This is a genomic window from Cellulomonas sp. P4_H4 (assembly GCF_056400865.1).
In genome coordinates this window covers 1-109,981 of sequence record NZ_JBFUKL010000001.1, presented here as the reverse complement: position 1 = coordinate 109,981, position 109,981 = coordinate 1, and the positions used below count along the sequence as shown (strand labels likewise).

Sequence of the window (109,981 nt, the reverse complement as noted above, 5' to 3'; positions counted from 1 at the left end):
GGAGCGACGCGGAGGACGCGTTCTCGACCTCGTGTGGTGGGTGAACCAGGAGGTACTGCACCACGGTGCCGAGATCGCCCTGCTTCGTGACCTGCACGCGCGGCGGTAGCCCGCAGATGGAATGGAGGATGGCCACCCCCGACAACGGCTATGTCGCTGCGTTCGAGGACGGGACGATGACCGTCGCCCCCGAGCGCGGTGGCGTCGGCCCGGAGACCTGACGTCCCGGGCACCGGACTTCCGCCGACGGCCGGTTCGTCACACCGGTTCCAGCAGGATCAGGGGGATCTCGCGCGACGTCCGCCCCTGGTACTCCGCGTAGTTCGACAGCGCCGCGGTGACCCGCGGCCAGAGCTCGGCACGCTCGTCGGGCGTCGCCACCCGCGCCACCATCGGTCGCGACGGTCCGCCGGAGACGGCGACCCGGACATGCGGGTCGTCGACGAGGTTGAGGTACCAGGACGGATGGCGGTCGTCCCCGCCGGCGGACGCGACGACGACGAGCGCGGGTCCGACCTCCACCGGCACGGTGAGCATCGACACCCGTGGCTTGCCCGACCGACGCCCGACGGTGGTGAGCTCGATCGACGGCAGGCCGACGAGGTTGCCGCCGAGCCGTCCGCCCGTCACCTTCACGACCGCGCGATGGATCCCGCTGAGCGTCCGCATGACCAGGGTGCTCGACACGAGGTGACCGTACCGCCCGCCTACGGCGATCCGTCGACCACGAACTCCAGCGTCGTCACCGGGTTGTCGAACTCACTCGTCCGGAGCGACACCTGGAGGCGCCAGGTACCCGGGGACGGGATCACGACCTCCGCGGTGTAGTCGCCGGGGCCGACGTTGGTGAGGGTCATCGGTCCGAGGTCGAGCTCGTCCGAGGTGAGCCGCGCCTTGGGCGCCTCGAGCCCCTCGAAGGGTTCGCCGGAGGCGTCGCGCAGCTCGAGGGAGACGGTGTTGGGGCCGGTGGTCAGGGGCGCGAGGCGGGCCTGCACCTCGACGTCCTCGAGCGTCGCCGTCTGGACGCCGTTGCGCGCCCGGTCGACCGCCGACGCCTCGGCCTGGGGGCTCCGGTCGACCAGGAACCCGGTGAGCACCAGGACCACGAGGAGGGCCACCGCCTCGGCCACCAACGAGCGGCGCAGGAGGTCCGAGCGCACCCGCCGGTCGTGCGGACCGGTGCCGGCCCGGAGCGCGGGCAGGAGGCAGTACCGGTTCCACGCTGCGATGCCGACGGCGACGACGACGGTCGCGATCTTGGCCAGCAGGAGCCGTCCGTAGCCGGTGCTGACCAGCGCGTCCCAGGTGCCGACGATCCGCCAGGCGAGGAAGGAGCCCGCCGTCACGAGCGCCACGAGGACCCCGGCCGCGAGCGCGGAGAACCGGGCGACCACCCGGGCCGCGGCGTCACCGCGCTCGGCGAGGTCGCGGAGGGTGAGGGCCAGGCCGGCCAGGCCGCCGAGCCAGACGCTGCCCGCGAGGAGGTGCAGCATGTCGGCGCCGACCACCAAACCCTCGGGGGTCGCGGAACGCGTGTGACCGTTCAGGGCCGGCGCGACGAGCGCGACCGTGGCCGCGACGAGCGCCGCTGTGCGTCGCGGTCCGGTGGGAGCCCGGTGACCGAGGAGCACGACGCTCGCCGCGCTCCCCAGCACGACGGCGCAGGTCACGACGAACTCGCTCGTCGGCACAGCGGCCCATGTGCTGCCCTCGGTCAACGAGCTGGCGCCGCCACCGAGCTGGTACATCGCGACGAGCGGCAGCCCGACGAGCCAGGCCACCACCGCCGTACCGGCACCGGCGCGGGCTGCAACGACCAGCCGGCGCCGGACCCGGCCGGTGAGCTCCGCGGCCGGCACGACGAGCAGCGAGAACAAGACGAGGCCCGTCGACAGGAAGACGCTCACGTACCCGATCCAGCGGTCGACGCTCAGCGCGACCGGCGCTCCGGTAGAACCGGTCGGGCTTCCGGCCGGAACCGCGACCTCCGTGCTGGCAGCACCGATCGAGAAGGTGAGCGTCCCGCTGACGGGATGCCCGTCCTCCGACACCACGCGCCAGACGACCACCAGCGTCCCCGGCCCGGGCTGCTCGGTCAGGGTGACGGCGAGCTCCGCTCCGGAGACCACTGCCGACGAGGCGACCGGAGCACCCGCGGCGTCGAACACGCGGACGCCGTCGGGCACCCCGCCGACCGCCTCGTCGAACGTGAACCGGATCTGCTCCGGTGCCGCCCGGAGCACGGCGCCCTGGGTGGGGTCACTGGTGACCAGCGTCGCGTGAGCGCTCGCCGGGGCAGATGCTCCCAGCAGGAGGAGGGCGGCGCCGACGAGGAGCAGGAGGAGTCGTGCGACGGGCCTCGAGTGGCGCCCGGTCACGTCCGGCGGAGCTGGAGCACGAGAGCAGTACCACCCAGCACCGCGCCGATGAGGCTGGCCACCAGGGCTGCGACGATCCACGGGTCGACGGCACTGGTCTCCGCCGTCGCCCCCGAAGCGCCGGTGCCTGAGACCGTCTCGCTGCTGTCGATCTCAGCAGCAGGGCTGTGGTGGCCCCCGTCGCCCGCGGCGGTGAGGACGAACGCCGGTGCCGGCAGCTCGAGCGTCTCCGGGTCCTGCCCGTCGGCCGGGACCTCGATCCAGGCGGCCTCGCCCTGCTCGCACGTCTGGATGGTCGGGAACACGAGGGTGTCGCCCTCCAGGTCGGGCAGCATCAGCGAGAGCTCGAGCACGTCGCGGTACCCGTCCGGGAGCGGGGTGTCCGTCCGGTAGGTCACCGAGGCGACGCGCTCGGTGACCTGGTTGCCGTGGCTGTCGGTGACCGGCGGGTCGAGCGTCTCGACCTGCTTCTCCACGTCCCACAGCGCGTTGCGGGTCGGCGTCACCGAGCTGACCTGCTCGGGCATCTGGATGATGATCTGCGTCGTCGACGACCCGCCGCACCCGTGGGGGACGCTCACCACGAGCACGGCGTGGGCGCCGGCGGCGGTCGTCGAGGGCGTGATGCTGACGTGTGCGTGGGCCGGCGTCGCCGCGACGAGCATGAGGAACGCGACGGCGACCACGCCACCGAGGCGCGCGAGCAGGCGCCTTCCGGAGGCTCTCCGAGGGCCTCCGGCCGCTGCCCTGCGCCGTGCTCGATCCCGCACCATGTCCCGCCTCGTCTCGTCGTCGGCACCGTTGCGACACCGAGCCTGGCCGGTGGTCGTCGACGGTGACGCCGTCACTGAACCAGCCCGCGGAATCTCTGTCAAGGATGTGAACCTGTTCCACACTGTTGAACCGTCGCAGGCTCGGACCTAGGATGAGTTCATATCAGCGAACCAAGGTCGCAGATGTAGACCGCGCTCCTCCCGATGATCGTCCGAAGGGGAACATCCCATGCCCAACATCACCGTCGAGCTCCTCCGGGGCCGGACGCTCGAGCAGCGCCGCGCCTTTGCCGAGGCCGTGGCCGACAGCGCCGTCGACCTTCTGGGCGCCCGCCGCCAGGACGTCCGCATGGTCTTCCAGGAGATCACGCCCGACATCGTCGCCAACGGCGGGGTCCTGGCGAGCGAGGACGCCAGCCGCGCAGGTGTGGTGGCCGCTCTGAACGACTGACACAGCGACGACGACGCGGGCCCGGAGGATGTTCCTTCGGGCCCGCGTCGTCGTTCGGCCTACTTCGTGACCGTGATCGTGATGTTCTCCACCACCTTCTTGGCCAGGGGACTTTCGCCGTAGGTGAGGGTGACGTCGAGGACGCCGACCGTGGTCGCCTTGGCGAGCTCCAGGGTCACCCTGCCGTTGAGCAGCGTGCCCGTGACGGAGCTGCTGCCGGCGACGTCGACCGTGACGGTGCCGGTCACCGGGACGTCGTTCGGGGCCAGGAGCGTCACCTTCACGGTGGGCCGCTTCCCCTTCTTCACCTCGGTCGGAGCCTCCACGCCCATCAGCGGGGTGACCTTGCGGACGGTCACGTCCACGGTCGTCGTCGAGGCCAGGTGCGTCGGGTCTCCGCCGTACTGCAGCGTGAGCTGGTAGTCCCCCGGCGCCAGCTGCTTCGCCGGCAGCGGGATGATGACCTGGCCCGTCGCCAGCGTGCCGGTGGCGAGCGTCCGGTCACCCAGGAGCACGTTCACCGTGCCCGTGGCCGAGGCCGGGGTGACCGTCGCGACGACGGATCCCGCCTTGCCGTAGGTGAAGTTGGTGATCGAGCCCACCAGCGTGGTCGCCACGGGACCGGGGTCCACGTCGGCTTCCACCGTGATGGTCACCGTGACCGGCGGGGAGCTGAGCGTCCCGTCGTTCGCCGTGTAGGTGAAGGTGTCCGTGCCCGAGAACTCGGCAGCGGGCGTGTAGGTGAACGACCCGTTGGCGGCCAGGGCCACCGTGCCGTGAGCCGGCTCGGTGGCGTGGGTCGCCGTCAGCGGGCTGCCCTGCGCGTCGGTGTCGTTCGCGAGGACGCCCGGCGCCGCGACCGTGAGGGGATCGCCCTCGGAGGCCGTGTAGGCGTCAGCCACCCCGGCGGGGGCCGTGTTGGGCGGCGGCGGGCCTGCGAACAGGTCGTCGATCTGCTCCTCGGTCAGCTCGTAGCCGAACATCTGGAACTCGTCGACCAGGCCGTCGAACCGGCCGTCCGGCCAGCTCGTGCCACCGATCAGGTTGGCGGTCGTGCTGCCGGCCACCCCGACGTCACTCATGTCGAGCGTGAAGTCGGTGCGGGTCGCCTTGAGCTGACCGTCGAAGTAGATCCTCCCGGTCGTGCCGCTGTGCGTGTAGACCACGTGCGTCCACTGGTTCAGCGGCAGGTCGTTGCCCGCCCCCAGCGTCAGCCTCTCCTGGGCAGCCACCCCGGCCTTCTTGAAGGTCGCGGCGAAGCCCGTGGCACCGGCGGCGTTGGTGTTCGACTGCAGCAGGAAGAACGTGTCCGTGCTGCTGCCGATCTGCAGGAGCGGGACCCACGCCGGCAGGACGTCCGGGCGCGCCCAGACCGAGACGCTGAACTCGTCGTCCATGCCCGCCTGGATGTTGTCCGGCAGCTTGGCCTGGTTGGCCGTTGCCGCGGCACCGCCCGGCAGCGACAGCGCAGGGCCGAACTTGCCGTCGGGCGTCCAGCCGGAGGTTCCCTGGAGCGTCGCCGCCCCGATCGACTGGTCCAGACCGCTGTTGGCGGCCGTGGTGCCGGTCCCCTCGTCGAAGGCGTACCGGATCGGGACACCTGATCCCGCCGGCGGACGCTGGACGGTGTGCGTGACGGTCACGGTCGAGTCGCGCCACCCGGCGGCAGCCGCGAACCGGACCTCGACCTGGTGGTCGCCCCGGTTCAGAGCCGCATCCGGGAACGTCGCCGAACCGGCGACCAGGGCGACCGACGCACCGACGGCGACCCCGTCGACCCACAGCTGGACGGCGCCGGCGGCCGGCTGGCCGTCCGCACCCTCGACCGAGGCCGTGAAGCCCACGGGCTCCGCGAACGGCGACGGGGAGGCCGGGTCGGCCGTGACCGTCGTCGTCGTGCGCAGCGCCGTGCCGTCGTCGTACAGGGCCGACACGTCGTCCGCGGAGAGCGTCGACCGGTAGAGGCGGACGTCGTCCATCAGACCGTCGTACGACGGGTCCGGGAACCCGTTGCGGCCCAGCCAGTTGTTCGACGTCGGCCCGATGTCGGCCATGTCGATGGTGAGGTCGTTCCTCGTCGCTACCGCGACGCCGTTCAGGTAGAGCGTGCCGGTCGCACCCTGGCGGGTGAACGCGACGTGGTTCCACTGGTTGGCGACGACGTCCTTGACCGGGTTCGCGTAGACGCGCTCCTGGAGCGCGTTCCCCTTCGCCTTGAAGGTCGCCGCCAGGCCCGTGTTGCCCGCAGCCTGGGTCTGCATCTGGATCTGGAAGAAGCTGCCCGCCCCCTCGAGCCCGTCCCCGATGTGGAACAGGCCGATCCAGTTCGCCTTGGTGTCCGGACGCACCCAGAACGAGGTGGAGAAGTCCGCCTCGCCCTGCAGCAGGTTGTCCGGCAGGTCCACCGCGTTGGCGTTGGAGCCGCCCGACAGGTTCAGCGCCTTGCCCAGCACGCCGTCGGGCGACCAGCCGGTGCTGCCGGTCAGGGCCGCGGCGCCGACCGACGAGTCGGTGCCGGTGCTGGCCGCCGAGACGCCCGAACCCTCCTCGAACTCGTAGTGGATCGGGACGTCGTTGACGCCCGGGTCCGCGCTGATGACGACGAGGTTGTCCACCATCAGGCCGACGCCCGCGCTGGTCCCCGCCAGGGCCAGGGTCTCGGAACGCGCCGAGGCCGTGAACGTCCCGACGTAGGACGCGTACGTGACGGGTCCGTTGCTCTGCGACGTCGTGGCCGTCGTCGCCGTGAGGGTGGCGTCCAGGTCACCCACCGACAGGGCGGCCGACGCGGGAGCCGTCCCGGCCGACCGGCTGTCGCGTGCGTAGCGCAGCGAGACCCGGTAGTCGCGACCGGGCTCGAGCCCCGTGAGCGTGCGCTCGAGGCTGCCCGAGCCCCCGAGTGCAAGGTGGTAACCGGCGAGGCCGAGGCCACCCTGCCCGGTCGCGTTGCCGCGCACGAGCTGGACCTGGCTGCCGACCGTCCACGGCGCCATGCGGCCGTTCCCCGCGGCGACGTCGACGGTCGCGGCCGGGTTGCCACCACGCCAGTCGACGGGGAGGCGCGGATACTCGAACTGGTCGACGACCTGCGGGGTCCGCGCGTCCATCGCCACCTCGGGGTCGATGTCCACGATCTTCGCGACCGACGGGGTTCCGTCGGCGTCGAAGACGAACAGCATGTACGCGCCGGGAGGGGCGTACGTGCCGTCCTGCGGGGCGTTGATGGTGAGCGCGGTGCCGTTCTGGCTGAACTCCAGGTCCTGGAAGTTCTGGTCGTTGTTGAACCCGTGCGTCACCGACCCGTTGCGGACCAGGGTCACGCGAGAGACCCCGGCCGACGCCTGGATGCCGAACGAGCCCGCGTAGCCGATCGCCTCAGGGGCGGTCGTGATCTCCGGCCGGACGGCCGGCTGCTCGCCGTCGAACAGGTACGACGGGGAGTAGTACTCGACGTCCGTGTAGTTCCGCGGCCCGGGCGCGCCGCCGCCGCCGATCATCACGCGACCATCGGGCAGGAGCAGGGCCGTGGAGTGGTAGAGCCGTGCGTGCTCGTAGGGCACCGCGACCTCGGTCCAGTCGCCCGTCTCGGGGTCCCAGATCTCGGCGTTGGTGGCGTAGCCGTTGGCGCCGTTGTTCTCGCGGGCGCCACCCGTGACGAGCACGTCGCCGTCGGGGAGCACGGTCGACGTCGCCCAGTGACGCTGGTACTTCATCGGGTCGGTCGCCGTGATCACCGGGTTTGCGGTGCCGCCCGTGATGTCGACCGTGAAGCCGGCGCGTGCACCGTCCGGGCCGCCGCCGTTGCCCCACCAGCCGCCGCCGACCTGGAGGATCTTGCCCGGCCGGTACATCGTGGCCGTCGAGGTCGCCCCGACCGGGTTGCCGTCGGCGCCCTGGTTGGAGATGCCCGCCGGCAGGGTGCCGCGCAGGGTCAGCTCGCCCGTCCCGGCGTTGCCTGCCGGGTCGAGCTCGTACATCTGCGTGCCCGTGATGTTGAAGAGGGTGCCGCTGCCCGGAGCCACGAACGCCCGGGGGTACCACCAGCGGTTCTCGTCCGCTCCGGCGTGGTCGGCGCCGCCGTCGCCGTACGCCACCGTGCTGGTGGCGCCGTCGAGGGTCTTCCAGCCGGTTCCCGCGTCCGGCGTGTAGATCTCGGGCGTCTTCACGCCCGCTCCGCCGGGCCCGCCGCGCAGGCTTCCGCCCTGGACGACGATGTCGCCGTTGGGCATCGTCGTGCCGGTCGGGTACCAGCGCGGGAAGTTCATGGGCGCCTCGTTCTGCAGCCCGTTGTTCGTCGTGTAGCTGGTGACCCCGATCGCGGCGTCGTTGGGGGCGTTGCCGCCCAGTCCGTCGTCACCGCCGACCGTCATCGTCGAGTGGTTGTGGGGGTTCTGCACCTGCATCGAGCAGAACAGGTCGGTGTAGGTGATGTTCGGCAGGATGCCGTTGCGCAGGTTTGCGAGGGTGCGCGGCTCGGCCGGGTCCCAGACGTCGACCTCCATCTGACCGCCCTGCGTGATCGACGTGTCGCCGCTCCAGTCGTAGGGCGTGGTGTCGGCGCCCCAGCCGCCGACGCTGCCGAAGGACTGGACCGTCCCGTCGGAGGTCAACGCCATGTTGATCGGCATCAGCGGCCACGGCGTGACGCCGCTCCACGCGCCGTTCTCGTCCTTGGACGGGGGCGAGCAGTCGGCCGTGAGCAGGCCGGACGCGTACGCGAGGCCGTTGCGCATCTGCGTGCGGATGACCGGCTCGGCGTACGCGGTGCCCTCGTGGCCCATCGCGGAGTACCAGGACCGACCGTTGTCGATCTCCTGGCACCACGTGGTCGGGTGCAGCGTGCCCTGGTGGCCACCGACGTACGACGACTCGTCGACCGCGAGCAGCGTCCGCACGTTCGGGGCGGGGTTGACGTTCCAGTCGTACCACTCGTCGCTGCGCGTGAAGCTCGCGGGGACGCCCTGCGTCAGCGGGCTGGTCGCGTCCTGGACCACGACGCGAGCGGGCCGGACGGCCGGGTTCTCGGGGTGCCCCTCCGAGACGGCGCCGACGAGACGCGCGTAGAACGGGTTGACGTCGTGCTCGCTCTGGCCGACCGACCAGCCGGCGTAGTGCATGCCCATGTAGCCGCCGCCGCCGCGGATGTAGGCCTCGAGGGCCGCGCGCTGGGCGGTGTCGAAGAGCACGCCACCGGTCTGCGCGAAGACGACCGAGTCGACAGTCGCGAGGTTCGCCGTGGTGAACGCCGAGGGGTCGTCCGTCTCCTGCACCTCGAGCGTCTGGCCGTACTCGGTCGAGAGCTCCGTGGCCAGGTCGCGCACGGCCTGGCGTGCCTGCACGTTGGAGGCGTGGAAGTTGGCCTTGTAGAAGAGCAGGACCCGCAGGGTCGAGTCGTCGGGAGCCGCGGACGACGCCGTCGCCGTCGCCGGGAGGGCGACGGCCACCACGGCGGCCGCTGCGAGGAGCTGCAGGACCGAGCGCCGGAGCCCCCCGGTCCGTCTGCGAACAGATCTGCCTAGCACGTTCATCTGCGACCTCTTTGTCTCAGGTACGGGCCTCGCGGAGCTTGCCGGCGACCCTCGTCATCCACGGATACGTAGTGGCGTCTCACGGAACGTAGCCGCGGTCGGCGAGCAGAAGCAAGAACTTGATCCCGATTTGTGAACGAATCGTGATTTGCGTTCATATACCTGAACTGTCATCCGATCGGTACGCATGCCGAACGCCGCGGCGCTCGTAGTGAGCTCCGCGGGGGTTCGGGCGGGGTCAGCGCCGGACGCGCGCGCTGCCGCCTGAGGCGAGCGCGAGGACCTCCTCACGCGTCGCCATCGAGGTGTCGCCCGGCGTGGTCATCGCGAGTGCTCCGTGCGCGGCGCCGAGCTCCAGGGACCGCCGCAGAGGCTCCCCCTGCAGCAGTCCGTAGACCAGCCCGGAGGCGAAGCCGTCACCACCGCCGACGCGGTCGAAGATGGCCAGGTGGTCACGCGCCACGGACGACAGCACGCCCGTCTCCGGTGACCACGCGATCGCCTGCCAGTCGTTGTCGCTCGCGTTGTGGACGGTGCGCAGCGTCGTCGCGACGACCGACAGCCACGGCATCTTGTCGGCCACCGTCGCGACCATCGCGGCGAAGCTGTCGATGGGCAGCTCGCGCAGGTGCTCGTCCACGTGGTCGACGCCGAAGCCCAGCGCGGCCGTGAAGTCCTCCTCGTTGCCGATCATCACGTCGACGTGGCTCGCCAGCCGCGTGTTGACCTCCCGGGCGCGCTCCGTCCCTCCGATGCCCGCCCACAGGCTGGGCCGGTAGTTGAGGTCGAAGGACACGACGGTGCCGTGCCGGTGGGCCGCGACCATCGCCTCCTCGGCGACCGCGGCGGCCTTCTCCGACAGGGCCGCGTAGATGCCACCGGTGTGCAGCCAGCGCACACCGCGCCGGCCGAACAGGTCGTCCCAGTCCACCGTGCCCGGCGCGAGCTCGCTGATTGCCGTGTGGGCACGGTCGGACACCCCGACCGCACCCCGCACCCCGAAGCCGCGCTCGGTGAAGTTGAGCCCGTTGCGCACCGTGCGGCCGATCCCGTCGTAGGGCTCCCAGTGGATCAGCGAGGTGTCGACGCCACCCTGCATCACCAGGTTCTCGACGAGCCGGCCGATCTCGTTGTCGGCCAGGGCCGTGACGATTCCGGCGCGCAGCCCGAACACCTTCCGCATGCCACGAGCGACGTTGTACTCGCCGCCACCCTCGAAGACCTCGAACCGGCGGGCGGTCCGCACGCGACCCTCGCCCGGGTCCAGCCTCAGCATCACCTCGCCCAGGGCGACGATGTCGAACTCGCACTCGGCGACGGGACGGGTCTCGATCATGCACGGGCTCCTAGCGGTTCAAGGGTCGAGAGGCGGACGGCGGCCGCGGACCGCGCAGCGACCTCGTCCCACTGTCCTGCGGCGAGCAGGTCGGGCGCGACCATCCAGCTCCCGCCCACCGCGACGACCGCGGGGTGCGCGAGGTACGCCGGGGCGCTCGCGGCCGTGATGCCTCCGGTGGGCACGAACCGGACCTGGGGGAACGCCGCGGACAGGGCCTTGACCATGCCCAGCCCCCCGGACGCCTCCGCCGGGAAGAACTTGACGGTGTCGAGCCCGAGCCGTAGCGCGTGCATGATCTCGGTCGCGGAGCTGACGCCCGGGACGACGGGGAGACCGAGCTCCTGGCAGCGGTGCACGACCTCGGAGCTCAGGCCCGGCGACACGACGAACCCGGCACCCGCCTCGTGGGCGAGGTCGACCTGGTCCGTGGTGAGGACCGTGCCGGCCCCCACCACGAGGTCGCCCCGCTGGGCGAGGCGGCGCAGGACCGCCGCCGCGTCCGGAGTGCGGAAGGTGACCTCCGCGACCGGCAGGCCGCCCGCGACCAGCGCGGCTCCCAGGTCGTCCGCGCGCGCCACGTCGTCGAGGACGACGACCGGGACGATGCGGTGCCCTCGCAGCACGTCGGCGGTGTCGTTGCCCGTCATCACCGGAGCTCGGCGATGACCGTCTTGAGCTCGGTGTAGTCGTCCAGACCGAACGACCCGAGCTCGCGGCCCCAGCCGGACTGCTTGAAGCCACCCCGGGGCAGGGTCACGTCGTCGGCGTGCCAGGTGTTGAGCCACACCGTGCCCGCGCGCAGCTTCGAGCCGACGCGGTGGGCGGTGCCGATGTCCTTCGACCACACGCCCGCGGCCAGGCCGTAGACCGTGTTGTTGGCGGCCGCGACGACCTCGTCCTCGGTGTCGAACGGGATCGCGGTCACGACCGGGCCGAAGATCTCGTCCGTCTGGATCGCCATCTGCTCGGTGACCCCGGTGATCAGGGTCGGGCTCACGAAGTAGCCACGGTCGCGCGCGGGGTCGGCGCTGCCCGCGCTCAGGACGGCACCATCGGCGACGGCACCCCGGATGTAGCCCAGCACCTTGTCGAACTGCTCCTGCGACACCAGCGGACCCATGTGCGCGCCGGCCTCGAAGCCGTCACCGACCGTGATCGCCCGGGCCGCCGCGGCGACTCCCGCGACGACCTGGTCGAACACGGCGCGCTGCACGTAGAGGCGCGAGCCGTTGACGCAGCACTGCCCCTCGTTGAAGTAGCCGCCCAGCGTCGCTCCGGCGATCGCGGCGTCGAGGTCGGCGTCGGCGAAGATGATGTTCGGCGCCTTGCCGCCGAGCTCGAGCGACACCTTCTTGAGGTTGACCGACGCCGCGGCGGCGATCTTCTTGCCGACCTCGGTGCTGCCGGTGAACGCGACCTTGTCGACGCCGACGTGGTCGACCAGCGCGGCACCCGCATCCCCGAACCCGGGCAGGATGTTGACCACGCCGGCGGGCAGACCGGCCTCGAGCAGGAGCTCGCCGAGGCGCAGGGCCGTCAGCGGGGTCTGCTCGGCCGGCTTGAGGATGACCGTGTTGCCCGCGGTGATCGCCGGGACGATCTTGAAGCAGGCCATGAGCAGCGGGAAGTTCCACGGCACGATGCCGGCGACGACACCGATCGGCTCGCGGCGCGTGTAGGCGTGGAACTCACGCCCCGGCACCGACATCGGGATCGTGGTGCCCTCCATCTTGGTGGCCCACCCGGCGAAGTAGCGGAAGAGCTCCGCGGCGGTCGCGACGTCCCCGTCCCGGGCGGCCTCCACGCGCTTGCCGTTGTCGAGCGCCTCGAGCTGGGCGAACTCGTCGGCGTGGGCCTCGATCAGGTCGCCGATGCGCCAGAGCAGGTGCGAGCGGTCGCGCGGCGTGAACCGGGACCACGGCGACGGCGCCTCGTAGGCGTTGCGGGCCGCGGTGACCGCACGGTCCACGTCGACCGCGGACGCCTGCGCGACCTGGACGAGGACCTCCTCGGTCGAGGGGTTCACGGTGGCGAAGGTCTTCCCGTCCTTCGCGTCCACCCACTCGCCGTCGATGAGCAGCTGCTTCGGGGCGGAGAGGAACGCGCGGACGGCGGGCAGGAGGGTGGAGCTGTCGAGCGACATGGTTGCCTTCCAGGGGCCGGGAACAGACGAGGTGCGTAGGACGGGTGCTACTTGATGACCGAGATCTTTGATCGGTCCAGGGTGAGCGCGACCGCGGCGATGATGATCGCGCCGTAGAGGATCTGCTCGTAGGCCGACGAGACGCCGACGGTCGAGAGGCCGACGCGGAGCAGCGTGACCACGAGGGCACCGGCGAGCGTCCGCCACAGGCTGCCGTGGCCGCCGGTGATCGCGGTTCCGCCGACGACGATCGCGGCGACCGCGGGCAGGAGGAGCGAGTCGGCGACCGTCGGGCTGCCGCTGTAGTTGCGGGCCACCAGCATCACGGCGGCGAGGCCTGCGCAGGCTCCCGAGGCCAAGAACGCCCCGATCTTGACGAGGTCGACCGGCACGCCGGCCAGCCGGGCGGCCGACTCGGAGAAGCCGGTGGCCTTGATGTAGTTGTCCAGCGGGGTCACCTTGATGACGAGCGCCAGGACGGCCACGACGACGACCGCCACGACGACCGCGACGGGCACCCGCCCCGCGAGGTACATGTTCGCCCAGTGGATCGGTGCGTCGTCGATGACCGGCACCGTGCCGGCGGAGGACACCACGAGGGCGACCGCAGCGAAGACGCTCATCCCGCCCAGTGTCACGATGAACGACGGGATCCGCAGGAACACGTGCAGCGCTCCTTGGAGCGCGCCCAGCGCCGCGGCCACCCCGATGACGGCGACCGTGGTGAGTGCGCCGAGGTTGGGCAGCCAGAGGGCGAGGAAGACGCTCGACAGCGAGGCGAGCGCCGCGATCGACAGGTCGATTCCGCCGCAGAGGACCACGATCGTGGCCCCGGTGGCGAGCACGGCGAGTGGCGCCGCGGTGTTGACCACGGCGGTCAGGCTTCGCTCGGTGAAGAAGCCCGGGTCGGCGAGGGTGAGCGCGACCACCAGGGCGAGCAGGGCGATCACGGGCATGAACGAGGTCACCCGCGCGCCGACGGTGGGGCCGCCCTTGACGGCGTCGTCCGTCGCGGGCTTGGTCATGACGGGGGTGCTCACACCATCTCCTTGACGAGGTCGAGAGGGGTCGGCTTTCCGCCCGACGGGCAGGCGACCTCGGCCGTGATCCGACCGTCGCTCATCACGACGATCCGGTCCGCCATGCCGATCGCCTCCTCGAGGCTGTCGGCCAGGAGCAGGGTGGCCACACCGGTGTTCGCGAGCTCGCGCATGAGCTTGTAGACCTCGGAACGAGCCCCGATGTCGAGGCCGCGGGTCGGGTGGTCGAGCAGGAGCAGCCGGATGTCGCCGCCCACGAGCCAGCGGGCGAGGACCACCTTCTGCTGGTTGCCGCCGGAGAGCCGCTGGATCGCCGTCCCGCGGTTCGGCGTGCGGATCGAGAGGCGCTCGATCCAGGTGTCGACGATCGACGCCTGCTTGACCGGCATCACGAGCGGCCCGGTACAGCGGACTCCCTGCTTGGTGAGGGTCATGTTGTCGGCGACCGACATCGGGCCGACCATGCCCTCGATCTTGCGCTCGGCCGGCACGTAGCCGATCCCGGCGGAGCACGCGGCGCGCGTGCCGGACAGGTCGAGCTTCTTCCCGTCCAGGGTCGCCTCTCCGGCCAGCGTCTCCTCGGCCCCGAACAGCGCGCGGCACACGTCCTCACGCCCGGAGCCGTGGACGCCGACGATCGCCAGGATCTCCCCGGCGGCGATGTCCAGGTCCACGTCGCGGAACGACGGGCCGGTCAGGCCGCGCACGGTGAGCCGGGGCGCCCGCTCGCCGGACGGGTGCTCGATCGCGTTGTCGTGGTAGTGGTCGTCGGACCCGGTCGACCCGATCATCAGGCGGTGCAGGTCGCCCGGGACGGCACCCTCGGTCGCGACGTCACCGACGGACTGGCCGCCGCGGAGCACCGTGACCCTGTCGCACACCTCGAGCACCTCGTCGAGACGGTGCGAGACGAAGATGACGGAGGCGAACTCCCGCAGGCGTCGGATCTGGGTGAACAGGGTCTCCACCTCGCCGGACTCCAGCACGGACGTCGGCTCGTCGAGGATGATCACCGGCGCGAACTTCGTGCGCTGCTCGATGCGCAGCACCTTCGCGATCTCGACCATCTGCCGGTCGGCGAAGCTGAGCGTGTCCGTGCGGGCCAGGGGGTCGATGGTCGACCCGATCTTGTCGAGCTGTTCCTGCGCCAGCCTGCGCATCGTCTCCCAGCGGTACAGGCCGCGGCGCACGCCCGGCCCCTCGCTGCCGAGCACGATGTTCTCGGCGGCAGTGAGGTTGGGGACGAGCGACTGCTCCTGGAACACCATGCCGATGCCGTGGTTGGCCGCGTCCACGACGCTGCGCAGCTTGACCTTCTCGCCGCGCACGTAGATCTCGCCCCGGTCGGGACGGACCAGGCCGACGAGCGCCTTGAGCAGCGTCGACTTCCCGGCACCGTTCTCGCCCGCCAGACCGAGCACCTCGTTCTGGCGGACGAAGAAGTCGACTCCGTCGAGCGCCTTGACGCCCGGGTAGTGCTTGACGAGGCCCCGGACCTCGAGGGCCGGGAGCAACGGGTCGGGCTGCTTCGAGAGCTCGGCGCTCACTTGACCACCTGGTTCCTGTGGCGCAGCGGCACGGCGGCCGCCGCGACGGCGATGACGACGATGAGTCCCTGCACGCCGCCCTGCCAGTACGGGCTGACGCCGATCTGCACGAGCCCGTTGGTCAGGACCACGATGAGCAGCACCCCGACGGTGGAGTGCAGGACCCCGCCGCGGCCGCCGGTCAGCAGCGTGCCGCCGACGACGGCAGCGGTGATGGACGAGAACGTGAAGTCGGCGCCCGCCTGCACGAGGCCGGCACCGAGCTGGCTGGTCACCATGACCGCGCCGAGCCCGTAGAACGCGCCGGCCAGCGTGAAGACGGCGACCTTGTACGGCGCCACCCTGACGCCCGACAGCCCGAGCACCTCCTCGGCACCGCCGATCGCGAACGCGTACCGACCGAGCCGGGTGAAGCGCTGGATGAACCAGCCGAGGAGCACGCACACGCCGGCGATCCACGTCAGGTACGTGAAGCCGAGCAGCCTCTCCTTGGCCCAGCCCTCCAGGGCGACGTCGGAGATGTTGGGCTGGACGCCGGCGAACATCAGCGTCGCGATCCCGATCCCGATGGCGGAGACGCCCAGGGTCGTCATGAACGACGGCACCTTCAGCGTCATCACGAGCACCCCGCTCAGGCAGCCGAGCGCCGCCCCCATCGCGATGGCGATCCCGATGCCGAGGAACCCGAGGTCGTTCCCGTTCCTGTTGTTCTCGACGAGCAGCGCCACGGCGATGGCCGACGCGGCCATCACCCCACCCGCCGACAGGTCGATGGAGCCCATGAGCAGCACGAAGGTGGCGCCACAGGTGATGACGGCCAGGACGGAGGCTGCGTCGAGGATGTTCTGGAAGTTGCCCAGCGTGCGGAACTGCGAGCTGAGCAGTGAGAAGACGATCACGATCACCACGAGAGCGATCGGAGGACCGGCGTCCCGGAGGGACACCCCCCGCCGGGGACGGGGGTGAGCCGCGAGCACGTCCTCGGCGGGGGATGTCATGGTCACGACAGCGGACCTGCCACACGGTTGAAGACGTTGTCGCACTCGAAGTCGGCCGGGTCGGTCTTCGGCGTGATGTAGTCGGCGACGTTGTCCTCGGTGATCAGGAACTGCTCGGCGAAGAACGCGCGGTTCTCGGCGGCGATGTCCGCGACCGTCAGCTCACCGGTCGCCACGCAGTAGCCGATCGCCAGGCCGATGCCACCCTGCCACGGCCCGTCGCTCGAGACGGTGGCGGTCATCGTGCCGCCCTCGATCGCGGTCAGGGCGTCCGGGACGGCGTCGATGCCGACCACGGCCACGTCCGTGCGACCCGCCTGCTCGAGCGCCTGGAGGGCGCCGAGGGCCATGTCGTCGTTGGCGGCCCAGATGCCCTTGACCTTGTCACCGTGCTTGGTCAGCAGGGTCTCGGTGACGGCGAGCGCCTCCTGGCGGGAGAAGTTCGCGGTCTGCTGGTCGAGGAGCTCGACGCCGGGATTGTCGGCGAGCGACGCCTCCAGGCCGATGAACCGGTCCTTGGCGGCACCGGTGTCGAGGATGCCCTGCAGGGCGATGATGCCGCCCTCGCCACCGATGGCGTCGGCCAGCGCGTCACCGATGTACTTGCCGGACTCCTGGCCGTCGTACGTGATGTGGCTGATCCAGGTGTCGTAGTCGGTGGGGCTGAGGTCGGCCGGCTTGTTCCACTGAGTCACGAGGAAGGCACCGGCCGCGTCGGCACCCTCGACGATCGGCTTCGTGTCGGCGTCGCCGTTCGGCAGGACGTTGAGCACGAGGCAGTCCGTGTCGCCCGCGAGGACCTGTCGGATCTGCTCCTGCTGCTTGGTGGACTCGCCGTCGTAGGTGAGCCGCTGCTGCTCGAGGCCGACCGACTCGGCGAAGGCGTCGCCGCCGTCGAGCCATGCGGCCTCGTAGGGGTTGGACTCGTTGCGGACCTGGCCGACCAGCTGGACGTCGGCGGGGTCGCAGGCACCGCTGGCAGATGCCGAGGAGTCACCTTCGGCGCTGGACGCCTCGGTGCAGCCCGTGAGGGCGACGGCCGCCAGCGACAAGCTGAGCAGCGCAACGGCGGAGCGTGGCTTGGAGATCATCGTTGATCCTCTTCTGTAGTGCCAGAACTTCGGCGAGGGTAGGTCCGAGCGGGGGCGATCGGCCGCATCTGCGGCATATGGGAAGTCGGGGGAGCAGCCCGGTCAGCGCGCCATCCAACCTCCGTCCACGACCAGCACGTGCCCGTTGACGTAGTCGGCGGCCGGGGAGCTGAGGAACACGGCGGTGCCGGCGATGTCCTGTGCGGTGCCCCAGCGTCCGGCGGGGATCCGCTCGAGGATCGAGCGCGCGCGGTCGGGGTCCTCGCGCAGGGCGTGCGTGTTGTCGGTGGCCATGTAGCCCGGCGCGATCGCGTTGACCTGCACGCCGTGCGGGCCCCACTCGTTGGCGAGGGCCTTGGTGATCCCGGCGACGCCGTGCTTGCTGGCGGTGTACGAGACCACGCGGATGCCCCCCTGGAAGGAGAGCAGGCTGGCGATGCTGACGATCTTGCCGCGGCCACGCTCGACCATGGAGCGGCCGAGGTGCTGGGTCAGGAAGAACAGTCCTGACAGGTTGACGTCGAGAACCGTGTTCCACGAGTCCTCGGTGACGTCGACAGCGTCGTGGCGGTCGATCATGCCGGCGTTGTTCACCAGGATGTCGACCTCGTGCCGAGCGGAGATCTGCGCGCCGCCGACCGCGACCGCGGCGTGATCACCGAGGTCGAGATCGACGACGTCGACGTCGCGGCCGAGGTCGCGGATCGCCTTCTCCGTCTCGGTGTGGCTGCCGGGTCGGCCGACGAGCACCAGGTCGGCACCCGCCTGCGCAAGACCGAGCGCGACACCCTGGCCGAGCCCGCGTCCGGCGCCGGTCACGACGGCGCGCTTGCCCGACAGGTCGAAGAGCGAGGTCACAGCTCCTCCAGCGGGACGGGCGAAAGGTCGGTGTAGGTCGTGTTCTCGCCGGACATGGCCCAGATGAACGCGTAGGAGCTCGTGCCCGCGCCCGCGTGGATCGACCACGGGGGCGAGATGACGGCCTGCCGGTTGCCCAGCACCAGGTGCCGGGTGGCGCCGGGCCGGCCGAGGAAGTGGAAGACCCTGCTGTCCTCGGCGAGGTCGACGTAGAGGTAGACCTCCGTGCGACGGTCGTGCAGGTGCGGCGGCACGGTGTTCCACACGGAGCCGTCGGCGAGGACGGTGACGCCGAACTGCAGGGTCGCGGTCTGGAGCTCGGCGCCCCAGGCGTAGCGGAAGAGTGCCCGCTCGCTGGCGCCCTGAGCGGTGCCGATGGACACGGACGGCACCTCGTCGTGGACCAGCAGGGTCGTGGGGTAGGTCGCGCCCGCGGGCGCGGACACGAAGTAGAAGGCGGCGTCGGCGCCGGCGAACGCGACCTCGCTGCCGCGACCGACGTACAGGCCGTCGAGGTGGCCGAGCTCGAACTTCTCGCCGTCCACGATGACGTGACCCGTCTCGGCCACGTTGACGATGCCGAGCTCACGGCGCTCCAGGTGCGAGCCGGCTCCGAGGACCTCGGTCCACGCCGGCAGCTCGAGACTCTCGTGGCCGGGGACGGCTCCGCCGATGACCAGCCGGTCGTCGTGCGTGTAGACGGCGTGCACCTCACCGGTCTCGAAGAGGTCGTCGACGAGGAAGTTCTGTCGCAGGTCCGCGGCCTGTGCGGTCTCCACGCTCGACGGCGCCGTCGAATACCGGACCTGGATCACATGTGCTCCTCGATTTATGAACTGTGTTCGTCTATGTGAATCGAGAACGTACACGTGAACATCGAAGGAGGTCAAGGGATGGAAGTGCGTCCATATATGTGGACAGCCTGTACAGTCGTCGGAACGCTCCGCGCGTGCGAGATGTGCGGAAGATCAGGAGGCGTCTGCGATGCAGTCCCCGCTCTCGACCGACACGTCCGGTGCCGCTGGCCCCGTGAAGTCCGCCGCTCGCGCCCTCGACATCCTCGACGAGATCGCGGCGGGTGGCCCGGGCACCCAGCTGCAGCTGTCGACCCGACTCGGGATCCCCAAGAGCAGCCTGCACGCGCTCCTGCGGACGATGACCGACCGGCGCTGGCTCGAGACCGACCAGACCGGCAGCGTCTACCAGCTGGGGATCCACTCCCTCGTGGTCAGCTCGGCGTACCTCGCCGGCGACCCGGTGCTGGCCCGCGCCGCCGCAGTGATGGACGAGATCGCGGGCGCTACCGGGGAGACCGTCAACCTGGGCCGTCTCGCCGGCGACCAGGTCATCTACACCGCCAAGCGCGAGTCGGTTCACCCGTTGCGCATGCACTCCCCGGTCGGCCGGCGCCTCCCTGCGTACTCCACGGCTCTCGGACGGGCGATCCTGGCCGAGCGGCCCTCCGACACCCGGGCTGCGCTCGTGCCCGACCGGATCGACCCGATCACCCCGAAGACCGTGACCGACCGGGACGCCGTGCTCGAGATCCTCGACGACGCGGCGCGGCTCGGCTACGCGTCGGAGAGCGACGAGTCCTGCATCGGGGTGCGGTGCTTCGGCGTCGCGCTCCCCTTCGCCCGCCCCGCGGTCGACGGCGTGAGCGTCGCCGTGCCGATCAGCCGCCTGGCCGGCCGCGAGGACCTGATCATCGAGACGCTGCTGAGCGTCAAGGCGCGCCTGGCGTTCGAGTACGACCACAGCATGGTCCGCTGACCGCCCGTCTCAGTGGATCGGGGACGGTTCGCGGGGCAGCAGAGCGAACACCGTGCTGAAGGAGTCCCACCCTGTCCCGACCTCGACCGGCCCCCGCCACTGCACGGCACCGGTGCGGTGGCCGTCGTGGTGGAACCACCGCAGGGTGCCGTCGGGCATGACCGCGTAGATCACGCCCCCGGTCCGGCTGAAGACGTGCTTGACGTCTGCCCAGCCGGACCCGACGTCGACCGGGCCCACCCAGGCGCCGGGCGACTCGAGGCCCCGTCCGTCGAGGTACCCGTCGTGCCGGTACCAGCGCAGCGTGCCGTCGGGCATCACCGCGTAGATCACGCCGCCACCCGTCGAGAAGAGATGGAGCGCCGAGCCCCAGCCGACCCCGACCTCGCGCGGACCTGACCATGCGCCGGGGGTCTCGAGGCCCTCGCCCGTGGCCACGCCGTGGTGGCGGTACCAGATCAGCTTCCCGTCGGCGTCGACCACGTAGATGACGCCGTCACCGCCGGAGAACACCGTCGAGAAGCCGCCCCAGCCACGACCCACCTGGCGCCGCGCCGCCCAGCTGTCCGGCTTGTCGAGGCCCGCGCCCGTGTTGAAGCCCATGTGCTCGTACCACCAGAGCAGACCCTCGGAGTCGATGAGGTAGAGGACGTCACCGCCGCCCGGGAACACGTGCTGGGCGCCGCCCCACCCGACGCCGACGGTCGCGGGGCCCTTCCAGGTGGGGATGCCGCCCCCGTTCTCCGCCCCGTCGTGGCGGTACCAGAGCAGGTCGCCGTCGGGTGCGATGCCGTAGACGAAGGCGGGCAGGACCGTCGGGTCGTTGGGGAAGTGCATCTGCTCCTTGAGGCACTCCTGGTACAGGGTGCTGACCCGGCCGAGCATGTTGACGTTGGCGACGCCGAGTCCTGAGTTCGCCAGGACCACCAGCTCCATGTCCTCAGGCAGGAAGAGCGCCACCGAGTGCTGCGTCCGTGCGCCGTCCGCCCACCACCCGGTCTTCTGGTGGATCGTGCCGGCGCGCGTCTCGATCGGGGCGTCCACCCCGAACGTGCGAGCCAGCATCACCTCGGCCGCTCCCGTCGACATGATCGTGCCGCCGCGACGCAGGGTGCCCATGATGTCGAGGAGCTCGTCGACCGACAGGTGCCACCCCACCCCGCCGCACCAGGAACGCAGGTCACCGGTGGCGAAGCCGGGGACCATCCGCGGGAACGGGTAGCCCAGGGCGTGACCGAACCGGAAGGTCAGCTCTGGGCCGGCGATCCCCGAGGGAGCGAGGACGTTCTGGTCGACGTAGCGCTCGTACGCCGCGAGCGTCGCCGCGTCCCAGACGGCGTCGTTCAGGCCGAACGGCAGCTGGAGCGCCGGCGAGACGTCGCCGTTGACCGTCGCGATCAGGATCCGGCACAGCCCGAAGTTGAGGTTCTGGTAGAGGTAGGTCGGAACGGCGGCGACACCGCCCGCGATGGACGACCGCATCAGCGGGAGGTCGGAGGCGGAGTCCCCCGCCTTGCCGAGGCCCGACATGTGGGTCATGAGCTGCGCGAACGTGATCTGGCCGACGTTCGCGCCCCGGGCCCAGTACTGGGGCAGGAAAGGGGCGATGGGTGCGGTCGACGCGATGCCGTGCTCGTCCAGGACCCGCGTCATCGCGATAGCGGTCACCAGCTTGCTGCAGCTGGCCACGTGCATCCGGATGTCGGTGGTCCACCCGATCGCCGGGACGCCGGCGGTCGCGTCGTTCGGCATCCGGGCGTCCTGCACGGTTCCCGAGAAGACCGTCGCACCTCCCCGCCGCAGCTCGTAGGCACACCCCGCGACGGAGGACGACAGCTCCGCGCGCAGCGCCTTCTCGAACGCCGCGACGTCGAGCAGGTAGGTCGTGGGCAGCGGGATCCGTGGCGGTGCAGTGACGGAGACGCCCGTGAGCCCGAGGTCGGCGGTCGTGGCGTCGATCCGCGGGCTCAGCTCGTGGCGTGCGATCTGGTCGATGTCGAGCTCGACGTCGACCAGGCCGTCGATCCCCTGCTGCATGAGAGTGCGCAGCTTCGCGACCTGGTCCTGCTCCAGCATGCTGCCCATGACCTGCTCCCCCACGCGCGCCACAGGCGGAAGACCGAGTCCGGACACCGGGCGGGCGCGCCGAGCGGGCGGTGGAGGAAGCGACTCGAGGATGGCCCGACCCATACTTCGCCGCCCGGAAGGACGGGGTCCAGTGAAAAGGTGCGTCTACGCTGCGACCGTGACGACGGAGCCACCCCGAGATGCCTCGACGGGACGCGCCCTCGCAGTGCTGGGTCTGCTTGCGCTGCTGGCAGGGTGTGCGCCCCAGCAGGTCGAGATCCAGGCCGACTACCCGGCGTACACGTCGCTCGCCGAGCTCTGCGACGCCGCCACGCTCGTCGTCACCGGAACGCCCGTGGACACCGAGGTGCGTCAGGTCGACCTGCGGGCCGACCCCTCGGGCGACACCCCCGAGGAGAACCCCCAGCTGGGCGTCGAGGGAGCGCAGCCTGACGACCTCGCCGTCGTGACGGTCACGTCGTTCAAGGTCGACGACGTGGTCGCCGGACATGCGATCGAGGCCGGTGAGGTCATCGAGGTCGCCCAGATGGGCGGCGAGCTCGACGGCGTCAGCTACGAGGCGACGCGGCTCGCGCTCGACGAGGGCACCGCCTACCTGCTGTTCCTGGAGGAGTTCGACGGCGCCCCGGCGGCGCTCCTGAACCCCACCCAGGCCGGGTACGTCGTCACGGGCTCGGGGACACTCGAGACGCCGACCGACGGTTCGCTCGCCGACGAGATGAACGGCCGCTCGGTCGGGACCGATCTCTGCGGCTGAGGCTCAACCTCGAGGGCGACGCCAGGCGAGCATGACGAACAGGTCGCGCTCGCCCGCGGGGCCTTCGAGCACCGCCCGCGCCAGTGCCGGCTCGCCCGCCTGCTCGCAGGACCAGAGCTCGAAGTCGACCACCTGCGACCAGCCCGCCGGCAGGAACCCGAGCACCGCGCCACCGTCGAGGACCTTGACGACGCCGTGCTCGGAACGCGCCAGCGACACGGCGAACCCGCGCTCGGAGCGACCGGCCCTGCTCGGAGCGGCCGCGTCGAGGAACCCCCGGACCCGCACGGGCACGTGACCGCCGCCCGCCGGCACGAGCCGGCCCGGCAACCGGGTCTCGGACGAGAGGTCCATGCGCGGGAACCTACGCCCCCGGCCGCCGCGCGGCCAGACCTCGCTCAGCCCACGAGCACGCGGTCGCTCGCGCCGTCGAACAGGAACGACGCGGTCGCCGACCCCTCCTCCGCGACCGCGGCGCGCTCGGCGTCGCTCAGCTCCCGCAGCGGGTGGACCGAGACCGTGTCGTCCGTCTGGGTCCAGGTGGCCGAGACCCGGCCGTCGACCAGGACGACGCGTGCGCCCGCGACCGACAGTCCGCGGTGGGCGTCGTCGACGATGCGGGTGCGGTCGTCGTAGCCGAGCAGCGCGTTGTCGAACGCGGGAAGAAAGCGCACCGGCGCGGGGGTGCCGGCGTCCGGACGTGGGGCGTCGGGCAGGTCCCACAGGACTCGACCACGCTCGTCCTTGAAGGAGACCAGCTCGTCGCGCAGCGCCTTGACGGCAGCGGGCAGTCCGGAGATCCCGGACCAGGAGCGGATGTCCGCGGTCGCGACCGGGCCGTACGCCGCGAGGTAACGACGGACGATCGCCTGGCCGACGAGGTCGTCGTCCGGCGACAGCGGGTCGACGTCCCGGCCGAGCCACGACGAGAGCAGGACCACCTGCACCCCGGCCTTGGTGCGCCACAGACCTCGGGGCGGTGTCTGGGCGACCGGCACGAGGCACGCGATCGCCAGCTCGGCGTGGGCACGGGGCCGGGGTGCCGGCCAGCGGGCGACGAGCACCTGCCCGAGCTCGGCCATCGTGCAGGGCTCGCCGTCGGCCAGGAACTCGCGGGCGACGTCGGCGAACTCGGCGAGGTCGACCCCGTCGAGCTCCGCGCGGAAGATGCCGAGCATCCGCCCGCGCAGCATCGCGTCGTGCCGGGCGCGCCAGGCGATCATGTCCTCGGACGCCACCAGGTGGACCGTGCAGCGCATGAGGTGCGTCCGCACGACCTGCCGCCCGACGACGAGCGCGTCCAGAGACGCCGGGTCGAACGCGCGCAGCCTCGACCAGAGCCCGACGAACGGCTCCTGCGGCTCCTGCGCCTGCAGGCCGCCGAGGTGCTCGACCGCGCCGAGAACCGGCAGGTCGGCGCGGTCCAGCAGGAGCTGCCGGGCGAGGGTCGCCCGGTTCAGCGCCTCGGCGGTCAGGACGGTCATCGGGTTCAGGATGTCGGGAAGTCGACCTGCACGTCGAGCACCCACACCACGCCGAACTTGTCGCGGAGCATTCCGTACAGCGGCGCCCAGCCGGCGGGTGCGAGCGGCTGGACGATCGTCGCGCCGTCGCTCAGGCCCTCCCAGTAGCCCGTGATCTCGTCGGCCGACGTGCCGCGGACCGAGACGAAGTAGGCGTTCGCGCCGGGCTCCCAGGGCAGTGACGAGATCGTTGTGGCCATCACACGCCGCACGCGCTTGCGCCGAACGCCCTCGTCAGCGACGGTTTCCCAGGACGATCGCCCGCACGCCGACCCCCTGTCAGGAGCCCCGCGTGACCGAGAACCCTTCAGGCTGGACGACCTTCTGGGAGAAGGGCGACTGGTGGCGGGCCGTGCTCGTCGCGGTCGTCTACCTCGCGCTCTACCTGGCCGCCGGGCAGGCGGTGGGGGCGCTGTTCGGGGACCGGGTGGACACCGACGACCTCTTCGCCTCCGCGCAGAGCGTATTCTTCGGCCTCTTCCTCCCCTTGCTGCTCGGGTCGATCGTCGCGACCGCGTTCGTCGCGTCTCTCGGCTGGTTCCCGGCGCTGTTCGCCCGTCAGCCGATCCGAGGGCGGTGGTGGATGTGGATCGCGCCGGTGCTCGTCCTGATGGCGGTCGTCCTGCGGCTGCTGGGGATCGACTACGCGTCCTACGCCGGCGGCGTCGTCCTCGTGACCTTCGCGGCCGGGCTGCTCGTCGGGTTCGTCGAGGAGATCCTGACGCGCGGTATCGCCGTGAAGATGCTGCGGGACGCAGGGCGCTCCGAGTGGGTCGTCATGGTGGTCTCCTCGGCGATCTTCGCGGGGATGCACTCGATCAACCTCCTCAGCGGCCAGGAACTCGTCACCGTCCTGGCGACCGTCGGCTTCACGTTCGGGTTCGGCATCTGCATGTACCTGACCTTGCGCGCCACCGGGAACCTGATCTGGCCGATGCTCATCCACGGCCTCTACGACCCGACGCTCTTCCTGGCCACGGGCGCCATCGACGAGGTCACCAACGGCACCGAGAGCGTGTTCCTGACCCTCGCCGGACCCGCCAACATCCTGTTCATCCTGCTCGCGATCGTCGCGCTGATCTTCGTGCGTGGACGCGTCGGCCAGGACCGCGCGGACGTGGCGGTCTGACGGTCGGCTGCGAGGACAGGTGAAGCATCCGCCGACTCGTGCTGCCGGGTCGGAGGCAGCGCACAGCCTGCCCGCGTGCCGACGGCGACGCCCGGCACGAGGTGTGCCGGGCGTCGCGTTCGGTCGTCCGATCAGTACAGCGTCGAGGCCAGACCGCGCGGCCACGCGAGCGTCGCGTAGAGCTGGACCGCTGCCGCCTGGTCGAGGAGCGTCGTGGACTCGGCGCCGACCGGGAACAGGTTGGTCGCAGGGTCCCGGACGTCCGCCCAGAGCCCGTCGGCGTACGCCTGCTGCGCGTCGCGGTAGGTGTGGCCGCCGGTCACCGACTCGAGCAGCTGCAGGTTCTTGAAGTAGATCGAGTTGAAGAAGATCGGCTGACCTTCCAGGCGCCCACCCTCCGAGTAGAACGCGAGGGACGCCGACGCGATCGCCTTCGCCTTGTCCAGGTAGGCCTGGTCACCCGTCGCCTCGTAGAGCAGCGTGTACGTGCCGATCGGCGTGCCCTGGTTGTACGACCACTGCGTCTTGTCGATCGAGCCGTCGAGCTTGATGTTGTCCCAGTACAGGCCGTTCGGGGCCAGCAGTGTCGCGTCCGCCCAGGCGACGCTGCGCTTGGCCCAGTCGAGGTAGGACTTCTCGCCCGTGATCAGGTACAGGCGCGTGGCCAGCTCCGCGCCCGGGAACGTCGAGACCGTGTTGCGGTCCTGGCTCCAGGGCGCCTGGGTCCAGTAGACGCCGCCGGGCGACGGGTGCGTCGGGTCCGTGTCCCAGCCGGACTCGACGAGCGTGAAGATCTCCTTGGCACGCGACAGCGCGGCGCTGTCGCCCGTCTGCAGGTACTCCTGGACCTTCGCTAGCGCGACCCACTCGTTGTCGTCGTAGAACATGTCGCCGCCCTGGCCGTACGGCGCGCGCACGTAGGAGTCGTACCCCGGCAGCCCGGTCGCGCCACCCGTCGCGTTCCAGTAGCGCTCCTGGCCGACCTTGCGGTCGGCGAGGTCGTCGCGGAACCCGCGGCCGGCGCGGCCCGGCAGGCCGGTGAGGTCGAGGGTCGCGATGTGCGCCTGCGAGAACGGCCACTCGAAGGAGTACGTGCGGTCGTCGGCCGTCGGGACCGTGCGCTCGAGGTAGAGGCTCGAACCGTCCGACGTGTAGAGGTGCTCCTGCATCGCCTCGTAGGCGGCGATCGCCCGGTCAGCGTTGCGTGATTGCCCGTGCCCGTCGACGTGGCTCTCGCCCGCCATCGCGGGGACGGCCCCCAGCGTGACGACGAGCGCCGTGCCCGTGACGAGCGCGGTCGTCTGGATCAGTCGTGTCAGCTTCATTGCTCCCACTCCGTCTAGAAGAACTATCTGAACATGTCCTGCGTCGTTCAATATATCCAGATCAACGAAGAGCGCCAGGTGTGCTAGATATACCCAGAGGCGGACCGAGCCCGGGCCCCAGAGCACCTGGACGGCGGATCGTGAACGGAGCGCTCTACACGCAGGTCTTCGAGGGACTGCGCACCCGGATCGAGTCCGGCGACCTGCCGGTGGGCGACCGGTTGCCGACGCAGGGCGAGCTGGCCGACGAGTTCCACGTCTCGGTCATCACCGTGAAGCACGCGCTCGCGCTGCTCCAGGACGCCGGCTACATCGAGCGACGGCCCCGCATCGGGTCCGTGGTCGTGAGCTCACTGCCGACGACGGCCGCACGCCGGTCGCTGCCGTCGATCGGCTGCATCCTGACCAACTTCGACGACAGCTTCGGCACCCGGGTGCTGCACGGGCTGCTCGACGCGAGCGTCGGCACCGCGAACATCGTCCTGTCCCGGACCGAGGGGTACCACGAGCGCGAGGAGCAGCTCATCGCGCAGTACGAGGACCTCGACGGCCTGATCCTGCTGCCGAGCTCGTCGGACTGGATCCCGCCGGCGATCCTCGAGCTCGTGCACCAGAAGCACCCGCTCGTGATCCTCGACCGCGACCTGGTCGGCCTGCCCATCTCCACGGTCTGCTCGGACAACGTCCTTGCGGGCCGACAGGCCACCGAGCACCTGTTCTCGCTCGGGCACCGCAACATCGGGCTCGTCACGTCGGCCGGGCACGTCTCGTCGCTCGACGACCGGCACACCGGGTTCGTGTACGCGCACGCCGCGAACGGCCAGGCGTTCGACCCGCGCCACGAGTTCCGCGACGTGCGCTCGACCGTCCCCCACTCCACGGCCTCCATGGACGACGACGTCGCCGAGCTCAAGGCGTTCGTCAAGGCCAACCCGGAGCTGACCGGGTTCGTCGGCGGCGAGTACTCGGTGAGCCTGCTGTTGCGACGGGCGTGCCTCGAGCTCGGGATGCGCGTGCCGCAGGACGTCTCGATCGTCTCGCTCGACTCACCGGACAACGTCTACGACGACGCGCTCCAGGTGTTCACGCACGTCGCCCAGGACGAACGCGGCCTCGGGCGGGCGGCCCTGTCCGGCGTGCTCGAACAGCTCACCGCACCCGGCACGATCGTGAAGTCCGTCCTGCCGACGACGCTCGTCCCGGGAGAGACGACCGCGCCGATCTAGCCGGCGGCTCTTGCCCCGGCTCGCGATTAACGATACTTTTCGATCGTTAATCGATAGATATGGGGTCCATCGTGAGCCGCCTGACCGTCCTCGCGCTCCGCGCGCTGATCGTGATGATGCTGGCCGGGCTGCTCGTCGTCCAGGTCATGATCCTTCCGCTGCTCGGCATCGACATCGCCGAGGAGGCCCCGGAGCTGGTCTTCCTGCGGTGGACCGTCGTCGTCGTGGGGATCCTCGGTGTGCTCTGCGTGGAGGTCGCCCTCGTCTGCATCTGGCGTCTGCTCACGATGGTGCGACGGGAGACCGTGTTCAGCCTCGCGGCCTTTCGCTGGGTCGACGTCATCATCGGCTGCGCGCTCGCCGCGACCCTGCTGGCCGTCGTGCTCTCGTTCGCGCTCGCTCCCGGCGAGGCCGTGCCACCGGGCATGGTCCTGCTCGTCGTGATCGGCGGCGTCGGCACCGCGACCATCGCGCTCCTCGTGCTCGTGCTCCGCCTGCTGCTGACCAAGGCCGTCGCGCTCGACAGCACCGCGACCACCCTGCGCGCCGAGCTCGACGAGGTCATCTGATGGCGATCGTGGTCGACATCGACGTCATGCTCGCCCGCCGCAAGATGTCCGTCGGTGACCTGGCCGAGCGCGTCGGCATCACGCCCGCGAACCTTGCGGTGCTCAAGAACGGTCGGGCCAAGGCGGTCCGGTTCACCACGCTGGAGGCGCTCTGCGAGGTGCTCGACTGCCAGCCCGGTGACCTGCTGCGGCGGGAGGGCTGACCTCAGCCTGCCGGTGTCGGTGGTCCGGCGTAGCGTCGCCGAGCGTCCGACTCATCCGTGTGGCACATGGCTGGAGGCAACGTGACCGACAACGACTACTGGTGGGAACCACCGTTCGCGGGCACCGAGGTGGACCACCTGCTGGGCTCCCTGAACCGGCTGCGCACCACGTTCCGCTGGAAGGCCGACGGCCTGGACGGCGCCGGGCTGAAGGCTCGAATCCCCTCGTCCGACCTGTCGCTCGGCGGGCTGCTCAAGCACCTCGCCACCGTCGAGGACGACATCACGACGTCCCGGCTGGTCGGCGGGCTGCCCGGCGGACCGTGGGTCGAGCTCGGCTGGCGCGGCGGCAACGACTGGACCTTCGAGACCGCCGTGGACGACGACCCCGACACGCTGTACGCCTTCTGGGACGACGCGGTGGAGCGCTCGCGGGCTCGCGTGGACGCGGCCCTCGCCGAGGGTGGACCCGACCAGCTCGTCGAGCAGTCCGACGGCAACGACCACCACGCGAGCCTGCGCCGCCTCCTGTTCGACCTGCTCGAGGAGTACGGACGCCACACGGGCCACGCGGACCTGCTGCGCGAGGCCGTGGACGGGCGCGTCGGCGAGGACCCACCCGCAGGGTGGCGCCCGGTGTCCGGTCGATGGATCGGGTAGCCGGGATCGGGTAGCGGCACCTCGGGCCGTCAGGAGTCGCCGAAGCGCCCGCGTGCCTCGTGCGGGATCAGGGGCACCTCGCCGCGGACCTTGAGCTGCTGGACGGCCCACGAGTTGCCGTCCGGGTCGGTGAAGCCGAAGAACGTGCCGCCGTCACGCTCGTCGAACACGGTGATCTCGGAGGCCTCGACGCCTCTCGAGAGCAGCTCCTCGCGTGCCGCCTCGGCGTCGGCGACCACGAGCTGGAGCCCGTGCAGCGAGCCGGGGGCCATCTGGTTCTGCGACGGCAGGTTGCCGATGACGATCGAGCAGCCCGACCCGCGGGGGGTCAGCTGAGCGACGTGCATGAACTCGTTCTCGGTGTCGTGGTCGAGGTGGAACCCGACCTTGTCGCGGTAGAAGGCGATCGACGCGGCCAGGTCGCTGACCGGCACGATCACGACCTCCAGGGTCCAGTCCACGGACGCTCCTCAGCTCGGCCTGCAGGGTCCCGCCCACTATGGCAGCGACCGTCACCGCGCGCCGGTCGCAGACCGGTGACCGGCGGCTTCATATCCTCCGGTGGTGCCCGACATCCTCGACCTCGTCCAGAGCCATCCGTGGATCCCCGTCGTCGTCGTCGGAGCACTGCTCTTCGCGCGCCTGGGCCGCCGTCGCCCCCGACCCCGCCCCCGGCTCGGCGAGGTCTGGTTCGCCCAGGTTCCTTTCGAGGACGGTTCCGGGAGCAAGGACCGGCCCGTGCTGGTCCTCGCGATCAAGGGCCGCTCGTGCGAGGTCGCGCGTTTCACGTCGCAGTCCAAGGACGCACGTCGAGACCACGTCCGGGTCCCCGAAGGCGTGCCGGGGCTGCCCAAGGCCAGCTGGTTGAACCTCCGGCCGCTCGTCCTGCACCGGTCCAGCTTCCGCCGCAGGCTCGGCGACCCCGGAGCCGCGTTCGTGGTCTGGTACCGGACCGCGGAAGAAGATCTCGTGTGACCGGGGGTTGTAGGCGGGTTACCGTCTGGTCCTTGTGAGCCGGATCGTCGACGTGGTGGTGCCGCCGCGGCTGGGCAACCGGTTCCGGTGGGTGCTCGCCTCGTCGTGGACCTCGAACCTCGGCGACGGGATCCTCATCGCCGCGGGACCGCTGCTCGTCGCGTCCCGGACCGACGACGCGTTCCTCGTGGCACTGGCGGCTCTGCTCCAGTGGCTGCCGCCGCTGCTGTTCGGGCTGTGGGCCGGTGCGATGACCGACCGGCTCGACCGACGCCGCCTGGTCATCACGGTCGACAGCGTCCGCACGGTGATCGTGGGCGTCCTCGCGGCGGCGGTGGCGACCGACCACGCCACGATCTGGCTGATCCTCGTCGCGATGTTCCTGATGGGCACGGCCGAGACGTTCGCCGACAACGCGTCGAGCACGATGGTGCCGATGCTCGTCCACCGCGACGACCTGGCGCTGGCCAACTCACGCATCACGGGCGGGTTCGTCACCGTCAACCAGCTGGTCGGGCCGCCGCTCGGCGCGCTGCTGTTCGCCCTCGGTCAGGCGCTCCCGTTCGCGGCGGACGCGATGCTCGTCGCCGGCGGCGCGCTGCTCATCTCCCGGATCTCGCTGCCGCCGCACCTCGAGGAGCGCCGCGAGACCCACGTCCGGCACGACATCGCCGAGGGTGTCCGTTGGGTCCGGCACCACGCGGCCGTGCGGACGCTCGTGCTGACCATCCTCATCTTCAACGTCACGTTCGGCGCCGCCTGGTCGGTGCTCGTCCTGTACGCGCGCGAGCAGCTCGGGCTCGGCGCGGTCGGCTTCGGGCTCATCACGACGGTGGGCGCGCTCGGTGGCCTGGCCGGCACGTTCTCCTACGGCTGGATCACGCGGCGGGTCTCGTTGGCCAACCTCATGCGGATCGGCCTGATCATCGAGACCTTCACGCACCTGTGCCTCGCGCTGACCACCACACCGTGGGTCGCGCTCGTCATCTTCTTCGTCTTCGGGGCGCACGCGTTCGTGTGGGGGACCACGTCCGTCACCATCCGGCAGCGCGCCGTGCCGACGGCCCTGCAGGGACGGGTCGGCAGCGTGAACCTCGTCGGGGTGTTCGGCGGGCTCGTGGTCGGCGCCGGGATCGGCGGGGTGCTCGCGCAGCGGTACGGGATCACGGCACCGTTCTGGTTCGCGTTCGTCGGGTCGGCGATCTTCGTCGTGCTCATCTGGCACCAGCTGCGGCACGTCGCACACACGGACGAGCAGGACGCTCCCGACCCGGAATAGCGGGCGCCCACAGTCACCAGAGCGACATCGCGGCGACGCCGAGGGCGGCGGCTCCGAGGCACAGCAGGACCGACCCGACCGCGTTGACGGTCGCACGGCGAACGTCGCCGGCCTGGATCAGCCGGACCGTCTCGGCCATCGCGGTCGAGAACGTCGTGTACCCGCCGCAGAAGCCTGTCGCGGCGACGGTCGTCGCAGTCGAACCGAGGCCCTGGTACAGGTGGGCACCGTTCACGAGGCCGATGAGCAACGACCCGGAGACGTTGATCAGCAGCGTGGCCAGTGGGAACACACGGACCCACCGGGCCCGGACCGTCCCGTCGACGACGAACCGGGTGGCCGCCCCGACGCCGCCGAGCACCGCGATCAGCAGGATCATCAGGCGGCATCCGGGTCGCTCGGGAGATGCCGCCAGCGGTGGTGCCGCGCCGCGAGCGCAATGCCTGCGACGCAGGCCAGGATCCCGAGCAGGAGGCTCGCGACGGCGTAGACGACAGCCATGGTCACCTGGCCGGCGGCGAGCAAGCGTTCGAGCTCGTAGGCCAGCGCACTGAACGTCGTGAACCCGCCGAGCACACCCGTGCCGAGCCCGAGCCGCAGCACCCGTCCGCGCGGCGTCTCGTCGCCACGCCTGAGCAGGGCCTCGAGGAGCGCGCCGAGCAGGAACGAGCCGACGACGTTCTCGACCAGCGTCGACGTCGGGAACCCGTTCGCTGCCGGACCGAGCGCGTTCGTCAGCGCCCAGCGGGCCGTGGTGCCGACCATCCCACCGAGGGCCACGACCGCGATCAGACGCGGGTCGTGGTGGGGCGGACTGGTCACGGGCTCTCCTTCGGGGTCTGCGGGACGATCGTGACGGGAACCGGCTGCGTGTGCGCGAGGCGTCCAGCCGTCGACCCTCCGACGAGATGGTTCATCCAGCCACCGAGGCCAGCGCGCCTGCTCCCCACGGCGATCATCCACGCGTCGTGCTCGCGAGCCGCGCCGGCGAGCGCGTGTGTCGCCTCGCCGACGGTGTAGACGAACCGCCACGGGCCGTCGTACCCAGTCAGGTGCGACTCCACCTCGGCGGCCAGCTCCGCGTCGACCTCGCCCGCGGGGTCGACGTGGTCCGGGTCGAGCGGCGTCGTCACCAGCGTGCCGTCCTGCTCGGTCGCGACGAAGCTCCGTGAGGCGTCCGACCAGACGCACACCAGGTCCGCGCGCAGTGCGTCGGCCAGCTCCGCGGCCCCCTGGACCACCCGAGCGGTCTGCCCCGGCATCACGCCCACGACCACCGCGCGCGCTCCCTCGACGTGCGCGCCGTGCCAGGGGTGCGGTGCCGAACGGGACATGGGTGGTGCCTCCGAGACTCACGCTACCGCCCGCACAAGGAACAGCCTGGGCGTCCGCGCGGTTGGCCAGACCATGACCACCATCGGATTCATCGGCGCGGGCCAGATCGGCGGGACCCTCGCGCACCTGGCCATCCAGCACGGCTACGACGTCATCGTGAGCAACTCCCGCGGACCGGCGACCCTCACGGACCTCGTCGCGGAGCTCGGCGATCGTGCGCGTGCAGGCACCCCGGCTGAGGCGGCCGAGCAGGGCGACCTGGTCGTCGTGACGGTCCCCGTCAAGGCGGTCACGACGCTGCCCGTGGCAGAGCTGGCCGGCAAGCTCGTGATCGACACCAACAACTACTACCCGCAGCGCGACGGCCAGATCGCCGTCCTCGACGACGAGTCCGTGACCGTCTCCGGGTACCTGCAGCAGCACCTGCCGACCTCCGCCGTGGTCAAGGCGTTCAACAACATCGCCTCCGCCGACCTGGGCACGCTCGGCGTCCCTGCCGGCACGCCAGGCCGCATCGCGCTGTCCGTCGCCGGTGACGACCCGGAGGCCCGCGAGGCGGTGATCTCGCTCGTCGACGAGCTCGGCTTCGACGCCGTCGACGTCGGGCCGCTGTCCGAGAGCTGGCGCTTCCAGAAGGACAACGCCGCCTACGGCCTCAAGGCGGACCTCGCCGGCATGGCGAAGGCCATCGCGGAGGCCCGGCGCCCGGCAGGGGTCGCAGGACGATGATCCCGACCCGACGCCCTCGGTGAGGACCGGGTTCTCAGAGGGCGGTTCGACGGTCCCAGCGGGTGCGCGCGTCCGCGTGCGCGCGCTCGACCAGGTCGAGGACCGCGGCGCTCGTCCGCTCGCCAGGGTTGATCACGGCGACCCAGCCGAGGTCGCCGTAGACGGGATGGCGGTGCACGACGTCCGCCTCGGCGGGATCACGCTGCTCCTCCGCGTCGTGCGACGGGACGGCGCCGCGCCCGACGTGGACGTTGACCCGCCAGCGACCCTCGTCGTCCAGCTCGCAGGTCTCGTCGTCCGGGTAGTTCTTGGTCACGATCGTGCTGAACGGCTGGGTGTTCGCCGGGACCTGGCCGTCGGGTGCGTAGTAGAAGAAGTAGTCCCCCCAGGCGATCTCGGGGAACTCGCTGCCCGCGTCGGGGGCGAGGACCAGGATGCCGTCGAGGGACCGCACGTGGTCGAGGAGCTCGTCGATGTCCATGCGCCATTCTCGACCACCCGGACGATGACCCGCCCCTGGTCCGGACGGGTGACCTGGCCACCGGGGCGGCACTCACCCTCCCGCCGTTCGCCTAGGGGGCGTCGAACACCTCGGCGCGCTCCGCCGCGCCCACGGGCACGGTGTCGCGGGGCTCGAGCACCTGGAGCTCGTGCAGGACGTCATGCGGAGCGATCCGACGAGCGCGCCGGACGGACAGCACCGCGTGCGTGGCCAGGCCCAGGAACACCAGGCCGCACGCGACGGCCGCGATGAGGAACGTGAGCTCAATACCACCGGGCGTGGGCCGGGCGTCCGGTGCGAGGTGGGTGGCGATGACCGCGCCGGCCGCTGCGGCGCCGATCGAGCCACCGATGGTCCGCAGCACCTGGTTGAACGACACCGCCGAGCCGAGCTCCTGGGCCGCGACCCCGCGGGCGATCAGGCCGGGCATCGCGGCGAAGGTGGTGCCGATGCCGATCCCGACCAGGAACATGCCCGCGAGCAGCTCGGGCAGCGCGTCGTGCCGGACGACGAGCAGCAGGTTGGCCAGGGTCACGAACAGCGCACCGAGCGGCAGCATGACCGTGAAGCTGAGCCGGTGCGCGAACGCGCGGGCCAGCCGGCTCGCCAGCTGGCTGCCGATCGACAGGGGCAGCATGACGAAGCCGGCCCAGAACAGGGACATGCCGACGCCGTAGCCCGTGCTCGTCGGCGCCTGCGCGACGAGGCTGATCACCGAGATGCCGATGTACATCGACGCGCCCATCGACAGCCCGGTCGCGTTGGCCAGCAGGACGTCGGGCTTGCGCATGAGGTCGAGGCGGATGAGCGGGTGGTCGGTGCTCAGCTCACGCCAGGCCCACGCGCCGAGCACGACGACGGCACCGACCAGCAGCCCGATCGTCGTCGCCGATCCCCAGCCGAACCGCGGCCCCTCGCTGATGCCGAGCAGGAGCATGGCCAGCCCGCTGCCGAGCAGTGCGGCGCCGAGGGTGTCGAAGCGGCGGCGCAGACCCTGGTCGTCGGGTCCCCGCGGCACGGCGACGAGGACGACGACGAACGCCGAGACGACGAACGCGGCGGCGAACCAGAACGCCCACCGGAAGTCGAACGTCGAGGCGACGATCCCGGTCAGCGGGTACCCGATGCCGATGCCGGTGGCCACCGTGACCGACAGCGCGGCGATGCCGGGTCCCACCTTGTCCGGCGGGGCGTAGCGGCGGGCGAGCGCGATGGCCATGGGCGTGATCGCGTACGACAGACCCTGTAGCGCCCGCCCGACGAGCAGGACGGAGAACGTCTGCGCGGTCGCGGCGAGGACCGAGCCGACGAAGATGACCGCGAGCGTGACGAGCAGGGTCCGCTTCTTGTGCGGCCCGTCGGACAACCGCCCGAGGACCGGCGTCGCCACCGCCCCGACCAGCAGGTTCACCGTGAGGGTCCACTGCGCGGTGCCGACCGAGACCCCGAACTCGGCGGCCAGCGTCGGGACCAGCAGGAGGCCGAGCGAGCTGATGATCGAAGCGGCGAGGGCCGCGTAGACGAGGGCCGGGACCAGGCGCCTGCCCGTCATGCGGTGGCCAGCCGACGCAGCACGTCGATCGCCCCGGCGAGGGCCGTGCGGTCCTCGTCGTCGAGCGAGGCGACCGCGGACGCGAGCCACGTGTTGGTCGCGTGCCGGTCGGCGTCGCGCGCTGCCAGGCCGGCCTCGGTGATCTCGATGATCATGCGGCGGCCGTCGTCGGGGTCCGGGCTGCGTGAGATGCGACCGGCGCGCTCGAGGTCCGCGACGATCACGGCCATCGACTGCGGCGTGATGAACTCCGACGCCGCGAGCGCCGACGACGTCGCCGGGCCGTCGTTGGCGAGCCGGTTGAGCGCACGACTCTGCCCGATGGACAGCGACTTCTGGCTCATCAGGCGCCGGTAGATGGGTCCCAGGGCGTCGCGCAGGTCGAACGCGAGCTCGGCGGTGTCGGTGTTCGTCACAGGAGCAAATGTACATTGAAACTGATCAGTCAGTCTGACGGTCTATTCGTTCGTGCTCCGAGAGACGGAGTCGTACCGTCCGCTTCATGGACATCCCTCGGCAGCACACGATCCGTGAGGCGCACCACCGGATCATCGACCCGTTCACCGACGAGAAGCTGGCCACCCTCGGGAGGGCGCTGCGCCTCACCCCCGGCACCACGGTCCTCGACCTCGCATGCGGCACAGGCGAGCTGCTCTCCACCTGGGCGCGCGACCACGGGACCGTCGGCGTCGGTGTCGACAAGAGCTCGGTGTTCGTCGGCCGGGCCGTCGAACGTGCCGCCGAGCTCGGGGTCGAGGTCACCTTCGTCAACGACGACGCGTCCGGCTACGTCGCCGAGCAGCCCGTCGACGTCGCGGCCTGCGTCGGCGCGAGCTGGATCGGCGGTGGCGTCGTCGGAACCCTCGGCCTGCTGGAGAAGTCGCTCAAGCGGGGTGGCCTCGCGCTGCTGGGCGAGCCGTTCTGGCGCGAGGATCCGCCGGACGAGGAGTCCGTGGCGGGCAGCGGCGCTCCCTCGCGCGACCTGTTCCGCTCTCTGCCGGGCCTCGTAGCCACCTTCGGCGGGGCCCGCTGGGACCTCGTGGAGATGGTGCTGGCCGACGAGGACAGCTGGGACCGGTACGTCGCGGCGCAGTGGCTGAGCACGCGGCAATGGCTCGACGCCAACCCGGCCGACGAGCTCGCCGACGAGATGCGCGCGGAGCTGGACAGCGCGCCCCTCATCTACGTCACCTACCAGCGGCGCTACCTCGGCTGGGGCGTGTTCGCGTTGATGAAGCGACCGTCGTGAGCGGGGCCTGACCATGGGTGCCACCGACGAAGCCATGGACGCTGTCCAGCGGTACTACGCCGCGACGACCCCGCACGAGCGTGATCGGCTGCTCTCGCCCGAGGGGTGCCTCGAGCGCGTGCTGACCACTCGCCTCCTGGAGCCGCACCTGGGCGAGCCGGGCGTCGCCCTCGACCTCGGCGGCGGAACGGGGCCGTACTCGGTCTGGCTCTCCGAGCTCGGCTGGGACGTCACGCTGGCCGACCTCTCGCCCGACCTGCTGGCCGTCGCACGCGAGAAGCTGCCGCCCGGGACGGTCCGCGAGGTTGTCGAGGTCGACGCGCGGGACCTGTCGCGGTGGCCGGCCGACGCGTTCGACGCGGTCCTCGCGCTCGGCCCGTTCTACCACCTGACCAGCGACGACGACCGGGCGCGGGCTGCTCGCGAGCTCGCACGCGTGACCCGCCCGGGTGGGCTCGTCGCGGTCGCGCTCATGCCGCGCAACATCCTCGTGCGCCGGGTCCTGTCGCTCGACGACGAACGCGCACAGCTGGCGGACCCCGCGTTCCTGCACCGGCTGCTCGACGACGGCGTGCTCGACAACGCTGTCCCCGCACGGTTCACGCACGCGTACGGCGTGCAACCCGCACTCGTACGGCCGTTCTTCGAGGCGCACGGGTTCTCGACCGTCACGCTCGCCTCGACGCACGGGTTCCTCACCGGTGTCGAGGATGGGCTCGAGGCGCTGCGCCTGGTACACCCGGACGCCTACCTCGACCTGCTGGACCGGCTCGTCGCGACCGCCGACGACCCCGCCGTCCTCGGCACGGCCGGACACCTGCTCTACGTCGGGCGCCGTCAGAGGTAGGCGACCACCGTGGCGATCGTGGCCGGGTCGCGCAGGATGCGGCGGTGGCCGAGGCCCTCGGACATCACCAGCTCCGCCTCCGGCCAGACGTCCGCGATCCGCTCGCTGTCCGTTGCGTCGGTCTCCTTGTCCGTGCGGTCGGCGAGCACGAGCACCGGTGGCAGGTCGGCGCGGCCCGCTGCGCGACCGAGCACGTCGAGCTCGGCGAGCGGCCGCTCGGCCAGGGTCTCCATGCGCTGCAGCAGTCGCTGGCGGGTGCTCTCGCGGAAGCCCAGGGCCGAGGCGAACGCACGCGTGTACTCGACCGGCACGGCTGGGGACGCGACGAGGACCAGCCGGTCGGTCGCGGTCCCGTCCTGCACCGCCAGCGCCGTCGCGGCAGCGCCCAGCGAGTGGCCGACGATCGCGTGGGCGGGACCGTTCGCCTCGATCACCGTGTCGATCGCCTGCATGAGCTCGAGCAGGCTGCTCCTGCGGCGACCCAGCCCACCCGGGCCGGAGTCCCCGTGGCTCGGGGCGTCGTACGTGATCACCTGGAAGCCGGCCTCGACGAGCGGCTCGACGAAGGCGGCGAGCTGCGCGCGGTGACCGCCCCAACCGTGCACGAGGTAGACGCGCGGCCCGGTGCCCCAGGTCTCGCCGACGATCCCCTCGGGCAGCCGCCACGTCGTCGAGCCCGGCACCGACGCGCCGGGCCTGGCGTGGGTCGGCGTGCACCACATCCGCAGGGCGAGCCGCGCGACGAGCCGAGGTGCGACCCGGTCGAGCGTGCGGACGCTCACGCGGAGCGCGCGGGGAACCGTCGGGCGAACGATCGTGCTTTTCTGCAGAGTCGCCTGGGTCATGAGTAGTGCTTCCTTCTAGGAGACGATCGACTGCAGCAGGCGTTCGAACGCGAACCGCGCCCGCTCGTCCGCCGCCGGGTCGTGCAGGAGCCGGCACGCGTGGAAGTGCGCCAGCATCAGGCCGTGCAGGTCGTAGGCGAACTGTTCGGGGGCAACGTCGTCGCGCAGCTGCCCGTCCTTGGCGCCCGACCGGTACATCTGCGCGAGCGAGTCGGCGAGGTCGAGATGGTCGCGGACCAGCTGGTCGCGGATCGGTCCGGGCTGGTCGTCGAACTCGGTGGACGCGGAGACGAACAGGCAGCCGGCCGCACCGTCGTCGGACAGTCGGATCCAGTGGTCGAAGGCTGCCTGGATGCGCGGCACGCCCCGCGGGGCCGCGAGCGCCGGCCTCAGGACGGTCTCGACGAAGCGTTCGCGCGCCTGCCCGAGCACCGCGAGCTGCAACGCCTCCAGGGACCGGAAGTGCGCGTACAGACCGCTCTTGGACAGGCCCGTCGCCGTGGCGAGCGACCCGATGGTCAGGCCGGCGATGCCCAGGCGCCCGGCGATCTCGACCGCCTGGTCGAGCACCGCCTGCCGAGTCTCGTCACCCTTGCCCACGGACCATGAATAGCACGATCGTACTGTTTAGGCCAGCGCCTCAGGCCACGAGCCCAGACTCGTAGGCGGCGATCACCAGCTGCACGCGGTCACGGCAGCCGAGCTTGCGCAGCGCCTCCGACACGTGTGACTTCACGGTCGGCTCGGCGATCCACAGCTCGGCAGCGATCTCGCCGTTCGACAGCCCCCGCGCCACGGCGAGCAGCACCTCGCGCTCGCGCGGCGTCAGGTCGAGGATCCCGCTCACCGGCGTCCGGGCAGGCGTCCGGGTGGCGAAGTCCTCGACCAGCCGACGCGTGACCGTCGGCCCCAGGAGCATCGACCCGTCGGCGACCAGGCGCACCGCCTCGACCAGGCGGTCCGCCGTGACGTCCTTGAGCAGGAACCCGCTGGCCCCCGCGCGCAGGGCGTCGTAGACGTACTCGTCGAGGTCGAAGGTGGTGAGGATCAGGACGCGCGTGCCGGGATGGTCGGCCGTGATCCGCTCCGTCGCCGCGATGCCGTCGAGCACCGGCATCCGGATGTCGACCACGGCCACGTCGGGCTTCGTCGTCGCGACGAGGTCGAGCAGCGCGGCCCCGTCGCCCACCGATCCCACGACGTCGAGGTCGGACGCGGCACCGATGATCGCGGCGAAGCCCTGCAGCACGACTGGCTGGTCGTCGGCGACCACGACGGTCGTCATGCGCTCACCTGAGTGCTGCTCGAACCTGCAGTCGGCAGCGAGACCGCGAGCACGAACTGACCGTCGACCACGTCGGCGTCGAGCGAACCGCCGAGAGACTCGACGCGTTCGCGCATGCCGATCAGGCCACGACCCGGCTCGTCGACGGACTGGGCGGCGTTGGACAGCGAGAACCCGACCCGGTCGCCGCTCTGCGTCCGCAGCAGGCGAGTGGTCCCGCCCTGCGCGTGCCGTCGCGCGTTGGTCAGCCCCTCCTGGACCGCCCGGTACAGGACGTACCCGATGGCCGGGCTGATGTCCGTCCAGGTCCCGACGACCACCACCGGCTGGCCAGCGGCGACCGCAGAGTCGACCAGCCCGTCGACGTCGCACGCTGTCGGCTGCGGCGCCCGGTCCGACCCGTCGGTCCGCTGCAGGACGACGAGCACCTGGCGCAGCTCGGTCAGGGCCTCGCGGGCGTCCGCCGCGATCGCCGCCAGCACGCCGCGCGCCTCGTCGTTCAGGCTCGGGTGCACGTACGGCGCCGACTCCGCCCGGACAGCGACGAGCGAGACGTGGTGCGCGACGACGTCGTGCAGGTCCCGAGCCAGCCTCGCCCGCTCTCCGGCCAGCGACTCGACTTCGAACGCGTGCTGCTCGGCAGCCTCGACCTCGATCCCGCGTGCCCACGTCCGCCGCGCCTGCCCGAACAGCCAGCCGCACGTCACGACGATCGTGGTGACGACGACGTAGGCCGTCAGGACGGCGGAGCGGCTGCCCGGCGAGCCGGCCGTCACCGGCCCGATCGGGAGGAACGCCACGACGTCCGTCTGGCAGTACCAGACGGCGACCAGGATCGTCGCGACGAACGGGACGACCGCCCGCCGGACCCCGTCGAGCGACGTGAGGAACGTGACCGCGAGCAGCCCCAGCCACCAGCCCCAGACGAACACGCCCGTGGAGATCGTTGTCACGAAGGGCAGCAGGCACAGCAGCGTCCCGAGCCACGGCCAGCGACGCCCGACCAGGATCCCGGCGACGACCGCGGCGGCCGAGAGCGTGCCCGTGTTCACCCCGAGCCCCGGGCTCATGTCGACGAAGCCCAGGCCGACGACCCAGACCACGATGCCCGCGCTCCTCGCGGTCAGGAGCAGGAACACGCCGACCACGATCGCCACGAACACCGATGGCCCCCAGCTGCGCCGGCCCGCCCCCTGCGCGAGCCGAAGCACCATGGGAGCCCCGGTGTTCACTGCTGTGGTCATGCAGCCATCGTTGCGGAACGGCGGCCCCCCCGGACACCGTCCCGAGACGGATCTCCCGCGGCCGTCACACTCCTGCCGGCTGATCCGTCAGGTGGAGGAGAGCGGGCACCTGCCCCTGATACACGGAAGAGGGATCAACATGACGCACGGACTGAAGATCGTCGTGGTGCCGGTCGCGGACCTCGACACGGGCAAGGCCTTCTACAGCGCACTGCTGGGTGTCGAGCCGAGCGTGGATGCCGCCTCCTACTACGTGGGCTACGACGTCGCCGGGCAGCACCTGGGCCTCAACCCCCACGGTCACGCGCAGGGCATGACCGCACCCGTCTACTACTGGGCCGTCGACGACCTGGGCGCCGCGCGTGACGCGCTCGTCGCGGCGGGCGGCAAGGTGCTGCAGGACGCCACCGAGGTCGGCGGCGGGCGGACCATCGCGACCGTCGCCGACGCAGACGGCAACGTGGTGGGTCTCTCGCAGGACGCCTGAGGGTTCGGCCCGCCCGACGCCCCCTCCGATCGACGGAGCGTCGGGCGTGGCGCATGATGGTCCTCCCCCCAGCACATTCGAGGAGACCGCTGTGCCTCTGACCGTTCCCGCCCTGCTCACTCCTGCCCCCGGGGCGAAGTTCGAGCGCGGCACCATCGAGCGCCGCGAGCTCCGCGAGCACGACGTCCTGATCGACATCGCCTACGCGGGCATCTGCCACTCGGACATCCACCAGGCTCGTGAGGAGTGGGGCAAGGCCATCTTCCCGATGGTCCCCGGCCACGAGATCGCGGGCGTCGTCACGGCCGTCGGCTCAGGTGTCACCCAGCGCGCCGTCGGTGACCGCGTCGGCGTCGGCTGCTTCGTCGACTCCTGCCGCGAGTGCGCACGCTGCGTCTCCGGCGAGGAGCAGTTCTGCGAGCGCGGCAACGTCGCCACCTACAACGGCCGCCAGTACAGCGGCGAGCCCACGTACGGCGGCTACTCGACGCAGGTCGTCGTGGACGAGAATTACGTCCTGCACATCCCCGACGGCATCGAGCTGGACGTCGCCGCTCCCCTGCTGTGCGCCGGCATCACGCTCTACTCGCCGCTCAAGAGCTGGGGCGCGGGACCGGGCCGCAAGGTCGCGATCGTCGGCATGGGCGGCCTCGGCCACATCGGCGTCCAGATCGCGCACGCGCTCGGCGCCGAGGTCACCGTGCTCAGCCAGTCGCTGTCCAAGGAGGCCGACGGCCGCACCCTGGGCGCCGACCACTACTACGCGACGGCCGACCCGGAGACGTTCCGCACCTTGAAGGGGACGTTCGACCTGATCATCAGCACGGTCTCGGCGGACCTCGACATGAACGCCTACCTGCGGATGCTCGCGTTCCAGGGGTCGTTCGTGTTCGTCGGCCTGCCCGAGAACAGCCAGTCGTTCAGCGTCTTCGCGCTCACCGCCGGGCGTCGGTCCATCTCCGGGTCCAACATCGGCGGGATCCGCGAGACGCAGCAGATGCTCGACTTCTGCGCCCAGCACGGCATCGCCTCGCTCGTCGAGACGATCACCGCCGACGAGGTCGACACGGCCTACGACCGCGTCGTGGCGAGCGACGTCCGCTACCGGTTCGTCATCGACACGTCGACGATCCCGGCCTGACACCGGCCCGTACGGTGGGCGACGTGGACCCCATCCAGCACGTCGCCCCACCCCTGACCGGGCGCGTGATCCTGTCGCAGGAGTGGCAGCGGGTGAGCGTCCTGCACTGGCGGGTCCCCTCCGACGAGATCGCGCACCTCTACCCGCCCGGGACTCGTCCCGACGAGTTCGACGGCTCGTCGTGGGTCGGCCTCATCGCGTTCTGGATGGCGCGGTTCCGCATCGTGCCCGGGCCGGCGCTGCCGTACATCGGCGACTTCCCCGAGATCAACGTCCGGCTCTACACGGTCGACGCCCACGGCCGCCGAGGCGTGCTGTTCCGGTCGCTCGAGGCGTCGCGGGCGCTCACGGTGCTCGGCGCGCGGACCGTGATGAACGTGCCGTACCAGTGGGCGCGGATGTCGGTGCGCCGGGACGACGACGTCCTCGACTACCGGTCGACGCGGCTGACCGGCACGCGCCCGTCGACGCGGATCGTGGTCCGCCCGTCGACGGAACCGGTCGTCGGCGACCCGCTGGCCGACTTCCTCACCGCCCGGTGGGGGATGCACACCGTGATCCGGGGGCGGACCCGGTTCGTGCCCAACGACCACGAGCCCTGGCCGCTGCGTCAGGCCACGCTCGTCTCGCTGGACGACGAGCTCGTCGCAGCCGCGGGCGTCCCCGTCGTCGGTCCGCCCGACTCGGTGCTCTACTCCCCGGGCGTCCATGCCCGGTTCGCGGTCCCGCACCTACCGGTCGGCTGAAACCCTCGTCCGGCGACGGGTGAGCAGGGCAAGGTAAGGCCGTGCCCCTGCGCTTGCGGACCTCCGACGCGAGCCACCGCGTCACGACCTTCGAGCTGTTCTTCGACCTCGTCTACGTCTACGCGTTCACGCAGGTCAGCCACCTGATGGCCGAGGGGCACAGCGCTCTCGGCGTGCTCCAGGCGCTGATCGTCCTCGGCCTGCTCTGGTGGACGTGGACGTCGTTCAGCTGGCTGGCCAACCAGTCGCCCGCGGACCAGGGCGTGCTCCGGGCCGGGATGTCGGTCGCGATGGCGACGATCTTCGTCGCCACCCTGGCCATCCCCGAGGCCTTCCACGACCTGCCCGGCGGGCTCGACGGCCCGGTGGTGTTCGTCGTCGCGTACGGGATCGTGCGCATGGTCCACATGTCGCTGTACCTGGTCGCGGGCCGCGACGACCCGGGCCTGCAGCGGCAGGTGCTCCGCACGCAGCTCGTCGCGATGCTGCCGGCGTTCGCCCTGCTGCTGGTCGGCGCGATCGTCGGCGAGCCCGCGCAGACGTGGATCTGGCTCGCCGCGGTGGCCTGGGACCTCGCGCTCACGCTGCTGACGGGCCGCGGTGGCGACTGGCGGCTGCAGTCGCCGTCGCACTGGGCCGAGCGGTACGGGCTGGTCGTCATCCTGGCGCTCGGGGAGTCCGTCGTCGCGATCGGCGTGGGCGCCTCGCACCTGCCGGTGAGCGTGCCGGTGATCGTCGGCGCCGTCCTCTGCGTCGCGCTGGCGCTCGTGCTGTGGTGGGTCTACTTCCCGGGGTGCGCCAACTCGGCCGAGCGCGCGCTCGCGGAGAGGCAGGGGGTCGCGCGCGCCGAGTACGCGACGCTCGCGTACACCTACCTGCACTACGTGCTCATCGCCGGCGTCGTCGTGGCCTCTCTCGGCGTGGAGGAGGCGATGGCTGAGATCGGGTCGGAGGAGCCGTTCGGGATCTTCGGTGCGGCCGTGCTCTGCGGGGGCGTCGCCACCTATCTCGTCGGGACGGCGGTGCTCCTGCGCTCGGCCGGGCGGAGGTGGTCCTGGGTCCGGCTCCTTGGTGCAGCCACGGCCGTCGCTCTCGTGCCGCTGCTCACCGCGCTCCCGTCGCTCGCGGGTCTGGCCGTGATCGTCGCGGTCGCCTACGTGTTCGCGGTCGCCGAGGTGCGCCTGTACGCGAGGACCTACGCCGAGCCGGTGGCATGACGACGACGGCACCCCGTCTCGGAGTGCCGTCGTCGCGGATCGGTCAGGCGTCCTCGACCGGGGCGTCCGCGACCGGGTCACCGGCCAGGATCAGGTAGAGGTCCCGGCGCGACCGCTCGAGGACCGCGAGCGCCTGGGTGGCCTGCTCGTCGGTCCCCGTGCGTGCCACCTGCTGGGCCGCGCCGGCGAGCGCCTCGAGGGCGCCGCGCAGGTTGCGTCCCGGCGAGGTCGGCCGGCTCGCGGCGTCCTCGAACGGGCTGCCGAGCTGCTCGGCGTTCTCGGTGACGTAGGTCGTTCCAGCCTCGGTGAGGCGGGCGAGCTTGCGGCCCGACTCGGCCGTGATGGCGACCAGGCCCTCGTCCTCGAGAAGGTTGAGCGCCGGGTAGATGGCGCCGGGGCTCGGCCGCCACTGGCCGCCGGACCGCTCGCCGATCTCCTGGATCAGCTGGTAGCCGTGCATCGGCTGCTCCTTGAGGAGCAGGAGCACGGCCGCGCGGATGTCACCGCGACCGGCACGCCTGCCGGGGCCGCGACCACCGGGGCCGAAGCCCGGGCCGCCGAAGCCACCGAACCCGCGGTGGCCGCGCGGGCCGCCGGGGTGCTCGCCGTGCGGGTAGCCGCCGCGGCGCGGGTCGAAGCCCTCCTCATAGGGGGCTCCGGGAAAGTCGCCCCGTCGGGAGCGGCTGGATGTCTGGGGGTGTGAGTGTGGGTGTCGCATGAGTGGTTCTCCTTGAACAGTTCGGTGCTCGGGCGGCGTCTGCGGCCCGAGGGCGTCGCGGCTGGCGCGGGGATCGCGTCGGGCTCAGCGGCGTCCGGGAGGTGTTGCTCTCCACCGGATGTCCGTAACGATATATCGTTGATAGAACTTTGACAAGCCCTATCGATATAACGCTCAGAGTCGAGCGAACACCTCACGTCGTCGGCCGACGATCCTCACCTCGCCGCCGCCGGCCAGCAGGCGTCGCGCCACCGCCGGCCCGATCCGCGTCCCACCGCCGGTCACCACCGCATGTCTCATGCTCGGCTGGTTGCTCGCCGGGCACGCGCACGAGCTCCGACACCCAGGCGCCCGAAGATCCGTGAGCCTGTCGATTCGGCGGACCCTCGCGCGTCATCACCTCGACGGGGCACAGTAGGTGCGCCGACGAGTTCGAGGAGACCGCGATGACCGCAACATGGATGGTGCTGCTGTACGGCGACGAGGGGTTCTGGGAGTCGGCGTCGCAGGAGGTCAAGGACCGGATCATGGAAGAGCACGGCGCCTACGCGACCGCCTGTGCCGAGCGCGGCTACAAGATGGTCGGCGGCGAGGAGCTCGCGTTCTCGAGCTCGGCGATCACCGCCCGTCGGGTCGACGGCGGACCCGTCACCGTCACGGAAGGGCCGTACAGCGAGACGGCCGAGTACCTCGGCGGCTACTACGTCTTCGAGACCGACGACCCGCAGGGTCTCGCGCAGCTCACCGGCGAGCTGCTCCTCACCGACGGCGGCGGGGCCGAGCTGCGACCGGTCATCCAGCACCCATGAGGTTCCTCGTCCTGCTGTACCAGGACGAGCAGGTCTGGGCAGCGGCCGACGAGGCCCTGATCGCGCAGTACTACCGCGAGCACGACGCCTACTCGACGCGTGCCGCGCAGTACGGCGTGACCATCGAGGGCAGCGAGGCGCTGCGGTCGGTGCACTCCGCGACGACCCTGCGGCGGGCGGGCGACGACTCCACGATCTGGGAGGGGCCGTTCGCCGAGACCGCCGAGCAGCTGGGCGGCTACTACCTCGTCGACGCGCCGTCGTTGGACGCCGTGCTCGCGCACGTGCGACTCCTGCCGGAGTACACGATCGAGGTCCGCGAGATCGCGCAGATGTGATGTCGATCCGGTGCAGCGCCGGCCGTCATGCGGTCACCAACATCTCCTCCCGAAGGGTGCTGTCATGACCGAGTACATGGTGATCCTGCATCGGTCCGAAGAGCGGGCCGCGACGCTCTCGCTCGCCGAGTTCGCCGAGGCGCGGGACGCGCACGACGCGTTCCAGAAGCTCTGCGCGGACAACGACTGGCCCATCAGCAGCGGCGCGCCGCTCGCCCCGGCCGCCCGTGCGCGGTCCCTGCGCCCGGACGGTCGGGGCGGGCTCGCCGTCACCGACGGGCCTTACAGCGAGACGGCCGAGCAGGTCGGCGGGTACTACATGGTCTTCGCGACCTCGCTCGACGCCCTCACGGAAGCCGTCGGACCGCTCGTGCTGAACGGCGAGCACGTGGAGATCCGGCCCACCGACCGGGAGACGTACCAGTGAGGTTCGTCGTCCTCTCGCTGGGGTCGCCGTTGCCCTCCGGGGTCTCGCTCGCGCCCCCCGAGACTGCGACACTCGTCGTCGACAGCGCCGTGCACCCGTCGGGTTTCGACGGAGGACTCTCGGAGCTGTCTGCCTTCGCCGTGATCGATGCGGCGTCCCTCGACGAGGTCCTCGACCTGCTCCCTCCGGTGGGCACCTTCGAGGTCCGGCCCACGGAGGTCGCGTGACGGATGCACTGCCGGACGACGCGGCGTCCGACGCTGCTTCCACCGCGCTCGCCGACGCGTGGCGCACGTCGTGGTCGCGCCTGATCGGGCTCCTGATCGGCCAGTACGCGCGACCGGACCTGGCGGAGGACGCCGTCTCGGACGCGTTCGAGGCCGCCGCGCGGCACTGGCCCGTCGACGGGGTCCCGATGAACACCGGAGCCTGGCTGCTCACCGCCGCACGCCGACGCGTCCTGGACCGGCTCCGTTCCGAAGCAGTCCACCGGCGCAAGGAACCTCTGATGGTGGTCGACGACGAGATGCGTGCCGCTTCCGCAGCGGTCGTCGACCCCGGCGCGCACGTGGCCGACGAACAGCTCCGCCTGATCTTCGCCTGCTGCCACCCCGCGATCGCGCCCGACGACCGCGTCGCCCTGACGCTGCGGTTCGTCGTCGGCCTGACCACCACCGAGATCGCCCGGCTCCTGCTCGTCCAGGAGACCGCCATGGCCGCCCGGCTGACGCGCGCCAAGAAGCGGCTCGCGTCCTCCGGCATCCCGTTCGCGACCCCTCCCGCAGCCCGCCTCGACGAGCGCCTCGACGTCGTCGCGACGGTCGTCTACCTCGCCTTCACCTCGGGCTACCACCCCGGTGTCGGTGACGTTCCCCTGCGCGTCGACCTCGGTGACGAGGCCATCCGGCTCCTGCGCGTCCTCGACTCCCTGCTGCCGTCCCGCCCGGTCGTGCGCGCGCTGCTGGCGCTCCTGCTCCTGCAGCACTCCCGCCGCGACACCCGCATCGCCCCCGACGGCACCCTGATCCTGCTGCCGGACCAGGACCGCTCCCGTTGGCACCGCGACGAGATCGCCGAGGGCATCGCGATCCTCGAGTCCCTGCCGTCGGCGCTCCCCGCTCGCGAGACCCCGTCGGGGGCCGATCCCTCGGCGGACACGTCCGTCGTCACCCGGCTCGCCGAGGAGTACCGGCTCCAGGCCCTCATCGCCGCCGAGCACGCCACCGCCCCGACGGCCGCCGACACCCGCTGGTACGTGATCGCCGGCCTCTACCTCCAGCTCGAACGTCTCACCGGCAGCCCGGTCGTCCGTCTGGCCCGCGCAGTGGCGGTCGCCGAGGCCTCCGGCCCGGAAGCCGGCCTCGAGCTGCTGGACGGCCTCGAGGTGGCGCTCCCCCGGCACCACCGCGTCCCGGCCGTCCGCGCCGAGCTCCTCGTCCGCGCGGGCGACCCCACCGCAGCCGCCGCCTCCTACCGTGAGGCGCTGGCCCTGGTCACCAACCCCACGGAACGCACCCACCTGGAGTCCCGCCTGGCCGCTCTGGACCTGCCGGCAGGCTGAGTCTCGATGCTCACGCCCCCAGGGCGAGAAGGACGAGCAGGGTCAGGTTGAGGATCACGACGAGGGCGACTACCAGGAGAAGGACCGCGTGCAGGCGGGGACCGTTGCGGTAGCGCCCCATCACCGTCGCCGAGCGGGTCATGCGGACCAGGGGGATGACCGCGAACGGGATGCCGAACGAGAGGACGACCTGCGACACGACGAGGGTCCAGGTGGGGTCGGCGCCGAGGGCCAGGAGCAGCAACGCGGGGATCAGGGTGACCGCGCGGCGCAGGACGAGGGGGACCCGACGGTGCAGGAGGCCCTCCATGATCGTCGCGCCGGCGTACGCACCGACCGAGGTCGAGGCGAGGCCCGAAGCGAGGAGCCCGATCGCGAACGCGATGCCGATCCCGATGCCGAGGGCCGCGACGATCGCGTCGTACGCCCCGGGGATCGAGTCGGTGCCTTCCACACCGCGCAGACCGGAGGCGGCCAGGAGCAGCAGGCCGATGTTGACCACGCCCGCGACCGCGAGCGCGAAGCCGACGTCCCAGCGGGTCGCCCGCAGCACGCGCGGGACGTCGGACCGGGCACCGTGGCGGTCGCGCGCGAGGGCCGAGTGCACGTAGATCGCGTGCGGCATGACGGTCGCGCCGAGCATCGACGCCGCGAGGAGCACCGAGCCGGGGCCGTCGAACCGCGGGACCAGGCCGGACAGCACGCCGCGGGCGTCGGGCGGCGCGACGAACAGGCCGGCGAGGAACCCGATGGAGATGACCACGAGAAGGCCGACGATCACGAGCTCGAACCGGGACTGCCCGTAGCGGTTCTGGGTGACGAGCAGGAGCAGGGAGACGACGCCGACGATGAGCCCGCCGAGCGGCAGCGGGACCCCGAACAGGAGCTGGAGCGCGATCGCACCGCCGACGACCTCGGCGATGTCGGTGGCCGCCGCGACGAGCTCCGCCTGCGCCCAGAACGCGAGCCGCGGTCCTCGTCGCAACCGCTGGCCGAGCAGTCCCGGCAGCGACTGACCGGTGACCAGGCCGAGCTTCGCGGACTGGTACTGCACCAGGACTGCCATGGCGTTGGCGACGACGAGCACCCACAGCAGCAGGTAGCCGTAGCGCGCGCCGGCGGTGAGGTTCGCGGCGACGTTGCCCGGGTCGACGTACGCGATGGCCGCGACGAACGCCGGGCCGAGCAGGAACGCGAACTTGCCGCGCGCGCGGGCGGGCGCCGGCTGGGCGTCGACCGTGGTTCGGCTGGACATCATCGGCTCCAAAGTTCGGCTCTCCGAACTTATGATAGCGGGTGGGTGGATCCTCGGGCGACGGGCCGCCCCGACAGAACTGCGTGGACAGATTCTTGCTCGGGCAGGAGGGACAACGGTCACGCGACGAATATGGGCTCGACCCCCGACTGGTCCGGCGGGATGGTGGAAACATGACGACGACGTGGTCGATCCGCGAGATCCCCGAGCTCGAGAGCACCAGCTCCCCGGGTTCATGGCTGCTGCACGGGTTCGTGCAGGCCACGAACGCGGTACTCCTCGACAGCTGGGGCACGCACGACTACGACCGCACGGCACACGAGATCCTCGGCTCGCTGCACGACCAGAAGTACGTCCGCAAGATCCGGCTGGTCGCCGTCGACGACGCGGGCGACGACGAGGACCCTGCTCGCGTGCTCGGCGTCGTGGCGCTGAACCTGCCGCTCCAGGACAACACGCACCTGGCGATCCTCGAGGTCAGCGTCCGGCCCGAGGTGCGCGGTCGCGGCCTCGGCTCGTCGCTCCATGACGCGGCCATCGAGCTGTCGCGGGACGCAGGGCGCACCCGCGTGCAGGCATCGGTGGACCAGCTCGTCGAGCCCCCGCAGGGTCCCGACACGCTCCAGCCGTCGACCGGGGAGGGCCGGGTCCTGCTGACCGACCCGAACACGCAGTTCGCGATCACGCGGGGGTACGAGCTGGAGCAGGTCGCGCGCCGGTCGGTGTTCGAGCTGCCGTTCGACCCGGCGTACGTCGAGCGTCATCTGCGGGAGGCGCAGGAGCACGCCGGACCGGACTACCGGATCGTCTCGTGGGCGGACCACTGCCCGGAGGAGTGGCTGGATGCGTACGCGCTCCTGGCCACCCGGATGAGCACAGACGCGCCGGTCGGCGGTCTCGACTACGAGGAAGACGTGTGGGACGGCGAGCGGATCCGGGTGACCGAGAAGCAGCTGGAGGAACGTGGGCTCGGGATCCTGGTACTGGCGGCCGAGCACGTGCCGACGCACACGCTCGCAGCCTTCACCGAGTTCATGACGGTCCCGCACACGCAGGAGTTCGTGCACCAGAACGACACGCTCGTGCTCAAGGAGCACCGCGGAAAGCGGCTCGGCATGCTGGTCAAGGCCGCGAACCTGCAGCGTCTCGCGGCGGAGTACCCCTCGGTCCGACGCGTCAGCACGTGGAACGCCGAGGAGAACAGCTACATGCTCTCGATCAATGTGACGCTCGGCTTCCGGCCCGCGGGCGGCGCGGGCGAGTGGCAGCTCAAGCTCTAGCCGGAGATCGGTTCAGGCGGTCGCGACGAGCCGTGCGCGGTACTGCTGCGGGCTGACCCCGTGCTCGCGCTTGAACGCGGCGCTGAACGCGAACGGCGTCCCGTACCCGACCTGCCGCGCGACCGACGCGACCGTCGCGTCGGACTGCTCCAGCAGGTCCGCGGCGAGCGACATCCGCCAGCCGGTCAGGTAGGCCATGGGGGCCGATGAACGACGCGCTCGCGAAGGGCAGCACGACCTGGCCGGACTACGTCCGGGGCTGGACCGCTCTCAACCACGTGCGTGCGGCGTCCGGGATCACCGCCGCGGCACTGATCGGGGCGTCTGCCCTCAGGAGGTAGTGACGGACCGGGGCAACGACGCCGCCCACCACTGGTCCCACCGGTCGCGGACCTCCGCGAACGTGGCGTCGTCGAGGCCGTACGTCGAGAGGATCGCGCTGACGGTCCCGTGCGGCGGGGCGGCCGCGGCGGGCGTCTCCATGATCACGAAGTAGATGGCGCTGATCCCGTGCAGCCGGAGGCCGAACTGCATGGGTGTCATGTAGTCGATCGTGCCGCCGAGCAGCGTGCCATCGGGCCGCCGGGCCTGCACGTGCCCTCCGACGGGGACGCTGCGGATGCCGGCGATGCCCGCGTGGTGGAGCAGCCGGTCGCCCGCGCCACCCGCGTCGAGGCCGAACACCGACAGCGTCCGACGCTCCTCGCCCGGGTGGACCGTCACGGCGAACGCGAGCTGGTGGATGTATGCGATCCAGCCCTCGTCGACCTCGTCGCGGACCCCGTCGTAGATGGCCTCGCCCTGGTGGCTCCGCCGCGTGACCGACAGGCGCGTGTGCCCGGGCATCGACACGGTGGACCGGGCGGTGACCATCACGTCGTGGTGCGGCCAGGTGAGCGTGCGGACCGTCGCGTCACCGATGACGTCGTGCGCCTCGACCGGGTCGGCCAGCACCTTCTTGATCTCGGCGTCGAGCCCCTCGTGGTCCCAGCTGAACCAGCGGTGCACGAGCTGCGGCTCGCGCAGGTACGGCCACACGGTCGCGAGCGGCACAGGGATGTCGACCGCCACGACCTCACGGAGCTCCAGCGTCATCGCTGCTCACCTCGCTCTCTAGCAGCGACGTTAGTCCGGCATCTCGGGAGGGGAAAGCGGAAGGACCGCGAGGGCGTCCGGCTCCACCGAGAGCTCGACCACGTCCCCCGGGGTCCAGCGGCCCCCGACCGGGCCGAGGGCCGTGACCGCGCCGATCCCCTCGACCTCGACGTGGACCTCGGAGCGCCCGCGGCGCGAGGCGACGCCGGTGACCGTGCCCTTGGCGACGGGCGGGCGGCCGTCGGCGGCCCCTGACAGGCCTATGACGGGACGGCTGACGACGAACGCGCCCTCGGCGAGGGCGATGGTCGAGTCCGACGAGCCGCGCGGCCCGAGCGCGTCACGCAGGGGCGCGGCCGCCTCCGAGCCGGCCGCGACGAACGCCTCGTAGCCGAGGAACGACGCGACCTCGCGGGACACCGGCGCGCGCCACAGGTCGGACGGCTCCGCGACCTGCAGCAGGCGGCCGTCCGCCATGACGCCGACGCGGTCGGCGACCGCGAACGCCTCGTCGTGGTCGTGCGTGACGAACAGCGCGGTGGTGCCGGTCGCGACGAGGGCCGCGCGCAGGTCGACCGCGAGCCGCTCGCGCAGGGTGCGGTCGAGTGCGGACAGCGGCTCGTCGAGGAGCAGGAGGCGTGGCCGCGGGGCCAGCGCCCGGGCCAGGGCGACGCGCTGGCGTTCGCCGCCGGACAGGGTGGCGATCGCGCGCGACCCGTAGCCCACCAGGCCGACGAGCTCGAGCAGGTCGTCGACAGGGGTCCCTCGCGGCAGTCCGTACGCCACGTTCCCCGCGACCGAGCGGTGCGCGAACAGCTGGCCGTCCTGGAACATCAGCCCGAACCCTCGCCGGTGCACGGGAACGTCGGCCAGCGAGGTCCCGTCCCAGCGCACCGAGCCGGCGGCGAGCGGCTCGAGGCCCGCGACCGCACGCAGCAGCGACGACTTGCCGCAGCCGGAGGGACCGAGGAGCGCGACGACCTCACCGGCGGCGATCGACAGGGACACGTGGTCGACGGCCGCGCCCGGTGCGCCCGGGTAGGTCACCACCACGTCGTCGATGGTCAGGGCCTGAGGGGATACGAGCGCAGTCACCACTCACCTCCGGATCCGGCGGTCCGCAGCTTCTCGCAGGTCGCGACGATGAGCGTGGTCAGCAGGGCCAGCACCACCGAAGCCGCGAGCGCCATGCCGTAGTTGTCGGGCCCGGGCCGGCCGATCAGCCGGAAGATCACCACGGGCAAGGTCGGCCTGTCGGGCCGGGCGAGGAACGAGGTGGCGCCGAACTCCCCGAGCGACGCCGCGAACGCGAACCCGACCGCCAGCCCGAACGACCGCAGGGCCAACGAGAGGTCGACCGTGCGGAGCACCCGGAACGGCGAGGCGCCGAGGGTGGCCGCGGCCTCGCGCAACCGCGGGTCGATCGCGCGCAGGACGGGCAGCACGGTGCGCACGACGAGCGGGACCGCGACGACCGCCTGCGCGATCGGCACCAGCAGCGGGCTGGTCCGCAGGTCGACCGGCAGCCCGAACGGGTGGTGCATCGACAGCAGGAACCCGAACCCGACGGTCACCGCTGACACCCCGAGCGGGAGCATGAACAACGCGTCGAGGCCCGCGACCGCGCGCCGTCCGACCGGGCGCCGTGGTCGTCGCGACACGACGAGCGCGACCAGCCCGCCAACCACGAGCGCGATCGTCGTGGCATCGACCGCGATCCGCAGCGAGTTGAGCGCGGCCTGCCAGACGGTCACGGTCAGCGAGCCGCCCGTGGTCCCCAGCGCGGTGTAGTTGTCGAGGCTCCAGCCCCGCGGCGTGTGCAGCGACCGGACGACGAGGTTGACCAGGGGCGTCGCGATGAGGACCACGACGACGGCCGTCACCACTGCCGCCGCCAGCGAGAGAGCGTGCCCGTCCCCGGGTGGCGTCCCGGACGGGCGGCGCCACGTGAGCGTCCGTACGGACAGGGACGGCTCCGAGAGGGCCAGCGCACGCTCTCGTCGCGACCTGGCCCGCCCCGCCACCACGAGAACCCCGGCGACGACGACGAGCTGCACGACCGACAGGACCGCGGCGGCGCGCAGGTCGAGGAACTGCGTGGTCTGGATCCAGATCTCGGTCTCGATCGTCCCGAACTGCAGACCACCCAGGACGAGGACCGTGCCGAACGCGGTCGCGCAGAACAGGAACGCGAGCGAGGCCGCGGACGCGATCGCGGGCGTCAGCGACGGGAGCGTCACGGTACGGAACGCCTTCCACGGCGAGGCACCCAGGGCACGGGCGGCCTGCTCGGCTCGCGGGTCGAGCCGTTCCCACAGCCCACCGACCGCGCGCACCACGACGGCGTAGTTGAAGAAGACCAGGGCCGCGACGATGGCCGCGAAGGTGCCGTCGAGCTGCAGGAACCCGAGCGGCCCACCGTCGACGAGGAGCGACCGGAACGCGACGCCGACCACGACGGTCGGCAGCACGAACGGCACGGTGACCAGGGCCCGCACGACGGAGCGCCCCCGGAACGTGTGCCGGAAGAGCACGTACGCGCCCGGCACGCCCAGGAGCACGGAGATCACGGTCCCGAGGGTGGCCTGGGCGATCGTGAGCCCGATGATGCGCCAGGTCCGCGGGCGGGAGAACACGTCGGCGAACCCGGACAGGTCCACCTGCCCGTCGACGACGAAACCCTTCCCGATCATCACTGCGACCGGCCACGCGAAGAAGATGCCGAGGAACAGCAGCGGGACGAGGACGGCCACCGTCCAGAACGCGACGACGCGCGCCCGCCCCGACGACACTTGTGATGGGGTCGTCGTGGGTCGGGCGAGCGTCGTCGTCACGGCACTAGCCGATCACCGTGGCTGACCACTGCTCGAGCCAGGCCTCGCGGTTCTTCGTGATGTCCGCGGGCGACACGAAGAACGGGTCGTCGGCGAGCGGCGCCCATGACGCCCACTCCTCGGGCAGGTCGACCGCCGTGCTCACGGGGTACATGTACATCGACCCGGGGATGTCGGCCTGGACCTCGTCGGACAGCAGGAAGTCCAGCAGCTTCTCGGCGCCGGTCGGGTTGGCCGCGCCCGTCAGCACGCCCGCGTACTCGACCTGCCGGAAGCACGTGTCGAGCAGCGCGCCGGTCGTCGGCTCACTGCCACCCTCGGGAACGGTGAACGGCGGCGACGACGAGTAGGACAGGACGATCGGGCGCGGGCCACCGCCTCCACCACCGGAGAAGTCGGTCTCGTACGCGTCCGACCACCCCTCGGCGATCTGCACGCCGTTGCTCTTCAGCGAGGCCCAGTACGACTCCCACCCGTCCTCGCCGAACGCGCCGACCGTGGCGAGCAGGAACGCCAGCCCGGGAGAGGAGGTCACCGCGTTGGGCACGACCGTCAGGTCCTTGTACTCAGGCTTGGTGAGGTCCTCGAGCGTGACCGGCTCGGCCTGCCCGTGGTCGGTGAACCAGGTGTGGTCCACGTTGATGCAGACGTCGCCCTTGTCGATCGCGGTCAGCGCGTCGGAGCCCTCGACCGCGTACTCCTCGGCGTCCGCGGCGGCCGGCGCCGAGGAGACGTACGACTGCACGACGCCCTCGTCGATCGCCCGCGACGCGAACGAGTTGTCGACGCCGTAGACCAGGTCGCCCAGCGGTGCGTCCTTGGTCAGCACGAGCTGGTTGACCAGCGTGCCGGCGTCACCGGGCTGGACGATCTTGACCGTCAGGCCCGTCTCCTGAGTGAACGTGTCCAGCAGCCCGTCGGACAGCACGAACGAGTCGTGCGTGACGAGCGTGACGGTGCCGCCGCCGGACGCCGACGGCTCGTCGTCGCTCCCGATGGCCGAGCACGCAGTGAGCGAGGCGGTGGCCAGAACGGCAACCGCGGTGAGCGAGAGAGTTCTCGCCATGGGTGATGCTCCTCCTTGGTCGATAAGGAGGGGGTCGCCGCAGCACGCCCGAAGGCGCGACCACGAGGACTGAGAAGCCCGACTCCCTACGCCGGTATCAACCGGATCAGGTTCGAGGGTCTGCGGAGGCCCGCACTCTCAGCGTCCAGGCCATGTGCAGCCCGACGCTCCCCTGTCGTTCGTCTGTGATCTTACGCCTGCCGGTCGCCGACGAGACCCCTTGCCCACTAGCGTGAACCGCATGCCTGAGAAGCCCCAGTCGTCGGTCCTCGCCAAGCTCGTCGGCGCCGCCGCCACGATGATCGCCGCGTGGCTGGTGCAGCACGTCATCAGCAGCATCTGGCAGCGCCAGACCGGCCACAAGCCGCCGAAGGCCGAGGACGAGGGCGACGCCGGCCTGTCGGAGGTCGTGATCGCCGCGGCGATCACCGGGGCGCTCGTGGCCATCTCCCGCGTGCTGGCCACCCGCGGGGCCGCCCACATCACGGCGCACACGGACCTCGACGAAGAGGACTGACCCGTCGAGGTGGTCTGGGCCGCACAGGCGGGGACCGACCCCAAGATGACCTCCGACGTCGTCGCCGGGCTCGAGGCCAAGGGGCTGCTGCGGCGCACCGCAGACCCGAGCGAGGCACGGGCCAAGTTCGTCCTGGTCACACCCTCGGGCGCGTCGCTCGCCGGGCTCGAGTAGGGGGCCGCGCCCTGCCGCCCCTGGTGGACAGTCGGGGATCGGGTGTCGAATCGGCACGGCGGACTTCGTTGCAAGGGTGAGCGGCGCCCACGAGAGGCACCCACGAACCACAGGAGACGAGATGCGGTACCTGCTGGCGGTGATCGACGACCAGATCGACCCTGGCCCCCCGAGCGACATGGACGCCATCTCCGCGTTCAACGACGGGCTGCGGGCCTCGGGTCACTGGGTCTTCGCCGGGGGCCTCGGGCTGCCCGGCACGGCGACGGTCGTCGACAACCGCGACGGGCAGGCGGTGCTCACCGACGGTCCCTACGTGGAGACGAAGGAGTACCTCGCCGGCTTCTGGATCATCGAGGCCCCCGATCTCGACGTGGCCCTCGAGCTCGCCACCGAGGGGTCGAAGCGGTGCAACCGGAAGGTCGAGGTCCGCCCGTTCGTGACGTTGTGAACACCCCTGCGAACGACGCGCTCACCCAGGCTCTCCGCGACGAGTGGGCGCGGATCGTCGGAGCCCTGACCAGGCGCTTCGGCGACCTGGACGTCGCCGAGGAGGCAACCTCCGTGGCCTTCGCGACGGCGGTGGAGCGTTGGCCCACCGCCGGCGTACCGCCGAATCCCGGGGCCTGGCTGACCACGACCGCCAACCGGAAGGCCATCGACCGGCTCCGACGCGAGAACAAGCGCGACGACCGGCAGAGGGAGGCTCAGGTGCGGTACGACGCGCCACCCGAGCCGCTCGGGGTCATCGACGACGACCGCCTCCGGCTCGTCTTCACCTGCTGCCACCCCGCGCTCGCCATGGAGACCCGCGTGGCACTGACGCTGCGCATGGTCGGCGGACTGACCGTGCCGGAGATCGCCCGCGCGTTCCTGGTGCAGGAGTCCGCCATGGGGCAGCGCATCACCCGCGCGAAGGCCAAGATCTCGGCTGCGCGGATCCCCTACCGCGTCCCTTCGGCGGAGGACCTCCCGTCACGCGTCTCGGGGGTGCTCGCGGTCCTTTTCCTCGTCTTCAACGAGGGGTACCTCGCGACCGGTCCCGACTCGGACCCGGTGCGGCACGACCTCACGGCAGAGGCGATCCGGCTCACCCGCCTGGTCCGCAACCTCCTCCCGGGAGACGGCGAGGTGACCGGGCTTCTCGCGCTGATGCTCCTGACCGAGGCCCGACGCGCCGCCCGGTTCTCGGCGAGCGGCGAGCTCGTCACGCTCGACGAGCAGGACCGTGGCGCCTGGGACGCCGTGCTGATCGCCGAGGGGCACCGGCTCGTACGGGAGCGCCTGGCGACCGGTGAGCCTCCCGGGCGGTACCAGGTGCTCGCGGCCATCAACGCGGTCCACACCTCGGCACGGGACGTGCGCGACACCGACTGGTCGCAGGTCGTCGCTCTCTACGACCAGCTGCTCAGCCTCGACCCGTCCCCGATCGTCGCCCTCAACCGGGCGGTCGCGGTCGCCGAGCACGACGGTCCGGAGGTGGCGCTCGCGATCGTGGACCGCCTCGAGGACAGGCTGGCGGGGTACCACGCGTTCCACGCGACGCGCGCCGAGCTGCTGCGACGGCAGGGCCGCAGCGCGGAGTCGCGCGACGCGTACGACCGTGCCATCGGGCTCGCGGGAAACACCGCCGAGACCGCCCATCTGACGCGTCGCCGAGACCAGCTGGGGAGCGCGCACCACATCTGACACCACTGAGGTGTTGCTATGACACCATGATGGTGTCATAGTGGTGCACATGGAACTTGGACAGTACGTCAGCGATCTGCAGCGCCAGCTCGTGGAGGCTGCGGAGAACGGCTCGGAGGAGACTCGGGCCGTCGCCGAGCGGCTCGCCGCCGGGCTCGATGCCGCCACACGGCTCGTGCTGCTCGACGCCCTGTCGGCCGCGGCCGGCGAGATCACGCGCGACCTGGCTCCCGGCTCGGTCGACCTCCGGCTGCGCGGACGCGAGATCGAGTTCGTGGTGACGCAGCCCCGCACCGAGCCCGACGACGCCGACGACCGACCGGTCTCCCCGGTCGACCTCGACGACGCGAGCACCTCACGCACGACGCTGCGCCTGCCCGACGCCCTCAAGGCACGGGTCGACGAGGCGGCATCGGCGGACGGCCTGTCCGTCAACACCTGGCTGGTCCGCGCGGTCGCCGCCGCGCTCCAGCCGAGGCAACGACGATCCATCCAGCGCACCCTGCGCACCGGCGACGACTTCGCAGGCTGGGCGCGCTAGCCCGGCCAGCCCTTGAGCACCCACCCACCCCACGAGACCCGTGGGGTCGGCAGAACACACCCAGAAAGGCAGGCGTCAGCATGCCCACGTACGACACCCCGAGACCGATCGACCTCGCCATCAACCTGCCCGTCGGCGGGATCGAGGTCATCGCCGGCGACCGCACGGACACCGTCGTGACCGTCTCGCCCACCAACCCCGCCAAGGAGGTCGACCGCCGCGGCGCCGAGGGCACCAAGGTCGAGTTCGACGGCACGCGCCTGACCATCACCGGCCCGAAGCCGCGCTTCAGCGTCTTCGGCCCGTCCGAGTCGATCGACGTGGTCGTCGAGCTCCCGACGGGGTCGCGGCTCACCGCCGAGATCTCGGTCGGCGCCGTCCGCACCGAAGGACGGCTGGGGGCCACCCGGATCAAGAGCTCGACCGGTTCCGTCGACCTCGACGCCACCGCCGACCTGTGGCTGCGCGCCTCGCACGGCAAGGTGACGCTCGGCCGCGTCGACGGCGGGCTCGAGGCCACGGCCGACCACGGTCAGATCAAGGTCGGCACGGTCACCGGCGACGCGATCTTCAAGGCGTCGCACGGCTCGCTGACGGTCGGCGAGGCCGGCGGCGACGTCGACGCGAAGCTCTCCTACGGCGACCTCGAGATCGCCCGGGCTCGCGGCTCGGTCACGGCCAAGACCGCGTACGGCGCCATCGACCTCGGCGAGGTCTCGGCGGGATCCGTCCAGGTCGAGAGCGGCTTCGGCGAGGTCACGATCGGCGTCCTGCCCGGCGTCGCCGCCTGGCTCGACCTGTCCTCGAAGTCCGGCCACGTGCGCAACCAGCTCGACGGCGACAGCGCACCCGACCCGAACGAGCAGACCGTCGCGGTCCGCGCACGCACCCAGTTCGGCAACGTCACAGTCAGGAGGGCGAAGTGAACGCCATCGAGGTCCGGGGGCTGCGGAAGTCCTACGGCGACAAGGTCGTCCTCGACGGCATCGACCTCACGGTCGGTGCGGGGACGGTCACCGCGCTGCTCGGCCCGAACGGCGCGGGCAAGACCACCGTGGTCAACATCCTGTCCACGCTGCTGCGGCCCGACGGCGGGACGGCGGTCGTGAACGGCTGCGACGTCGTCCGCGACCCCGACGGGGTTCGCGCCTCGATCGGCCTGACGGGCCAGTTCTCCGCGGTCGACGGCCTGCTCAGTGGCGAGGAGAACCTCACGCTCATGGGCCGGCTGCGCCATCTCGGACCGAGACAGACGAAGGTGCGGACCGCCGAGCTGCTCGAGCAGTTCGACCTCGTCGAGGCGGCGCGCAAGCCGCTCGCGACCTACTCGGGCGGCATGAAGCGTCGTCTCGACCTCGCGATGACCCTCGTCTCGACGCCGAAGGTGATCTTCCTCGACGAGCCGACCACCGGCCTGGACCCGCGCAGCCGCCACACCATGTGGGACATCGTGCGCGGCCTGGTGTCGGACGGGACGACCGTGCTCCTCACCACCCAGTACCTCGAGGAGGCCGACGAGCTCGCGGACCGGATCGCGGTGCTCGATGGTGGTCGGATCGTCGCCGACGGGACGCCCGACGAGCTCAAGCGTCTCGTTCCCGGGGGGCACATCCGGATCCGGTTCGCGGACGCGGGGGCGCTCGACGTGGCCTCCAGCCTCCTGGACGGCTCCACCCGCGACGACGCCGCTCTCGTGCTCACCGTGCCGAGCGACGGCGGGGTCGGCTCGCTGCGCTCCGTGCTGGACCGCCTCGATGCGGCCCGTCTCGAGGTCGACGACCTCAGCATCCACACCCCGGACCTCGACGACGTGTTCTTCGCGCTCACGGGCGGGGTCGAGTCGAAGGGATCCGCATCATGAGCACGATCACCAGCGCGCGCCCGAGCAAGGCACAGCGCCCCAGCAAGCACGTCGTCACCGACGCGCGGACGATGCTGCACCGCAACCTGCTGCACATGATCCGGTACCCCGGCCTCTCGGCCTTCACGATCTTCGGTCCGGTCGTGATCCTGCTGTTCTTCGTCTTCGTCTTCGGCGGCACGCTCGGCGCGGGGCTGCCGGGCGTGGACCTGGACGCCGGCCGCCCGGCGTACCTCGCGTACGTCATGCCGGGCATCCTGCTGCTGACCATCGCGGGCAGCGCGGGCGGCACCGCGACGACCGTCGCCATGGACATGAAGGAGGGCATCACCGCTCGGTTCCGCACGATGGCGATCTCGCGGGCCGCGGTCCTGGCCGGGCACGTGCTCGGGAACACGCTCCAGGCGCTCATCGCCCTGGTCCTCGTGCTCGGCGTGGGCCTCCTGCTCGGCTTCCGTCCCACCGCGAGCCCGGCCGAGTGGGCCGCCGCGGCCGGGCTGCTCGCCCTCATCTCGTTCGCGATCAGCTGGATCGGGGTCGCGATGGGCATGCAGGCGAAGTCGGTCGAGACGGCCAGCAACCTGCCCCTGCTGCTCATGTTCCTGCCGTTCCTCAGCAGCGGCTTCGTCCCGACCGAGTCACTGCCCGGCTGGATGCAGTGGTTCGCCGAGTACCAGCCGTTCACGCCGTTCATCGAGACCATCCGCGGGCTGCTGCTCGGCACCCCGCTCGGCTCCTACCCGGCGCTCGCGCTCGGGTGGTGCGTCGTGATCTCGCTCGTCGGGTACGTCTGGTCGATGACGATCTACGAGCGCAAGTCCGTCGTCGGCTGATCCGAACCCGCCAGGCGCGAGGACTACTGGTCCTCGCGCTCGGCTGACTCTCCACAGGCCGAGCGAGCGAGGACTACTGGTCCTCGCGCTCGGCTGACTCTCCACAGGCCGAGCGAGCGAGGACTACTGGTCCTCGCGCTCGGCCTGTTCGGTCGCGCGCTCCATGTCCGTCGTCAGCTCGTCGACCACCAGCAGGTCCTCGCGGATCTTGCCCGTCCGGTAGCCCGCTCGACCCACCATGTGCGCACCGACGGGTGCGGTGAGCAGCTGGAACACGGCGACCAGGACCAGCGCCCACACGGCGCCGCCGGACCGCAGGCGCAGGGCGAGCCCGAGGAGCACGAGGACCAGGCCGAGCACCTGCGGCTTGGTCCCCGCGTGCATGCGGGACAGCAGGTCGGGGAAGCGCAGCACGCCGACGCCGGCCGCGAACGCGAGGAACGCGCCCCCGATCAGGCAGATGGCCGACGCGACGTCGGCGACCGTGGTCCAGGTCATCGGACCTCCCCGTCGTGCCGCTCGTCGGCGGACTCCCGACGACCCAGCCGGCGGGCCTCCTCGGCCCGGTCCTCGGCGTCGATCCGTTCGGCCTCCCGGGCAGCGATCTCCTCGCGCGTCCGGACGCGGCCCTCGCCCTCGGGCTCCACGGACGCGAACCGGGCGATGGTCACCGAGCCGACGAAGCCGACGAGTGACAGGACGACGAGCACGGGCACCACGTCGGTGCGGCGCTCGATCGCGGCGTAGATGGCGATCGCCGCGATCATCGTCGTGACGACGATGTCCAGGCCCACGGTCCGGTCGAGCATGGACGGGCCCTTCTCCACCCGCATGATGGCCAGGGTCGCGCCGATGGTGAGCAGCACCCCGCAGACGATGACGACGACAGTCATGACAGAGCCCCCACAGACAACCCCGCGGCTATCAGTTCCTCGTCCGACGCGAACGCACGCAGCACCCGCTCCTCCTGGTCCAGCACCGACTGGCGCGCCGCCTCGATGCCGCCGCTCTGCCGCACGTCGAGCACGTGCAGGTAGAGCTTGCCCGTGAGCCGGTGCGCCTCGACCACGAGCGAGCCCGGCACCAGCGAGGCCAGCTCAGCGGTCATGGTCAGGTAGAGGTCGGAGTGGCTGCGCAGCTGCACCCCGATCACCGCGCCGCGCGTCTGGTAGCCGGGCCGCAGAGCGATCAGGCTGACCTCGAACGACGCGCGCACCAGGTCCACCGCGAACCGCGCGAACAGCTTCACGATGCCGACCGGGCGCAGCCGCCCGTGGAAGTCGATGGGAGCCATGCGCAGCCCGTTGGTGACCAGGAGGCCGATGACCAGCCCGGCCAGCACGTTGCCGACCGACAGGTCTCCCCACAGGAACACCCAGACGACGGTCAGCCACACGACGGTGGGCCACTGGGTGTGCCAGCGGGCTCGGCGAGGATGCAGGCTCATCCGTGACCACCCCCTTCCGCGGCGTCGGCCGACTCGCCCTGCCCGCGCTCCCCGTCGGGGAGCACCGCGTCGATGTACGGGGTGCGCGCCTCCAGGGACGCAGCAGCCCGATCGGTGTACCCGTACAACGGCCCCGCGGCGAAGGTGAGCGTCAGGCCGACGCCGATCAGCACGGCCGTCGGGACGACCATCCCGAACGGCAGCCGCACCGGCGGACGTACCTCCTCGGGTGTCTGCCAGAACGCCTTGTTCCAGGCCTTCACCAGCGCGTAGAGCGTCAGCAGCGACGTGAGAACCCCACCCGCGACCAAGATGTACGTCAACGTGGTTCCCTGTTGTACGCCAGCCTCCAGCAGCCCGACCTTGCCCAGGAACCCGGACAGCGGCGGGATGCCCGCGAGGTTCATGGCGGGCAGGAAGAACATGATCGCGAGCAGGGGAGCTGCCTTGGCGAGCCCGCCCAGGCGCGTGAGCGACGTCGACCCGCCCGCACGCTCCACCAGGCCCACCACCAGGAACAGCGCGGTCTGCACGGTGATGTGGTGCACCACGTAGTAGATCGACGCCGAGTAGCCCGCCTGCGTCGACAGGGCGATGCCGAACACCATGTAGCCGATGTGGCTCACGAGCGTGAACGAGAGCATGCGCTTGATGTCGTCCTGCGCGACCGCGCCCAGGATGCCGACCACCATGGTCGCCAGAGCCGCCCACATCAGGACGTCGTCGAGGCGTCCGTCCGGGAACAGCAGCGTCTGCGTGCGGATGATCGCGTAGACGCCGACCTTGGTCAGCAAACCGGCGAACACCGCGGTGACCGGGGCGGGGGCCGTCGGGTAGGAGTCCGGCAGCCAGGCGGACAGCGGGAAGATGGCCGCCTTGATGGCGAACGCGAGCAGGAGCATGACCTGCAGGACGAGCCGGGTCCCGGGGTCGATCTCGGGCAGCCGGAGGGCGAGCTGCGCGAGGTTCACCGTGCCGCACGCGGCGTAGATCATGGCGATCGCGACGAGGAACAGCACCGAGCTCAGCAGCGCGACCACGATGTACACGGTCCCCGCGCGGATACGGTCGCCGCTGCCGCCCAGCGTGATGAGCACGTAGGAGGCCGCGAGCAGGATCTCGAACCCCACGTAGATGTTGAACAGGTCGCCCGACAGGAACGCGTTCGCGACGCCCGCCGTCAGGACCAGGTACGTCGGGTGGTAGATCGAGACCGGGGCCGACTCCTCGTCGTCCTCACCGCCCTGGGCCAGCGAGTACAGCAGGACGCAGAGCGTGACCGCCGCGGAGATCGTGAGCATGAGCGCGGACAGCCGGTCCGCGACGAGGTTGATCCCCACGGGTGCGGCCCAGTCGCCGACGTCGACGACGATCGGGCCGTCGTCGGCCAGCACGAGCAGGGTGATCGACGCGGCCAGCACCAGGCTGAGCGCCGTGACGCTCACGATCCGCTGGATGGTGGGGCGTCGGTACAGCGCGAGCGCGAGCCCGGCCGCGAACAACGGGATGACGACCGGCAGGGGGACGACCCAGTTCACAGGGCACCCCGATCCGTCTCGTCGCGAGCCTCGGCCGCCTCGTCGTCCAGGGTCTCCGTGAACAGCTCGGTGTCGTCGTCGGTGACGGCGCGCAGGTCGCGGGCCGCGAGCCGGGCGATGCGTCGGTCCTCGACGTCGTCCTGCACCTCGTCGTGCCGGTGCAGCTGCCACGAGCGGTACGCCAGCGCGAGCAGGAACGCGGTCATGCCGAGCGTGATGACGATGGCCGTGAGGACCATGGCCTGCGGCAGCGGGTCCGACATCGGGCCCTCGCCCTCGCCGACGATCGGCGGTCGCCCAGCGGCACCACCGGCGACGAGGAACAGCAGGTTCGCGCCGTTGCCGATGAGGATGACGCCGATGAGCACGCGCGACAGGCTGCGCTCGAGCAGCAGGTACACGCCGGACGCGAACAGCACGCCGATCGTGACGACGAGGACGAGGTTGGGGCTCATGTCGATCACGCGGCACCGCCCCCGCCGGCGTTGTCGAACGCCGTGATCCGCTCCGAGGCACCCGCACCCACCGGGTCCTCGCCCGTCTCGGCGCGGCGGTCGATCTCCGCCCCGAGGCTGCGCAGGATGTCGAGCACGAGGCCGACGACGACGAGGTAGACGCCGACGTCGAAGAACAGGCTCGTCACCAGGTGGATGTCGCCGATGACCGGCAGGTGGACGTCCCAGATCCACGACTCGAGCACCGAGCCTCCGACGACGAGCGCGAGGACACCGACCCCGGCGGACAGGAACAGACCCAGCCCGAGCAGCAGACCCGCCTGCACGGGCGCTGCCTCGCCGAGCTCGTACCGACCGCCCGCGAGGTAGCGCACGACGAGCGCGATGCCCGTGACGAGGCCCGCCGCGAACCCGCCACCGGGGGCGTTGTGGCCGCTGAACAGCAGGAACACCGAGTAGACGATCATCGTGTGGAACAGCAGTCGGACGACGACCTCGAAGATCACCGAGCGTCGTTGCGGCGCGAGCGTGCGTCCGGCCTGCAACCACTCGCGGCCCCGCGCCTGGCTCGACGGCACGCTTCCCGAGACGCCCGAGGCGTCACCCTGGTCCGACCCGGCGGCCGGGAGCCGCAGCGCCGCCATCGGGTCGGTCGAGCCACCCCAGACCGCGCGGTCGCGCTGCGCGTCCTGCGCACGGAAGATCGCGCCGGTCCTGCGCGAGAGGAAGACGAGCGACGCGACGCCGGTCGCAGCGACCAGCAGCACCGAGATCTCGCCCACGGTGTCCCAGGCGCGGATGTCGACGAGGGTCACGTTCACGATGTTCTTGCCGCCACCCCAGACCACCGCCTCCTCGGCGAAGTCCTTGGAGACGGGCGGGTGCATCCGGGCCGACGGCACGACCAGCGCGACGCCGGCGACGACGAGCCCGACGGCGAGCCCGATGCCGAGCCGCACCCACCGGCTGGCCACCAGGGGGCGGTCGGAGAAGTACGGGGGCAGCCGGCGCAGGACCAGCACGAAGACGACGAGCGTGACGGTCTCGACGAGCACCTGGGTGAGCGCGAGGTCGGGTGCACCGTGCAGCAGGTACAGGCCCGCCATCGCGTAGCCGCCGACGCCCAGCAGCAGCACCGCCTTGAGCCTGCGCCGGGCACGCGTGACCAGCAGCGCGGACGCGATCGCCGCGGCGGCGAAGACGAGCTGCGCGGGGTCGTCCCACACCGTGTAGCTGCTCGGGAGCTGCGTCTGCGTGATCAGCGGGCCGCCCACCGCGAGCACGAACACGACGAGGATCAGGCCCAGGTAGATCGGCAGCGAACCGCGCTGGGTCACGGCCGTGACGTCGGCGGCCACGTCGTCCAGGCGGCGCATGAACCGGCGGTACAGGTGGTCGGCCTCGGGCCCGTCGTACAGGTGCGACTGCAGCTGCTCGACCCGGTCCCGGACGACGAAGAGCAGCGCGCCGCTGAGCAGGATCGCGAGCGTCAGGACGAACGTCGGCGTGAGGCCCGCCCACAGGACGAGGTGCCCGGGCTCGCCCTCGGGGTACGTGTCGGCGTACGGCAGCAACAGGTGCTCCCCGACCTGCGGCAGCAGCGCGACCGCCAGCCCGAGGACGCCGAGGATCATCGCCGGCCAGACGAGCAGGAGGGACGGGTGGCTGATCGGCGCCGGGGCGGCGTCCTCCTGGCCGGCCGTGCCGAGCGAGACACCCGGGGCGTTCTCGGTGACGGCCGCGGGGACCACCGCCCGCTTCGTCGCGAAGGCCCCCCACCACAGGCGCAGCCCGTACGCGACCGTGAGCACGGACCCGATCGCGACCGCCCCCAGGATCACCGGGTCGTGGTGCAGGGACTCGAGCGCCGACTCCTTGGCGACGTACCCCGCGAACGGGATCAGCCCGATCATGCTGGCGGTCGCGAGCCCGCCCGCGAGCGCGGTCAGCGGAAGGGTCTTGCCGACGCCCGACAGCCGCCGCAGGTCACGAGTGCCGGTCGCGGCGTCGACCACGCCGACGACGAGGAACAGGGCCGCCTTGAACATCGCGTGCGCGCCGAGCAGTGCCAGGCCGGCGAGCGCCGCCGACCGCGTGCCGAGGCCCACCAGCAGGACGATCAGGCCGAGCTGGCTGACCGTGCCGAACGCGAGGATCAGCTTCAGGTCGTGCTGCCGCAGCGCCCGGTACCCGCCGAGCAGCATCGTTCCGCACCCCAGGACGACGATCGTCCAGTGCCACGTCGGGTCGAGCGAGTACGCCGGTGCGAACCGGGCGACCAGGTAGACGCCCGCCTTCACCATCGCCGCGGCGTGCAGGTACGCGCTGACCGGCGTCGGGGCGGCCATGGCCGCGGGCAGCCAGAAGTGGAACGGGATGAGCGCCGACTTGGTGATCGCGCCCGCGAGCACGCACACGATCGCGACGGTCACCGCGGTAGTGCCCTGCGGCGGGTCCGCGATGATCTCGGACAGCCGGTAGGTCCCCGCGGCCTCGCCGAGCAGGATGATCCCGACGAGCATCGCGAGCCCGCCCGCGGTCGTGATGACGATCGCCTGCATGGCCGCACGCCGGCTCGCCTTGCGTTCCGCGTAGTGCCCGATGAGCAGGTACGACGTGACGGTCGTGAGCTCCCAGAACACGAACAGCATCAGCATGTCGTCTGCCGTGACCAGGCCGAGCATCGCCCCGGAGAACGCCACGAACACCGCGGCGAACCGTCCGAGCCCGCTCGCCGACGTCTTGAAGTACGCCGAGCAGTAGACGAGCACGAGCGCGCCGACGCCCCCCACGATCAACGTCATGAACCACGAGAGCGTGTCGAGGCGGAACGAGAGCTCGATGCCCAGGGACGGGACCCACGGGACGGTCTCGGTCGGCCCGCGGCCCTCCTGCACCGACGTCGTCCAGCTGAGCGCCCACACGGCAGCGCTGGCCGGGGCGAGGGCGAGGACCCAGAACGCCTTGCGTCCCATGGCCCTGACGAGAACAGGCGCGACGACGGCTGCGATCACCTGAACGGTGAGAAGCAGCAGCAACGTCCGGCTCCGTCCTGTGGGGGCGGGGTCTGGGTCTGGTCTGTCTCGGTCGGTCGATTGTCGGTCTGGGCGCAGGTACGAGCACGCGCGGCGAACGTCGAAAGACGCCCCCGTGATGCACTGCGGATTGTTGTCCAACCCTATCAACGCCTCGGGCAACCCCTTCCCGCGCCCGGTCCAGCGGGCGGAGCTCCCGGTCCGGGACGGTCCACGCCAGTACCGTGGCGACCGTGGATGCGCTGCAGCTGACCTGCCTCGGGATCGTCGTCGTCGCGACGCTGGTCGGCGTCGGCGTGTTCGCGCTCGGCGTCAGCCGGATCGTGCGGACCGTGCGCGTCGGGCGTGCCCTTCCGGGGCGGTGGACGCCGGTCGGCGCGCGCACCCGAACGCTGCTGGCGGAGATCTTCGGGCACGGGCGGTTCCAGCACCGGCCCGTGGTCAAGGTCGCGCACTGGGTCGTGATGATCTCGTTCCCGCTGTTGTTCGTCGCTCTCGTCACGGGCTACGGGCAGGTCGTCGACCCCACGTTCACGCTCCCCCTGATCGGCTCCTTCCTTCCGCTGGAGTGGGCGATCGAGGTGTTCGCGTGGGCGTCGCTGCTGGGCATCGTCGCGCTGATCGTGCTGCGGATCCGGTTGCTGCCGCGCGGTGAGGGTGCCCGCCGGTCACGGTTCTACGGTTCGCACCAGGTGCGCGCGTTCTTCGTCGAGGGCACCGTGCTGGCGGTCGTGCTGGCGGTCATCGTCATCCGGTCCCTCGAGTACGCGCTCGGGGCGGGCAGCGCCTGGCACTACCCGCTCACGGCCTGGCTCGGGTCCACCTGGTCGGGGGTTCCGACGACGACGCTCGAAGCCGCCGTGGTCGTCGTCGCGACCGTGAAGATCGCCGTGTCGATGTCGTGGTTCGTGGTCATCGGGCTGCAGCCGACGATGGGCGTCGCGTGGCACCGGTTCCTCGCCGTGGTGAACGTCTACGCGCGCCGGGAGGCGGACGGCGCGGTCGCACTCGGGCCGCTCCAGCCGCTGCGGACGCCCGCCGGGGAGCCCATCGACCTCGCCGCCCTGGAGGACCTGCCCGACGACGCGCGCCTGGGCGTCGGCGCGATCGAGGACTTCACGTGGAAGGGCCTGCTCGACTTCTCCACGTGCACCGAGTGCGGCCGCTGCCAGGACCAGTGCCCCGCGTGGGCCACGGGCAAGCCGCTGAGCCCGAAGCTCGTCACGCTCGCGCTCCGCGACCACGCCGCGGCGACCGCCCCCTACCTCCAGGCCGGCCTGCCCCAGCCCGACGAGTCCCATGCCGGTGTCGACCTTCTCGGCGGCGGCATCATCGACCCCGACGCCCTGTGGGCTTGCACGATGTGCGGCGCGTGCGTGCAGCAGTGCCCGGTCGACATCGAGCACGTCGACGCGATCGTCGACATGCGTCGCTACCAGGTGCTCATGGAGTCGGCGTTCCCCAAGGAGCTCGGCGGGACGTTCACCAAGCTCGAGCGGCAGGGCAACCCGTGGGGTCTGCCGGCGCGCAACCGGCTGGCCTGGGCCAAGGGGCTGGACTTCGAGGTCCCGGTGGTCGGGGTCGACGTCGAAGACGTCAAGGACACTGCCGAGATCGAGTACCTGTTCTGGGTCGGCTGCGCGGGCGCGTACGAGGACCGCGCGATCCGCACGACGAAGGCCGTCGCCGAGCTGCTGCACACGGCCGGCGTGAGCTTCGCGGTCCTGGGCGACGGGGAGTCGTGCACCGGCGACCCGGCCCGGCGCGCGGGCAACGAGATCCTGTTCCAGATGCTCGCGAGCGCCAACGTCGAGATGCTCAACGAGGTCGGCGCGCAGCGGATCGTCGTGACGTGCGCGCACTGCTTCAACACGATCTCGCGCGAGTACCCGCAGCTCGGCGGCCGCTACGAGGTGGTGCACCACACCGAGCTGCTGAACACCCTGGTCGCGGACGGTCGGCTCACGCCGCTGCCCAGCTCGGACGAGCGCGCGATCACCTATCACGACCCCTGCTACCTCGGCCGGCACAACCAGGTCTACGCCCCGCCGCGCGACCTGCTCGGCGCGATCCCGGGGCTGACGGTCACCGAGATGCCGCGCAACAAGGAGCAGTCGTTCTGCTGCGGCGGCGGTGGTGCCCGGATGTGGATGGAGGAGACCATCGGCACGCGGATCGGCACGGCGCGGGCCGAGGAGGCCCTGGCCACGGGCGCCTCGACGATCGCGACCGCGTGCCCCTTCTGCACGGTGATGCTGACCGACGGCGTCGCCGCCGCGGGTGGCGGCGCCGAGGTCGCGGACATCGCGGTCCTGCTCCTGGACCGGATGCGTGACTCCTCGACTGCGCCATGATGGTCGCCGACGTCCCGACGCCGGAGGTGCACCCATGAGCGAGCCGATCGGACCGCGCAGTGCGCAGACCCGTCAGCAGGACGCGATGTACCGGCTGGGCCACGACGTCGACGCCTGGGTCGCGACCACGGACACCGAGACCGGCGCGCCACGCCTGACCCCGCTGTCGTTCCTGTGGCACGACGCCACGCTGCTCCTCGCGACGACGACCGCGAGCCCGACCGGCCGGAACCTGGCGGCCAACCCGTCGGTCCAGGTCGGCCTCGGGCTCACGCGCGACGTCGTGCTGGTGCAGGGGACCGTCGAGGTGACGGCGGTCGACGACATCGACTCCGGTCTCGGCGACGCGTTCGCCGCCAAGGCAGGCTTCGAGCCTCGTCGGCAGGCGGACCTGTACTCCTACTTCCGCATCACGCCTCGCTCGATCCAGGCGTGGCGCGAGGAGAACGAGCTCGCTGGCCGTTGGCTCATGCGCGACGGAGCCTGGCTCTAGTCAGCCGCCGAGGACGCCGTCGGCACGCAGCAGGTGCCAGTCGGTGACCACCTCGACGGTCTCGGCGGCCGCCCACGTGGCCAGCTGGTCGCTCGCGTGCGGGCTGCCCGGGTCACCCGAGGCGCCGAACGGAACGCCCCAGCGGCTGTGTCGGCGGTCGTCGAGGTCCCAGACCCAGCGCGCCACCGACCCGCGCCACGCCCGGTCGCTTACGCCCGGCAGGGTGCCCGTGCAACGCACGCAGTCCGAGTCCCCCCCGAGCGGCACCGCCTCGACCTCCGGGCCGCCGTACCCGTCGAGCGTGTGCACCGGCTGCAGGGTGTGCCGCTCGCCCCACGCCTGAGGCGGCAGCCCGCCGACCTCCTCGAGCGCCTCGCGCGCGATCGCGACCCCGTCGATGCCGAGGTCGGTCGCACCCAGCAGCCGCGGCAACGCGTCGGCGACCCGCGCACGCACCACGAGGAACGAACCGAGCAGGTCGCCTCGGCCGTGCGGCTGGTGCAGCGGTTCGAGTCCCGGGTGCGCGACGATCCGCCGTGCGGCCGCCGCTCGCCAGGCCGCGTACGCACCGGCGGCCGTGCTGGTCGCGGTCATCTGCTGGTCCCACGCGAGCAGGATCTCGCGCAGCTCGGACGCCGCGGGCGACAGTTCGCGCGCACGGCGCACCCAGGACAGGAGCGTCTCGGCGCTGCCCAGCCGGACGTCGCCGTGGATCGTCGACATGTCAGCCGGGCCGAGAAGGTCGCCCGAGGAGAGCAGGGCACGGATGCGTTCCGCGCGGTACGGACCGGCGTACCCGGCCCCGAGGTCACGCTCGGGCCTGTCGGGTTCGTCGTTGGCGTCGACCGCGGTGTCGGTCACCGTCGCCGGGGACGCGAGCGCCCTCCACGCGGGTCGTGCGTCCTGCGACCACGCGTCGATCGGGAGCCGGCGCAGGTTCACGGCACGCTCGACCGCCAGGCCCGCGTCGAGCGTCAGCACCGTGCCGCCTGCGTCGGCTGTCAGGACGCGGTTGACCGGGTCGACCCAGCCGCGCAGGGCCGCCGCGACGTCGGCCGCGGTCCGGGCGCGCAGCAGCGGGAGCAAGCATCCGAACCCCACGTCCGCGGTCACGCGGGCGGGGAAGCGCACGCTGAGATCCCCGACGACGACCGGACCGCGCTCGGTCTCGACGACGTCGACCTCCACGTCCTGGCCGCCGAGCACGTGGATCGCCTCGGTGGCCCGCGTCACGGGTGCCCATCCGTCGGGGCCGAGCGCCTGCAGACCGTCGTCGGAGAGACGCTCCCGGAACACCTCGACCGCGTGCGCGACGGCGTTCGTGATCCCCCAGGCGACGGTTCCGGTGTGACCGAAGTGCTGGACGCCCGGCACTCCCGGGAACGACAGCCCGAGCACGTCGAACTCGTCGCACGCGAGCCTGACCTGCTGGTAGACGCCGGGGAGCTCGAGCATCCGGTGCGGGTCGCCGGCCAGCAGCGGCTTGCCGCTCCGCGTCCGCGAGCCGTGCAGCGCCCACGCGTTCGATCCGGACGTCGTCGACTCGCCCTGCTCGAACAGCTCGACCGCGTCCTCACCGAGCGTCGTGGCCACGTGCTCGTTCCAGAGCAGCCGCGGGAACATCGAGAACAGCGCGTGCCCGACGAGCATGATCCCCAGCGGCGCCCACGCCGACCACGGCTCGAACGGCCCACCCGCGAGCTCCGGTCGCCACGCGGTGCCCGTCGCGAGCTCGTCGTTCACACCCGAGACGTACGCGTCGACGAACGCGCGGTCCTCGCCCGACAGCGCCACGTACGCACGCCTCGCGGTGTCCGCGAGCCGAGCCCGTCGGGCGAACCGGTCCCACTCGACGCCGTCCGCACCGACCTGCGCGGCGAGCCGGCCCTCGGCCCGCCAGCGGTTCACCTCGATCTGCCACCCCCGGTCCCGCGCCGTCACCCGACCCTGCCCGTAGGCGACCTCGAGAGCGTCACCGCCCCGGACGTGCGGGATGCCGAGCGCGTCCCGGAAGAGCTCCGCGGTCACAGGGCGGCTCCGTCGGGCTCCGCCACCACGCGCAGCAGCCGCAACAGCTCGGCCTGCTCGTCGGGTGACAGCCGAGCGAGCCGCGACGACGCGTACTCGTGCCGCAACGACGCGGCCTGCTCGAGCATCGCGACACCGGCAGGCGTGAGCTCCACCAGGGTCGCTCGCCGGTCGGACGGGTCGGGCAGTCGCCGCACGAGCCCGTCGGCCTCGGCGGCGTCGACCTTGGAGGTCACCGACCTCGGCGCGACCCCGAGGGCGTCGGCCAGCGCGCCGGGCCGCTGCGCGCACCCGCACCGGGCGAGCGTGCGCAGGAACCGCAGCTGGCCGGGCGTGGACGGCGACAGGGCGGACTCTCGTCGGGCCCCACGGAACACCGTGTACAGGAGCTCCAGGAGCTCGCTGGAAGCATCGTGCACGTGCTCGGTGTTCATAACCGCAGAGGGTATCCCAACTTGTGAGCCTGTCACATAGTGAGTTAACCTCAGCATCGCGTCACCCGAAGGCGCATGCAAGGGAGCACCTATGTCGCAGTCAGCCCCCACGATGCGCGGTTTCTTCAAGGACCAAGGCGTCAAGCAGCACAAGCTCACCAAGGACACCCGGCAGCGCATCCTGGAGTTCGCGCGCCCCTACCGGGGCAGGCTCGCGATCTTCGTCGGCCTCATCGCGCTCGAGGCCGCCGCCGGTGCCGTCACGCCGCTGCTGTTCAAGAACCTCATCGACAACGGCATCACGGCCGGAAACACCGAGGTCGTCATCACGATCGCCGCGGTCGTCGCCGGGATCGCGATCCTCAGCGCGGGCCTGTCCGTCGCGGACCGCTGGGTGTCGTCCCAGGTCGGAGAAGGGCTGATCCTCGACCTGCGCACGGCCGTGTTCGACCACGTGCAGCGCATGCCGCTCGCGTTCTTCAGCCGAGCGAAGACCGGCGCGCTCGTCCAGCGCCTCAACGGCGACGTCCTCGGCGCCCAGCAGGCGTTCACCAGCACGCTGCAGAACGTGGTCAGCAACGCCCTGACCATCGTGTTCGTCCTCGCGGCGATGCTCAGCATGTCGTGGCAGCTGACCCTCCTGAGCCTGGTCCTGCTGCCCGCGTTCGTCCTTCCCGCGCGCTGGTTCGGCAAGAAGATCGCCAAGGTCACGCGCGAGAGCTACGAGCTCAACGCCGACGCAGCCCAGATCATGAACGAGCGGTTCAACGTCGCCGGCGCGCACCTGGTCAAGATCTTCGGGGACCCGCAGCGCGAGTCCGCGGCGTACGCCGAGCAGGTCGGCCGCGTGCGCGACATCGGCGTCACCCGTGCGCTGTACTCGACGTGGTTCCGCGTCGGCCTGACCACGCTCGCGTCGGTCGCGGTCGCCACCGTCTACGGCATCGGCGGCGTCATGGCCATCAACGGCGAGCTCACCGTCGGTGTGGTCGTCGCTCTCACCGCCTACCTCGGACGCCTCTACGGCCCGCTCACCTCGATGTCCAACGTGCAGGTCGACGTCATGACGGCGCTCGTCAGCTTCGAGCGCGTGCTCGAGGTGCTCGACCTCGAGCCGACCGTCGCGGACAAGCCCGACGCGGGCGACCTGAGGGTGCAGGTCGAGCAGCTCGGCGCCTCCATCACTCTCGACCACGTCGGGTTCCGCTACCCGAGTGCCGACGAGGTCTCGCTGGCATCGCTCGAGTCCGTCGCCACCCTCGCCCGCGAGGTCCACTCGGACACGCTCACTGACGTCACGTTCGAGGTCCCCGCGGGCCACATGGTCGCGCTCGTCGGGCACTCGGGCGCCGGCAAGACCACGCTGTCGCAGCTGGTCACGCGCATGTACGACCCGACGCAAGGAGCGGTCCGCATCGCCGGGACCGACCTGCGCGACGTCACGCAGGCCTCCCTGCGCGCGACCGTCGGCGTCGTCAGCCAGGAGGCCCACCTCTTCCACGACACCATCGCCGAGAACCTGCGCTACGCCCGCCCGGAGGCGACCGACGCGGACATCCGTACGGCCCTGCGCCAGGCCCACATCGCCGACCTCGTCGACAGCCTCCCCGACGGGATCCACACGGTCGTCGGCGACCGCGGCTACCGGTTGTCGGGCGGCGAGCGTCAGCGCCTCGCCATCGCGCGCATGCTGCTCAAGGCGCCGGACGTCGTGATCCTCGACGAGGCGACGGCGCACCTCGACTCGGAGTCGGAGGCCGCGGTGCAGGCGGCGCTCGACGAGGCCCTGTCGGGCCGGACCAGCATCGTCATCGCCCACCGCCTGTCCACGGTCCGGCAGGCCGACTCGATCGTCGTGCTCGAGCACGGCCGCGTGATCGACCAGGGCACGCACACCGACCTGCTCGACCGCGGGGGTGTCTACGCCGAGCTGTACCGGACGCAGTTCGCGCCGTCCGCAGCAGCGGCGACGGGTACCGTCGCCGCATGATCGGACGCATCGACGAGGTGGTCTTCGACTGCGCCGACCCGCCCGCGCTGGCGGCGTTCTGGGCGCAGGTCCTGGGTGGCGAGGCCGCAGGTCGCGACGACGACTGGTGGTACGTCGACCCGCCCGGCTGGACGCGCGTCGCGTTCCAGAAGGTCCCCGAGGGCAAGTCGGTGAAGAATCGCGTGCACCTGGACGTCGAGGTCGCCGACATCCCGGCGGCCACGCTGCAGGCCGAGCTGCTGGGCGCCACGCGCGTCGGACAGCTGCACGCCGACACCGCGGGCTCGTTCCAGGTGCTCCTCGACATCGAGGGCAACGAGTGGTGCGTGGTCAAGCCCGCGTGAGCCCCGACCCTCGAACCGATCCCCGCACCGAGGACGCGTTCGCTCTCCTGTACGCCGAGTGCTACGGCCGGATCGTGCGCTACGCGGCGCGGCGCGGTGCGAGCAACCCGGCGGACGTCGCGCAGGGCGTCTTCCGGCTCGCCTGGACCGCGGTGCAGGACGGCGTCCCGGTGACGCTCGGCTGGCTCGTCGGCGCCGCCGACAGCCTCCTGCCCAAGGCCGACCTCGGCGTGGAGCGCAGGGTCCTGCGGATGCGGTTCTGGGACAAGCTGAGCACCACGGAGATCGCCACGGTCACGGGGACCTCCCGGTGGCAGGTGCAGCGAACGCTCTCGGCCGCACGACGGGTGCCCGGCGAGCCGAACCCGGTCCCGGAGACCGAGGTGCCCCTGAGCCCCCGGGCGTGGGCCGAGCTGCGCGTGCTGGTGCCTCGCGCCGCCGCGAGCCTCGAGCACCAGCCTCCGCGCCGCAGGCGCCTGAGCGCGTCGGTGCGGATCGGCCTGGTCGTCGTCGCGGTCGCCGTCGTCACGATGATCGCGCTCGCGCCCCGCATGGCCCCGCCCGACCTCGACGGGGTGCTCGACTTCCCGTTCTACACGTCGACCGTGGACCTGGAGGACGCCTCCGACACGATCGTGCGCGGCACGGTCACCGCGCTGGACGACGGGACCGGCACGATCGAGGTCACGGCCACCGCGAAGGGCGCACCGACGAGCACCTTCACCTACGACGCCCGCACCGACGCACCGACCAGCGCCCTCGTCGTGGGGGACGAGTACGTGCTCCTGCTCACCGACGGCGCCCTGGTGAACAGCGCGCAGGGCTTCTACGCGGTGCAGGACGGGACCGCGGTCCCGATGTCGACGAACACCGTCCCGCTGTCGGAGAGCACGCTGGCAGCGCTCGGCCTGGAGTAGTTGCCCCACGGGCCCCTGGCGGACCAGAGTCGGAGGCGTGACCTTCTGGATCTGCCGCACGTGCGGCGTCGAGCACTCCGACCGGCCCGCTGTGTGCGCGATCTGCGCCGACGAACGGCAGTGGGTCCCCGCGACCGGCCAGGCGTGGACCACGCTCGACGGGCTGGCCGACGAGGGCTACGAGGCGTTCCTCGACCCGCTCGAGCCCGACCTCTACGCGATCACGAGCGCGCCGAACGCGGGCATCGGCCAGCAGTCGAAGCTCGTCGTCACGCCCCACGGCAACGTGATGTGGGATCCGATCGGCTTCCTCGACGACGCGGTCGTCGACCGGATCCTCGCGCTCGGGCCCGTGGTCGCGATCGTCGCGAGCCACCCCCACATGTACGGCGTGCAGGTCGAGTGGAGCCGCCGCCTCGGCAACCCGGCGGTCCTGGTCGCCGAGTCGGACGCGCACTGGCTGGCCCGCCCCGACCCGGTCGTCGCGACCTGGTCCGGCGCCAGGGAGCTGCTCCCGGGCGTCGCCCTGAGCCAGCCCGGCGGCCACTTCCCCGGCAGCGCGGTGCTGCACTGGGCCGCGGGCGCGGAAGGCCGCGGCGTGCTGCTCTCCGGCGACACCGTCTTCGCGAACCCCGACCGGAAGTCGGTCGCGTTCATGCGCAGCTTCCCCAACCACCTCCCGCTGTCCGGAGCCGTGGTCGAGCGGGTCACCGCCCACCTGGAGCGGTTCGCGTTCGACCGGCTCTACGGCAACTTCGCGAACGTGATCGACACCGACGCCCGGACGATCATGCGTTCGTCGGCCGACCGGCACATCGCCTGGGTGCGCGGCGACCACGACGACCTCACGTAGCGCGAGATCCTGCGGTTCAGACGATCGCGATGCGCTCGAGGTACATCGTGTACACGTCGCGCAGCCTCGCCGCGTAGTCGACGTACCACTCCGTCAGCTTTCGGTCCGACTCCTTCACCGCCTCCAGCCGGAGGTCGACGGCGCGCTCGTGCAGGGCCTCCAGCTTGGCAGCGATGCCGATCGGGTCGGGCCGCACGACGCCGTGCCGCACGAACGGCAGCACCATGTCCGCCACCCACAGGTCCGCGAGCACCAGGTCCGACTTGAACTCGTCGTACGCCGGCTTGTGGCTGCCCGGCGGGAACGTCGTGTCCCACCACCGGTCGACCGCACTCACGAACTGCTCGGCACTCACGGCCATCGGTGCTCCTCTCGTCGTCGAGAACCTTCTGCACGCCCGACGTCAGGCAGCCGCACGCACCGCGAGCATGTCGGCCACCAGCGCGCCGCGTCGGGACGTGCCCGGGTACCGGGCCTGGATCTCCTTCGGCACCTGGACCCCCACGTCTTGAACGGTCCCGTCCGCGAGCGCGATCCGTACCACCGGCCCCTTGAACCCGGTCCCGACCCCGGTCGCCTCGGTGATGGCCGTGACCGCGGACCAGGGGTGGTCGAACAGCGGCACCGTGTACTCGGGTCCGCCCCACATCTGCACGCCGGACGGCCCGTAGAGTAACGTCGCGCGCGGCATCTTGCGGTAGCCGGCCGCGACGACGAGACCCTCCTGCGTCGACGTCGTCCGCGCGACCACGGCCGTCCACCCGGGGTACTGAGCGAGCTGCGCCCTCGTGAGCGCGCGCCGCGCCCAGACCAGGATGCCGATCGGGACGAGCGTGCTCGCCAGCACCACGTTCGACAACGGCGTCGACGCCGGCGGGTCGGTCAGGTTCGTCAGGACCAGCCAGAGCACCAGCAGCGTGATGATGATCCAGAGCATGTCCTTCGGTACGCGCCTCACACGTCCTCCGGGTCGACCAGGAAGTCGGCCTCGTCGGCGATCTCGCCGCCGGTCACCGCATGGATCGCTCGCGCGACCGCCTGCACCTGAGGAGCTGCACGGGAGCGTGCGACGCGGTGCTCGAACGACGGCTTCTCGGCCTCGAGCTCCTCGACGAAGCGCGGCTCCCAGTGCACCCGGTACGCGACGATGCCCCGGGTGGTCCAGGGCAGTCCGCGCAGCAGTGGTGGCAGCTCGGGCTCGCTGGCGGCCTCGACCGACAGGATCCCGTCGTGCTCCAGGTCGACGAGCACGCCGAACGCCTCGGGGGGCGGCGGCGCGGCCATCATCAGCTCGTCGTAGGCGGACCTCTCGTCCATGAGGCGCTGCCGTTCGACCGGATCTGCCACGCCGAACGTCTCGAGCGCATCGTGCAGGCCGGAGCCGCCCACCTCGGCCACCCACCCAGGACGTGCGCCGGCATCACGGCCGGCACCGGGCAGCGGTCCGTCCCACGTGCCGGTCGCCTCGCTGATCCGGGCCCGCGGGTGCACCTGCTGCACAAGCCGGAGCGTCTCTTCCGGCTCCAGCCAGCGGTCCGAGTAGACGGTCAGGTCGATCGCGCTGTCGACGTCCGGCACCAGCACGACGCCGTTGTCCGCGATCCGCACGGCACCGCCGAGCCGGCGTGCGGCGGCGACGAGCCACTGCAGGACCCGCTCCTCCTCGCGCACAGGCATGCCGTCGGCGAACGCACGCTTGAGGCCGTCGCGGTCACCACCCGGGTACGGCTTGGCCCCGCGCTCACGGGGTGCCTGGACGACGTAGGCGAACGTCGACCAGGGCGGCAGGCCCAGGTTCACCGCGTCCGGCGCCTCGACCGCGTACGGGCCGGTGAGCGTGGAGAGCCGTGCGATGCGCAGGGTGCGTGCCGGTGTCATGTTCGCGCTGACGGCGCGCATGCCGAGCGCCGCGGTCATCGGGCCCATGATCCCGCGGGGTGCCGGGACGTCGGCCTCCTCCCAGCGCGCCTGCGGGAACCGGCTGACGGCGAGCACCTCGACCTCGTCGTCACCCACGTCCTCGGGGAGCACGAGCAGGTGCCGCGGCTCCTTGCTCGCGGGCAGTCGGGGTGCGGACATGCCGGTCAGACGTCCGACCGGTGGAAGTTCTGCCACGACCGCGACGCCGTCGGGCCGCGCTGGCCCTGGTACCGCGAGCCGTACTGGGACGAGCCGTAGGGGTGCTCCGAGGCGGACGACAGCCGGAAGAAGCACATCTGGCCGATCTTCATGCCGGGCCACAGCAGGATCGGCAGGGTCGCGACGTTGGACAGCTCGAGCGTCACGTGACCGGTGAAGCCCGGGTCGATGAACCCCGCGGTCGAGTGCGTGAGAAGCCCCAGACGTCCGAGCGACGACTTGCCCTCGAGCCGGGCGGCGATGTCGTCGGGAAGCGTGACGGCCTCGTACGTCGAGCCGAGCACGAACTCACCGGGGTGCAGCACGAACGACTCGTTCGGCTCGACCTCGACCAGGTGCGTGAGGTCGGGCTGGTCGGCCGCCGGGTCGATGAACGGGTACTTGTGGTTGTCGAACAGCCGGAAGAACTTGTCCAGGCGCACGTCGATGCTGGAGGGCTGGAGCATGGACGCGTCGTAGGGCTCGAGGGCCACGCGGCCCGACTCGAGCTCGGCCCTGATGTCACGGTCGGAGAGCAGCACGGGGCCACGGTAGTGCGTGCAGGCGAGGCACCGTCACTCACCCGCGTCATGCACGAGCAGGGCCACCTGGGTCCGGTTCTCCAGCCCGAGCTTGAGCAGGACGCTGGAGACGTGGCTCTTGACGGTGGCCACCGACAGGAACAGCTCGCGACCGATGTCCGCGTTGCTGGCGCCACGTCCGATCGCGGCGACGACGTCGCGCTCCCGATCCGTCAGCGCGTCCAGCCGCTCGCGGGCGGCCAGGCGGCTGTCGCCGGTGCGGGCGCTCGTGTCCATGAGCCGCCGGGCGACGCGCGGGCTCAGCACCGGCTCCCCTCCCGCGGCCGCCAGGACCGCCTCGACGATCCGGCCCGGCTCGGTGTCCTTGAGCAGGTAGCCGCTCGCGCCGGCGCGCATCGCGGCCTCGACCTCGTCGGCGGTGTCGAACGTCGTCAGCACGACGACGGCCGGGGCCTCGTTGCGTCGACGGACCATCATCGTCGCCGCGATCCCGTCCGTGCCCGGCATGCGCAGGTCCATGAGCACGACGTCGACCGGGTGCGCGTCGAGCAGCGCCGGCACCTCGGCACCGTCGGCGGCCTGCCCGACCACGACGATCCCGTGCGCGCCGTCGAGCATGAGCGTCAGCCCGGCCCGCACGAGCGCGTCGTCGTCCACGACGAGCACCCTGGTGGTCACGACTCCCACGGTAGCCACGCCTCGAGGCGGAACCCGTCACCCTCCGGAGCGGCGTGGACCCGTCCGCCCAGGAGCTCCACGCGCTCGGTCAGGCCGATCAGTCCGGTGCCGGTCCCGGTGCTCTGGCCCTTGCCGCCTCTGCCGTTGGCGACGACGACCCGCAGCCCGTCCTCGACCGTGACGTCCACGGTGACCGCCGACCCGGGTGCGTGCCGGCGCGCGTTGGTCAGCCCCTCCTGGCACGTCCGGTAGACGGCCAGGTCCAGGGCGGTCGGCAGGTCGAGGTCAGCAGCGTCCAGGCGCACCGCGACCCCGGCCGCGCGCGTCTCGTCGAGGAGCCGCTCCAGGTCCGCCAGCCCCGGCGTCGGGCGGAGGTCGTCGGGGCTCGTGCGCAGCACGCCGATCACCGTCCGCAGCTCCTCGAGCGCCTCGCTCGCGTTGGCCCGGACCACGCCCGCGGCGCTCGCGACCTGCTCCGTCGAGAGGTCCGTGCGGTACTCCAGCGCGCCGGCGGTCGTGGCGACGAGCGTCAGCCGGTGCGCGAGGGTGTCGTGCATCTCTCGCGCGATCCGCGTCCGCTCCGCCGTCCGCGCCTCCGCGACCCGGTGGTCCTGCTCGCGTTCCGCCCGGCGCGCCCGCTCGCGCAGCGACGCCACCAGCTCCGCACGCGTCCGCCACAGCGCACCCCAGCCGAGCAGCGCGCCGTGCACCGCGAGATCGACCAGCAGCCACCAGTGGAGCGGTAGACCGACCAGCTCCGGCAGCCACACCGCGCGCAACCCGGTGCCGACCACGCCCATCCCGGCCACCCACAGCGCGGTGCCGAGCCGGTAGCGCCGGGCCGCGACGAGTGTCACCGTGTAGGAGGCGGGCCCGGCGACCGCACTCAACGCGCTGAGCGCCGCGGTCAGCGCCCCGGCGAGGAGCGGACGCCGGACCACCAGGAGGAACGCGCCGAACGAGGCCACCGCGATCACGAGCAGGAGCGGCGTCGGTAGCGGGTTGTCGGCGTCGCCGGCCTCCGTCCAGACGGTGAGCAGGATCAGCACACCGAGCAGGGCGACCAGGATCGCCGGACCCCGGTAGCCGGGGGTCGGGGGGCACTCGTCGGTCGTGGTCATGCGGCGAGCGTAGGAACCGCTCCGACGCCGCGATACCTACCGAAGGAGGAGGCCGGTGACCCGATCGTCGCACGGTCCCCCACCGTCCGGTCGACGCGCGGCCCCACGGTCCGGCGTGATCGTTCTCCCGTCTGATGTCGTCGAGGTCTTCGAGGGAGTCGGCTTCTGGCGCGGTACAACCGGAGATCCGCACGAACATCGCCGTTGCCCTCGTCCGAGCCGCCCACGCTCGGCCTGGTCGGTGGACGTTTCGCATCGGCGTCGAAGCGGTTATGCTCGCGGCCGGGAGATGCATGGGAGCGCTCCCGCACACGATTGCTGAGAGTGTCCTGCCGGGTTCCCCGCGATGTCGCGGCGGGCAGGGCGCGCAGCCGGATCACCAAGGGAACACGTCCATGCGGTACGGCCATTTCGACGACGACGCTCGCGAGTACGTCATCACCACGCCTCACACCCCGTACCCGTGGATCAACTACCTCGGCTCGGAGCAGTTCTTCTCCCTGGTCTCACACCAGGCCGGGGGCTACTCGTTCTACCGCGACGCCAAGATGCGGCGACTGACCCGTTACCGCTACAACAACATCCCGGCCGACGCGGGCGGCCGGTACCTGTACGTCAACGACGGCGGCGACGTGTGGACCCCGTCGTGGCTGCCCGTCAAGGCGGACCTGGACCACTTCGAGGCGGCGCACGGACTGGGCTACACGCGGATCACCGGAGAGCGCAGGGGGCTGTCCGTCGAGACGCTGCTGTTCGTCCCGCTCGGCGAGACAGCCGAGATCCAGCGGGTCACGGTCACGAACACGTCGGACGAGACGAAGAACGTGAAGCTCTTCTCGTTCGTCGAGTTCTGTCTCTGGAACGCCCAGGACGATCAGACCAACTACCAGCGGAACCTGTCGATCGGCGAGGTCGAGGTCGAGCAGGACAGCCCGTTCGGGTCGGCGATCTTCCACACGACCGAGTACCGCGAGCGCCGCGACCACTACGCCGTCTTCGGCGTGAACACCCCGGCCAGCGGCTTCGACACCGACCGCGACACGTTCGTCGGCGCCTACAACGGGCTCGGCGAGGCAGCGGTCCCGCGTGCGGGCAGGTCCGCCGACTCGGTCGCGTCCGGCTGGTACCCGATCGGCTCTCACCAGGTCGACGTCTCGCTCGCACCCGGGGAGTCGCGCACCCTCACGTACGTCCTCGGCTACGTCGAGAACGAGGACAAGTGGGCCGACGACGAGCACCAGGTCGTCAACAAGGAGAAGGCGCACGCTCTGCTCGGACGCTTCGCGACGACGGAGCAGACCGACGCCGCGTTCCAGGCGCTGAAGGACCACTGGCGCCGGCTGCTGTCGACCTACTCGGTCACGAGCTCCGACGAGAAGCTCGACCGCATGGTCAACGTGTGGAACCAGTACCAGTGCATGGTCACGTTCAACATGTCCCGGTCGGCGTCGTTCTTCGAGACGGGGATCGGCCGTGGGATGGGCTTCCGCGACTCCAACCAGGACCTGCTCGGCTTCGTGCACCTGGTCCCGGAGCGCGCCCGCGAGCGCATCCTCGACATCGCCGCGACCCAGTTCCCGGACGGCTCCGCGTACCACCAGTACCAGCCGCTCACGAAGCGCGGGAACGACGACATCGGCTCGGGCTTCAACGACGACCCGCTGTGGCTCATCGCCGGCGTCGCCGCCTACGTCAAGGAGACGGGCGACGACTCGATCCTCGACGAGCAGGTTCCCTTCGACAACGAGCCCGGCTCGGAGGTGACGCTGTTCGAGCACCTGACCCGGTCGTTCGAGTTCACCGTGAACCACCGCGGCCCGCACGGCCTGCCGCTGATCGGGCGCGCCGACTGGAACGACTGCCTGAACCTCAACTGCTTCTCGACGACCCCCGGCGAGTCCTTCCAGACGACGGAGAACCAGCCCGGCGGTGCCGCGGAGTCGGTGTTCATCGCTGCGCAGTTCGTGCTCTACGGCGCCGAGTACGCGGAGCTCGCCGCACGCCGTGGTCTGGCTGAGGTCGCCTCGCAGGCGCGCAAGGTCGTCGACGAGGTGCGCCAGGCGACCCTCGACCACGCGTGGGACGGCGACTGGTTCCTGCGCGCCTACGACTACTACGGCAACCCCGTCGGCACCGCCGCGGACACCGAGGGCCGCATCTGGATCGAGCCGCAGGGCTTCGCCGTCATGGCCGGCATCGGCGTCGAGGACGGCCGCGCGCTCAAGGCGCTCGACTCGGTCGAGGAGCACCTGGCGACCCCGCACGGGATGGTCCTGCAGAGCCCGGCGTACACGACCTACCGCGTCGAGCTCGGCGAGGTGTCCACCTACCCGCCCGGCTACAAGGAGAACGGCGGCATCTTCTGCCACAACAACCCGTGGGTGATCATCGCCGAGACGAAGCTGGGCCGCGGCGACCGCGCGTTCGACTACTACAAGCGCATCACGCCGGCGTACCGCGAGGAGATCTCCGACGTGCACCGCGTGGAGCCGTACGTCTACGCGCAGATGATCGCCGGCAAGGAGGCCGTCCGCCACGGCGAGGCCAAGAACTCGTGGCTGACCGGCACGGCAGCGTGGAACTTCGTCGCGGTCTCGCAGCACCTCCTGGGTGTGCGGACCGACTACGACGGCCTCGTCGTCGACCCGCAGATCGGCTCGGAGGTCCCGTCCTTCGTGGTCACCCGCGTAGCCCGCGGCGCGACGTACGAGATCCATGTGACGCCGGGCGCGACCGCAGGCGTGACGGTCGACGGTGTCGCCATCGACGGCAACCTGGTGCCTTACGCCCCCGCGGGCTCGACCGTGCGGGTCGACGTCACCACGGCCTAGGCATCGACCGCTCGGCGGGTGTGCCTGCACGCCCGCCGAGTCGCCGTCGACGGAAACGTCGGCGTGGAACACTCCTGCCGTGAAGGCACGCAGCGAGCTCAAGAGCACCGGCTACGAGATCTTCATCGGCGCGCTCTCGCTGCTGTCGATCGTCAACCTCGGCCTGATCCTCCTGACGGACAACGAAGACCTGTCGAAGATCCTCGAGGTCATGAACGCGCTGTTCAGCGGCATCTTCCTGATCGACTTCTCGTACCGCCTCAAGACCGCCCCCTCGCGCAGCGGCTACTTCTTCAAGCACTTCGGCTGGGCCGACCTGCTCGCCAGCGTGCCGCTCGCGTCGTTCAAGTTCCTGCGCATCTTCCGCCTCGTGCGCGTGGCCCGGCTCCTGCGCGCGGTGGGCATCCGTGAGATCGGTCGCACGCTGGTCAAGGACCGGGCGGGCAGCGCCCTGTACCTGCTGCTGCTCGCCGGGATCCTCGTCCTCGAGTTCGGCAGCTTCGAGATCCTCTACATCGAGCACGACGCCCCCGGGGCCAACATCACGACCGCCTCGGACGCCCTCTGGTACACGATCGTCACCATCTCGACGGTCGGCTACGGCGACCAGTTCCCCGTGACGAACGCCGGCCGCATCGTGGGCGTGGGGATCATCGTGGTCGGCGTCGGCATCTTCGGCACGTTCACCGGTTACCTGGCCAACCTGTTCCTGTCCCCGAAGACGTCCGACGACGTGGTGCCCGAGACTCCCGTCCCGGTCCTCGACGAGCCGACGCTCTCCCTGTCAGCGATCCGCGAGCTCGTGGCGCTGCCGGGCGTCGACCTGGCCGACGTCGACCGCCTTCTGAGCCTGTCGCAGGCACGTTCGGCCGAGAAGCCGGACTGACTTTCGCCCCACCCGATCGGTCCGGGTATGCTGTCCGGGCCGATGCAGGAACCGGCAACGCGGGTGTAGTTCAGTGGCAGAACTTCAGCTTCCCAAGCTGATAGCGCGAGTTCGATTCTCGTCACCCGCTCCCAGATGAACGCGCAGGTCAACGCGCCGCAGCTCGCCCCCCGCAGACGACGACCGTCGCGCGCTCCCGCCGCCGTCTCCTCGACGACCTCGACCGCGCGTACCTGCGGTGCGCTCGGCGGCACGCCGCCGGTACGAAGGGTTCGCGAGCACGTCCAGCACGCCGGAGTCCAGGGCGCCAGGGCGCCGGGGCAGCTCACTACCGGGCGTTCGCGCCGTCCGTCCGCTCTCTCGTGCCGAACGGGTGACAGCACCTGAGTCACCTCACGCTCTGACAGAGTGTGCCGATGGTATGACTATGAAGTCGACCTGGACACTCGTCGCGTCGGCGGTCGCCGCACTGGCCGCAGGTTCTGCCATCGCCTCTCTCTCGGCGGGCTCGGCCGTCGCTGCCTCGCCCACCGAGCGCGAGGTCCCCGCCATCGCGACTCACGCCCGACGCGCGGCCGTCGCACCCGACCTTCGGCTCGCGCCGAGTCCCCTCTCCGTCGGCGACACCGCGCCGGCCGACGCGGTCGAGGCGGTCCGAGCCGAGGGCATGTCCGTCTTCGTCAGCCCGACCGGGGACGGGTCCGGAGTCGTGGTCGACCCGTCTGCGCCCCTGCCGGATTCGGTCCTCGCGGAGATCGATGCGGTGAACGAGCCGCTGAGCCCGGTGGACGTCGGTCGCGCGACGGCACAGCTGGCCGCGCGATCCGCCCTGCGCGCCGCCCTCGACGCAGCCGGCACGAGCGTCCTGGTCCTCTACGCGATCCCGACGTTCGACGAGACCGGCGCGGTGACCGGACTGCGCTACGGGATCGTCGGCGGGCAGGACGCGCCCCTGGAGTTCGCGACGAGCCGCCAGCTCCTCCTGAGCCCGAGCCGCGACCACGTCGTCGCCACCTGGAGCCCGTTCCTCGCGGCCCACCCGCAGTACTCGCTGGTCGACACCACGACGCCGTAGCGGACGAGCGCGCAGGACCGCGCTCCACCCTCCTAGAGCGCGGTCCTGCGACGTCGAGGACAGGATGCACCCGGGGCACGCCAGAGTCAACGACGTCGTAACGAAGGTCAATGCGGATGATTCTGGGCGCCGCCCGCCGGTGAGTCAGAGGTCGAGCGTCAGGATCGTCGCGCCACCGTCCGGGCCCGCGCTCGTGAAGCCGATCCGGTCGTAGAAGGCGATCCCGCCCGTGTTGCGCTGGTCGACGCCGAGGTGCAGGCCAGGGATGCCGCGCTCGCGCAGGGCGTCGGACAACGTCTCGACGAGCCGCCGACCGAGCCCTCGACGCTGCGCCCGCGGGAGCAGGTCGATGTGCATGTGCGCGGGGTACTTCTTGTACAGCGGCCGGTCGACCGGCGCGGCCTCGTGGATCGTGCGGATCAGTCCGTGGTCCTGCGTGCCGTCGCGCGGGTCGTCGACGAGCGGGTTCTGCGCGCGCAGCACCGGGTACCACGACGACTCGAGCCACCGCTCGAACCGGTAGGTGTCGGCGGTCGCGATGATGTACCCGCACACGCCGAGCTCGTCGACGACGACGAACGACAGCCCGGGGTCCGCGACGGGGTACGGACCCGCGTAGACATGACCCAGCAGGTCGGGGTCGCGGTACTTGTCGGTGGCGTCGGCACTCGCGTCTCCCGTGAGCAGACAGATGCGGTACAGCGCAGGAAGGTCAGTCGGGTGGAAGGGGCGGATCGTTTCCGTCATGTGACGACTTTGCCACCTCTGCTGACAATGCCGCCCGAAGGCGCGACGCTGGGCAGATGGTGCCGGTCGTCGTCCCCCAGCCCGAGACCCATCGCAGCGCGTTCCCGCCGATCGCGAGCTACGCGTTCCTGTCCGACTGCGAGTCGAACTGCCTCATCTCGCCCGCGGGAGCGGTCGAGTGGATGTGCGTCCCGCGCCCGGACTCGCCGAGCATCTTCGCGGCGGTGCTCGACCGGGGAGCCGGCTCGTTCCGCGTGGGGCCGCACGGCACACGGGTCCCGTCGGCACGCCGCTACCTGCCCGGCACCCTCGTGCTGGAGACGACGTGGCAGACGCCGACGGGCTGGCTCGTCGTGCGCGACGCGATGATCATGGGCCCCTGGCACAACGACGAGGAGCGCTCGGCGACGCACCGCAGGACGCCCACCGACGACGACGCCGAGCACATCCTGCTGCGCACCATCACCTGCATCAGCGGCACGGTCGACCTGCAGGTCGAGTGCGACCCGTCGCCGGACTACGGGCGTGGCGAGACGCGCTGGGAGTACGACGGCACGGGATACAACGCCGTCCACGCCGAGTCCGAGACGAACCCGACGCTGCGCCTGACCAGCAACCTGCGCCTGGGCATCGACGGCCGGACGGCGTCGGCGCGTACCCGCATGGTCACCGGCGACAAGGCGTTCGTCGCGCTGTCCTGGTCGCCCCTGCCCGCGCCGACCACGTGGGAGGTCGCGGCCGACCAGATGTGGCGGACACAGGAGTTCTGGCGGGAGTGGATCACCCAGGGCGTGTTCCCGGACCACCCCTGGCGCACCTACCTGCAGCGCAGCGCGCTCACGCTCAAGGGGCTCACCTACGCCCCGACGGGCGCCCTGCTGGCGGCGGCGACCACCTCGCTGCCCGAGACACCGGGCGGCGAGCGCAACTGGGACTACCGGTACGCGTGGATCCGCGACTCGACGTTCGCCCTGTGGGGCCTCTACACGCTGGGTCTCGACCGTGAGGCGAACGACTTCTTCGCATTCATCCACGACGTGTGCCGCGACAACAAGGACCTCCAGATCATGTACGGCGTCGGCGGCGAGGAACGGCTCGAGGAGTTCGAGCTGGGCCACCTGTCCGGGTACGAGGGCGCTCAGCCGGTGCGCATCGGCAACGCCGCGTACGACCAGCGCCAGCACGACGTGTGGGGTGCGGTGCTCGACTCGGTCTACCTGCACACCCGTTCGCGGGAGCAGCTGCCCGAGTCGCTCTGGCCCGTGCTGAAGCGGCAGGTCGAGGCCGCGATCAAGCACTGGCACGAACCCGACCGCGGCATCTGGGAGGTCCGCGGCGAACCGCAGCACTTCACGGCGAGCAAGCTCATGTGCTGGGTGGCCCTCGACCGCGGTGCGCGCCTGGCGCGCATGCACGACGAGCACGACTTCGCGGAGCAGTGGACCAAGGTGGCCGCCGAGATCCACGACGACATCTGCGCCAACGGTGTCGACGAGCGCGGCGTCTTCGTCCAGCGGTACGGGTCCGACGCCCTCGACGCGTCCCTCCTGCTCGTCCCGCTCCTGCGGTTCCTGCCGGCCAACGACCCCCGGGTCCGGGCCACGGTCCTGGCCATCGCCGACGAGCTCACGACCGACGGCCTGGTGCTGCGCTACCGCGTCGAGGAGACCGACGACGGGCTGTCCGGCGAGGAGGGCACGTTCACCATCTGCTCGTTCTGGCTGGTGTCCGCACTGGTCGAGATCGGTGAGCTCGAGCGGGGCCGCGCACTGTGCGAGCGCCTGCTGTCCTTCGCCAGCACGCTGAACCTGTACGCCGAGGAGATCGACCCGCGCTCGGGCCGGCACCTGGGCAACTTCCCGCAGGCGTTCACGCACCTGGCACTCATCAACGCGGTGGTCCACGTGATCCGGGCCGAGGAGGCCATGGGCCACGACGGCGTCCACTTCGAGCCGCCCAACCGTGGCGGCTGACTCAGTCCGCTGCGGCCGTGTACGGCTTGCCCGGCCAGTAGGGCCACTCCTCGAACTGCTCCGCACGTCCGTCGGCGGCGAACGTGATCACCCAGAGGTCCCGGTACTCCTTGCCCGACCCGGGGTAGCTCACGTCGACGCGGACCACCCCGACCGGCCAGTCGGCGGCCAGCACGGTCGCGCTCATCTCGAACGCCGCGGGGTCGGCCCAGAAGCCCCTGATGGCGTCGATCCCGTCGAGGGGCTCGGCGTACGGCGATCGCAGGTACCGCGCGTGCTCGGTGAACAGGCGGTCGAGGTCGTCGACCGCCTGGGTGCGCCACGCGCGTTCGTAGTGCTCGACCCAACCGGTGACCGCGTCCTTGCCCATCGGCGTGCTCCTACGCTCGTTCCGGCAGTCCCGTGTTGCCCTGTTCAGCGCACCCGCGCGCGCTCGGCCGCCCTGCGCAGGACGGTGATCTCGACCCGGCTGGCGAGCTGCTCCTCGGGCAGGACACGCGCCAGGTCCGCGAGCACCTCGTCGCACGCGGAGACCACGTCCGCCAGGTCCGCGTCCGGGTAGGCGGTCACGCGCAGCCGCACCACGAGGCGCTTGCGCTCGGACAGGACCGCACCGCGCACCGACACGATGCGGGGATCGTCGGCGAGCACGTCCGCGGCCGCTGCGACCGCCGGACCGGGCTCGACGGCGAGCAGACCGGGCGCGTCCCCCGGTGGCAGCCGCAGCACGCGGACACCGCGCGCCGGCAGGTGTGCGAGCAGCCACCAGAGCCCGAGCCCGACGAGGACCGCACCTGCAGCGACGGCGACGGCCGTGACGTTCGGGGACTCGGTGACCTGGGACGAGTCGACGTCCACCGACGACGGAACGTCGGGCCAGACCGAGGCGAGGAACCCCGCCTGCCAGCCGACCGCCGCGACCCCGAGCGTGACGAGCGCGAGCCCGAGCAGCAGGACGAGCACCCGGTCGACGCCGAGCACCCCGCGCTTCATCGCAACCCCGTGACGTGCCGGTTCGAGACGTGCACGGCCACGGGCGTCGCCAGTCGCGCGAGCCTCTGCTGCACCACCGCGCGGACGTCGGGCTCGACGTCGTCGCCCTCGAGCGACGTGACGGTGACGTACACGGCCTTGCGGCGCGCCGACGAGTGCGCCGACAGCACGTACGGCACGTCAGAGGCGGCGGCCGTGGCGAGGCGGGCGAGGTCCGCCACGCCGATGCTCACCCCGGGCACGTCGAGCGGCAGCCGGGTCCGCACGCGCCGACCGAGCGCGACGACGACCAGCCAGAGCCCGAGCAGCGCGACGACGACACCGGCCGCGGAGAGGGCCAGCGACGGCTCGAGGCCGTCGGTGGCGTCGACGAGCGGGACCAGCCAGGTCGAGCCGTCGATCTGACCGCCGAGCACCAGGGCGTCGCGGATGACCAGGACGCCGAGCGCGACGACGAGGGCCGCGACGACGATCCCCACCCAGCCGACCCGACCGGCACGCGTGGCGGGAGGAGCGGGCGCGAAGCTCATCGGACCCTCGGCACGGGCACGGAGCGGGGCGGCCGGACGACGTCACGCACGGTGACGCTCACGGCGTCGAGCTCCTGCGCGGCCTGCCGGACCAGCTCTCGTCCGACGGCCGCCTGCACCTCGCGGGCCACGACGGCGGCCGACGACGGCCACAGCAGCGAGACCTCGAGCGACACCCGCGCGCGCGGCCCGAGCCGCTGCCAGTCGACCTTCGGGTTCGCCGGTGCCACGCCCGGAACCCCCAGCGCGACCTGGCCGGCGATCCGCCGCAGCGCCTGGTCGGTGATCGTCAGGGTGCCGCGGTCGACCTCCTCGGCTGCGGCCTCAGCCACGACGTCGCCCGGAGACGACCCCGCTCAGGTCGAGGCGTCCGTCGAGCACGAGCGCGACGACGACCCCGAGCCCGCCGAGCACGACGGCGAGCAGGAACATCGAGAACCCTCCGATGGCGGCGACGAGCGCGAGCAGGATGCCCGCGAACAGCCCGGTGGCGACAGACGACATGGTCAGCTCCTCTAGGTGCGACGTCTCAGACGACGTCGATGTCTTCGACGTGCACGTGCACGGGCATGGGGGCGATCGCGGACACGGCCCGCTGCACGCGGCCGGCGGTGGCCAGGATCGGTTCGATCCCGGAGACGACGATGTGCACCTCGGTGCCCTCGTCGTCGATCCGCACGCCCGTCACGCGACGGCCCGGCAGGTAGGTGCCGAGCCCGCCGAACCTCCCGCCGTCGAGCCGGGCCACGCCGGGCAGCGCGAGGACGACGGCCTCGACGTCCTCAGTGAGGTCGTGCGGTTCGAGGTCGTGCGGTTCGAGGCCGGGCGTCGTCACAGGACGCGGGACTCCACGGGCTCCGGGGCCGGGTCGTCCTGCGGCAGGTGCACGTCGTTGACGACGACGTTGACCTCGACGACGCGCAGTCCCGTCATCCGCTCGACGGCGCTGATGACGTTGCGCCGGATGCCCGTCGCCAGGTCGGCGATCGACACCCCGTACTCCGCGACGAGGTCCAGGTCGACGGCCGCCTCGGTCTCCCCGACCTCGACAGAGACACCCTGGGCGTGGTTGGTCCTGGCACCCGGGATGCGCTCCCGGATGGCCCCCATGGCGCGCCCGCCTCCACCGCCGAGCGCGTACACGCCCGTGACCTCCTTGGCGGCGATGCCGGCGATCTTGCTGACGACCGTGTCGGCGATCGTCGTCGTGCCCTCGGCGCTCACCAGCGCGCTGGGCTTGCGGATTGCGGCCGTCTTGGCTGGGGTGGTCTCGCTCATCATGGCCTCGCTCGTCAGCTCGATCCGACGGGGTGGCCCCCGCCGGTTCCTACAGTGCGCCCGACGCGCTCCGAGCGCACCTCCGGGTTGCCGCGAACTCACCCAGCGATGCACGGCACCCCTCCGGCCCACGTAGGGGAGACTCTGCCTGTGACCGACCTGCTCTCCTCGCCGCGTCAGCAGGACGGCGTCGTCGAGCACGCGGCTGACTGGTCCTGGCTCCCGGACCCCGCCGACGCCCCGACGGCGTCGACGCTGACGCATGCGCGCGACGAGGCCGAACGGCTGCTCGCGGACCACGGCGTCACCTACGGCGCGGACCGTCCGGACGGGGACCACCCGTGGCACCTGGACCCGCTGCCGGTCATCATCGACGAACCCGAGTGGGCACGCCTGGACGCAGCGCTCGTGCAGCGCGCCGAGCTGCTGGACGCGATCCTGCAGGACGCCTACGGCCAGCGGCTCCTCCTCACCGACCGGCTGCTCCCCCCGACGGTCGTGCTCGGGCACCCCGGGTTCGAGCGTGCCGTCGACGGCCTGCGGCTGCCCGGCGGGCGCGAGCTCGTGCTCACCTCGACGGACATCGTGCGCGACACGGACGGCGCGTGGTGCGCGGTCGCGGACCGGACCCAGGCGCCCAGCGGCGTCGGGTACGCCATGGAGGACCGCCGCGTCGTCGCGCAGGTGCTCTCGGGCGTGTACCGGCAGGCGTCGATCCAGCGGCTCGGACCGTTCTTCCGCGCGCTGCGCCTCGGCCTGCGGGACGTCGCGCCGGGGCAGGCGGAGCACCCGCGGATCGTCCTGCTCACCAGCGGACCCAACAGCGAGACCGCCTTCGACCAGGCCTACCTGGCGTCGATGCTCGGGCTGCCGCTCGTCGAGGGTCCGGACCTGCTGGTGCGCGAGGGTCGCGTGTGGATGCGTGGTGTCGAGGGGCTGGAACCCGTCGACGTGATCCTGCGCCGCGTCGACGCCGAGTGGTGCGACCCGCTGGACCTTCGGCAGGGCTCGCGGATCGGCGTCCCCGGCCTGGTCCGAGCAGTCCGCTCCGGCTCGGTGAGCGTCGTCAACCCGCTCGGCAGCTCCGTGCTCGAGAACCCGGCCCTGCTGACGTACCTGCCGCGGCTCGCGCGCGTGGTGCTCGACCAGGACCTCGCGCTCGCCTCCGCGCCGACGTGGTGGTGCGGCGAGGAGCGCTCGCTCAAGCACGTGCTCTCGCGCCTCGAGCAGCTGGTCATCCTGCCGACGGTCCGCGGCACCGAGGTCGGCACGATCCTCGGCTGGACCCTGAGCCACCGCGAGCGCGAGCACCTCGCGGAGCGGATCAGCGCCGAGCCGTGGCTGTGGGTCGGGCAGGAGCCGGTGGGTCCCGCGGGGCCGACGGTGAACGGGACGCCGGTCGGGGTGGGCAGCGACCTGCCGAGCTCCGAGGGCATCGGACCCGCCGACCTCGGACCCCGTGCCGCCGTGCTGCGCACCTACGCGGTCGCGCACCAGGGCGCGTACACCGTGATGGCCGGGGGTCTCGCGAGGGTCGCCGAGGGGCAGGTCGTCTCGTCGGCGCTCGGCGCGGCCGCAAAGGACGTGTGGGTGCTCTCGTCGCAGCCCGACGCGCCGCCCGAGCCGTGGGTGCCGTCCGACGAGTCCGCCTCGGGCGAGGTCGCGCAGCCGCGCCGCCCCGCGACCGGCATCTCGCCACGCACAGCGGAGAACCTCTACTGGATGGGCCGCTACGCCGAGCGCGCCGAAGACACGGCCCGCACCCTGCGCGTCGTGATCGACCGCTGGGACGACTTCCACCGGCTTCCCGCCTCCTCCGGCGGCCAGGCACTGCGGGTGCTCCTGGAGCCGCTCGGCGACGACCCCGCACTGCGTGACCTCGTGCTCGACCGCCGAGCGACCGGGACGGTCGCGCGGTCGGTACGGATGCTCGGGACGTCGGCCGCTGCCGTGCGCGACCAGCTGTCGACGGACACGTTCGGACCGCTCGCTCGCATCGAGCGGGCGCTGCGGGACGAGCGCAGCAAGTCGCGCGGCCGCACGCAGAGCGACGCCCTCGACCTCGGCGCCCTGCGCGGCAACGCGGCGACGGCCGGGCTGCGGCCCGCGCTCGACAAGGTGCTCGAGGGGCTGCTGGCGATCGCCGGCATCGCCGCCGAGGGCCTGGTCCGCGACGTGGGCTGGCACTTCCTGGACGCGGGCCGCCGCATCGAGCGCTCGCAGAACCTCGTCGAGAGCCTGCTGGCGTCGGTGGTCCAGCGTCGGCCCGCGGACGTCGACGCCCTGGTCCTGGAGTCGGTCCTGCTGGGCCACGAGTCGGCCATCACCTACCACCGCCGCCACCAGGCCGTGCCGACGGTCGCCGACGTCCTCGAGCTGCTCCTGCACGACGGCACCAACCCGCGTTCGCTCGCCTACCAGCTCGACCGGCTCCGCGAGGGGCTCGCGGCGATCCCGCTGGCGGGCCGGTCGCCGGACCAGCGCGGCCGCCTGCTGTCCGACGTGGTGGACCTGCTCGACGAGCTCGACAGCGCGACGTTCGCCGCGTCGATCACCGACGACGGCCGGCGCGACCGCCTCGCGGAGACCCTGGAGTCGATGCTCTGGCGCCTGCAGGCCACCGCCGACGAGATCGAGCGCGTGCACTTCGTGCGGGTGGCCCCGAGCCAGTCGCTCGAGGACCCCTGGGACGCCCGGACCGGTGCCGCATGACCGGGCGCCGGTACGACCTGGTGCACCGCACCACCTACGTCTACGACGACCCGGTCACTGACTCGTACGGTCGGACCACGATGACCCCACGGGACGTGCCCGGCCAGACGTGCGTCGAGACCGTCGTGGAGATCTCGCCGGAGCCCGCCGACACGGCCGCGCACGTCGACTACTTCGGCAACAAGACCACGTACTTCGGGGTCACGACGCCCCACACGACCCTCGTCGTGACCTCGCGCTCGACCATCGACGTCACCCGACCGACGCCGTCGGCGGAGTCGCTGCCCCGGGTCGGCTGGCAGGAGGTCGCTCGGCGCGTGGCCGCAGGAGACGTCAACCGTCTCGACCCGACCCTCGCCGAGCTGCGCGAGGCCGTCCTGCCGTCCGCGCACGTTGCGTTCGCCGACGAGGTGCGCGAGTGGGCCGCACCGACCTTCGCCGAGGACCGGCCGCTGGCCGACGTGCTGGTCGAGCTGGCTCACCGCATCCGTACCGAGCTGACCTACCGCTCGGGCTCCACGACCGTGCACACGACGCAGGCGCAGCTGCTGGCCCAGCGGGCCGGCGTCTGCCAGGACTTCGCGCACCTGATGATCGCGGCCCTGCGGCTGCACGGTCTGCCCGCCCGCTACTCCAGCGGGTACATCGAGACGCGCCCACCGGCCGGCCGGGAGAAGCTGCGTGGGGCCGACGCCTCGCACGCGTGGGTCTCCGCGTGGATCCCGGGCGCGGGATGGGTCGAGGTCGACCCGACCAACGACCAGCTGGTCAACGACCAGTACGTGCTGCTCGGCTGGGGTCGCGACTACGACGACGTCCCGCCGTTGCGGGGCGTCATCTTCACCGAGGGCTCGGGCTCGCACCTGAAGGTCGCCGTGGACCTGGCACCGGCCGGGAGCCCGCGCTTCCTGTAGCTCGTCCGCTACCGCGCTGCCGTGGCCATCTCTCGCAGCTCGTCACGACTCAGGACGAAGCCTCCGCTGTCCACGACCGTCCCGCCCGCTCCCTCCAGAAGCGCCGCGGCGATGCGCGCGACGGACTGCTGCACCCGGGAGCGCGCGATGAGGTGCAGCTGCGACGGGTGGTCGGCGTGCAGCTCCTCGGGGTCCAGGGGCTCCCACGACACCTTGTAGGCGCACGGCCCGTACTCGCTCGGCTCGAGCGCGGCCAGGGCGACCGGGACCTGCCGCGACCGGGCGACCCGCAGGGTGACGGCGCCGTCGTACTCGAACGTCGCCGTGATGGACAGAGAGCCGTCGCCGGGCTCGACGAGGTGCCCGACGCGGGCACCGCTCATCGCGGGCCGAACGAGCGGCAGGACGTCCTTGGCGGTCAGGACGAGCGACGACCAGAGCGTCAGGTCGACCGCCGCCCCCGGGTCCGGGACGACCAGGCGTGACCGGTCGGCGGGCACGATCCCACCCGCCGCACGGCGGGCCGCGGCGGACATCCAGCCGTAGACGAGCGGACCGGCCGACGCGTCCGTGGCGTCCAGCGCGTACAGGTCGACGTCGCGCGCGCCGAGACCCGCCCGGTGGGCCTCGTCCTTGTCGAGGGACGTGGGGCCCTCGAGCGTCGCACCGGGCACGAGCGCCAGCAGTCCGGGCGCGGTCAACACCGCGGTCTCGGTGACCATCCCGCGGAAGCGGGCACCGGTCATCCGCGGAGGCGCGGCCTCCGCCTTCACGGGGCTGCGCGCCCACGACGCGTCGGGGAACCACGCGGTCGCGAGCGCGACGGCGTCGGTGTCGCGCGGCAGGACGAGAACGTTCCTGCCGGCGACCTGCTCGGGGAGCCTCACGTGCGCCGGGTCCATGGCGGCGGACCGTACACACGAAATGATGCGGCCGTGTTTCGGCCCGGCGCGTCGCCGGGTGATTGCTCACAAGCGCCGGTCGCCGTCACCGCAGGTCAGGGCCGTACCGACTAGGCCGTTGGAGTGGTCGTCCACCGATCCGTCATCCTGTGCACAGGGCTGTGGACAAGTCCTGTGGACAACGGTGAGCACCCGTGGACGACAAGCCCCCAGGCAGTACGCCCCGCGGCGCCCGGCCGACCCACAGCGCTGCACACGGTGTGGACAACTGCTGTGGATAACGCATGCCGGAGGCGGGACGGCGGCGTCAGGCGTCGACGTCGTGCAGGTGGTGGACCACGTCGTGCAGGAAGTACTGCCCGAGCGTCAGCACGGTGAACTGCGACCCGTTGGACCGTGTGCCGGCGCGGTCCCACTGCTCGGGCTGCACGGAGTCGAAGCGTGCGGCCGAGACGGACGCCGCCTCGGCGAGCTCCCGTGCGACGACGGCGGGATCCTGCAGGTCGTACCGGTCCGCGAGCGCCGTGGCGTCCTGGTCCCAGTTCTCGAACCGGGGGTCGTCCTGCGTGAGCAGCAGCTCGAGACGTCCGTCGAAGATCCGCAGGACGTCGCGCACGTGGGCGCCGTACTCGAGCGTGGACCAGGTGGTGGGCGCCGGACGGTCACGCGCGTCCCCGCGGCCGAGCGCCTCGACCCAGCGCGGCGCGAGCTCCCGCACGGTCGGGCCGATCGCCGAGCCCTCGACGTCCGCAGCGATGAAACCGCACTCGGGGCACGGCTTGGCCAGCACCCAGGTCCAGTCCTTGGTGTCCGGCTCGGGCGTCAGGTTCGTCGTCATGGCCGAACGTTAGCCCGGCGCGCTGGAGCGCCCCAGCGACTATCCGCCCCGCACCGCACAGATCCGGTCAGCTTGTCGGGGGCCGTCGGCCGGGCCGGGCGTCGCGGCCGGGCGACGCATCCCCTCCACGCGTCGCCCGACCGGCCCCGCCTCTTCCGCCCGGAGCGCACCCGCCCCTCGCGGGCGCTCACCGTCAGAACAAGCCGACTACTGCTGCACATCCCCTCGAACGCGTCCCTCCCGTGGGAGGTCGGCCGTCCACGAGCCGCGCCCGGAGGCGCCGCCTGATCGCAGAGTAGGCCACGCAGGGTTGCAGGAGAGTTGCAACCGGGAGCGACCCTTGACCTGGGCTATCTCCGGTGCTGAGGCGCGCCGAGGCGCCTGCCCAGCAGCTCGAGCCGCCCGACGGCCTGGACGTGTGCAGGGGTGCCACGGGGCGCCAGCCACGCGAGCCGTTCCCACGCCTGCCAGTCGTCGGCGCCCTCGTCGGACGCGACCCACCGGCTCACCGCGCCGGGCAACGGGCTGGCCAGGACGGCAGCGCGCAGATCGGCCGAGAGCTCTTCGCGGGCGCGTTCGACGCCCGGCGCCACCGAGCGGGAGAGCACCTGGGCGCGGTAGCTCGACTGCGCGGCATCCACGTCCCCGGCGACGAGCAGCTCGCGCACGAGGTCCGCGTCCGATCGCAGCGACGACGTGAGCCGGTACGGGCGGGACTCGCTGAGCAGCGGGCCGACGATGCGTCGCAGGCGCGAGATCTCGGCACGCACGGTGACGTCCGAGAGCATCTGCTCGCTGAGCAGGACCGCGAGCTCGTCGGCGCTCAGGCCCGCGGGGTGCCGTGCGAGCAGCAGCAGGATCTCGGCGTGCCGCAGGCTGACGCGGACGTCGACCCCCCCGACGCGGACGGTCGGCGCGTTGGTCAGCACCCTCAGTCGCGGCTTGAGGTCGAGGTCCTGGTCCGGGCTGAGGCCACCCTCGCCCGGCACGATCAGTCGGCGGCTGGGGGTCGTCTGCTCGGCAGCCACGCGGGCCAGCTCGGCCTCGACGGCGGCGACCGTCGCGCGGACCAGCGACATCACCACGCTGGACGCGACCACGCGGCCGCCCGTCACGTCGAGGACGCCGAGCACCTGGCCGCTCGGGGCGTGCACGGGAACCGCGGCACAGTTCCACGGCTGGACCTTGCGCGCGTAGTGCTCGTAGCCGACGACCTGCATCGGCTGGCCGATCGCGAGCGCAGTGCCGACGGCGTTGGTACCTGCGCAGTCCTCGCGCCAGAGGGCGCCCTCCACGAACGCGACGCCCTCCATCTGCCGGCGGACGCCGTGGTCGCCCTCGACCCACAGCAACCGACCCGAGTCGTCGGTGAGGCCCGCGACCCAACCGGCGTCGGCCCCGGGGCCGACGAGCAGCTCGCGGACGACGGGCATCGCGGCGGCGACGGCGAGCGCGCCCCGGTACGAGGTCAGCGAGCGTCCGACCATGTCGACGGGCGCGTGCTGGACCTCCGGGTCCACGCCGATGCGCTGGCTGCGCCGCCACGAGTCGGCGACGAGGGGGCGCACGTAGCGACCAGGTGCACGCCCCGTGGTGACGAAACGCTCATGGGCAGCACTGACGTGAGCGGCGTCTGCGAGCTCCGTCATCAGTCTCCCGTCGACAGCGTCGTCGGACGTCGACCCTGGTGGGCGCCGCACGAAGGAGTTGTGCCGTGGCGAGCGTTGGATCGAAGTGTACGAAAGTTCCGCATGTCTGCGCCCATCCTTGGCGGGTGGACTCTCGATCAAGATCGACCGACGCGTGATGCGTCACGCACTCCTGAAGCGAGACCCGGCTCACGTCCGCGCGGTCTTCATGACAGAACGTGCAACGATGTCACCATGCCCAAGATCATCGGCGGCTCGCTGCACGAGCACCGTGAGCAGACGCGCCAGAAGCTCTTCGCCGCTCTCTCCGCGCTCATGGCCGAGCAGGGGTTCGACGCCATCACGCTCGCCGACATCGCCGCCGCAGCCGGGGTCGGGCGCACCGCCGTCTACAACCACTTCCCCGACAAGGAAGCACTCCTGCTCGGGTTCATCACCCACGAGACCGAGCAGTACGCCGCGACGCTGCAACGCTCGCTCGACGACATCGAGGACCCCACCGAGCAGCTGCAGATGTACGTGCGCCAGCAGGCACAGCTGACCCGCGTCTACCACCTGGCACCCGGTCCCGAGCTGCGCTCCGTCCTCTCCCGCGGGACCCAGCAGCGCGTGCGTGAGCACGTCGTCGTGGTGGAGCTGATCCTGCGAGGCATCCTGGCCGCCGGCATCGAGTCGGGCGCGTTCCCCGAGCAGGACCTCGACGTCACGGTGCCGCTGATCAACGCGTGCCTGTCCGGTCGTGGCGTCCCCCCGGACGGCCCCGAGCGTGAGCGTGCCATCGAGCAGACCGAGCAGTTCGTGCTCCGTGCCGTCGGCGCCCCCGCGCCCGTCCCGGCCTGACGGCGTGGTCAGGAGTTGAGCAGGAACAGAAAGAACCGCAGCGCAGCACCGCCCGCCCACTACGGCAGCCACCCGTCGTCGCGCCGGCCCGGCGCCCGGCCCACCGCCAAGCGCTCGGTGGCCGTCGAGCTCACCTTCCTGCCCGGTCTGGCAGAGGTGCTGTCCGACGAGGCGTCGGCGCTGCTCACCAGCGGACCGCCCGCACCCGTGCCCGGGCGCGACGACGCGCTCGAGATCGCCCTGCTCGGACCCCTGGCCGACGTCGCCGCCCTGCGGACCGCCGTCGCCGCGTTCGTCGTCCTGCGCTTCGACGTCCCCCGGCCGAAGTCGCTGACGAGCGGCGACCACCTGCAGCGCATCGTCGACGCGATCGGCCAGTCCCAGCGCGTGGGCCGCTCGACGTCGTTCCGCTTCGAGGCCGCCGGCTCCGACTCTGCGGTCTTCGCGCGGCTCGCGGCGCTGCTCTCGGAGGCGACGGGCCTGCCCTACGACGAGCGCGACGGCGAGCTCGTGCTGCGGGTCCGCCGAGGCGTGGCTCCCGGACCGTCGGGCGATCCCGGCTGGGACGTACTGGTGCGCGTCGGCCCACGGCCGCTGTCCGCGCGCCCGTGGCGGGTGGCCGACTACCCCGGCGCCGCCAACGCGACGATCGCCGCGGCCATGGTCCGGCTCGGCGGCGTCGTGCCCACCGATCGCGTCCTGAACCTCATGTGCGGCTCGGGCACGCTCCTGGTCGAGCGGCTCCTCGCCGGCCCCGCTGCCCAGGCCGTCGGCGTGGACAACGCGGACGCGGCGATCACGGCCTCGTCGGCCAACCTCGCGGCGGCCGGCGTCACCGCGCAGGTGCTGACGGGCGACGCCCTCGCTCCCGTGGCCGGATCGTTCGACCTCCTGCTCGTCGACCCGCCCTGGGGCACCCTGCACGGGTCCCACGAGACGAACGCGGCGCTGCACGCGGGCCTGCTCACCGCCGCTTACGAAGCAGCTGCGCCCGGCGCCCGGCTCGTCGTCCTCACGCACGAGATCAAGATCATGGAGCGTGCGGTCCGGGACGCCGACGCGCTCTGGCGCGTGCGCGACCAGGTCCGCGTGTTCGCCAAGGGCCACCACCCGCGGATCTACGTCCTGGACCGCACCGAAGCCTGAGCCGCTGCGGCACCCCGCTCGGACGTTGGACAATGGGCGGGTGCGTGAGAGTCGACTTCCCAGGGTCCGTGCGTCCGAGCTGGTCGGACGGGGGTGGCTGAACACCGGCGGTCGGACGATCACGCTGGCCGACCTGCGCGGCAAGATCGTGATCCTCGACTTCTGGACGTTCTGCTGCATCAACTGCCTGCACGTCCTCGACGAGCTGCGCGAGCTCGAGGAGCAGTACCGCGACGTCCTCGTGATCGTCGGGGTGCACTCACCGAAGTTCGCGCACGAGGCCGACCCGGTGGCGCTCGCCGCGGCGGTCGAGCGGTACGAGGTGCACCACCCGGTGCTCGACGACCCGGAGCTGGTGACCTGGTCCGCGTACACCGCACGGGCCTGGCCGACGCTCGTCGTGATCGACCCCGAGGGCTACGTCGTCGCGCAGATGGCCGGCGAGGGGCACCGCCGCAACGTCGAGATCCTGGTGTCCGAGCTCGTCGCGACCCACGAGGCGTCGGGCACCTTGCACCGCGGCGACGGCCCGTACGTGCCGCCCCAGCCGACCGAGGGCACGCTCCGGTTCCCGGGCAAGGTCATCGCGCTGCCCGACGGTCACCTGCTGGTCGCCGACGCCGGGCACCACAGCCTCGCCGAGCTCGACGGCGACATGCTCGTCCGGCGGATCGGCACCGGCGAGCGCGGGCTCGTCGACGGAGGTCCCGACGAGGCACGCTTCAGCGAGCCGAACGGGCTGTGCCTGGTGCCCGAGGAGCTGCGGCCCTGGCTGGACTACGACGTGCTCGTCGCCGACACCGTGAACCACGCGCTGCGCGGCGTCCGCCTCGCCGACGGCCGCGTGACCACCGTGGCCGGGACCGGTGAGCAGTACATGGTCGGCGCGGCGGACAACTTCCTGCCGTTCGACGACGACGAGCCCGACGAGGAGCTCGCGTCCCTGCCGGTCGTCGGCGAGCCCGGCGACTCCTCCGCCGCGTTCGGGTCGGCCCTGACGTCCCGGCAGGGCGCGCAGCCCGCGGCACCGTTCGTCCCCGGGCCCCGTCGGCAGAAGCTCTCCTCGCCGTGGGACGTCGCGTGGTCGCAGGCGCTGGGCGGGTTCGTCGTGGCGATGGCCGGCAACCACACGCTGTGGGAGCTCGACGACAAGCAGGGCTCGATCAACCAGCTCGCGGGCACCCTGAACGAGGGGCTCCTGGACGGTCCGCTCGACGACGCGTGGTTCGCTCAGCCGTCCGGGCTCGCCGTGGCGCCCGACGACAAGATCTGGGTGGCCGACTCCGAGACGTCGGCGCTGCGCTGGGTGGACCCGGTCGCACGGACCGTGCACACCGTCGTCGGCGAGGGTCTGTTCGACTTCGGCCACCGCGACGGCCCTGCCGCACAGGCTCGCCTGCAGCACCCGCTCGGAGTGGCGGTCCTGCCGGACGGGTCCGTGCTCGTCGCGGACACCTACAACGGCGCGGTGCGCCGGTACGCCGACGGCTCGGTCTCCACGATCGCCACCGACCTCGCCGAGCCGAGCGGCCTGCTCGTGCTGGAGGACTCGGTGGTGGTCGTCGAGTCCGCTGCGCACCGGCTCACGCGGCTGCCGCTGCACGGGGTCGGGCGGGTGGAGGACCACGGCGCCCACCGCACCCAGCGGCCCGTCACCGAGCTCGCGCCCGGCGAGGTACGACTGGACGTCGTCTTCACGCCCGCGTCAGGGCAGAAGTACGACGACCGGTACGGCCCGTCCACGCGTCTGCAGGTCTCGTCGACGCCACCCGCGCTGCTGATCGACGGCGCCGGCGACGACGTGCCGCTGGACCGCGTCCTGCGTCTGGACCCGTCCGTGCCGGAAGGGGTCCTGCACGTGACCGCGCACGCGGCGAGCTGCGACGCCGACCCCGCGATCGAGTACCCGGCCTGCCATCTCAACACGCAGGACTGGGGCGTACCGGTCCGCCTGGTCGAGGGCGCGGCACGGACCCTGACCCTGCCGCTGCACGGCTGAGCCGCTTCTGGAGCTAGCGAGCGCTGTGCCCGCCAACGAGGCGCAAGCTACCGCGCGCCTCGCACGGCCACGCCCGCGAGCGCGTCCAGCGACGTGAGCACCACGTCGCCCGTCGCGGCGGTCGCGGACATCCCGATCTCGACGAGCCACGGGCCGAAGCCGACGACCACGGTCGCGAACTGTGCGCCGACCTCGGCCGGGCTGCCTCCGCGGGCGACCGCGGCGGCGGGCTCGTCGGACGAGGCTCCTTCACGGCGGGTCAGCACGGTCCACGTGGAACCGCCGAGCGTCTCGGTCGCGGCCGCGGCGAACGCGCACAGGCGCGGGACGACGCCCGACTGGGCCGCGGCGATCGCGGTCGAACCGGCGACGATGACCCGCTCCGCCGTCACGTTCGGGTCGGCCGTCGCGGGGACCGTCGCCCGCAGGGCACGGGCACGGGCGCGCTTGGCCTTGTACTGCGCGGCGTCGGCCTGCCGGAACAGGTGCCGAGCCGACACCGAGCCCGTCACCGCGGTCGACGCGATGCCGTAGGAGATCGCGGCGCCGTGCGGGAGCGGGAATGCTGCCACGGTCGAGGCCATGGTCTCGGCGACCTCGGCGCGACGGCGTCCGACGGTGACCAGGCAGAACTCGTCGCCACCGATGCGGGCAGCCGTCGACCCCGGCAGGGCGTCGGCGGCGCGGCTCAGCACGTCGGCCACCGACCGCAGGAGGTCGTCGCCCGCGTCGTGGCCCATCTCGTCGTTGACGCGCTTGAGCCCGTCGACGTCGCACATGACGATGCACGTCTCGTGGCCGGACTCGAGCGCCGACTCGGCCTCGGAGTCCGCGACGCGGCGGTTGGCGAGACCAGTCAGGGGGTCGTCCGCGACCAGGTGACGCACCTGGGCTTCGAGGTCCACGCGCGCCACGGCACCCGCCACGAGTGCGGAGAGGACCTCGGCGCGAGCGATGTCGTCGACCCGGAACGGGATGCCCGGACGGGCACGGGTCGCGACGAGCTGCCCCCAGACCGTGCCGTTGACGACCAGCGGCGACCCCATGACGCTCGCCGCGTCGAGCTCGCGCAGCATCTCGACCTCGATCGGGTCGCCGGCGTCCGGGTCTCCGTCCGCCGTCGGCTCGTCGTGGACGGTGCGGGCGTGAGCGACCCAGCTGGCGCGGTCGCGGATCATGTTGCGCAGAGCAGGTCGGTCGTTCGCGCGGTACGACGCGCGGGACAGCCAGACGAGGCGGGGATCGGAGGGACGCGGCTCGACGGCGACGACGCGGCAGGTGTCCTGGTCGATCCGGCAGAACGCGATGGTCGTGGCCTCGAGCACCTCGAGGGCCGTGGACGTGGCGACGTGGGCGACCTCGTCGATCGACCGGCAGCGGTCCAGACGGTGCGCAGCGAGCGCAAGAGCGCGCACGCCGACGGTGCTCGCCGCGGACCTGGTGTCCGAGCGCGCTCCTTGTGCCGACATGCCGCGACGCGTCATCGGGTAATCATCGACCCTCGGTCCCTATCGGTGCGATCTCGGCGGATGAGAGTGCTATGAGATCACCCGCCCTGACGAAACAAATCGCCCGAACCGCCTGCAGTCCGAGCATCTCTCGACATGTTGCACCAGCAACGAACGCGATCCTGACACGGCTCGGACCACGAATGGCGGAGCGTGACGAAGGTAAATGATCGCGTGACGCCAGGTCAGGCGGTCGCACGAACGGCGCCGACCACCCGGACGTGGACATCGACACCATCGATCATGCCGGGCAGGTCATGGCGTCCGTCACGTGAGACGTTGACGCGGAGCTCATACCCGTCACCGGCCCGTGCGATGCCGATCCCGCGCACGTCGGAGCGGCCCTGCAGCGCCGTCCGCAACCGCTCCTTCGCGGCGCGTGCCTGCTGGATGTCCGCCACGGTGCACCGCCTCCCAGCCGCCGCACGGGCTACGTCGAGCCACTCCGGGCCTCTAGACCAGGGTGGCACCGAACGCGGCGAGCACGGCATCGATCGGGTTGACGTAGGTCAGCCCGGATCCATTGTCGCCCCCGGACTCCGAGCCTGCAAAGAGGAGACCGATCGCCACGCCGTCCTCACGGTAGACGAGCGCCCCCGAGTCACCGCCTCGGGAGAACGGTCCGGGGCCGGTGGACTCGACCTCGATCTGGTTGTCGAAGCTCAGCTCGCCCAGCTCGTCGTCGTAACCGACGACCACGTCGTCGAGCTCGATCGCCGTCACGTTGCCGCGGGTCACCGCCGTGGTCCGGCCGATCTTTCCGACGGACTCACCACCGAGAACGGCCGCGGTCGTCGTGACCCGGCCGACCGGGTACTGCAGGTCGGGCTCGGTGAGCTCGGGGTCCAGCCGCGCGATCGCGCAGTCGACGAGCGCGTGGCCGTTCGGCTCGAGCTCCACGCGCGCGGCGAGCGTGCCGACGCGGTCGCGCGGGGCCTGGCCGCCGTCTGCCGGGCCCGGCTGGACGACCACGTCGCCGACCGACGCCTGTGGCGTCCCCGAGAGCACGTGGTAGTTGGACAGCACGTGGACCGCGCCCTCGACGTGGACGAACGCTCCGAGCGTCCCTGCGCTCACGTCGACGTGCGCGACCGAGACGCCCGGCCGCAGGGGCCGCACCCGACCCGTCTCGCCTAGGGACCGTGCGCGGATCACCGGCGGGCGGGGGCGGACGACGGTCTCGTCGCTCAGACCCCGTATCCGGCCGGTCCGTCTCACGTCCGCGTCCTCCGCGCCGATCTTGTCGACGACCTTGCGGGCGATGCTGCGCACCGTCGAGGTGCCCAGCCGGTACCGGACGGCGAGCCGGTAGGAGCCGTCGGGCTGGCGTGCCAGGCCGAGCGCCAGGGCGGGGCCGCCGTGGGCCACCTCGGACGGTCGCACGAGCCGCTCGGAGAGCTGCCGCGTGTAGTCGACCATCTGCGCCTTGACCTCGCGCGCTTCACGCTCGTCCATCTAGTCCCCCTCGTTCGCCGGCGATCCCGACACCTTCGGATGATTGCCCGGTCTGTCCGGGCATCCGCCAGTCTGCCTGTCAGCACCCACACGCGTCGCGCGTCACGCGTCCGAGGGTCGGTCCGACGGGCGGGCCGAGACCGGGCGCGCGTCCGGTGGGGGTTCGCCGACCGACGCGACGGGCCGCGGGTCGTAGTGCTCGGGCGTCAGGTCGGCGCGCACCACCCGGTCGAGGCGGAACCAGCGGACGCCCAGACGCAGGCGGCACCACGCGACCAGGTACCAGCGGCCGCCCGTGCGCGCGAGCACGATCGGCTCGATCCGCCGACGACTCACCGACCCGTCCGACGCCACGTACTCGATCGCGACCACCCGGGAGCGGTCGAGGGACTCCTCCACGGCACGCAGGACCTCCGGACCCGGCCCCTCCGCTGGCGCGGGCCGAGACCACACGCGGGCCGCCAGAGCGTCGGCACGGCGCCGCGCGTCGGGCGGGAGGGCGTCGAGCACCTTCGCGCGGGCGGCGTCGGCGTCGGTGCCGAACGGGCTGCCGGGCGGCAGGGCGCGGACCGCGAGCGCGAGCGCGACCGCCTGCGCCGGCGTGAAGTTCACGGGCGGGAGACCCATCGAGGCCTCCAGCACGTAGCCCCCACCGAGCCCCGGCTGGGCCGTGACGGGGAGGCCGGCCTGCTGCAGCGCGGACACGTCGCGCTTGACCGTGCGCGCCGACACCTCGAACAGCCTGGCGAGGCGCACGCTCGTGGTGCCGGCGGGCCCGACGCGGCGGAGCTCCTCGGCGAGCGCGTAGAGACGATCGGTGCGGTTCATGCTCCCAGCATGGTGACACAAAGGTGACAGGAGGGTGTCACCACGAGCGATGCACGCTGGTCCTATGACGACACCAACGACAGCAACCCCGGTGATTCTCGTTCCCGGCGCATGGCTCGGTGCATGGGCCTGGGACCGCGTGGTCGGACGCCTCCGCGACGAGGGCCTCGACCCCCGTCCGCTGACGCTGCCCGGACTCGAGCCCGGGGACCGCGACCGCGGCTCGATCACTCTCGACGACCACGCACGGTTCGTCGTCGAGCTCGTCGACTCGCTGCCCGGAGACGTGGTGCTGGTCGGGCACAGCGCGGGCGGCTCGGTCCTCAGCGAGGTGGTGGACCAGCGACCCGAGCGCATCCGGCGGGCGATCTACGTGGACAGCGGGCCGCAGCAGGACGGCGCGGTGCCCAACCCGTCGCTCGGTGCGGACGAGGACGTGGAGCCGCTGCCGCCCTGGGAGGACCTCGGTGACCAGAGCCTGCAGGGCCTGTCCGACGAGGACCGCGCCGAGTTCGCACGGCGGGCGGTCCCGCACCCGGGTGCCGTGCGCCGCGGTCCGGTGCACGTCGGCAACCCCGCACGCTTGGGCGTCCCGCTGACGGTGATCTGCACGAGCCTGCCGTCCGAGCAGCTCCTGCCGATGGCGCACGGCGGACCGCCGTTCTTCACCGAGCTCTCCGAGTTCGACGTGACCTATGTCGACCTCCCGACCGGCCACTGGCCCATGTGGTCCCGCCCCGACGAGCTGGCCGACGAGATCGTGCGCGCCGCGCGCGCCTGACCCGAGCACGAGACGGCGCCGGGCGGACGGGTGCAAGATCAGCCCTGGTCACGACACATGCCGTGAGACAGGACGAGGGGGCACAGGTGCGTCGAGAGCTCCACGGCCGCAGCGCCCGGGTCCGTACCGGGTGGGCGTTGCTCGCTGCAGGTCTGGCGAGCGCCTCGTGCGCCGTCCCCGGTTCGTCCGGCGCGGCGAGCTCGTGCGTGGCTCCGACCCTGGACATCGAGGGCGCACAGTCCGGCGACGACGAGACGAGCGAGCCGCCGACCGTGGTCCTGCCCGACTCATTCGTCGTCGTCGGCGAGTGGTTCCACGACGGTTGCGACGACACCGGTGGTCGGAGTGACGAAGCGGCAAGCACGGACGTCGAGCTCACGCTCGAGCAGGACGGGCACGTCTGGTCCCTGGGCACGGCCGACGCAGCGGGCCGCGGATCTCGCTACTCGATCCGGTGGGCCGTCGAGTCGCCGCCGCCGGGCATCGCTCCCATGCCAGCAGTGCTGCGGGCCGGGACCGCCGAGCAGGAGGTCTACTTCTCCGTCTCGTGATGCGTCGTGGACACGGTCAGCGCGAGCTGCATCCGTAGGGGCAGGTGCGCGGGAAGATCGTGTGTCAGCACATCGGCAGCCCGGGTACGTCCCGCGGCCCGTCCCGAAGGACGCACCATGCGCGCTCGACTCCTGGCCGGCATCGCCGCCGGCACCCTCGCCCTCGCAGCCCTCGCGGCCGCTCCGGCAACCGCTGCGACCACCGCCCAGCTCTTCGTGTTCCACGCCGTACCCGGGCAGACCGTGGACGTGTATGTGAACAAGAAGCTCACGCTCGACAACTTCACGCCCGCGTCGATGGCCGGGCCGCTCGAGCTCGCTGCCGGCACCTACACGGTCGCGATCACCGCTCCCGACGCCGCCGACGACTCGGCCCCGATCATCGGTCCGGCGGACCTCCAGCTCGCCGACGGGCAGAGCTACACGGTCGTGGCACACCTCGACGCAGCCGGCGCGCCCACCGCCACGCTGTTCACCAACGACATCTCGACGACGGCCGCCGGTCAGGGCCGGGTGACTGTCCGCCACGTCGCGGCAGCGCCCGCGGTGGACGTCGTCGTCGGCGGCGCCGCGGTGGTGAGCGGACTGACCAACCCGGACGAGAAGGTGCTCAACCTTCCCGCGGGAACCATCTCGGCGAGCGTCACGGCGGCGGGGACGACGACTCCCGCGCTGCTCGGCCCGGCCGACGTCCCCGTCAAGGAGGGCACCAACACGATCGTCTACGCCTGGGGCAGCGCCACCGCGACGCCGGCCACCCTCGCCCTGGCCACGCAGACCATCGACGGCCTGCACGGCAACCCGTCGGGCGTGGACGCGGGTGAGGTCGGTCTCGCCGCCGACCCGACGACCCCCGCATGGCCGTACGCGCTGGGCGGGCTCGCCCTGCTCGCGCTCGTCGGCCTGTCCGTCGCTCGCCGCCAGCGGGCCTGACCGGCGCGTTGGCCAGGCAGCCGGCCATGCCGTGGCCCGGGAAAGCACTCCTCGGAGCGCCGACCCGGGCTGCGGTGCGCCTCCAACCGAGGCGTGGGCGGCCGGGACTCGCACGCGTGCTGACGGCCGTCGCTCTGGGCGCGACGCTGCTCACCGCGTGCTCCGGTCCGGACAGGAGCTCCGGACCCGCGGTCGTCACGGTCAAGGTGGCACCGACGGAGACCTTGCGCAGGCGGGAGAACTGGCCGATCCCGGTCTGCCAGCTGTCGACGTGGGCGGCGACGAGCGTGGAGCCGGCGGGATCCCACGGGGTCGGTCCGAACTGGTACCAGCCCGCGCGGTTCGCGTCCTCGGGGATCTGCATCAAGCCGTCCGCCGCCACACCGACCGGGTCGACCGGCATGTCGATGCGTACGTCGGGCACCTCGATCCGCA

The 109,981-nt window shown here is 71.7% G+C and carries 116 protein-coding genes, 1 tRNA gene and 1 riboswitch; of the genes, 52 read left to right on the top strand and 65 right to left on the bottom strand.

Annotation, left to right across the window (positions count from 1 at the left end; genetic code table 11):
- Window positions 1–258 precede the first annotated feature (258 nt).
- Genes AC1DPN_RS00585 through AC1DPN_RS00575 form a run of 3 tightly spaced genes read right to left on the bottom strand, consistent with a single transcriptional unit; the run spans window position 259 to window position 3,064 of the window.
- Window positions 259–687, bottom strand: a complete 429-nt coding sequence (locus AC1DPN_RS00585) for a nitroreductase family deazaflavin-dependent oxidoreductase (protein ID WP_477082782.1) — start codon at window positions 685–687, stop codon at window positions 259–261.
- Window positions 688–707: 20 nt separating this feature from the next.
- Window positions 708–2,378, bottom strand: coding sequence for a copper resistance CopC/CopD family protein (locus AC1DPN_RS00580; protein WP_477082781.1), 1,671 nt, complete (start codon window positions 2,376–2,378; stop codon window positions 708–710).
- The gene (locus tag AC1DPN_RS00575; RefSeq protein ID WP_477082780.1) at window positions 2,375–3,064 is read right to left on the bottom strand and encodes a YcnI family copper-binding membrane protein; all 690 of its coding nucleotides are present in this window, start codon (window positions 3,062–3,064) and stop codon (window positions 2,375–2,377) included. The genes AC1DPN_RS00580 and AC1DPN_RS00575 overlap by 4 nt, the downstream gene beginning before the upstream one ends.
- Window positions 3,065–3,380: 316 nt before the next feature.
- Here AC1DPN_RS00575 and AC1DPN_RS00570 point away from each other — a divergent pair, with 316 nt between their 5' ends.
- Window positions 3,381–3,602, top strand: coding sequence for a tautomerase family protein (locus tag AC1DPN_RS00570; protein WP_477082779.1), 222 nt, complete (start codon window positions 3,381–3,383; stop codon window positions 3,600–3,602).
- A 59-nt stretch (window positions 3,603–3,661) separates the two neighbouring features.
- Here AC1DPN_RS00570 and AC1DPN_RS00565 read toward each other — a convergent pair whose 3' ends face one another.
- The 10 genes from AC1DPN_RS00565 to kduI form a co-directional block, all read right to left on the bottom strand.
- Window positions 3,662–9,130 carry a LamG-like jellyroll fold domain-containing protein gene (locus AC1DPN_RS00565; protein WP_477082778.1) on the bottom strand — a complete coding sequence of 1,823 codons (5,469 nt, stop codon included), beginning with the start codon at window positions 9,128–9,130 and terminating at the stop codon, window positions 3,662–3,664.
- Window positions 9,131–9,368: 238 nt separating this feature from the next.
- Window positions 9,369–10,466 carry a sugar kinase gene (locus AC1DPN_RS00560; protein ID WP_477082777.1) on the bottom strand — a complete coding sequence of 366 codons (1,098 nt, stop codon included), beginning with the start codon at window positions 10,464–10,466 and terminating at the stop codon, window positions 9,369–9,371.
- Window positions 10,463–11,116 (bottom strand): bifunctional 4-hydroxy-2-oxoglutarate aldolase/2-dehydro-3-deoxy-phosphogluconate aldolase, encoded by a 654-nt coding sequence (eda, locus tag AC1DPN_RS00555; protein WP_477082776.1) that lies wholly within the window; start codon window positions 11,114–11,116, stop codon window positions 10,463–10,465. Before eda ends, AC1DPN_RS00560 begins: the two co-directional genes overlap by 4 nt.
- On the bottom strand, window positions 11,116–12,612 hold the full coding sequence (locus AC1DPN_RS00550) for an aldehyde dehydrogenase family protein (RefSeq protein ID WP_477082775.1): 1,497 nt from the start codon (window positions 12,610–12,612) through the stop codon (window positions 11,116–11,118). The genes eda and AC1DPN_RS00550 overlap by 1 nt, the downstream gene beginning before the upstream one ends.
- 47 nt (window positions 12,613–12,659) lie before the next feature.
- Window positions 12,660–13,652, bottom strand: a complete 993-nt coding sequence (locus AC1DPN_RS00545) for an ABC transporter permease (protein WP_477082774.1) — start codon at window positions 13,650–13,652, stop codon at window positions 12,660–12,662.
- A complete protein-coding gene (locus AC1DPN_RS00540) occupies window positions 13,649–15,199 on the bottom strand; it encodes a sugar ABC transporter ATP-binding protein (protein WP_477082773.1) in 1,551 nt (516 codons plus the stop codon). Before AC1DPN_RS00540 ends, AC1DPN_RS00545 begins: the two co-directional genes overlap by 4 nt.
- Window positions 15,196–16,107 (bottom strand): ABC transporter permease, encoded by a 912-nt coding sequence (locus AC1DPN_RS00535; RefSeq protein WP_477082772.1) that lies wholly within the window; start codon window positions 16,105–16,107, stop codon window positions 15,196–15,198. The genes AC1DPN_RS00540 and AC1DPN_RS00535 overlap by 4 nt, the downstream gene beginning before the upstream one ends.
- Window positions 16,108–16,199: 92 nt before the next feature.
- The gene (locus tag AC1DPN_RS00530; protein ID WP_477082771.1) at window positions 16,200–17,288 is read right to left on the bottom strand and encodes a sugar ABC transporter substrate-binding protein; all 1,089 of its coding nucleotides are present in this window, start codon (window positions 17,286–17,288) and stop codon (window positions 16,200–16,202) included.
- A gap of 102 nt (window positions 17,289–17,390) precedes the next feature.
- Complete coding sequence (gene kduD, locus AC1DPN_RS00525) at window positions 17,391–18,146, bottom strand: 2-dehydro-3-deoxy-D-gluconate 5-dehydrogenase KduD (protein ID WP_477082770.1); 756 nt, start codon at window positions 18,144–18,146, stop codon at window positions 17,391–17,393.
- Complete coding sequence (gene kduI, locus AC1DPN_RS00520; RefSeq protein WP_477082769.1) at window positions 18,143–18,961, bottom strand: 5-dehydro-4-deoxy-D-glucuronate isomerase; 819 nt, start codon at window positions 18,959–18,961, stop codon at window positions 18,143–18,145. The genes kduD and kduI overlap by 4 nt, the downstream gene beginning before the upstream one ends.
- Before the next feature lie 169 nt (window positions 18,962–19,130).
- Here kduI and AC1DPN_RS00515 point away from each other — a divergent pair, with 169 nt between their 5' ends.
- Window positions 19,131–19,919, top strand: coding sequence for an IclR family transcriptional regulator (locus AC1DPN_RS00515; protein WP_477082768.1), 789 nt, complete (start codon window positions 19,131–19,133; stop codon window positions 19,917–19,919).
- A gap of 9 nt (window positions 19,920–19,928) precedes the next feature.
- Here AC1DPN_RS00515 and AC1DPN_RS00510 read toward each other — a convergent pair whose 3' ends face one another.
- A complete protein-coding gene (locus AC1DPN_RS00510; RefSeq protein WP_477082767.1) occupies window positions 19,929–22,004 on the bottom strand; it encodes a tachylectin-related carbohydrate-binding protein in 2,076 nt (691 codons plus the stop codon).
- 160 nt (window positions 22,005–22,164) lie between these two features.
- Here AC1DPN_RS00510 and AC1DPN_RS00505 point away from each other — a divergent pair, with 160 nt between their 5' ends.
- The gene (locus tag AC1DPN_RS00505) at window positions 22,165–22,764 is read left to right on the top strand and encodes a hypothetical protein (protein ID WP_477082766.1); all 600 of its coding nucleotides are present in this window, start codon (window positions 22,165–22,167) and stop codon (window positions 22,762–22,764) included.
- A gap of 3 nt (window positions 22,765–22,767) precedes the next feature.
- On the opposite strand, the gene AC1DPN_RS00500 is transcribed toward AC1DPN_RS00505, so the two are convergent.
- The 3 genes from AC1DPN_RS00500 to AC1DPN_RS00490 are packed head-to-tail and all read right to left on the bottom strand — an operon-like array spanning window position 22,768 to window position 24,487.
- Complete coding sequence (locus AC1DPN_RS00500) at window positions 22,768–23,118, bottom strand: hypothetical protein (protein ID WP_477082765.1); 351 nt, start codon at window positions 23,116–23,118, stop codon at window positions 22,768–22,770.
- Window positions 23,119–23,162: 44 nt separating this feature from the next.
- Window positions 23,163–24,248 carry a winged helix DNA-binding domain-containing protein gene (locus AC1DPN_RS00495; RefSeq protein WP_477082764.1) on the bottom strand — a complete coding sequence of 362 codons (1,086 nt, stop codon included), beginning with the start codon at window positions 24,246–24,248 and terminating at the stop codon, window positions 23,163–23,165.
- A gap of 5 nt (window positions 24,249–24,253) precedes the next feature.
- The gene (locus AC1DPN_RS00490) at window positions 24,254–24,487 is read right to left on the bottom strand and encodes a VOC family protein (protein WP_477082763.1); all 234 of its coding nucleotides are present in this window, start codon (window positions 24,485–24,487) and stop codon (window positions 24,254–24,256) included.
- A gap of 92 nt (window positions 24,488–24,579) precedes the next feature.
- Between AC1DPN_RS00490 and AC1DPN_RS00485 the strand changes: the two genes are divergently transcribed.
- Window positions 24,580–25,416: a lysostaphin resistance A-like protein gene (locus AC1DPN_RS00485; RefSeq protein WP_477082762.1), complete on the top strand. Its 837-nt coding sequence runs from the start codon at window positions 24,580–24,582 to the stop codon at window positions 25,414–25,416.
- A 131-nt stretch (window positions 25,417–25,547) separates the two neighbouring features.
- Here the strand turns inward: AC1DPN_RS00485 and AC1DPN_RS00480 are convergent, their stop codons facing one another.
- On the bottom strand, window positions 25,548–26,741 hold the full coding sequence (locus AC1DPN_RS00480) for a glycoside hydrolase family 76 protein (RefSeq protein ID WP_477082761.1): 1,194 nt from the start codon (window positions 26,739–26,741) through the stop codon (window positions 25,548–25,550).
- Window positions 26,742–26,881: 140 nt separating this feature from the next.
- Between AC1DPN_RS00480 and AC1DPN_RS00475 the strand changes: the two genes are divergently transcribed.
- From AC1DPN_RS00475 to AC1DPN_RS00460, 4 genes are all read left to right on the top strand, one after another.
- Window positions 26,882–27,967 (top strand): LacI family DNA-binding transcriptional regulator, encoded by a 1,086-nt coding sequence (locus AC1DPN_RS00475; protein ID WP_477082760.1) that lies wholly within the window; start codon window positions 26,882–26,884, stop codon window positions 27,965–27,967.
- Between the two features lie 71 nt (window positions 27,968–28,038).
- Window positions 28,039–28,536, top strand: coding sequence for a DUF2975 domain-containing protein (locus tag AC1DPN_RS00470; RefSeq protein WP_477082759.1), 498 nt, complete (start codon window positions 28,039–28,041; stop codon window positions 28,534–28,536).
- Window positions 28,536–28,739, top strand: coding sequence for a helix-turn-helix domain-containing protein (locus AC1DPN_RS00465; protein WP_477082758.1), 204 nt, complete (start codon window positions 28,536–28,538; stop codon window positions 28,737–28,739). The genes AC1DPN_RS00470 and AC1DPN_RS00465 overlap by 1 nt, the downstream gene beginning before the upstream one ends.
- Window positions 28,740–28,820: 81 nt before the next feature.
- A complete protein-coding gene (locus tag AC1DPN_RS00460; RefSeq protein WP_477082757.1) occupies window positions 28,821–29,399 on the top strand; it encodes a mycothiol transferase in 579 nt (192 codons plus the stop codon).
- A 29-nt stretch (window positions 29,400–29,428) separates the two neighbouring features.
- On the opposite strand, the gene AC1DPN_RS00455 is transcribed toward AC1DPN_RS00460, so the two are convergent.
- Window positions 29,429–29,860, bottom strand: coding sequence for a VOC family protein (locus AC1DPN_RS00455; RefSeq protein WP_477082756.1), 432 nt, complete (start codon window positions 29,858–29,860; stop codon window positions 29,429–29,431).
- A gap of 103 nt (window positions 29,861–29,963) precedes the next feature.
- On the opposite strand from AC1DPN_RS00455, the gene AC1DPN_RS00450 reads away from it, so the two are divergent.
- The gene (locus AC1DPN_RS00450; RefSeq protein WP_477082755.1) at window positions 29,964–30,374 is read left to right on the top strand and encodes a type II toxin-antitoxin system PemK/MazF family toxin; all 411 of its coding nucleotides are present in this window, start codon (window positions 29,964–29,966) and stop codon (window positions 30,372–30,374) included.
- Between the two features lie 34 nt (window positions 30,375–30,408).
- A complete protein-coding gene (locus AC1DPN_RS00445) occupies window positions 30,409–31,653 on the top strand; it encodes an MFS transporter (protein ID WP_477082754.1) in 1,245 nt (414 codons plus the stop codon).
- A 13-nt stretch (window positions 31,654–31,666) separates the two neighbouring features.
- Here AC1DPN_RS00445 and AC1DPN_RS00440 read toward each other — a convergent pair whose 3' ends face one another.
- From AC1DPN_RS00440 to AC1DPN_RS00430, 3 genes are read right to left on the bottom strand one after another with little or no spacing between them, the layout of a single operon-like run.
- Window positions 31,667–32,032 carry a fluoride efflux transporter FluC gene (locus AC1DPN_RS00440; RefSeq protein ID WP_477082753.1) on the bottom strand — a complete coding sequence of 122 codons (366 nt, stop codon included), beginning with the start codon at window positions 32,030–32,032 and terminating at the stop codon, window positions 31,667–31,669.
- Window positions 32,032–32,475 carry a fluoride efflux transporter FluC gene (locus tag AC1DPN_RS00435; RefSeq protein WP_477082752.1) on the bottom strand — a complete coding sequence of 148 codons (444 nt, stop codon included), beginning with the start codon at window positions 32,473–32,475 and terminating at the stop codon, window positions 32,032–32,034. The genes AC1DPN_RS00440 and AC1DPN_RS00435 overlap by 1 nt, the downstream gene beginning before the upstream one ends.
- Window positions 32,472–32,987 carry a universal stress protein gene (locus AC1DPN_RS00430; protein ID WP_477082751.1) on the bottom strand — a complete coding sequence of 172 codons (516 nt, stop codon included), beginning with the start codon at window positions 32,985–32,987 and terminating at the stop codon, window positions 32,472–32,474. Before AC1DPN_RS00430 ends, AC1DPN_RS00435 begins: the two co-directional genes overlap by 4 nt.
- Window positions 32,988–33,060: 73 nt before the next feature.
- On the opposite strand from AC1DPN_RS00430, the gene AC1DPN_RS00425 reads away from it, so the two are divergent.
- Entirely contained in the window at window positions 33,061–33,717 is a 657-nt protein-coding gene (locus AC1DPN_RS00425; protein ID WP_477082750.1) for an NADPH-dependent F420 reductase, read from the top strand.
- 34 nt (window positions 33,718–33,751) lie between these two features.
- Here AC1DPN_RS00425 and AC1DPN_RS00420 read toward each other — a convergent pair whose 3' ends face one another.
- The 3 genes from AC1DPN_RS00420 to AC1DPN_RS00410 all read right to left on the bottom strand — a co-directional run bounded on the left by AC1DPN_RS00420 (window position 33,752) and on the right by AC1DPN_RS00410 (window position 36,187).
- The gene (locus AC1DPN_RS00420) at window positions 33,752–34,198 is read right to left on the bottom strand and encodes a DUF6194 family protein (protein WP_477082749.1); all 447 of its coding nucleotides are present in this window, start codon (window positions 34,196–34,198) and stop codon (window positions 33,752–33,754) included.
- A gap of 91 nt (window positions 34,199–34,289) precedes the next feature.
- Window positions 34,290–35,771, bottom strand: coding sequence for an MFS transporter (locus tag AC1DPN_RS00415; RefSeq protein ID WP_477082748.1), 1,482 nt, complete (start codon window positions 35,769–35,771; stop codon window positions 34,290–34,292).
- The gene (locus tag AC1DPN_RS00410) at window positions 35,768–36,187 is read right to left on the bottom strand and encodes a MarR family winged helix-turn-helix transcriptional regulator (protein ID WP_477082747.1); all 420 of its coding nucleotides are present in this window, start codon (window positions 36,185–36,187) and stop codon (window positions 35,768–35,770) included. Before AC1DPN_RS00410 ends, AC1DPN_RS00415 begins: the two co-directional genes overlap by 4 nt.
- A gap of 86 nt (window positions 36,188–36,273) precedes the next feature.
- On the opposite strand from AC1DPN_RS00410, the gene AC1DPN_RS00405 reads away from it, so the two are divergent.
- Entirely contained in the window at window positions 36,274–37,020 is a 747-nt protein-coding gene (locus tag AC1DPN_RS00405) for an SAM-dependent methyltransferase (RefSeq protein WP_477082746.1), read from the top strand.
- Window positions 37,021–37,054: 34 nt separating this feature from the next.
- A complete protein-coding gene (locus tag AC1DPN_RS00400) occupies window positions 37,055–37,867 on the top strand; it encodes a class I SAM-dependent methyltransferase (protein WP_477082745.1) in 813 nt (270 codons plus the stop codon).
- Here the strand turns inward: AC1DPN_RS00400 and AC1DPN_RS00395 are convergent.
- From AC1DPN_RS00395 to AC1DPN_RS00380, 4 genes are read right to left on the bottom strand one after another with little or no spacing between them, the layout of a single operon-like run.
- A complete protein-coding gene (locus AC1DPN_RS00395) occupies window positions 37,858–38,712 on the bottom strand; it encodes an alpha/beta fold hydrolase (RefSeq protein WP_477082744.1) in 855 nt (284 codons plus the stop codon). The genes AC1DPN_RS00400 and AC1DPN_RS00395 overlap by 10 nt on opposite strands.
- 15 nt (window positions 38,713–38,727) lie before the next feature.
- Complete coding sequence (locus AC1DPN_RS00390; protein ID WP_477082743.1) at window positions 38,728–39,312, bottom strand: TetR/AcrR family transcriptional regulator; 585 nt, start codon at window positions 39,310–39,312, stop codon at window positions 38,728–38,730.
- 40 nt (window positions 39,313–39,352) lie between these two features.
- Window positions 39,353–39,997 (bottom strand): response regulator transcription factor, encoded by a 645-nt coding sequence (locus tag AC1DPN_RS00385; protein ID WP_477082742.1) that lies wholly within the window; start codon window positions 39,995–39,997, stop codon window positions 39,353–39,355.
- Window positions 39,994–41,241 (bottom strand): sensor histidine kinase, encoded by a 1,248-nt coding sequence (locus AC1DPN_RS00380; RefSeq protein WP_477082741.1) that lies wholly within the window; start codon window positions 41,239–41,241, stop codon window positions 39,994–39,996. The genes AC1DPN_RS00385 and AC1DPN_RS00380 overlap by 4 nt, the downstream gene beginning before the upstream one ends.
- A gap of 139 nt (window positions 41,242–41,380) precedes the next feature.
- Here AC1DPN_RS00380 and AC1DPN_RS00375 point away from each other — a divergent pair, with 139 nt between their 5' ends.
- From AC1DPN_RS00375 to AC1DPN_RS00360, 4 genes are all read left to right on the top strand, one after another.
- On the top strand, window positions 41,381–41,728 hold the full coding sequence (locus AC1DPN_RS00375) for a VOC family protein (RefSeq protein ID WP_477082740.1): 348 nt from the start codon (window positions 41,381–41,383) through the stop codon (window positions 41,726–41,728).
- A 91-nt stretch (window positions 41,729–41,819) separates the two neighbouring features.
- On the top strand, window positions 41,820–42,869 hold the full coding sequence (locus AC1DPN_RS00370; protein WP_477082739.1) for an NAD(P)-dependent alcohol dehydrogenase: 1,050 nt from the start codon (window positions 41,820–41,822) through the stop codon (window positions 42,867–42,869).
- Window positions 42,870–42,892: 23 nt separating this feature from the next.
- Entirely contained in the window at window positions 42,893–43,615 is a 723-nt protein-coding gene (locus AC1DPN_RS00365; protein WP_477082738.1) for a YqjF family protein, read from the top strand.
- A gap of 41 nt (window positions 43,616–43,656) precedes the next feature.
- Window positions 43,657–44,832, top strand: a complete 1,176-nt coding sequence (locus tag AC1DPN_RS00360; protein WP_477082737.1) for a low temperature requirement protein A — start codon at window positions 43,657–43,659, stop codon at window positions 44,830–44,832.
- A 43-nt stretch (window positions 44,833–44,875) separates the two neighbouring features.
- Here the strand turns inward: AC1DPN_RS00360 and AC1DPN_RS00355 are convergent, their stop codons facing one another.
- Window positions 44,876–45,550 carry a PadR family transcriptional regulator gene (locus AC1DPN_RS00355; RefSeq protein ID WP_477082736.1) on the bottom strand — a complete coding sequence of 225 codons (675 nt, stop codon included), beginning with the start codon at window positions 45,548–45,550 and terminating at the stop codon, window positions 44,876–44,878.
- A gap of 446 nt (window positions 45,551–45,996) precedes the next feature.
- Between AC1DPN_RS00355 and AC1DPN_RS00350 the strand changes: the two genes are divergently transcribed.
- The 5 genes from AC1DPN_RS00350 (at window position 45,997) to AC1DPN_RS00330 (ending at window position 48,685) form a co-directional block, all read left to right on the top strand.
- The gene (locus tag AC1DPN_RS00350) at window positions 45,997–46,359 is read left to right on the top strand and encodes a YciI family protein (protein WP_477082735.1); all 363 of its coding nucleotides are present in this window, start codon (window positions 45,997–45,999) and stop codon (window positions 46,357–46,359) included.
- Window positions 46,356–46,697, top strand: coding sequence for a YciI family protein (locus tag AC1DPN_RS00345; protein WP_477082734.1), 342 nt, complete (start codon window positions 46,356–46,358; stop codon window positions 46,695–46,697). Before AC1DPN_RS00350 ends, AC1DPN_RS00345 begins: the two co-directional genes overlap by 4 nt.
- Window positions 46,698–46,761: 64 nt before the next feature.
- Window positions 46,762–47,124 carry a YciI family protein gene (locus tag AC1DPN_RS00340; protein ID WP_477082733.1) on the top strand — a complete coding sequence of 121 codons (363 nt, stop codon included), beginning with the start codon at window positions 46,762–46,764 and terminating at the stop codon, window positions 47,122–47,124.
- The gene (locus tag AC1DPN_RS00335; protein WP_477082732.1) at window positions 47,121–47,351 is read left to right on the top strand and encodes a YciI family protein; all 231 of its coding nucleotides are present in this window, start codon (window positions 47,121–47,123) and stop codon (window positions 47,349–47,351) included. Before AC1DPN_RS00340 ends, AC1DPN_RS00335 begins: the two co-directional genes overlap by 4 nt.
- The gene (locus tag AC1DPN_RS00330) at window positions 47,348–48,685 is read left to right on the top strand and encodes an RNA polymerase sigma factor (RefSeq protein WP_477082731.1); all 1,338 of its coding nucleotides are present in this window, start codon (window positions 47,348–47,350) and stop codon (window positions 48,683–48,685) included. Before AC1DPN_RS00335 ends, AC1DPN_RS00330 begins: the two co-directional genes overlap by 4 nt.
- A gap of 10 nt (window positions 48,686–48,695) precedes the next feature.
- Here the strand turns inward: AC1DPN_RS00330 and AC1DPN_RS00325 are convergent, their stop codons facing one another.
- Complete coding sequence (locus AC1DPN_RS00325) at window positions 48,696–49,940, bottom strand: Nramp family divalent metal transporter (RefSeq protein ID WP_477082730.1); 1,245 nt, start codon at window positions 49,938–49,940, stop codon at window positions 48,696–48,698.
- Window positions 49,941–50,113: 173 nt separating this feature from the next.
- On the opposite strand from AC1DPN_RS00325, the gene AC1DPN_RS00320 reads away from it, so the two are divergent.
- Entirely contained in the window at window positions 50,114–51,220 is a 1,107-nt protein-coding gene (locus AC1DPN_RS00320) for a GNAT family N-acetyltransferase (RefSeq protein ID WP_477082729.1), read from the top strand.
- A gap of 12 nt (window positions 51,221–51,232) precedes the next feature.
- Here the strand turns inward: AC1DPN_RS00320 and AC1DPN_RS00315 are convergent, their stop codons facing one another.
- The gene (locus tag AC1DPN_RS00315; protein ID WP_477082728.1) at window positions 51,233–51,418 is read right to left on the bottom strand and encodes a helix-turn-helix transcriptional regulator; all 186 of its coding nucleotides are present in this window, start codon (window positions 51,416–51,418) and stop codon (window positions 51,233–51,235) included.
- Between the two features lie 8 nt (window positions 51,419–51,426).
- On the opposite strand from AC1DPN_RS00315, the gene AC1DPN_RS00310 reads away from it, so the two are divergent.
- The gene (locus AC1DPN_RS00310; RefSeq protein ID WP_477082727.1) at window positions 51,427–51,561 is read left to right on the top strand and encodes a hypothetical protein; all 135 of its coding nucleotides are present in this window, start codon (window positions 51,427–51,429) and stop codon (window positions 51,559–51,561) included.
- Here AC1DPN_RS00310 and AC1DPN_RS00305 read toward each other — a convergent pair.
- From AC1DPN_RS00305 to AC1DPN_RS00290, 4 genes are read right to left on the bottom strand one after another with little or no spacing between them, the layout of a single operon-like run.
- Complete coding sequence (locus AC1DPN_RS00305) at window positions 51,551–52,315, bottom strand: SRPBCC family protein (protein ID WP_477082726.1); 765 nt, start codon at window positions 52,313–52,315, stop codon at window positions 51,551–51,553. The genes AC1DPN_RS00310 and AC1DPN_RS00305 overlap by 11 nt on opposite strands.
- A gap of 30 nt (window positions 52,316–52,345) precedes the next feature.
- The gene (locus AC1DPN_RS00300; protein ID WP_477082725.1) at window positions 52,346–53,410 is read right to left on the bottom strand and encodes an ABC transporter ATP-binding protein; all 1,065 of its coding nucleotides are present in this window, start codon (window positions 53,408–53,410) and stop codon (window positions 52,346–52,348) included.
- Window positions 53,407–55,107, bottom strand: a complete 1,701-nt coding sequence (locus tag AC1DPN_RS00295; protein ID WP_477083824.1) for an ABC transporter permease — start codon at window positions 55,105–55,107, stop codon at window positions 53,407–53,409. Before AC1DPN_RS00295 ends, AC1DPN_RS00300 begins: the two co-directional genes overlap by 4 nt.
- 46 nt (window positions 55,108–55,153) lie before the next feature.
- The gene (locus AC1DPN_RS00290; protein WP_477082724.1) at window positions 55,154–56,215 is read right to left on the bottom strand and encodes a thiamine ABC transporter substrate-binding protein; all 1,062 of its coding nucleotides are present in this window, start codon (window positions 56,213–56,215) and stop codon (window positions 55,154–55,156) included.
- A 66-nt stretch (window positions 56,216–56,281) separates the two neighbouring features.
- A riboswitch (TPP riboswitch) is annotated at window positions 56,282–56,399 on the bottom strand.
- Window positions 56,400–56,456: 57 nt separating this feature from the next.
- Here AC1DPN_RS00290 and AC1DPN_RS00285 point away from each other — a divergent pair.
- From AC1DPN_RS00285 to AC1DPN_RS00250, 8 genes are all read left to right on the top strand, one after another.
- Entirely contained in the window at window positions 56,457–56,732 is a 276-nt protein-coding gene (locus AC1DPN_RS00285; RefSeq protein WP_477082723.1) for a DUF4235 domain-containing protein, read from the top strand.
- Between the two features lie 45 nt (window positions 56,733–56,777).
- A complete protein-coding gene (locus AC1DPN_RS00280) occupies window positions 56,778–56,906 on the top strand; it encodes a hypothetical protein (RefSeq protein WP_477082722.1) in 129 nt (42 codons plus the stop codon).
- Between the two features lie 121 nt (window positions 56,907–57,027).
- Window positions 57,028–57,357 carry a YciI family protein gene (locus tag AC1DPN_RS00275; RefSeq protein WP_477082721.1) on the top strand — a complete coding sequence of 110 codons (330 nt, stop codon included), beginning with the start codon at window positions 57,028–57,030 and terminating at the stop codon, window positions 57,355–57,357.
- Window positions 57,354–58,595 (top strand): RNA polymerase sigma factor, encoded by a 1,242-nt coding sequence (locus AC1DPN_RS00270; RefSeq protein ID WP_477082720.1) that lies wholly within the window; start codon window positions 57,354–57,356, stop codon window positions 58,593–58,595. The genes AC1DPN_RS00275 and AC1DPN_RS00270 overlap by 4 nt, the downstream gene beginning before the upstream one ends.
- 49 nt (window positions 58,596–58,644) lie before the next feature.
- Window positions 58,645–59,136, top strand: coding sequence for a histidine kinase (locus AC1DPN_RS00265; RefSeq protein ID WP_477082719.1), 492 nt, complete (start codon window positions 58,645–58,647; stop codon window positions 59,134–59,136).
- An 80-nt stretch (window positions 59,137–59,216) separates the two neighbouring features.
- Window positions 59,217–60,062 (top strand): DUF4097 family beta strand repeat-containing protein, encoded by an 846-nt coding sequence (locus AC1DPN_RS00260; RefSeq protein ID WP_477082718.1) that lies wholly within the window; start codon window positions 59,217–59,219, stop codon window positions 60,060–60,062.
- Window positions 60,059–60,997, top strand: a complete 939-nt coding sequence (locus tag AC1DPN_RS00255; RefSeq protein WP_477082717.1) for an ATP-binding cassette domain-containing protein — start codon at window positions 60,059–60,061, stop codon at window positions 60,995–60,997. The genes AC1DPN_RS00260 and AC1DPN_RS00255 overlap by 4 nt, the downstream gene beginning before the upstream one ends.
- Complete coding sequence (locus tag AC1DPN_RS00250) at window positions 60,994–61,830, top strand: ABC transporter permease (protein ID WP_477082716.1); 837 nt, start codon at window positions 60,994–60,996, stop codon at window positions 61,828–61,830. Before AC1DPN_RS00255 ends, AC1DPN_RS00250 begins: the two co-directional genes overlap by 4 nt.
- 123 nt (window positions 61,831–61,953) lie before the next feature.
- Here AC1DPN_RS00250 and mnhG read toward each other — a convergent pair whose 3' ends face one another.
- The 6 genes from mnhG to AC1DPN_RS00220 are packed head-to-tail and all read right to left on the bottom strand — an operon-like array spanning window position 61,954 to window position 68,308.
- Complete coding sequence (gene mnhG, locus AC1DPN_RS00245) at window positions 61,954–62,328, bottom strand: monovalent cation/H(+) antiporter subunit G (RefSeq protein ID WP_477082715.1); 375 nt, start codon at window positions 62,326–62,328, stop codon at window positions 61,954–61,956.
- On the bottom strand, window positions 62,325–62,723 hold the full coding sequence (locus AC1DPN_RS00240) for an MrpF/PhaF family protein (protein WP_477082714.1): 399 nt from the start codon (window positions 62,721–62,723) through the stop codon (window positions 62,325–62,327). The genes mnhG and AC1DPN_RS00240 overlap by 4 nt, the downstream gene beginning before the upstream one ends.
- Window positions 62,720–63,277: a Na+/H+ antiporter subunit E gene (locus tag AC1DPN_RS00235; protein ID WP_477082713.1), complete on the bottom strand. Its 558-nt coding sequence runs from the start codon at window positions 63,275–63,277 to the stop codon at window positions 62,720–62,722. The genes AC1DPN_RS00240 and AC1DPN_RS00235 overlap by 4 nt, the downstream gene beginning before the upstream one ends.
- Window positions 63,274–64,815: a Na+/H+ antiporter subunit D gene (locus AC1DPN_RS00230; protein ID WP_477082712.1), complete on the bottom strand. Its 1,542-nt coding sequence runs from the start codon at window positions 64,813–64,815 to the stop codon at window positions 63,274–63,276. The genes AC1DPN_RS00235 and AC1DPN_RS00230 overlap by 4 nt, the downstream gene beginning before the upstream one ends.
- On the bottom strand, window positions 64,812–65,270 hold the full coding sequence (locus tag AC1DPN_RS00225) for a Na(+)/H(+) antiporter subunit C (RefSeq protein ID WP_477082711.1): 459 nt from the start codon (window positions 65,268–65,270) through the stop codon (window positions 64,812–64,814). The genes AC1DPN_RS00230 and AC1DPN_RS00225 overlap by 4 nt, the downstream gene beginning before the upstream one ends.
- A 5-nt stretch (window positions 65,271–65,275) precedes the next feature.
- Window positions 65,276–68,308: a Na+/H+ antiporter subunit A gene (locus AC1DPN_RS00220; RefSeq protein ID WP_477082710.1), complete on the bottom strand. Its 3,033-nt coding sequence runs from the start codon at window positions 68,306–68,308 to the stop codon at window positions 65,276–65,278.
- A gap of 230 nt (window positions 68,309–68,538) precedes the next feature.
- Here AC1DPN_RS00220 and AC1DPN_RS00215 point away from each other — a divergent pair, with 230 nt between their 5' ends.
- Both AC1DPN_RS00215 and AC1DPN_RS00210 read left to right on the top strand, forming a co-directional pair.
- Entirely contained in the window at window positions 68,539–70,659 is a 2,121-nt protein-coding gene (locus AC1DPN_RS00215) for a (Fe-S)-binding protein (RefSeq protein WP_477082709.1), read from the top strand.
- A 34-nt stretch (window positions 70,660–70,693) separates the two neighbouring features.
- The gene (locus tag AC1DPN_RS00210; protein WP_477082708.1) at window positions 70,694–71,152 is read left to right on the top strand and encodes a pyridoxamine 5'-phosphate oxidase family protein; all 459 of its coding nucleotides are present in this window, start codon (window positions 70,694–70,696) and stop codon (window positions 71,150–71,152) included.
- On the opposite strand, the gene AC1DPN_RS00205 is transcribed toward AC1DPN_RS00210, so the two are convergent.
- Together AC1DPN_RS00205 and AC1DPN_RS00200 are read right to left on the bottom strand one after the other, a co-directional pair.
- The gene (locus tag AC1DPN_RS00205) at window positions 71,153–73,180 is read right to left on the bottom strand and encodes a penicillin acylase family protein (protein WP_477082707.1); all 2,028 of its coding nucleotides are present in this window, start codon (window positions 73,178–73,180) and stop codon (window positions 71,153–71,155) included.
- Entirely contained in the window at window positions 73,177–73,614 is a 438-nt protein-coding gene (locus AC1DPN_RS00200; RefSeq protein ID WP_477082706.1) for a MarR family winged helix-turn-helix transcriptional regulator, read from the bottom strand. Before AC1DPN_RS00200 ends, AC1DPN_RS00205 begins: the two co-directional genes overlap by 4 nt.
- 91 nt (window positions 73,615–73,705) lie before the next feature.
- Between AC1DPN_RS00200 and AC1DPN_RS00195 the strand changes: the two genes are divergently transcribed.
- Genes AC1DPN_RS00195 through AC1DPN_RS00180 form a run of 4 tightly spaced genes read left to right on the top strand, consistent with a single transcriptional unit; the run spans window position 73,706 to window position 77,718 of the window.
- Entirely contained in the window at window positions 73,706–75,604 is a 1,899-nt protein-coding gene (locus tag AC1DPN_RS00195; RefSeq protein WP_477082705.1) for an ABC transporter ATP-binding protein, read from the top strand.
- Window positions 75,601–75,948, top strand: coding sequence for a VOC family protein (locus AC1DPN_RS00190; RefSeq protein WP_477082704.1), 348 nt, complete (start codon window positions 75,601–75,603; stop codon window positions 75,946–75,948). Before AC1DPN_RS00195 ends, AC1DPN_RS00190 begins: the two co-directional genes overlap by 4 nt.
- The gene (locus tag AC1DPN_RS00185; RefSeq protein WP_477082703.1) at window positions 75,945–76,865 is read left to right on the top strand and encodes an RNA polymerase sigma factor; all 921 of its coding nucleotides are present in this window, start codon (window positions 75,945–75,947) and stop codon (window positions 76,863–76,865) included. The genes AC1DPN_RS00190 and AC1DPN_RS00185 overlap by 4 nt, the downstream gene beginning before the upstream one ends.
- A 37-nt stretch (window positions 76,866–76,902) precedes the next feature.
- Window positions 76,903–77,718 carry an MBL fold metallo-hydrolase gene (locus tag AC1DPN_RS00180; protein WP_477082702.1) on the top strand — a complete coding sequence of 272 codons (816 nt, stop codon included), beginning with the start codon at window positions 76,903–76,905 and terminating at the stop codon, window positions 77,716–77,718.
- Window positions 77,719–77,734: 16 nt separating this feature from the next.
- Here AC1DPN_RS00180 and AC1DPN_RS00175 read toward each other — a convergent pair whose 3' ends face one another.
- From AC1DPN_RS00175 to AC1DPN_RS00150, 6 genes are read right to left on the bottom strand one after another with little or no spacing between them, the layout of a single operon-like run.
- Entirely contained in the window at window positions 77,735–78,079 is a 345-nt protein-coding gene (locus tag AC1DPN_RS00175; RefSeq protein WP_477082701.1) for a hypothetical protein, read from the bottom strand.
- Window positions 78,080–78,121: 42 nt separating this feature from the next.
- Window positions 78,122–78,676 (bottom strand): hypothetical protein, encoded by a 555-nt coding sequence (locus AC1DPN_RS00170; protein WP_477082700.1) that lies wholly within the window; start codon window positions 78,674–78,676, stop codon window positions 78,122–78,124.
- Window positions 78,673–79,797, bottom strand: coding sequence for a hypothetical protein (locus AC1DPN_RS00165; RefSeq protein WP_477082699.1), 1,125 nt, complete (start codon window positions 79,795–79,797; stop codon window positions 78,673–78,675). The genes AC1DPN_RS00170 and AC1DPN_RS00165 overlap by 4 nt, the downstream gene beginning before the upstream one ends.
- A 5-nt stretch (window positions 79,798–79,802) precedes the next feature.
- Entirely contained in the window at window positions 79,803–80,378 is a 576-nt protein-coding gene (gene dcd, locus AC1DPN_RS00160) for a dCTP deaminase (RefSeq protein ID WP_477082698.1), read from the bottom strand.
- 33 nt (window positions 80,379–80,411) lie between these two features.
- Complete coding sequence (locus tag AC1DPN_RS00155; RefSeq protein ID WP_477082697.1) at window positions 80,412–81,056, bottom strand: response regulator; 645 nt, start codon at window positions 81,054–81,056, stop codon at window positions 80,412–80,414.
- Window positions 81,053–82,177, bottom strand: a complete 1,125-nt coding sequence (locus AC1DPN_RS00150; protein WP_477082696.1) for a sensor histidine kinase — start codon at window positions 82,175–82,177, stop codon at window positions 81,053–81,055. Before AC1DPN_RS00150 ends, AC1DPN_RS00155 begins: the two co-directional genes overlap by 4 nt.
- A 395-nt stretch (window positions 82,178–82,572) precedes the next feature.
- Between AC1DPN_RS00150 and AC1DPN_RS00145 the strand changes: the two genes are divergently transcribed.
- From AC1DPN_RS00145 to AC1DPN_RS00130, 4 genes are all read left to right on the top strand, one after another.
- The gene (locus AC1DPN_RS00145) at window positions 82,573–85,008 is read left to right on the top strand and encodes a glycoside hydrolase family 94 protein (RefSeq protein ID WP_477082695.1); all 2,436 of its coding nucleotides are present in this window, start codon (window positions 82,573–82,575) and stop codon (window positions 85,006–85,008) included.
- Between the two features lie 79 nt (window positions 85,009–85,087).
- Window positions 85,088–85,894, top strand: coding sequence for an ion transporter (locus tag AC1DPN_RS00140; protein WP_477082694.1), 807 nt, complete (start codon window positions 85,088–85,090; stop codon window positions 85,892–85,894).
- A 59-nt stretch (window positions 85,895–85,953) separates the two neighbouring features.
- Window positions 85,954–86,024 (top strand) — tRNA-Gly (locus tag AC1DPN_RS00135).
- 297 nt (window positions 86,025–86,321) lie between these two features.
- Window positions 86,322–86,969 (top strand): hypothetical protein, encoded by a 648-nt coding sequence (locus AC1DPN_RS00130; protein WP_477082693.1) that lies wholly within the window; start codon window positions 86,322–86,324, stop codon window positions 86,967–86,969.
- Between the two features lie 144 nt (window positions 86,970–87,113).
- Here AC1DPN_RS00130 and AC1DPN_RS00125 read toward each other — a convergent pair whose 3' ends face one another.
- Window positions 87,114–87,716, bottom strand: coding sequence for an N-acetyltransferase family protein (locus AC1DPN_RS00125; RefSeq protein ID WP_477082692.1), 603 nt, complete (start codon window positions 87,714–87,716; stop codon window positions 87,114–87,116).
- 56 nt (window positions 87,717–87,772) lie between these two features.
- On the opposite strand from AC1DPN_RS00125, the gene AC1DPN_RS00120 reads away from it, so the two are divergent.
- Window positions 87,773–89,689, top strand: coding sequence for a glycoside hydrolase family 15 protein (locus AC1DPN_RS00120; protein WP_477082691.1), 1,917 nt, complete (start codon window positions 87,773–87,775; stop codon window positions 89,687–89,689).
- A gap of 1 nt (window position 89,690) precedes the next feature.
- Here AC1DPN_RS00120 and AC1DPN_RS00115 read toward each other — a convergent pair whose 3' ends face one another.
- From AC1DPN_RS00115 to AC1DPN_RS00085, 7 genes are read right to left on the bottom strand one after another with little or no spacing between them, the layout of a single operon-like run.
- Window positions 89,691–90,059, bottom strand: coding sequence for an AtzH-like domain-containing protein (locus tag AC1DPN_RS00115; RefSeq protein ID WP_477082690.1), 369 nt, complete (start codon window positions 90,057–90,059; stop codon window positions 89,691–89,693).
- Between the two features lie 44 nt (window positions 90,060–90,103).
- Window positions 90,104–90,682, bottom strand: coding sequence for a hypothetical protein (locus AC1DPN_RS00110; protein WP_477082689.1), 579 nt, complete (start codon window positions 90,680–90,682; stop codon window positions 90,104–90,106).
- On the bottom strand, window positions 90,679–91,212 hold the full coding sequence (locus AC1DPN_RS00105; RefSeq protein WP_477082688.1) for a DUF6286 domain-containing protein: 534 nt from the start codon (window positions 91,210–91,212) through the stop codon (window positions 90,679–90,681). Before AC1DPN_RS00105 ends, AC1DPN_RS00110 begins: the two co-directional genes overlap by 4 nt.
- Window positions 91,209–91,544, bottom strand: a complete 336-nt coding sequence (locus tag AC1DPN_RS00100; protein WP_477082687.1) for an Asp23/Gls24 family envelope stress response protein — start codon at window positions 91,542–91,544, stop codon at window positions 91,209–91,211. The genes AC1DPN_RS00105 and AC1DPN_RS00100 overlap by 4 nt, the downstream gene beginning before the upstream one ends.
- On the bottom strand, window positions 91,537–91,716 hold the full coding sequence (locus AC1DPN_RS00095) for a DUF2273 domain-containing protein (protein WP_477082686.1): 180 nt from the start codon (window positions 91,714–91,716) through the stop codon (window positions 91,537–91,539). Before AC1DPN_RS00095 ends, AC1DPN_RS00100 begins: the two co-directional genes overlap by 8 nt.
- A gap of 25 nt (window positions 91,717–91,741) precedes the next feature.
- Entirely contained in the window at window positions 91,742–92,047 is a 306-nt protein-coding gene (locus tag AC1DPN_RS00090; protein WP_477082685.1) for a hypothetical protein, read from the bottom strand.
- Window positions 92,044–92,490: an Asp23/Gls24 family envelope stress response protein gene (locus AC1DPN_RS00085; RefSeq protein WP_477082684.1), complete on the bottom strand. Its 447-nt coding sequence runs from the start codon at window positions 92,488–92,490 to the stop codon at window positions 92,044–92,046. Before AC1DPN_RS00085 ends, AC1DPN_RS00090 begins: the two co-directional genes overlap by 4 nt.
- A gap of 150 nt (window positions 92,491–92,640) precedes the next feature.
- Between AC1DPN_RS00085 and AC1DPN_RS00080 the strand changes: the two genes are divergently transcribed.
- Window positions 92,641–95,202: a circularly permuted type 2 ATP-grasp protein gene (locus AC1DPN_RS00080; RefSeq protein ID WP_477082683.1), complete on the top strand. Its 2,562-nt coding sequence runs from the start codon at window positions 92,641–92,643 to the stop codon at window positions 95,200–95,202.
- On the top strand, window positions 95,199–96,116 hold the full coding sequence (locus AC1DPN_RS00075; RefSeq protein WP_477082682.1) for a transglutaminase family protein: 918 nt from the start codon (window positions 95,199–95,201) through the stop codon (window positions 96,114–96,116). The genes AC1DPN_RS00080 and AC1DPN_RS00075 overlap by 4 nt, the downstream gene beginning before the upstream one ends.
- A gap of 8 nt (window positions 96,117–96,124) precedes the next feature.
- On the opposite strand, the gene AC1DPN_RS00070 is transcribed toward AC1DPN_RS00075, so the two are convergent.
- From AC1DPN_RS00070 to AC1DPN_RS00060, 3 genes are all read right to left on the bottom strand, one after another.
- Complete coding sequence (locus AC1DPN_RS00070; RefSeq protein ID WP_477082681.1) at window positions 96,125–97,018, bottom strand: hypothetical protein; 894 nt, start codon at window positions 97,016–97,018, stop codon at window positions 96,125–96,127.
- Window positions 97,019–97,325: 307 nt separating this feature from the next.
- A complete protein-coding gene (locus AC1DPN_RS00065) occupies window positions 97,326–97,856 on the bottom strand; it encodes a DinB family protein (RefSeq protein WP_477082680.1) in 531 nt (176 codons plus the stop codon).
- A gap of 350 nt (window positions 97,857–98,206) precedes the next feature.
- The gene (locus AC1DPN_RS00060) at window positions 98,207–99,505 is read right to left on the bottom strand and encodes a transcriptional regulator (protein WP_477082679.1); all 1,299 of its coding nucleotides are present in this window, start codon (window positions 99,503–99,505) and stop codon (window positions 98,207–98,209) included.
- 234 nt (window positions 99,506–99,739) lie between these two features.
- Here AC1DPN_RS00060 and AC1DPN_RS00055 point away from each other — a divergent pair, with 234 nt between their 5' ends.
- From AC1DPN_RS00055 to AC1DPN_RS00045, 3 genes are read left to right on the top strand one after another with little or no spacing between them, the layout of a single operon-like run.
- Window positions 99,740–100,345 (top strand): TetR/AcrR family transcriptional regulator, encoded by a 606-nt coding sequence (locus AC1DPN_RS00055; protein ID WP_477082678.1) that lies wholly within the window; start codon window positions 99,740–99,742, stop codon window positions 100,343–100,345.
- Between the two features lie 15 nt (window positions 100,346–100,360).
- Window positions 100,361–101,491, top strand: a complete 1,131-nt coding sequence (locus AC1DPN_RS00050; RefSeq protein WP_477082677.1) for a methyltransferase — start codon at window positions 100,361–100,363, stop codon at window positions 101,489–101,491.
- Between the two features lie 40 nt (window positions 101,492–101,531).
- Window positions 101,532–103,490 (top strand): NHL domain-containing thioredoxin family protein, encoded by a 1,959-nt coding sequence (locus tag AC1DPN_RS00045; protein WP_477082676.1) that lies wholly within the window; start codon window positions 101,532–101,534, stop codon window positions 103,488–103,490.
- Window positions 103,491–103,537: 47 nt separating this feature from the next.
- Here AC1DPN_RS00045 and AC1DPN_RS00040 read toward each other — a convergent pair whose 3' ends face one another.
- The 4 genes from AC1DPN_RS00040 to AC1DPN_RS00025 form a co-directional block, all read right to left on the bottom strand.
- A complete protein-coding gene (locus AC1DPN_RS00040) occupies window positions 103,538–104,974 on the bottom strand; it encodes a GGDEF domain-containing protein (protein WP_477082675.1) in 1,437 nt (478 codons plus the stop codon).
- A gap of 209 nt (window positions 104,975–105,183) precedes the next feature.
- Window positions 105,184–105,399, bottom strand: coding sequence for a hypothetical protein (locus tag AC1DPN_RS00035; protein ID WP_477082674.1), 216 nt, complete (start codon window positions 105,397–105,399; stop codon window positions 105,184–105,186).
- A 52-nt stretch (window positions 105,400–105,451) separates the two neighbouring features.
- On the bottom strand, window positions 105,452–106,453 hold the full coding sequence (locus AC1DPN_RS00030; protein WP_477082673.1) for a chymotrypsin family serine protease: 1,002 nt from the start codon (window positions 106,451–106,453) through the stop codon (window positions 105,452–105,454).
- Between the two features lie 102 nt (window positions 106,454–106,555).
- A complete protein-coding gene (locus AC1DPN_RS00025) occupies window positions 106,556–107,281 on the bottom strand; it encodes a helix-turn-helix transcriptional regulator (RefSeq protein ID WP_477082672.1) in 726 nt (241 codons plus the stop codon).
- A gap of 64 nt (window positions 107,282–107,345) precedes the next feature.
- Between AC1DPN_RS00025 and AC1DPN_RS00020 the strand changes: the two genes are divergently transcribed.
- The 4 genes from AC1DPN_RS00020 to AC1DPN_RS00005 all read left to right on the top strand — a co-directional run.
- Window positions 107,346–108,062 carry an alpha/beta fold hydrolase gene (locus tag AC1DPN_RS00020; protein ID WP_477082671.1) on the top strand — a complete coding sequence of 239 codons (717 nt, stop codon included), beginning with the start codon at window positions 107,346–107,348 and terminating at the stop codon, window positions 108,060–108,062.
- Window positions 108,063–108,124: 62 nt separating this feature from the next.
- Window positions 108,125–108,613 carry a hypothetical protein gene (locus tag AC1DPN_RS00015; RefSeq protein WP_477082670.1) on the top strand — a complete coding sequence of 163 codons (489 nt, stop codon included), beginning with the start codon at window positions 108,125–108,127 and terminating at the stop codon, window positions 108,611–108,613.
- Window positions 108,614–108,730: 117 nt separating this feature from the next.
- A complete protein-coding gene (locus AC1DPN_RS00010; RefSeq protein ID WP_477082669.1) occupies window positions 108,731–109,546 on the top strand; it encodes a DUF4397 domain-containing protein in 816 nt (271 codons plus the stop codon).
- A 116-nt stretch (window positions 109,547–109,662) separates the two neighbouring features.
- On the top strand, window positions 109,663–109,981 hold a 319-nt coding region (locus AC1DPN_RS00005), incomplete at its 3' end, for a hypothetical protein (RefSeq protein ID WP_477082668.1).

Bases quoted from the DNA above. Each gene is read 5' to 3' on its own strand.
- eda (WP_477082776.1), bottom strand. From the start codon at position 11,116: ATGACGGGCAACGACACCGCCGACGTGCTGCGAGGGCACCGCATCGTC.
- AC1DPN_RS00085 (WP_477082684.1), bottom strand. From the start codon at position 92,490: ATGAGCGAGACCACCCCAGCCAAGACGGCCGCAATCCGCAAGCCCAGC.
- AC1DPN_RS00310 (WP_477082727.1), top strand. From the start codon at position 51,427: ATGAACGACGCGCTCGCGAAGGGCAGCACGACCTGGCCGGACTACGTC.
- AC1DPN_RS00165 (WP_477082699.1), bottom strand. From the start codon at position 79,797: ATGTCCGCACCCCGACTGCCCGCGAGCAAGGAGCCGCGGCACCTGCTC.
- AC1DPN_RS00570 (WP_477082779.1), top strand. From the start codon at position 3,381: ATGCCCAACATCACCGTCGAGCTCCTCCGGGGCCGGACGCTCGAGCAG.
- AC1DPN_RS00285 (WP_477082723.1), top strand. From the start codon at position 56,457: ATGCCTGAGAAGCCCCAGTCGTCGGTCCTCGCCAAGCTCGTCGGCGCC.
- AC1DPN_RS00070 (WP_477082681.1), bottom strand. From the start codon at position 97,018: ATGGACCCGGCGCACGTGAGGCTCCCCGAGCAGGTCGCCGGCAGGAAC.
- AC1DPN_RS00430 (WP_477082751.1), bottom strand. From the start codon at position 32,987: ATGTCCCGTTCGGCACCGCACCCCTGGCACGGCGCGCACGTCGAGGGA.
- AC1DPN_RS00340 (WP_477082733.1), top strand. From the start codon at position 46,762: ATGACCGAGTACATGGTGATCCTGCATCGGTCCGAAGAGCGGGCCGCG.
- AC1DPN_RS00200 (WP_477082706.1), bottom strand. From the start codon at position 73,614: ATGAACACCGAGCACGTGCACGATGCTTCCAGCGAGCTCCTGGAGCTC.
- AC1DPN_RS00315 (WP_477082728.1), bottom strand. From the start codon at position 51,418: ATGGCCTACCTGACCGGCTGGCGGATGTCGCTCGCCGCGGACCTGCTG.
- AC1DPN_RS00235 (WP_477082713.1), bottom strand. From the start codon at position 63,277: ATGAGCCTGCATCCTCGCCGAGCCCGCTGGCACACCCAGTGGCCCACC.
- AC1DPN_RS00120 (WP_477082691.1), top strand. From the start codon at position 87,773: ATGGTGCCGGTCGTCGTCCCCCAGCCCGAGACCCATCGCAGCGCGTTC.
- AC1DPN_RS00025 (WP_477082672.1), bottom strand. From the start codon at position 107,281: ATGAACCGCACCGATCGTCTCTACGCGCTCGCCGAGGAGCTCCGCCGC.
- AC1DPN_RS00415 (WP_477082748.1), bottom strand. From the start codon at position 35,771: ATGACGGGCAGGCGCCTGGTCCCGGCCCTCGTCTACGCGGCCCTCGCC.
- AC1DPN_RS00510 (WP_477082767.1), bottom strand. From the start codon at position 22,004: ATGGGCAGCATGCTGGAGCAGGACCAGGTCGCGAAGCTGCGCACTCTC.
- AC1DPN_RS00195 (WP_477082705.1), top strand. From the start codon at position 73,706: ATGTCGCAGTCAGCCCCCACGATGCGCGGTTTCTTCAAGGACCAAGGC.
- AC1DPN_RS00105 (WP_477082688.1), bottom strand. From the start codon at position 91,212: ATGAGCTTCGCGCCCGCTCCTCCCGCCACGCGTGCCGGTCGGGTCGGC.
- AC1DPN_RS00210 (WP_477082708.1), top strand. From the start codon at position 70,694: ATGAGCGAGCCGATCGGACCGCGCAGTGCGCAGACCCGTCAGCAGGAC.
- AC1DPN_RS00495 (WP_477082764.1), bottom strand. From the start codon at position 24,248: ATGACCGTCCTGACCGCCGAGGCGCTGAACCGGGCGACCCTCGCCCGG.
- AC1DPN_RS00115 (WP_477082690.1), bottom strand. From the start codon at position 90,059: ATGGGCAAGGACGCGGTCACCGGTTGGGTCGAGCACTACGAACGCGCG.
- AC1DPN_RS00480 (WP_477082761.1), bottom strand. From the start codon at position 26,741: ATGAAGCTGACACGACTGATCCAGACGACCGCGCTCGTCACGGGCACG.
- AC1DPN_RS00250 (WP_477082716.1), top strand. From the start codon at position 60,994: ATGAGCACGATCACCAGCGCGCGCCCGAGCAAGGCACAGCGCCCCAGC.
- AC1DPN_RS00395 (WP_477082744.1), bottom strand. From the start codon at position 38,712: ATGACCCAGGCGACTCTGCAGAAAAGCACGATCGTTCGCCCGACGGTT.
- AC1DPN_RS00320 (WP_477082729.1), top strand. From the start codon at position 50,114: ATGACGACGACGTGGTCGATCCGCGAGATCCCCGAGCTCGAGAGCACC.
- AC1DPN_RS00225 (WP_477082711.1), bottom strand. From the start codon at position 65,270: ATGAGCCCCAACCTCGTCCTCGTCGTCACGATCGGCGTGCTGTTCGCG.
- AC1DPN_RS00010 (WP_477082669.1), top strand. From the start codon at position 108,731: ATGCGCGCTCGACTCCTGGCCGGCATCGCCGCCGGCACCCTCGCCCTC.
- AC1DPN_RS00275 (WP_477082721.1), top strand. From the start codon at position 57,028: ATGCGGTACCTGCTGGCGGTGATCGACGACCAGATCGACCCTGGCCCC.
- AC1DPN_RS00385 (WP_477082742.1), bottom strand. From the start codon at position 39,997: ATGACGACCGTCGTGGTCGCCGACGACCAGCCAGTCGTGCTGCAGGGC.
- AC1DPN_RS00175 (WP_477082701.1), bottom strand. From the start codon at position 78,079: ATGGCCGTGAGTGCCGAGCAGTTCGTGAGTGCGGTCGACCGGTGGTGG.
- AC1DPN_RS00420 (WP_477082749.1), bottom strand. From the start codon at position 34,198: ATGGACATCGACGAGCTCCTCGACCACGTGCGGTCCCTCGACGGCATC.
- AC1DPN_RS00030 (WP_477082673.1), bottom strand. From the start codon at position 106,453: ATGGACGAGCGTGAAGCGCGCGAGGTCAAGGCGCAGATGGTCGACTAC.
- AC1DPN_RS00425 (WP_477082750.1), top strand. From the start codon at position 33,061: ATGACCACCATCGGATTCATCGGCGCGGGCCAGATCGGCGGGACCCTC.
- AC1DPN_RS00350 (WP_477082735.1), top strand. From the start codon at position 45,997: ATGACCGCAACATGGATGGTGCTGCTGTACGGCGACGAGGGGTTCTGG.
- AC1DPN_RS00500 (WP_477082765.1), bottom strand. From the start codon at position 23,118: ATGGACCTCTCGTCCGAGACCCGGTTGCCGGGCCGGCTCGTGCCGGCG.
- AC1DPN_RS00110 (WP_477082689.1), bottom strand. From the start codon at position 90,682: ATGAAGCGCGGGGTGCTCGGCGTCGACCGGGTGCTCGTCCTGCTGCTC.
- AC1DPN_RS00380 (WP_477082741.1), bottom strand. From the start codon at position 41,241: ATGACCACAGCAGTGAACACCGGGGCTCCCATGGTGCTTCGGCTCGCG.
- AC1DPN_RS00145 (WP_477082695.1), top strand. From the start codon at position 82,573: ATGCGGTACGGCCATTTCGACGACGACGCTCGCGAGTACGTCATCACC.
- AC1DPN_RS00055 (WP_477082678.1), top strand. From the start codon at position 99,740: ATGCCCAAGATCATCGGCGGCTCGCTGCACGAGCACCGTGAGCAGACG.
- AC1DPN_RS00530 (WP_477082771.1), bottom strand. From the start codon at position 17,288: ATGATCTCCAAGCCACGCTCCGCCGTTGCGCTGCTCAGCTTGTCGCTG.
- mnhG (WP_477082715.1), bottom strand. From the start codon at position 62,328: ATGACCTGGACCACGGTCGCCGACGTCGCGTCGGCCATCTGCCTGATC.
- AC1DPN_RS00325 (WP_477082730.1), bottom strand. From the start codon at position 49,940: ATGTCCAGCCGAACCACGGTCGACGCCCAGCCGGCGCCCGCCCGCGCG.
- AC1DPN_RS00375 (WP_477082740.1), top strand. From the start codon at position 41,381: ATGACGCACGGACTGAAGATCGTCGTGGTGCCGGTCGCGGACCTCGAC.
- AC1DPN_RS00440 (WP_477082753.1), bottom strand. From the start codon at position 32,032: ATGATCCTGCTGATCGCGGTGCTCGGCGGCGTCGGGGCGGCCACCCGG.
- AC1DPN_RS00280 (WP_477082722.1), top strand. From the start codon at position 56,778: ATGACCTCCGACGTCGTCGCCGGGCTCGAGGCCAAGGGGCTGCTGCGG.
- AC1DPN_RS00515 (WP_477082768.1), top strand. From the start codon at position 19,131: ATGCAGTCCCCGCTCTCGACCGACACGTCCGGTGCCGCTGGCCCCGTG.
- AC1DPN_RS00355 (WP_477082736.1), bottom strand. From the start codon at position 45,550: ATGCGACACCCACACTCACACCCCCAGACATCCAGCCGCTCCCGACGG.
- AC1DPN_RS00560 (WP_477082777.1), bottom strand. From the start codon at position 10,466: ATGATCGAGACCCGTCCCGTCGCCGAGTGCGAGTTCGACATCGTCGCC.
- AC1DPN_RS00565 (WP_477082778.1), bottom strand. From the start codon at position 9,130: ATGAACGTGCTAGGCAGATCTGTTCGCAGACGGACCGGGGGGCTCCGG.
- AC1DPN_RS00345 (WP_477082734.1), top strand. From the start codon at position 46,356: ATGAGGTTCCTCGTCCTGCTGTACCAGGACGAGCAGGTCTGGGCAGCG.
- AC1DPN_RS00060 (WP_477082679.1), bottom strand. From the start codon at position 99,505: ATGACGGAGCTCGCAGACGCCGCTCACGTCAGTGCTGCCCATGAGCGT.
- AC1DPN_RS00490 (WP_477082763.1), bottom strand. From the start codon at position 24,487: ATGGCCACAACGATCTCGTCACTGCCCTGGGAGCCCGGCGCGAACGCC.
- AC1DPN_RS00040 (WP_477082675.1), bottom strand. From the start codon at position 104,974: ATGACGCGTCGCGGCATGTCGGCACAAGGAGCGCGCTCGGACACCAGG.
- AC1DPN_RS00130 (WP_477082693.1), top strand. From the start codon at position 86,322: ATGAAGTCGACCTGGACACTCGTCGCGTCGGCGGTCGCCGCACTGGCC.
- AC1DPN_RS00265 (WP_477082719.1), top strand. From the start codon at position 58,645: ATGGAACTTGGACAGTACGTCAGCGATCTGCAGCGCCAGCTCGTGGAG.
- AC1DPN_RS00190 (WP_477082704.1), top strand. From the start codon at position 75,601: ATGATCGGACGCATCGACGAGGTGGTCTTCGACTGCGCCGACCCGCCC.
- AC1DPN_RS00240 (WP_477082714.1), bottom strand. From the start codon at position 62,723: ATGACTGTCGTCGTCATCGTCTGCGGGGTGCTGCTCACCATCGGCGCG.
- AC1DPN_RS00020 (WP_477082671.1), top strand. From the start codon at position 107,346: ATGACGACACCAACGACAGCAACCCCGGTGATTCTCGTTCCCGGCGCA.
- AC1DPN_RS00095 (WP_477082686.1), bottom strand. From the start codon at position 91,716: ATGTCGTCTGTCGCCACCGGGCTGTTCGCGGGCATCCTGCTCGCGCTC.
- AC1DPN_RS00125 (WP_477082692.1), bottom strand. From the start codon at position 87,716: ATGACGGAAACGATCCGCCCCTTCCACCCGACTGACCTTCCTGCGCTG.
- AC1DPN_RS00150 (WP_477082696.1), bottom strand. From the start codon at position 82,177: ATGACCACGACCGACGAGTGCCCCCCGACCCCCGGCTACCGGGGTCCG.
- AC1DPN_RS00550 (WP_477082775.1), bottom strand. From the start codon at position 12,612: ATGTCGCTCGACAGCTCCACCCTCCTGCCCGCCGTCCGCGCGTTCCTC.
- AC1DPN_RS00305 (WP_477082726.1), bottom strand. From the start codon at position 52,315: ATGACGCTGGAGCTCCGTGAGGTCGTGGCGGTCGACATCCCTGTGCCG.
- AC1DPN_RS00075 (WP_477082682.1), top strand. From the start codon at position 95,199: ATGACCGGGCGCCGGTACGACCTGGTGCACCGCACCACCTACGTCTAC.
- AC1DPN_RS00465 (WP_477082758.1), top strand. From the start codon at position 28,536: ATGGCGATCGTGGTCGACATCGACGTCATGCTCGCCCGCCGCAAGATG.
- AC1DPN_RS00405 (WP_477082746.1), top strand. From the start codon at position 36,274: ATGGACATCCCTCGGCAGCACACGATCCGTGAGGCGCACCACCGGATC.
- AC1DPN_RS00260 (WP_477082718.1), top strand. From the start codon at position 59,217: ATGCCCACGTACGACACCCCGAGACCGATCGACCTCGCCATCAACCTG.
- AC1DPN_RS00065 (WP_477082680.1), bottom strand. From the start codon at position 97,856: ATGACGACGAACCTGACGCCCGAGCCGGACACCAAGGACTGGACCTGG.
- AC1DPN_RS00400 (WP_477082745.1), top strand. From the start codon at position 37,055: ATGGACGCTGTCCAGCGGTACTACGCCGCGACGACCCCGCACGAGCGT.
- AC1DPN_RS00290 (WP_477082724.1), bottom strand. From the start codon at position 56,215: ATGGCGAGAACTCTCTCGCTCACCGCGGTTGCCGTTCTGGCCACCGCC.